Origin of the sequence: Mesorhizobium sp. M0659 (assembly GCF_040320605.1) — a bacterium.
In the GTDB taxonomy this organism is placed as follows: Bacteria; Pseudomonadota; Alphaproteobacteria; order Rhizobiales; family Rhizobiaceae; genus Mesorhizobium.
In genome coordinates, this window is the sequence record NZ_JAMYPY010000019.1 from 1 (window position 1) to 115,343 (window position 115,343).

The window sequence follows — 115,343 nt, forward strand, 5'->3', positions numbered from 1 at the left end:
GCGATATGGCCGGTCAGCACCGGCGTGGCATCGCCTGTCGCCGTGTCGTGATTGCCGGCGGCAAGGTCGTCCTCGTCGGCGATCAGGTTCGCCGACGTCGACAGCGCCGTCACGCCGGTATCGCTCAGCGTCACCGTGAACGTCGCCGTGGTGGTGTCGCCGTCGCCGTCCTTGATGGTGTAGGTGAAGGTCTCGTCGACCGTCGTCCCGTTGGCCACGTTCTGCGTGGTGTTGGTATAGACCAGGTTGCCGCCGACTATGGCGACGGTGCCGCCATGGTCGCCAGCCCCGATCACCAGCGAACCTGCTGCCGCCGGACCGTCCGCGCCATAATGGTCGTTGCCCAGGATCCCAGCGACCGTGCCGATCGTCAGGTTCGTCACGTTCTCTGCATGGCTGGCAAGCACGCCGTCGTTCGCAGCCGTAGGCAGGTCGTCGTCGATGACCACGGTGAAGGAGGTGGTTCCGGTTGAGCCGTCGGCGTCGGTCACCGTGGCGGTGACCGTGAACGGTGCGGTGTCGTCCTCGGTGCCGGCCACTGTGTGCTTGACCGGCTGCAGCAGGGTCATGGTGTAGTCGGCGCCGGTATCGTTGACGCTGCTCACCGCGATGGTGAACACCTGGTTGGCGGCCACGCTCGGGTCGGTGTTATGCACGTAGCCGATCAGCTGGCTGCCGACCCATGTCGTGTCGACCACAGCGCCGGCCAGCGTCTGCAGGCCCGTCGCATTGCCGGCCGTCGACAGCACAACGCCGCCGAGGGCGATATGGTCGGCGCCCAGCGTGTAGGCGATATGGCCGGTCAGCACCGGCGTGGCATCGCCTGTCGCCGTGTCGTGATTGCCGGCGGCAAGGTCGTCCTCGTCGGCGATCAGGTTCGCCGAAGCCGTCACATTGGTGATGCCGCTGTCGGAGACCCCGAACGTCACCTGCTTGGTGACCGTGTCGCCGTCCTTGTCGCTCACCGTGTAGCTGAACGTCTCGGTTACCGTCGTGGCGCTCGTCACGTGCGCCGGCGCGGTGTAGATCAGATGGCCGGCGCCGTCGATCGACAGCGTTCCGCCTGTCGCGCCCTGGTTGGCGAAGACCAGGCCTTGCAGCGTTCCCTGCAGGCCGTCGGCGCCCGCGCCGATGCCCAGAACCGTCACTGCATCACCGATGTCGTGCGCTCCGGTGCCCTCGACGAAGGTCGCTCCCGCATAGTTCTGCGCAACCGGACCATCATCCTGGAATTCGATGCTCAGGGCGACATGGGATATGGCAGTGCTGGTGTCGCCGTCGAAATCGGTGATGGTGGCCTTGACGTGCAGGTCGGCGGTGACGGTCGCGATGTCGTCAAATGCTGCGGTGCTTGAACCGTCGACATTGTGAGCGATCGGCTGATACTGCCCGATCCAGACCGCTCCGGTCGGGTCGACATAAACCTTGAACACGTCGACGTTGTTGGCAGAACCAACGAGAACGCCGTCCGAATTCGTCGAGAGCATGATCGCCGAGCCGTCGAGTGTCTTCAGGCCCGAATCGACGTTTGCTAGCGGCTTGCCATCCGCGTCGGTGACGGCAAACGAGAATGTCGCACCCTCATCCGCGCCAATCGAGGCATTGAACAGGCCGAGTGCGCTGGCTGCCGATTTTGCGTAACCGAGCGCGTCTGGCTCAGTGACCAGGGCTGGCGGGAGCAGTGCGGTGTCATCCGCCGGATTGGGATCGGCGGCGTTGTTGACGCCGGCGGATTCGTCGTGGCTGACTCGGAAGACCTCCGTCTGCGTGGTGACCGTCGTGACCTTGGCTTCGATGCCGAAGATCTTGAACGGGTTGCCGCCGGTCAGGGTCGCATCGGTCCCGCCAGCGTTGGAATCGAAGGTAAAATCGTTGTAGTTGCCCACCTTGAGCTGGTCGAACGGTGTGCTGCCCACAACTTCGACCGTCGCACCATCCGGCACGCCGGCGAAGGCATAGCCCACCTGCACGCCGCCTTCGAAAACAGCCGTACCGGCCGTCAGCACACCGTTGATGTTCACGGTGAACGGCTCGAACGTGCCACCGTCCTTGGCGCCGATGAAAAGAATGGCATTGTGAATCTGGTGAGCCTGGGAGACGTCGATCGTGAAGCTGACCGACGACACGTCATAGGAACCACCGTCGGTGTTGGTGGGGATATTGAGGTTGTTGACGAAGTCCATCGTCACGATTTCGGGGCCAGCAAGCGGTTGGGTTTCGTATCCGTCGATGATCTGGCCGTTGCCGACGCCGATCTTGGTGCCCGTGGTGTTGACCGAATCGTCGTTGTCGTTGATGTCGATGCCGCTGAGCTTGATGTCGTGATTGCCGGCGCCATCCATGCCGCGAACATCGGTGTTGCCGGCCTGCAGCGTATAGACGATCGTTTCGGTCGTGGTTGTGGTTGTCGTGCCCGCATCCCGCGCGACGATCTGCGGAACGTCGTCGAGCACCTGGACCTTGAACGTACCAGCCGCCAGTCCGATGGTGTCGCCGTCACCGTCCATGGCGATGACGAAGGCCGAAAGATCGATACCGCCATTGGCAAGCGTATTTTCGGTGTTATCGCCCGGGAGCGTATCCAGAGTCGGATGATCGATCTGGTCGATCAGGGTGAAGACATAGGAGCCGTCCGCACCGACGGTCAGGGTGAAAACGGGACGATCCGTGCCCGCCTGATAGCCGGCGCCGGCGCCTACATCGACATAGCCGGTCAGGGTCGTGCCGTCGGAGACGATGAGGACGTTGCCGCCTTTCGAATCAAATCCCGAATCCGATGGGGTGGTTTGGGTGACAAGGCCGAAGGCCGAGGTCGCATTCGGGCCGTCAGAGCCGAAGTCGACGATTGCATTCAATGCGCCGGCAGCACCGATGGCAACCGCGGAGTTTGTTCCGGTCACTTCGCCGTCGGGCTGGGCATTGTCGACATTCCCGGTGGACTGGCTGTTGTGCAGACCGTCTTCGTCGACATTCGCGGTGACCTGGGCGGTGCCAGTAACCTTCGGCCCGTCATCGTCGAAGGAGAATGCGGAGCCTTGGCCGTTGATCAGGTCGACGGTCGCCTTCTCTGTGATGGTGTCGCCGTCGCCATCCTGGCGCGTTACCTCATATTGCAGCTGAACCTGGCCGCCATTGGTCAGCGACAGATTGAGTTCGGAATCGAACTTGTTGCCGTCGGCGCCATGGTTAAGTGCCTCATAGAGCGTGGTCTGCAGCTGCTCGGCGCCAGGCGCCCCGGTGATCGCGATGGTCAGAACCTGATCGCCATGCGTGTCGCGGCCGACGATCACTCCTCCTTCGAGGAAGAGCGTGACGGCGCCGCCGTCGGTGGCGGTGAGATTCGTGGCAAGGCCACCGGCCGGAATGCCGGTAAAGCTCAGATTCCCGGTAACGGTACCAGGACCGTCCGAACCATAGCTGCCGCTGACAGTGAACAGATTGGTCAGTCCGCCTGCTACCGCGGTGTTGACCTGCGCCAGGCCCGGACCGGCATCATCCGTGTTGGCGTTGCCGCCGGCATCTTCGGTCTCGCCGATAGCGCCATTGTAGCGATCCGCGCCAACCGTCTCGTCAAGCTCGACGGAAAGCAGGCCAGCCGCTCCATCGTGGGCGCCGACCGTTAGGCTTGGCCCATCGTCGTCGAAGGAGAATGCGGAGCCTTGGCCGTTGATCAGGTCGACGGTCGCCTTCTCGGTAATGGTGTCGCCGTCGCCGTCCTGGCGCGTTACCTCATATTGCAGCTGAACCTGGCCGCCATTGGTCAGCGACAGATTGAGTTCGGAATCGAACTTGTTGCCGTCGGCGCCATGGTTGAGCGCTTCGTAGAGCGTGGTCTGCAACTGCTCTGCGCCGGGCGCGCCGGTGATCGCAATGGTCAGGACCTGATCACCCTGCGTGTCGCGGCCGACAATCTCTCCTCCTTCGAGGAAGAGCGTAATGGCCCCGCCGTCCGTGGCAATGAGATTCGTGGCAAGGCCACCGGCCGGAATGCCGGTGAATGCCAACTGCGCGGTCGTGCTGCCTGGCCCGTCGGCACCGTAGACGCCGCCAACGGCGAACAGCGAAGAAAGGCCACCCGCCAGGCCGGTCGTCACCTGGGCCAGGCCAACGCCGTCATCGGTGTTGGCGTTGCCGCCGGCATCTTCGGTCTCGCCGGCATTATAGCGGTCGCCGCCGACCGTCTCGTCGAGCTCGACCGAAAGCAACTGTGCCGCTTGCGCGGTTGCCTGGACCGAAAGCGTAGGGCCGTCATCCAGCACACCAATATTGAGGGTCGCGGTGGCCGGATCATTGTCTGTGTCTGTAACCACGACGGCAAAGCTGTCGGAAACCCCCTCGGTCGTTCCGGTCGATGACTTGTCGTGATGATCAAGAGTGTTGTCGGCAAGGGTATAAATCCAGCTATAGCCGTTCGTAGGATTGCCGGTGACCACGAGCGTGCCGTATTGCCCGGCAACGCTGCCGCCGTTGGTCACGTCCACACCGTCAATGACAAGCGTCCCGATGCCATCACCCGAGACGATGTTGAAGGTCCCTGAAACCTGCTCGGCGGTGCTGGCCGGGTCCGTCCCGTCGGAAAGCGCGGCCTCGTTGACGACAAATCCGGAGCCAATGTCGATTGTCGGCGTCGTATCTTCTTCCCTGACCCCGATCGTCAGCTCACGCGGCTCCAGCCGTCCAAATTGCAGGTCCGTCGGCGGCAACAATGCGGAAAGATCGAAGCCGTCGCCGATACCACCTGGGGGAATGGTGAAGTCGCCGCCGGCACTGCCTGGGGCGCCGCCCGGGCCGGCCGAGATCGAACCATCGGCACCGAAGGCGACATCGACGTGGCTCGCTTCAAGAGCGGCCAGCAAGGCCACGCGCGGAACTTCGACATCACCGATGATGAAGGTCGGCACGTTGAGCGCGCCATCCTTGATGAGGATGACTGAACCGTCGGCCTGTTCCAGCAACAGATTGTGGCCGTCGACCTTGATGTTGTCGATGGAGACGTCCGCCGGAAGTTTCACGATGTTGCTGGCGTCGGCCACGTATTCATGCGGCGCGGCTGCCGCCGGCGCTTTCGCCTCCGCGGGTGCTGCCGGCTGAACGGGTGCGCCACTGCCGACATCGACCGGCACCGGCTCGGCAGGCGCCGCCTGAGCGGCCTGCGCTACCTGGATGCCTGCCTGCGATGGCGAGCCGCCATGTTCATGTGAAGAGTGCTCGTCCCAAGAATTCGAGACGGTATCCAAATCGTTACTCGTCGTCATAGCCAAACCCCTCCGGCATTTCCCGGATAGAGACAGTGACGACTTCTGCTTTGCAACTGTCCCGCAATCAATTTCATATATCCTGGTATGCAAGTCTCGGCATTTTTTACGTGTGGTAAACCCGGAAGATATAATCTGATATACATTGACCGCGCCGCGCTTCGTTTATATCCGCCGGCTGAGCTGGATTGGTAAACAGAAGTATAAGTTTGAATAAAGTTTTACACAAAATAGGTATTCCCGATTGAAGGAAACTTATCCACCTTCCTTTCCAGTAATTTGAGACAAGATTGGTACCGTCCACAGTCAAGAGGTGGGCGTTATGAAAAAAGAAAAATCTGCCCTGGGAATAACCGGGCTCAGGCTCATCCTGCTGGCAATGGCGATCACAAGCCTGCCGCAGCCATCATCCGCGAAAGCAATTACCGTGAATGCCGGCGCTGCCGCTGGAGTTCTGGCGGCGGTCGAAACCCCTTCCAGTCTCGGCGGCGTTTCGCTGGCTCGGCCGCAGCCATGGCAGCCGGTTTCAGCCTACCGGATCGGCATGATTTTCAGCAGCTCTGTTGCCGTTGATGAAAAGCGTGGTTCTTCGATCGCGCCGCCCGCCGCCGGGATCGACCTGATCCAGACGGCGGCGATCATTCCCGGCGTGTTCGGTTCTGTTGCCCTGTCGATGCGCAATTTCCCGGTTTCGGCGCGCTGGGCGCCGGTCTACAAGGCAATTGTCGACTGTACCGCGAGCAGCGCGTGCGAACGCAAGAACAGCGCCTTTGCCGAGATAGTCAAGGCAGCCGGGAACAAGCGCTTCATCGACAAGTTGTCCTTCGTCAACTCAAGTATAAATCGCGCCATCGCCTACAAGAAGGACAGCGTGGTTTACGGCAAGCTCGACTACTGGGCCAAGCCCCGGGAAATCCTTGAGCGGCGGGCAGGGGACTGCGAGGATTTCGCCATCCTCAAGATGGCCGCGCTGCTGCATGCAGGCATCCCGGCGCAGAGCATGTCGCTGGTCGTCTTGCAGGATCGCAAGCGCGGTTTCTTTCATGCCGTGCTGTCGGTCAGCACCGGCAGCGGCGTCTTCATTCTCGACAGCCTGAGCAACGTCGTTTCGCGCGACACAGACCTGCCGACCTACGTACCGCTCTATTCGTTCAGCACGGATCGCGCGTGGATCCATGGCGCGAAGACCGGTTCTGCTCAAATAGCCGATATCAAGGGCGGCCTTTCGACGGTCGCGCCTGGTGAAGGTGTGCAGCCGTAAGCTTCCGTCAGAGAGTCTTGAGCGCTCTATCTCTTGTTTGACGCAATTTTCGACGGAAACCGCTCACATTTTTCCCGGAATTGCTCTAGCCGCCGAAGACGAACGCCATCAGCAGTTCCGGCTCGACCACCGGCGCCCGCACCGCGCTCAGTTGACCGCGGTAGCGGCGCTCGCCGGCGCCTATGACGAAACCGGTCGCGACCGGCGTCTCGCCATTGGCGTCGAGCCTGGCGAATATGTCGGCGACATTGAGGTCCAGTGCCAGCTTGAGATCCTGGCGCGCGTCCTCGTTCGGCGCCACCGGCAATTGCCGCCGCACCAACTGCTGGAACGGCGCATTGAAGGTCAGGATCTTCTTCGACGACGCCAGGGCAAAGGCCGGCGAGGGACAGGCGACGAGAATGGCGTTGATGGTCTTGATCGACGCGAGCCTCTGCAAGGTGACGTTCTGGTCGGCCAGTCCACGCATGCAGGCTACGCGGATTGCCGATGTCAGGTTTCCGGCGTTGGCGTGGCTCTCTGCAATTTCCTCGATCAGCGTGCCGATGGTGCATTTGCGGCTTTCCGCCATTTGCTTCAGCGAAGTCCAGAACGCCCGTTCCAGACGAATGCCGCGGCGCGTGCCGCCACGCGCCACAACCCGGAACTCAAGACCGAAATCCTCACTCGCCAGCGGTGGCAGCAGCCGGTCGCGATCGACCGGGCGGGAGATCGCACTATCGCTCACTCATTGCCTCCTCCCGCGCCTTGTTGATCGGCTTCAGAAGGTAAGTGAGGATCGTTTTGCGTCCGGTCTTGATGTCGACCGAACAGATCATGCCGGGGATGATCGAATAGGTCTTGCCGTCGCGCGTCAGGGTCGATTTGTCGGTGGCGACACGCACCTGATAGTACGGTTCGCCGGTCTTCTGGTCGACAAGGCTGTCGGCAGTGATGTTCGACACCTTGCCTTCGATGCCGCCGAAGATCGAGAAGTCATAGGCGGTCACCTTGATCAGGGCATCCTGGCCCGGCCGGATGAATGCGACGTCCCGCGGTGAAACCCGGGCTTCGACCAGCAGGGTCTCGGACGTCGGCACTATACCCGCGACGACCGCGCCGGGCTGGACGAAGGCGCCGACCGTGTTGATGTCAAGCGTGTTGACGATACCATCGACAGGCGAACGGATATCGGTACGCGCCACCTTGTCGGTGGCACCGCGTATCGTCTCGTCCACCACCGAGAGATCGGCCAGCGCCTGCGTCAGATCGCTGAGCGCTTCCTGTTGCAGCTGCAGGCCGAGTTCGTCGACCTGAAGCTTGGCTTCCGTGATGGCAGACCTGGCTTTCTTGATGGTCTCTCCGGCAAGCGTCAGCTGACCATTGAGCTCGGTCTGCTCGCGCTCGACGCGGAGCTGCTCGGTTCGCGCCATCAGGCCTTTCTTGACCATCGCTTCGACCAGCTTCGCCTCCTGGTCGCTGACAGCCAGGTTCTTGGTGAGGCGATCGGCATTGGCGTTGGCTTCGTCGAGTTCCTTCTCACGCTGATCGAGGCGCGACTTGAGAACCGACAGTTTGACTTCGAAGTTGTCGCGCCGCGCGATCAGCAGCTTCTGCTCGTTGTCGCAGATTTCCGGCGCCACCTTCTGAATCTCGGGCGGGCAGGGAAACGCGCCCTCTAGACTTCCGGTCTGTTCGAATTTGAGCCGTGCAATGCGCGTCTGCAATGCCCGCGCCTTAGCCTGCTGCTCTCCAAGGCTGGAAGTGTTGAAGGTGTTGTCGAGACGAATGATGAGGTCATTCTTCTTGACGACCTGACCGATCGTCACGGCGATTTCCTGAACCACGCCCGGCTCGCTGGCCTGGATGATCTGGGTCTTCGACGCCGGTATGATCTTGCCGTCGCCGCGTGCGATTTCATCGACCTCGGCGAAGGATGCCCAGGCTACCGAACTCGCAAAAAGCGCTCCGATAATGAATATCGAAGCCGACGCAAAAAGCGGCGGACGGTCTTCCCTGGCTAGCATTTACCACGTCCCAACGTGCTGTATTCACGCATAATTCTGTTCGTCAGGCGCTTGTTTTCTGCAGCGCCTGTATCACTTGGTCTTTCGGTCCATCGGCAACGATCTTGCCCTGCTCGATGACAATCAGGCGGTCGGCCAGCTCGAGCATGCTGAAGCGGTGCGTCGAAACGATCAGCGTCGTGTTGCGATCGAAAGCCACTTTGAGCTGCTTGATCAGCTGGCGTTCGGAAGCCAGGTCCATCGAGCCGGACGGCTCGTCCAGGAACACGATCTTCGGTTTGGTCAGCAACAGGCGGGCAATTGCCATTGTCTGCCTCTGACCGCCCGAGAGATTGGTGCCGCGCTCGCCGACATTCATGTCGTAACCTCGCGGATGGCGGGAGACGAAGTCGTCGACGCCGGCAGCCTTGGCCGCGTCGACGATCTGCTCATCGGTCGCCTCCGGGCACGCCATCAGGAGATTTTCCTTGATGGTGCCGGAAAACAGATCGTTGGCTTGCGCGACGATCCCGACCGCGGCGCGAACCTCCGATGGGTGGTATTGACGGATGTCGATCCCGTCCAGCAGCAGCTCGCCGGAGGTCGGCAGGAAAAGCCTGCCGATCAGCCGCCCCATGGTCGTCTTTCCCGAGCCTATGCGGCCGATGATGCCGATCCGCTCACCGGGCTTCACCGAGAAATTCAGGCCGGTCAGCACTTCGTTTTCGGAACCCGGGTAGACAAAGCCAACATTCCTGAATGCCATTGCACCGTTGCGAATGGGGCGGTTGACGAAACCGACCGTGTCCGGCCGATCCTCAGGCTGCGCCATGATCGAATTCACCATTCGCAGGGACAGCATCGCCTGGCGAAGTCTGGACAAGGTGATCGCAATCTGCCCAAGCGGGGCCACCGCCCGGCCTGCCAGCATGACGGTGCCGATGATGGCGCCGGTCGAGACATGCCCTTCCGAAAAGGCATAGGCGCCGGCCACGATCAAAGCGACGGTGACCATCTGCTGGATGGCTTGGGTTATGTTGCCGGCGGCAGCCGAAAGCTGTTTGATCTTCTCGGACGTGTTGGATGCGTTCTTGGAATGCTCCGCCCATTTTCGCAGAAGGTAAGCCTCTGCGCGCAGCGATTTGATCGTTTCCAGCGTGGAGATGGATTCCACCAGCAGGGCCTGGCGCTGCGAAGCCTCGTTCATAGAAGCGGCAACGCGTTTGCCGATGCGCCGTTGCGTGATCAGCCCGACGATCACCGAGGCCACAAAGGCAATGGCCGGTATGACGACCAGCCAACCGCCTATCGCATAGATGACAAGAAGAAAGACGAAGACGAAGGCTGTGTCGATGAAGACGCTGATGGTGTTCGACGTGAAAAACTCGCGCACGAACTCGTACTGGGTCACCCGATTTGCATATTCGCCGGTTGAGCCGGGCCTTGCCGACAAGGACGAGTTCAGCACCTTCTCGAAAAGCATATAGGAGATGCGAAGATCGGCCTTGCGCCCGGCATAGTCGATCAGTGACGCTCTGGCGGTCTTCAAGAGCAGGTCGAACAGAATGACCGCGCCGATCCCGATCGACAGCACCCAGAGCGTCGATATCGCCTTGTTCGGCAAGATCCTGTCGTAGACGTTCATGGTGAAGATCGGTGAGGCAAGAGCCAGCAGATTGATGAATACCGCCGACAGGATGACCTTCGAATAGGTGCGCCAGAACGGCCCCATCGTGCCGGTCAGCCAATGTCGCCGCTCGATCTTGGCCGCCGAACCGACGCTCATCGCCTCTACTGCGTTGGCATAGGTTATCGAGAACGAAACGCCGCCACTAATATAACTTCCGGAAAACTCGGATTTGCTGATTGTCGTGCGGCCGTCTTCCTGGGGAGCGGTCGTAAATCCACCGTCCTCGGTCTGGGCAAGCAGCGCTACAGGCAACTGGCTGACGCGAAACAGAATGGCGGGAAGGTCGATGCGTCCGCGAAGAAAGTCGCGATGGCTGAATTCCGTGATTTCAAGACCGATGCGTTCGGCAAGATGCCGGATGGCGTCGATATCGATGCGGGTGTCTGACAGCGGCACGCCGGCAAACAGCACGGTCTCGGAACTCGGCCTGCCGAGGTACCCGGCAACAGCGGAGAAGCAGGCCTTGAACGCCTCTTTTGGGGAGAGGATTTTGGGTTGTGGGTTCACGATTGGCCCGCAGGACTATCGTTCGTCCTTGACCTTCCTACTTCTTTCTTACCGGTGCGAGGATGTCGAAAGGCAGATCGTTCGTCTGCTCCGACGGCGTGCGCGCATAGGTTTCGGTGTCGGCCGTTTCAGGCGCATTGAACTCGGCCTTGGCATAGGCGGTGGCCTGTTTTGCCGGCTGAAGATTCATGGTCTTCAGCAACTGCCCGGTTGCCGCCAGCAGCCGGTACTGCGCGAAAAGCGACGCGTAGGATGCGGTGTCGGCAAGCGTAGCTGTGTTGAACCGCGTGTTCTGCGCGTCGAGCACGTCGAGCAGCGAGCGCTGTCCGACCTTGAACTGCTCGCGATAGGACGCCACCAGCCTTTCGTTGGCGGCAGCCTGAAGCTTCAATGTCTTTGCCAGATCGGCCTGCCGGAAGCGGCGATCCCATGACGTACGGACGGCTTCCTCGATCTCGCGCAGAACCTGGTGCAGCACAAGGCGCTGCTCGCTGGTGCGGCGGACCTGCTCTTGCTCGTTGGCTTTGTCGATGCCGCCGCGATAGAGGTTCCAGCGCAGCACCAGCCGCGCCTGCAGGTCGCTAGCGTCGCCATCGTCGCCGTCGATGTCATAGCCGCCGCGGGCGCGGCCTTCGGCGATGACGGAGGGCCCGAATTTCGCCCGCGCCGCATCCACCAGGGAGGCGGCGGCGTCGATATCGCTGTTGGCCATGTGGACGCGCGGATTGTTCTGTCGCGCCAGCCCTAGCGCGTCGTCGAGCGACCTTGGCAGCGCGCTCGAGACATCGCCTGGCCTTGACGCGTTGGTCAGCGGCTTACCGACCGTCTTGAAGAACCGTATCTTGGAAGCCTCCAGTTCTTCGGTCGCCTCCTGCATACGTGCCTTGGCAGCGAACAGCCGCTCCTCGGCCTGCTGGCGATCAGCCTCGTTCAACGCGCCGCCTGCAATACCTTGCCGGATGTCGCCGAGGATTGCCTGGTGAAAGCCCAGATTCTTCTTCGCTTCTGAAACGATCGAAGCCTGCAGCATGTATTCGAGATAGTCCTGGACGACAGTCAGTCCAATGAATTCAGACCGTTCCAGCACCCGGAACGATGCGCCGTCGACCCGCGACGCCTGACGATTCAGTTCCGCCCGCCTTGCGCCGCTGTCATAAAGCGTCTGCGTGACAACGACATCGGCTTCCGCCGGATAGAGCGCGTCATCCTCTATGGACAGCGCACGCCGGGAGGAATTGTCTAGACGGCGAGCCCCTGCCGACGCCTCGACATCGACGCTGGGAAGATAGAGTCCCTTCGCTTGGCGCAGCTCGAATTCGATTGCTTCGCGGTTTTCGATCGCTTGGCCAATTTCGGGGTTGGACTCCATCGCAACCGCCATCGCCTCCTGGAGAGTGAGCGCGTGAGCATTCCCACAGCTCAATATGGCGACCGTCGTCAGCAGGCCAAGGCGCTTGCCAATGGCCGGCATAACTATTGTTTTCATTTTGCCCATCCCAACGTTTCCCCGCGCCCTTATCCCCAGGCGCTACAACTCAAGCGTGATTGTTCACAAATTTACAAAATATGTGAGCGCTTATTGATTTAGTGACCGGTAAAACGCTGAGTTCAAGCCATAAATCTAAGGAATGTAGCAAAAATAGCACATAAAGATACTAAGGTGCGGTTTCTGGCAACAGCCATCCGGGTTCGCGCAGGCAAAGGAGAATGCTCCCCCGGGAAGGGACCGCAGTGGCAACTTACAACCAATCTGCTCAGATAGCCTGACTATTTCTGGGGCGCATATTCATCTGCGAGCCCACATGGCAATTGGTTGGCAACAGGATGAACTTCGAGGCAAGTGAGCCCGTCCTAATCCGGCGCGTCGACTCGTAAATCCGTTCCACGGATTACAACTGCCTGCAAGCTGCCGCATGTTCGTACTTCCCAAGTCTCATCGGCCATATCGAGGCGCTAGACCGTCAACTGGTCGCGCGGCTGTTGCCACAGCTGCCGATCTGCAACCGGACCAATTTCCGACGTTCTGGACCTGGTCTCCCAAGGTTTGGAAAACGAGGTCAGCTATGGTCGGCAGTTCGGGGTCGCGGGAGCATACGGGAAGCTTTCAGATTTTGGCCCACGAAGAACTCAACAAAATCAACGATTTTCATTCGCCCTCCGGGCCTACCATAGCCATTGATTTTGCAACGCGCAATGCACCTGGAGCAGTGACGGTACTCTCGAAAAGTGTTGGGCGCGGCTGTCGAACGCCACAAACTGCAAAAAATCGTCCGATTGATCCCGATAGTTGGTGAAACCTCAAAATGTTTTTTGCGCCGATTTTTCCTTTAAATCAAAAGGGTAATTTTTTGACGGTTCTGGTGGCGGACTTTTTTGCTTTGATGGAAAATACTGACAGTCGTTCAATGGTTATAGGCTGTATAAACAATCGAGTGGGAATGGTTCAGGCCCACTCAAACGCCGCCGAAAATACGCCAATCTGACGTAACGCGCTGAAATAAAAACAAATCCTTTCAGGATAATCAGCGACAATCGGTGCTTAGAGATTGCCTTTGACGGACCGCCTGACGGACCTTCCGCATATTCCGCGGCTATCGCAAGAGTGCCGGGCGTTGTTTGCGTACTTGGCCGAGGTGCCCTTGCTTGGCAAGTTCCTTCCGCGACAAGGGTCTGCTCGACAGCATTTTCGTCGCTATTGCCAATGCGGAGCCCCGGAGGATCAAAACCGGTTAGCAGCATGATGCCGACGGTTCAGAGCAAGCGACTCAGATTCCCGATTTGCTCAGAGTCTCCCAGCCTGTGGCTCTCCGTGCAGCGGGCCTTGAGCGTCTGGCTCGACCTTTTTGAAAGCTCGCCTCCAATCGCTGGACGAGTTTGGCGGCAAGGCTAGTCGTCTCCATCGGTGTTGTGATCGATGCCAGGGAGGCCGCCTGGACCATGGCGTGAACTCATTGCCGTATGCTGGCAGTGCAAGGCAATGAACTGACTGCACAACATGTAGGTGCATTCGTGGATCAAATTTCCAGATAGCCAAACAGCGCGCGTATCTCGATTAGGTGGCAAGGAGTTGCGAAAGCTATGTTCGCAGTTTGAGAATCGTCCGATATGCCGCACAACGATGCCGGCAAGACGAGCCGAGAATGATCTGACGCAATGTTCAGATCCAAGAAGGACGGTTACCTGTGGCCCAGAAAGGAATCACACTAAAGGACGTTGCCGCAGCGGCTAAGGTGTCGCGCGCCACGGCCGCCCGGGCGCTCAACAGCTATGGTTACGTTGGCGACGAGACGGCGCTCCGCGTGGTTGAGGCAGCCGAAAGGCTGGGCTATCGGGCCAACCTCGTCGCGCAGGCGCTGCGCAGCGGACAATTGCCGATCATAGGCTTCGTGCCCGGCGATATCCAGAATCCGTTCTTCGCCCGAATCGCGCACGACATAGAGGTGGAACTGCGCAAGCACCGCCACAATCTTCTGATTGCCAGCAGCGAGGAGAATGTAGAACAGGAGAAAGAACTGCTTGAGAGCCTTCGCTCGCTCAGCATTCGCGGCTTCATCCTTGCCCCAACGTCTGCAACCGACAGCCAGCATATTGTGCAACTGGCCCGCGAAGGCGCACCGATCGTGCTCATCGACCGCGTGGTAAAGGACCTGCAATGCGACAGCGTCGTCGTTGACAACGAGGGCGGGGCACGCGAGGCAGTGGACTATCTGGTTGGCAACGGTCACCACCGGATCGGTCTTTTGCGCGACGAGTCACGCATCTTTACGGCACAGGAACGCTTGGCTGGCTACCAAAACTCGCTCCACTCGCATGGGATCGCAATCGATGAAGCGCTCATCGGCGTATCGCGCTCGACCGTCGAGCACGCCATCGAAGCCACGATCCGCCTGTTCAGCCGGCGCAATCGCCCGACCGCACTGTTCACGGTGGACAGCCTCATGACGCAAGGCGCGCTTCTTGGCCTGCGTTCAATGGGGCTCTCGATTCCGCATGATGTGTCGGTGGTTGGCTTCGATGACTTCAACCTCGCCACGTTCACCGATCCGCAGATAACGGTCGTGGCGCAACCCATCTCCGAGATCGGACCGCTCGCCGCCAGATACCTGCTGGAGCGGCTTGCCGGCAAAAAGGTCGCACCGCGCCGTACCCGATTTCAGACCCGCTTGATCGTACGCGGATCGGTTGCCCGGCGCGCTGTGCGCTAAAGAGCAAACCCCTCGATTTCGGAGAATTTCGTCTAAAGGACTTGCCATTGGCGAAATTGCGTGCCCATTATTGCTTGTGAGATCGATCTCACATCGGGAAAACGAGCTAGACGGCCCACCGACGCCTAAGGCGGGCTAGAGGCCTGTAACATGCGAAATACAAGGAAAACGTCATGCTGAACTTCGATAGGGACCGCTTCGTGAAGATCCAAAGCGGGGCCGTCGCCGTCGCAGGTGAGGTTCGCTCACTGATGCGCACACTGCTGGCAGATGGCGTCGAGCGGCTGTTTTTCATGGGCACCGGCGGCGTGCAGCTTCTAACCTTGCCCGCGATCGAGTTGGCGCAGCGCTGTTCCACCTTCCCGGTGAGCGGTGCCTATCCGGCGCAGGTCGTGATCGATCCGCCCGCCGGTCTCGACAGCAAGGCCGTGGTGGTCATTCCGTCCTTGTCGGGCACGACCAAGGAAGGCGTCGAGCTCATGGCCTTTCTGAAAAAACGTGGTGTGCGCACGATTTCGCTCACCGGCCATTCGGATACGCCAATCGCACGGGAGGCTGACCACAATTTCACGAACTTCGCCGAAGACGACACCTCGTCGGAATCCTTCTACCTGCAGACGCTGCTGATCGTCCTGGCCCTGCTGGAAGAGCGCGGCGAATATGATGATTTTGATGGCACTGTCGCCGAACTCAAACTGCTGCCGGATCTGCTTGCCGACGCCAAGGCTGCCTTTGAGGACAGGGCGGCCGAACTGGCCCAGACAATCAAGGACGATACCTATCACATCTTCACCGGCGCCGGCTCGGTGTGGCCGGAGGCACACTATTACGGCATGTGCATCCTCGAAGAGATGCAGTGGATTCGCACCCGCCCGGTGCACGCCGCCGACTTCTTCCACGGTACGCTCGAGTTGGTCGAGCCGGGCGTCAGCGTTTTCGTGTTCAAGGGCGAAGATGCCCTTCGGCGCCTGGCCGACCGGGTCGAGAACTTCGCCAAGCGCTACACGGACCGCGTTCGCACGCTGGACGCGGCCTCGGTCAAGTTGCCGGGCATCTCCGCAAAGGTCCGCGGCATGATCTCGCCGGTTCTGCTCGCCACCTTGCTCGAGCGGCTGAGCGCCCATCTCGAGGTGCTGCGCAACCACCCGCTGACCACCCGTCGCTACTACAAACGCGTGGAATATTGATCCCCTCTCACCTCTGAAGGAGCTATCCATGAAACGTTCGCTGCAAATCGTGGCGGTCACGGTGGCCGCGGTATCATCATTGGGATTGTCGATAAGCGGCAGTTCCGCCGCTTCGCCGGCTGTCACGGCCGACCCAAACGCCAAGGTGGAATACACCGGCACGCTTTCGGTCCTGACGAAGTTCGGGCTGCAACAGCTGTCGCCCTATTTCGTCAACCTGGCACAGGCCTATGAGAAGCTCCATCCTGATGTGAAGGTCGAACTTATCCAGGAGAGCGACGACAGCGTGAAGGGCAAGACCAAGACGCTGGTCGCTTCCAACTCGCTGCCCGATATCTATTTCTCCTGGACAGGCAGCTGGGGTGGCAATTTCGTGCGCGGCAATCGCGCCGTTGATCTCACGCCCGTCATTGCTGCCGATACCGAGTGGGGCAAGTCGCTGTCTCCAGCCGCCGTCAAGGCGTTCCAATACAACGGCAAGTTCTATGGCATTCCGCTTTACCAGGATGCCAAGTTCATGGGCTACAACAAGCAGATCTTCGCCAAGCTCAGCCTCAAGGCACCCGCCACTTTCGAGGAATTGCTGACCAGCTGCGACGCCATCCGCAAATCCGGCGTGACACCGATCTCCTTCGGCAACAAGGAGGCCTGGCCGGCAATCCACTTTGCAGGCCAGCTGCTCGCCTACAACGTGCCGCAGGCAACGCTGGAACGCGACTTCGATCCGGCCACCGCCCAATACAGCGATCCAGGCTACGTCGCAGCACTCAAGCAGTTCAGCCAGCTTGTCGAGCGCTGCACCGATGGCGCCGGCGTCAACGGCACATCCTATGCTTCGGCTCTCCAGGCCTTCACCAACGCCCAGTCGGCCATGTACTACCAGGAAATCATCGAGTTCGATCAGGCCGCCACGCCGGAGTCGGCGTTAAAGCCCGCCGATTTCGGATTCTTCCGGCTGCCGGTGCCCGCTGGCGCAAAGGGTGACGCCAAGTCGATCGAGGGCGCGCCGGAGGGCTACATGATCAATGCGGCATCGAAGAACATCCCGCTGGCGATCGATTTCATGAAGTTCGTGACCTCGAAGGAAAATGCGCAGGTCTTGTCGGCGCCACCCTATGGCCAGCCGAGCGCCACCATCGGCGGCGCCTCGGAATCGAACATGAGCGCGGCTGTGGTCGACGGCCTCAAGGATATCAACGCCGCCTCATACCTCATGCCCTGGCTGGATACGGCCAACCCACCGCGCGTCGCCGCCGTCTGGCTGTCCAGCCTGCAGGCGCTGGCGGGCGGCTCGATGACGCCCGAGGAAGTGATGGACGAGGTGCGCAAAGCCGCATCCGCGGCCAAATAAGGCATACCAATGGCAAGGGTCTCGGAAACAGTGGACAGCGGCGCCGATATTCGCGGCGTCGCCAAGCCGCAACGGCCAAAGAGCCGGCGGGCCTGTTTCGCCAACCTGTTGTCATTGCGATGGGCGGCGATCGCGCTCATCCTCATCGGCTGGTTCGTCTATTATCCGATCGTCGACAATTTCATCGTCAGCACCACCGACCAGGACATCTACACCGGCGAGGTCACCAATGTCGGCCTCGCCAATTACGACCGGCTGCTGCACGACCCGGTCGTGCTGCTGGCGCTGTGGAACAACTGCCTCTACGCTCTCATCTCCGTCATCTTCCAGGTCTTTGGCGCGTTCCTGCTGGCGGCCATTATCGAGGACCTGAAAAGCGAAAGCTGGCGCCGGCTGTGGCGCGCCGTCTATTTCGTGCCGTCGGCAATCTCGATCACAGTGACGGGCCTGCTGTTTTATTTCATCTACCAGCCGCAGATCGGCTTGCTGGATGCCGCGCTCAGCCGTGTTGGACTGAGCCAGCTCGTCATGCCTTGGCTCGGCAATGAGCACACCGCCATCTATGCCATCATCGCCATGAGCCAATGGCAGGGTTTTGGCTATTCGACGCTGCTGTTCGCCATCGCCATCCAGAAGATCCCGCGCGACCTCTACGATGCCGCAACGATCGACGGCGCGGGTCCTCTTCGCCGCCTGTGGAGCATCACTTTTCCGCTCACCCGGGAAATGACGGGATTGATGATCATCGTCACCATCACGGGCGCGTTCCAGGTGTTCAACGAGGTTATGGTGATGACCGCGGGCGGGCCCAACAACAGCAGCCAGGTGCTTGGCACGTGGCTCTACCAGAAGGCCTTCATTGAGGACAATTTCGGCTATGGCGCGGCGATTGCCGCCGTCATCTTCATGTTGACCATGCTCACAGGCGCGGCACAGCTCTGGTACACCAAGCGCCGCCGGGTGCAGCTATGAGTGCGATGGTCGCAGCCGGTCGCAGCCGGCACGTCAATGTGTGGTCGGTCATTGCCAGGACATTGCTCTATTCGTTCCTGGTCTGCCTCGGTGTCGTCGTCATTTATCCGCTGATCTGGATGGCGCTGAGCGGCTTCAAGGACAATGCACAGATCTTCGGCGATCCCTTCGCCCTGCCCACCCGTTGGTCGTGGAACAATTACTTGCAAGCGTGGAACCAGGGCGTGCGTGGCTACGTGACAGTCTCGGTGCTGGTGACCGTCGCTTCGGCTATATGCACCGTGCTGATCAGCGCCTGGACGGCCTTCGGCCTGACCCGCACCAAGATGCCGGCAAAGCCGCTGGTTGTTGCCATCGTTCTGGGCGGCTTGATGCTGAGCCCCACCGTGGCGATCATTCCACTGGTGAAGATGTTGCAGGCGCTCGGTCTCTACAACACCTACTGGGCGCTGATCATTCTCTACACGGCGTTCCGTGTGCCGTTCACCACCTTCCTCATCCGCGCCTACATGCTGGATCTGCCTGAAGACATCGACGAGGCGGCGACGATGGATGGCGCCAGCGAGGGTCAGATCTTCTGGCGCATCACCTTGCCGCTGTGCCGGCCGATCATCATTTCCTGCGTCATCCTGCACGTCCTGTTCGCCTGGAACGAATATCTCTTCGCCATGATCTTCACGAGCGGCTCGGATGTGCAGACGCTGCCGGTCGGACTGACGTCGATCATGGCAACCCACGGGACCAACTATGCCGTGGTGTTCGCGGCCATGACGATCTCGGCGCTGCCTATCGTGATCGTGTTCTTTGGCGCGCAACGCTACTTCATCCGTGGCTTGGCCGAAGGCATCGGCAAATAACAATTCCCGAAAGGAGCCTTCATGCCGCAACTCGCTGCTCATCAGCTGATCGGAGCCAATTTCAGCTTCCAGCACTTCCCTTTGGATGAGGTCGCCAGGACGATCCGAGGCTTTGGCCTGCGCGAGATCGAGCTGTGGGGGATTGCCCAGCATCTGGACCTGTTCCACGCCACGGACGCGCGTGTCGAATCCGTTCGCCGGGTACTCGCCGACAACGAGCTGTCGGCTTGGTGCTTTACGCCTGAGCAGGTGTTGTATCCAATCAACATTGCCTCCGGCGACGCCGCACTGCGCCAGGACAGCATCGAGCGGTTTTGCCGTGCAGCCGAAATCTGCGCGGCGCTTGGCGCCCGCTATCTCTTCCTGACGCCCGGCCGGGGCTACGAGAGCCAATCCCGGCAACCGGCGTGGGACCGCGCGGTCGACGCGATCGGCGAGATCGCCCGGCATGCCGCCGCAAACGGGGTGCGCTGCCTGCTCGAGCCGTTGCAGCGGTTCGAGAGCAACATCGTCAATGATGCGGCAGGCCTGCGCCAAATGCTGGATGAGGTGGGCGCCGGCAACGTCGATGTCGTGCTCGACACTGTCGCCATGGCCACGGCCGGCGACACCGTGGCCGGCTATATCGACCTGTTCGGCTCGCGGCTGGCGCATGTCCATCTGGTCGACGGCACGCCAGGCGGGCATCTGGTGTGGGGGGAGGGCACGCTGCCGCTTGGCCACTACGTCAGCGAGCTCGCGCGCCTCGGCTATGCCGGAAAATTCACCTTCGAGCCGTTCGGCAACGGCTCCTACGCGCTCGATCCGGTAAAAGCCTGGACACGCTGCCTTGGCGCCATCGCGCCATACCTCAATCGCGCAACGGTGCCGGCATGATGTCGAAGGAGCTTACCGCGGTCGGGGACAATTGCCTTGATGCCTATTTGACCAACAACTTGATGACGGTGGGCGGCAACGCCTTGAATGTCGCGGTGCAATGGCGGCGCAACGGCTGGGCCGCGCGCTATTTCGGCGCCGTCGGGAACGATCCCGAAGGCGACGTGGTGCTTGCCGAGCTGGCAGGTGCCGGCCTATCCCCCGACGACGTCGAACGGCGTCCCGGCGATACGGCCGTCACCTTGCTGCGCGATGAATCCGGCGACCGGAAGTTCCTGCACGAATCCTTCGGTGTGGGCGAAAACTTCATGCCGGTGCCCGCGCATTATGCGGTCATCGCCGCGGCCGACTGGGTGCATCTCGGCACCAACGCCAACAAGCACCTTGTTCAACGATTGGTGGCGGACCATGTGCCGTTCAGCATCGATCTATCGACCGCCCATATGGCGCTGCCGCTCGACGGTGTCCCGCTTTTGTTTGCGTCCGGACCGGACGATGTCGATGTTCCCATCGAGCCATCGCTGGGCGCGCTCAGGGCGGCCGGCGCAAGGCAGGTGGTTTTGACCTGTGGTCGACGCGGCTCCTACTTCGACGATGGCACGAATGTCGTGCATGCGCCGGCGACGCTTGTCGATGTCGTGGATACGTGTGGCGCCGGCGACAGTTTTATTGCCACCTTCCTCGCCGGCTTCCATTTCGGCGGCCTTGGCGCCCTGGAGGCATTGCACAGGGCGTCGATCGCGGCGGCACAGACCTGCACCCATCTCGGCGGGTTTCCCCAGAGACCGCGTCCGATACCCGATTGGCTGCGAGCCAAATATGCCAGCTTCATTGTCGATGCGCAGGGAGCCCAAGCGTGAGTACACTTCGTTTGCGACAGCCTGCGGTCGCGCTTGCATCTGACCGGTCGTTTTGGCTGCAGGACATTACCGCCGCCCCTGCGACCGAGCCATTGCGAGGCGACGAGCGCGCCGACGTGGTGATCGTCGGTGGCGGCTATACCGGTCTGTGGACGGCGCTGCGGATCCTTGAACTGGCGCCGCAAACGCGGGTGGTCATCCTTGAAGCCGATCTGTGCGGATCGGGGGCCTCGGGGCGCAACGGCGGTCAGGTCCATTCATGGTTCGCCGAAATCGACCAGATCAGTGCGGTCGTCGGTCTCGAGGAAGCGCGCCTGCTGTGCGCCGACACGGTGGCATCGATCGCGGAGCTGAAGGCGCTGCAGCAAAACGGCACCATAGACATGGACCTGAGGCTGGACGGATGGTTGTGGACAGCAAGCTCCATTGCGCAGGAAGGCGCTTGGGAGACCGCCGTGGCCTTGACGGCGGCTGTTGGAGAAAACCGTTTCAGCCCGCTGACAGCCGAGGACATTCAACGCCGCACCGGTTCATCGGCCTCCTATGTCGGCGTGGTCGAGACCACTGCCGGCACGGTCCATCCCGCCAAACTTGCCATCGGATTGCGCAAGTTGGCACTGGCACGCGGCGTCATCATCCATGAGCGCAGCCCGGTCCTCGCCATCGAACCCGGCATGACATGCACGGTGCGCACGGCGCATGGCGCGGTACGGGCTGACAAAATCGTGCTTGCCGCCAACGCCTGGCTTTCCGCGCTGCCGGAACTGCGGCGGCATCTTTATGTGGTCGGCAGCGAGGTGATTGCCACTGCCGCCGTTCCCGAACTGCTCGACAGCATCGGCTGGCGCGACGGTGCCTCGATCTGCGATTCCCAGGCCCAGGTGCTCTACTATCAGCGCACCATCGGGGGCAGGGTGGTCTTCGGTCGTGGCAGCGGCAACGTCGCCTTCAGTGGAAATTTCGGCGCCAGCTTCAACCGCAGCCCGGAGCACGGCCGCGACAATATGCGAGAGCTGCATCGGGTCTACCCGTCGCTGCGCGGTGTGGCGATCGAATATGACTGGTCGGGGCCGATCGACTGCGTGCCTGAACACGTTCCTGTCTTCGACCACCTGCGCGATTATCCCAATATCTTCTACGGCATGGGATTCAACGGCACCGGCATCGCGCAGACGCCGATAGCCGGACGCATTCTGGCGAGCCTGGTGCTCGAGCGAAAGGATCGCTGGAGCGAAAGCGGTCTGGTCGGCATCGAGCGGCGCATGTCGCTGCCGCCCGAGCCTTTGCGTTATCTCGGCGCCAGGCTTGTCCGCGCCGCGGTGCGCCGCAAGAACGAGGCCGAGATCCGCAACCGCAAGGCCGGCAGGATCAGCAGTCTTCTGGCGGCCCTGAAGCCAGGCAGGCGCAAGAAGTAGCCGGGCATCTGGCTCATCGTCATGCTCTTCAAACCATGAGCCGGCACGTGCCGTCCCGATGACGGTGGACGCGGCATTGCGATCAGGGTGCTTGCTGGGTTGATCGACGTACATTCTTAAAGCGGAGTGCGTCGACCTTGTTCTAACGTATTCATGTGGGCCGTACCGCCGTCAGGCCTATGCTTGGCGCACTTGCGGCTTTCCATCCGAGGGCGGGCCAACGGATCCGCGTGTAATGATGGCGGTCGGCAAAACGAGCCTTTCCGCCGGGCGGGAATCTCCCTTCAATCGCCGGATGAGCAATTCCGCGACGCTCTTGCCAAGCGCGTAGACGGGCTGGTCGATAACGGTGATGGGCGGCGTGGTGACGCTCGTCCAGTCCGCATCATGGAAAGTGATGAGCGAAATGTCGTCGGGAACCCGCAGGCCGCGCTCGCGGGTCACCTTGAAGATCTCCAGCGCAATGACGCTGTCGGAGGCGAGGATCGCCGTCGGCCGATCCGGCGCCAACAGCATCTCGCCGGCAACCCTGCGCGTTTCGGTGGGGCTTGTCGCGCCAAGGCGAACAAAGCGTTCTGGCCGATCAAGTCCGGCCTCTCGGCACACGGTGAGGAAACCGTCGATGCGCTCACGGACCGACGAGGTGTAGATCTGCCCGAGATCGCGGTACTCGTGCCCTTCGGCGTCGACCGCGGTCACATAGGCGATGTTGCGGTGGCCGGCATCGGCTAGAAAGCGGGTCGCCAGCATGGCGATGCCGCGATCGTCGGTCGTGACCGTATCGACATCCAGATCTGCCAGCGCCCTATCCAGCAGGGCAAGCGGTCGGCCCGAGCGGTGGATATCGCGCAGGTGCGCGATGTCGCGCGATTCCGACGGCGTGACGATCAGCCCGTCGACGCGCTTGCCGATGAGCAGTTTCACGGCCGCCTTTTCCGCCTCGATCTTCTCGCCGGAATTGGCCAGGATGACGTTGAACCCGGCTGCCTTTGCCGCGTCGCTGATGCCGCGTACCGCGAGGCTGAAGAACGGGTTCTCGATGTCGCCGACAACCACGCCGATGATGCCGGAGCGGCCGGTCGTCATGCTGCGGGCGAGCTCGTTCGCACGATAGTCCAAGGCCTTGGCCGCGGCCATGACTTCCGCGCGGATCATGTCGCTGACGACGCCGTATCCGCCGAGCACGCGCGCGGCTGTCGCTTTCGAAACATTGGCCGCGCGGGCGACGTCGCTGACCGTTATCGACGGGGTCTTGGGGGCGGTTCTTTTCATCGGATGACGACTACAAGAGTTGTTGACGGGAGGTCAACGTGGCGATAACGATTAACAAAGAGACCGGTCTCACGCAATATGAGACCGGTCTCTTTAAGGGAGTGGAGCCGAGAGGCGTGACGGACCGTGATTTCGGCAAGGGCATGTCGGCGCGCCAGATGGCGGCTCGACGGAAATACCAAGAAGAACAGACCTTCAGAGTGGAGAAAGACATGAGCAGGAAAGAAATTCTCAAGTCGTTGATGTGCCCGGTCAGAACCGGCGCAATGGCTCTTATGGCGATGTGCGTCGGCGCCGGGCTGGTTTCAGGAGCGGCCGCCGCGGATGACAATCCCTATGGCCTCATTGATGCGAAGGTCATCAGCGTCGGAACCATGGGCGATGCCAAACCCTACGCTTTCACCCAGGCCGATGGGTCGTTCACCGGCTTCGACATCGAATTGTTCCGCAACGTCGCGAGCCGCCTTGGCTTCAAGCCCGACCAGGTGATCTTCACCGGCCAGGAATTCTCGGCGCTGATGCCTTCGGTTGCAAACGAGCGTTTCGATGTCGCGGTCGCGGCAATCGGCACGACGGAAGCACGCAAGAAGACCGTCGACTTTTCCGACGGGTATATCGCAGGCTATCTGTCCGTGCTTACTGCCGACAAGGCGATCACGTCGGCGGACGAGCTCAAGGGCAAACGTCTCGGCGTCGTACAAGGCACGCTCCAGGAAATCTACGCGGCGAAGAATTTTGTCGGAACCGATCTCGTCAAATTCCCCGACAACAACTCCGCCGTTTCGGCGCTTAACAACGGAACCGTGGATGCCCACTTCCTCGATTACGAGGCCGCCAAGGACTATGGCGTTCGCTATCCGAACCTGAAGATCGCGGTCAATATTCCTTCCTTTGACGCGCCGGCCGGCTTTGTCCTGCGCAAGGGCAACGACAAGCTCCGCAATGCGCTGAACACCGCCCTTCACGCGGCCATGCAGGACGGCACCTGGAAAACGCTTTATGAAAAGTGGTTCCCCGGCTCGCCGATGCCCGACCAGTATCTTCCCAAGAAGTAGACCGTACCCGGCCGCTGGCTCTCATGCCGGCGGCCGGATTACGCCGCCGTCCTTGATGCGGACGATGTGAATAGCGCAACCGAAAGGGGGGCGAATGAACTGGCTCGAAAACCTGCGGCGCAGTTTCCTCGACTGGCAGGCCATGGCGGACGTGCTGCCCAGCATGATCACCATCGGATTGAAGAACACCTTGATCCTCGCCGCCGCGTCGACGGTGCTGGGTGTCATTCTCGGCATGATCCTGGCGGTCATGGGCATCTCGCAATCGCGCTGGCTGCGCATTCCGGCGCGGGTCTACACGGATATATTCCGTGGGCTGCCGGCGATCGTCACCATCCTGCTGATAGGCCAGGGCTTTGCCCGCATCGGCCGTGAAATCTTCGGCCCTTCGCCCTTTCCGCTCGGCATTCTTGCGCTGAGCCTGATCGCCGGCGCCTATATCGGCGAAATATTCCGCTCGGGCATCCAGAGCGTCGAGCGCGGGCAGATGGAGGCCTGCAGGGCGCTCAGCATGAGCTACGGCCAAGGCATGCGCCTGATCGTGATCCCGCAAGGCATCCGCCGCGTCTTGCCGGCCCTCGTCAACCAGTTCATCGGCAACGTCAAGGATTCAAGCCTTGTCTACTTCCTCGGTCTGCTCGCCTCGGAGCGCGAGATCTTCCGTGTCGGTCAGGACCAGGCAGTGGTCACCGGAAACCTCTCGCCATTGCTTCTGGCCGGCGTGTTCTATCTCGTCATCACCGTGCCGTTGACCCATGTGGTCAACTACATCGACAACTCGCTGCGGGTCGGAAAGCAAAAGGCCGGCCTCGTCATCAGCGGCCTGGCCGAAGTGAGCGAACTGGAGGGCGCCACCGGCAGTGCACCTTCGGAGGCCGGCTCTGATGCCCGCTCAGCGCTGCCCCGCTTCAAGGGCGGCAGTCTCGCCATCACCGATCTCGACATGGCCTATGGCGACCTCGATGTTCTCAAAGGCGTCAGCCTGGCAGTCAAGCCTGGCACGGTCACATGCGTGATCGGCCCATCAGGTTCGGGCAAGTCGACCCTGCTGCGCTGCCTCAACCGCCTGGTCGAGCCCAAGGGCGGTGAGGTGTTGCTCGATGGTGCGAGCATCCTGGCGATGAAGCCTGAAAAACTGCGCCGGCGTGTCGGGATGGTTTTCCAGCAGTTCAATCTGTTTCCCGACCACACCGCGCTCGAAAACGTCATGCTGTCGCTGACCAAGGTAAAGGGGCTCCCTGTACAGGAAGCTGAGCGCATCGCCGAGGCGCGCCTTGCCGACGTCGGGCTTGCGACCCGCAAACACCATCGTCCAGGGAGCCTTTCCGGTGGCCAGCAGCAGCGTGTGGCAATCGCTCGTGCATTGGCGATGGACCCGGAGGTCATCTTGTTCGATGAGGTAACAAGCGCACTCGATCCCGAACTGGTGAAGGGCGTGCTCAACCTCATGGCGGATCTCGGCCGGCGCGGCATGACAATGGTCGTGGTGACACATGAAATGGGCTTCGCCCGCAAGGTCGCCGATCAGGTCGTCTTCATGGATGAAGGCCGCATCATCGAGGCCGGCACGCCTGCAGCGATTTTCGACACGCCGAAAAGCCCACGTCTGAAGCACTTCCTTGCCGAAGTGCTTTGATCACGCATGAGCCCTTCAAGACGGCCGCCCAAACCAACCTCCACCAGTGAAAGATATCTCATGGCTGCATCACATCAGGTTTCCAAGGTCGTTGTCGTCGGCGGCGGCATTTTTGGCGTCTCCTCGGCCGTTCATCTTGCAAGGCTCGGCATCGAGACCGTGCTGGTCAATGATGGACCGCTCGCCAAGGGAGCTTCCGGCCGCTCGCTCGCCTGGATCAATTCGGCGCGCAGGCGCTCGGCTGAATATCATCGCCTGCGCATGATCGGTATCGACCGCTACCGCAGTTTGTCGGCGCGATGCCCGGATGCCGCCTGGCTGCGTTTCGACGGTGGCCTGACGTGGGATGCGGACGATGCCTCAAACGAGATCGCCGATGTCTTCGCTCACGAAAAACGTCTCGGCTATGATGCGCAGCATCTGTCCGCGGACGCCATAAGGTTGGTCACGCCGGGTGTCTGCGCAAGCGCTGTCACGCCTCAAGGCGCGATCTTCAACGCGGGTGAGGGCTGGGTCGACCTGCCGTCGCTGATCGAAATATTGATCGCGGAATTCGTGGAGCGGGGCGGCCAGGTGGTCACCGAGGCCGGAAGCGCTACCGTCACCGTCGCCAACGGCCGCGCCACCGGCGTCACCACCACCAGCGGGGTCAGCTTCGCCGCCAACGCGGTGCTTCTGGCGACCGGTGCGGATGTGCCGCGAATGGTTGCCGTGGCCGGTCAGCGTATTGCCGATGGGACACCAATCGCGCTGCTGGTCAGGACCAAGCCAGTCGACTTGCCGCTACGCGCCGTGCTCAACACGCCGCGTGTCGCCATCCGGCCGACGCCTGATGGCGCCCTCGCGCTCGATTCTGCCTGGTCGGAAGAACAGGTGGTAGTCAATCCGGACGGGACTTATCGCGTAAAAGCATCGACCATCCAGGGGCTTCTCGACGAAGCGTCGAATGTTCTCGACGGTCATCCGAAATTGGAATTGGAGAGCTACGGTGTCGGGCCCAAGCCAATCCCCGGAGACGGCGAGCCGGTCTTCGGCCAGTTGCGGGAGATCGAGGGGTATTACGTCGCCTTCAGCCACAGCGGCGCAACACTTGGCTTGATTGCCGGCGAACTGCTTGCAACCGAGATCGCCACCGGAACAGAGCACCCACTCCTTGCAAGCTTTCGACCGTCTCGATTTTCACTTTAGCCCGCCAATTCGCCTCGGAATGGGATGTAATGTGGCATGCTTGGAGTTTCGCTAGCCGAGACGGCGGCCGCCTGGCCGCTTACGCGCACCGAACCTGACACAGCGAATATGTTCCGGAACATTTTCTCCACGTTGAAGTTGGACAGCGCCAGGACCGTCTTTCGTCCAAGCTCAACCAGCGCTGAGAAATTCCATGACCAACCAACACCCCAAGACTAAACAGCCCACGGACAAGGATCTGCGAGACAACCCGGGAATCGGCACCTCGAAGGGCGCGGTCAAGGGCGGCGATATGCTCGACGAGAACGATGCTCTCGATGGGGACAATACGTTCGAAGGCGATGTCGAGAACGACGTCACGCCTCAGGGCGGCATCAACCCTGACCAGACCGGACGCACGAACAAGTAGGAGGCACCTTGCCATGGCCGGCCGGAAGACCCACGAGCAGCAGCTGCGCATCATCGAAAAGCGCGAGAACACCAGCAATGCCGGCGACGATTTCAATGCCGAGGATGAGCTGAAGAGATCCAAGCAGGAGCGTGAGGCGCGGCAAGACGGCGCCAATCTACGCGACGAGGGCGTGGAATTGACCGACAAGGACGATCGCCAGATGATCCGCGGCGAAAACCAGGAGAGCGAGCACCACAAGCGCAGGCAGGACGACTAAGCCTGCCGTCTTTTTAAAGCTATCGAGGAGCCATGCCAGACTACCGGCACGCCAGGCACCGCATGGTCGAGGCGCACATCGCCCGCCGCGGTGTGCGCGACGAACGAGTCCTTTCGTCACTGAGGCGGAATCCCGCGCGGGAAATTCGTCGACGAGGGGTGCGAGGAGTTCGCCTATGGGGACGGTCCGGGCGGCGTTGCGCTCTGGCTATAGGGACCTGCGAAGACGCGACCTGAACATCGGCCAGCTCTGCCGCGAGAGCTTTTGGCGATCAGGCAGCCTCGGCCACTACGTGCAATCCTCGGCCTCGCAACAGTTCGATGCCTTCGTCTGGTTCGATCGCACCTCGCCTGTTCAGCCGCTGACTGCCGAACACGCCTCATCGAGTGGTAATACCTGACACGTTTCCCTTGGGCACCTGAGTAGGCGGCCTTGCCTTCGGGCACGGAACATCTCACCGACTTTCTGGTTAGGCAGGCCGGATGAAGGGAGCTTTGCGCATGGCCACTAATTTGGAAGACGGCAAGACCGCTCAATCTTCCGACGACTTGCATCGCGGCAATCGCGGCGGCGACAAGGACCAGCGTAAGACTGACAAGACCGCGAATAAGAGCAGCCAGGCGTCGGGATCCGCATCGCGGTAGGACTGAGACATGCCGACCGCCGCGGACATCCTCATCGAGACGCTGATCGACTGGAACGTCGATATCATCTTTGGCCTGCCGGGCGACGGCATCAATGGCATCATGGAGGCGCTGCGCAGGCGGCAGGACCGCATCCGCTTCATTCAGGTGCGGCACGAGGAATCCGCGGCGTTCATGGCGTGCGCCTACTCAAAATGGACAGGCAAGCTCGGTGTCTGCCTCGCAACTTCCGGCCCTGGCGGCACACACCTCCTGACGGGACTCTACGATGCCAAGCTCGACCAAGCGCCGGTGCTCGCCATTACCGGCATGCAGTTCCACGACCTCATCGAGACCTTCACCCAGCAGGATGTCGACTTGACGCGCGTCTTCAGCGATGTCGCCGTCTTCAACGCGCAGGTCTCCGACGCGGCGCATATGGAAAGCCTGGCCGGTCTCGCCTGCAGGTCGGCGCTGGCACGTCGCGGCGTTGCGCATCTGTCGATCGCTAGCGATGTGCAGGAGCACACGCTCGACCAGGCCAAGCGCTCGAAGCGCAACAAACCGTCGCATACGCCGGATCGTTGGTTCGAAGGAAGCAGGCTTCCCGACGAAGAACAACTTGCGAAAGCCGCCGAGATCCTGAACGGCGCGACGAAAGTCGCGATCCTCGCCGGTCGGGGCGCGCTTGGTGCCAGGCACGAGTTGGAAGAGACGGCGGAGCTGCTTGGTGCCCCCGTCGCAAAGGCCTTGCTCGGTAAGGCTGCCTTGCCCGACGATCACCCGCTGACGACTGGCGGCATCGGAATTCTCGGCACGCTGCCGTCGCAGGAAATCATGGAGGAATGTGACGCGCTGCTCGTCGTCGGCTCGACCTTTCCCTACATCGAATACTACCCGAAGCCGGGACAGGCGCGCGGGGTGCAGATCGAGCGCGACCCGCAGCGCATCGGCCTGCGCTATCCCGTTGAGGCCGGCCTTGCCGGCGATGCCGCCGTGACGCTGCGATTGCTGAACAAGCGCCTGAAGCGCAAGGATGATCGCAGCTTCCTCGAGAAGGCGCAGGCGGGCATGCGACGCTGGCGCGAGATGATGGCGCAGTCGGAGCAAAAGGCCGCCACTTCGCTCAAGCCCCAGGTGGTTACACGCGCATTTGGGAAACGATTGCCCGATGATGCGATCCTTGTTGCCGATTCCGGCCAGAACACCGAGATGGCGGCCCGCCATATCGAGCTGCGTGACGGGCAGGCCTTCGGCGTCTCGGGCGCGCTGGCCTCGATGGCATGCGGACTGCCCTATGCGATCGCCGCGGGCCTGGCCTTTCCCGGCCGGCCGGTCTTCGCGGTCGTCGGCGACGGCGGTCTCGCGATGCAACTCGGCGAGTTCTCGACGGCAGTTCGGTACCGGGTCCCACTCAAGGTGCTCGTGCTCAAGAACGGCATGCTCAATCAGATCGCCTGGGAGCAGATGATGTTCCTCGGTAACCCGCAATTCGCCTGCGAACTCCAGCCCATCGACTTCGCCATGGCCGCCGAAGCCATGGGCGGCATCGGCTACAGCGTCTCTCGCGCCGAGGAGGTGGAAGGTGTTCTCGACGCTGCCCTGGCTGCTGAGGGTCCGGTGGTCATCGAGGCCGTGGTCGACCCGTACGAACCGATGATGCCACCGAAGATGCCACCGGATTATGCGAGAAATTTCCGCAAGGCGCTACCGGATACCCCCGGACGCGCGGAAATCGAGGCGAATGTGGCGCAAGAGCCGCTGAGGTCGATGATTACCGCCGGCGAGAAAGACTGACCACACGCAAGAAGGAGCACGAGTTGAACAAGACCGACAGCGGCACCGCAAATCGCGGTTCGCCAGACCTCATGGGCGGCGACCAAGCGTGCAAGGCCGAGGAATGGGGCGGTGGCTCGAAAGCCGCCAAGGGACCGATCACGGAACCGGATCGACACAACCGCAACTCCAACCAAAAAAGGACCTGACATGCAGGATGCCCAGCAGAAATATCCTCAGCCGCCGCTTCCCGAACAGCAGCAGGACATGCCCGGCTACACCGACGAGATGGATCCACGGCCCGACCACGGGGAGGAGAGCTATCGCGGCAGCGGTAAGCTGACGGACCGCGTCGCGCTGATCACCGGCGCGGACTCGGGCATCGGCCGGGCGGTGGCTATCGCATTTGCACGCGAAGGCGCCGACGTCATCATCTCCTACCTTGAAGAGGACGAAGATGCGCAGGAGACGGCGCGCTTGGTCGAGGAAGCGGGGCGCAAGGCGGTGCTCGCACGCGGCGACATCTCGGACGAAATCTTCGCGCGGTCGCTTGTGCAGCGAGCTATCGATGAATGCGGGCGCCTGGACATCCTCGTCAACAATGCAGCCCACCAGGCGTCGTTCGAGAAGCTTGAGGACATCAGCGCGGAGGAATGGGATCTCACCTTTCGCACCAATGTCTATGCGATGTTCTATCTGTCCCAGGAAGCAGTGAAGCACATGGAAGCCGGCTCGACCATCATCAACACATCCTCAATCAACGCGACCAGTCCATCGCCGGCACTGCTTGCCTACGCCACTACCAAAGGAGCGATCGCCAACTTCACCGCCGGACTTGCAGGACTGGTAGCTGAACGCGGCATTCGGGTAAACGCGGTCGCTCCCGGGCCGATTTGGACGCCGCTGATCCCGTCGACGATGCCCTCTGAGAAGGTCAAGGAGTTCGGCAAGAACACGCCGCTCAAGCGTCCCGGGCAACCGGCAGAGCTTGCAGCGACCTATGTGCTGCTTGCCTCGGAAGGATCGAGCTACACCACCGGCGCACTCTACGAGGTCACCGGCGGACGGCCGATGCTTTGAGCGAGCGTACCTGCCAGCTCCACGGCGCCCACTCCCCGTAGCACACCGACATGTGGCGAGGCTCATGCCGATCAGGATCGCGGACAACCGCCACGTCCGCAAACTGGTCGAGGCGCATGCCGAAGCCTCCCACCAGGCCCTGAGCCGGAGGTTGGTAGACGGGAAGCTGACTTCATTCCGGGTTCACCGGAGCGTCAGCTTTCGGGGGGGGCAAACGCTGGGTGAATGTCCCCGATAGGCGCATTGCAGCCATGCCGCCGTCGCGTTGTGAGACTGATTTGGCGGCCAGCAAAACAGCAGCCTCTACGACTCGTCCCTCTCATCGCGCAAATTAGACACAACGCGGCGGTTCTGCGACCTGCAGGCGGAGTCGGGGCAGTCGCGGACGAGCCTGTCCTTGCCGTAGCCCTTGGCCCACATGCGGTTCCGGTCTATGCCGCCGGCGGCGAGGTAGTCCATCACCGCATCGGCGCGCTGCTGTGACAGCGCCGTTTCACTTGCGCCGGGATCGTCGGCGAAACCCTGCAGCTTGAGCAGCCAGCGCGGATGCTTTGTCAGCCAGGCGATCTGGGTGTCGAGGGTGGCCTTGGCGACAGAATCGAGCGCGGCCGAACCTTTCGTGAAGTAGGTGCGGCGGCCGACATTGAGGATAAAATCCTCCTCGCTGCCCGGCTGCACGTTCTGGAAGCCGGCAATCTCGGCGTTGGTGACGTCAGGCGTCGACGGGGCCAGCGTGTTGCTGGTCGAGCAGGATGCGGCCAGAACCAGCAGGCCGGCGGCGAGCAGCCGGCGCGTGTTTTCAATCATGCGGTTCATGATGCGCCAATCATTCGACAGTGGTGGAAGCGGGCGCCTGATCGGCGATGTGCGGCAGGACCTCCACCGCGGTGCCGATCGGGCACCGCTGGTAGAGGTCGATGATATCTTCGGGGAACATGCGGATGCAGCCGCTGGAAGCGTCGGTGCCGATGCTCCATGGCTCCAGCGTGCCATGCAGGCGGTAGCCGATGTCGGCGCCGTCGCGGTACAGATAGAGCGCGCGCGGCCCGAGCGGATTGTTGGACGCGCCGCCCGCGATCATGGGCGGCAGGTCCGGCTTGCGCTCGCGCATTTCGGGGGGCGGGACCCATTGCGGCCACAGCGCGCGGCGATCGATCGTCGCGCGGCCGTACCATTTGAAGCCTTCCTTGCCGACGCCGACGCCGTAGCGGATGGCAGTCTTGTTTTCCATGATGAGGTAGAGGAAGTGGTGGCGGGTATCGACCACGACGGTGCCGACCGGCTCGCTGCTGAAATACTTGACGATCTGGCGATGCCATCTCTTGTCGATCTTGGCGAAGTTGGTCTTGCGATAGACGAAATCGTTATCGCTGGCGGTACCGGCGAAAAAGGATTTTGCCCCCGCGGCTTGAACAATATTGCTGGTTCCACCGACCGCGACCAGCGCCAGACCGCCGAGCACGACACCCCTGCGTGATAAAACCATCGGCAATCCCCCATGCCTTAAGCCTGGCGAACCATAGTTGAGAATGATTTCGGCTCAAAGTGGAAAAATGGTGCAGTGGGTGGGCCGCAAGCGGTCTGTCCGCTTGACGGCAAAATAGCGACTGCCCGCCGGCTCACGCCGGCGAGCTTTTTTGTGCGGACGGGAACATCCTCGCTCCAAGGGTGTTCTGTCACACCCGGCTCGTTCTTCATCGGTCGTGCCGGTGACCAAGATGTCCCCTCATTCATCATGGTCGGCCCGCGCAGCCTTGACCGCACGCGCGGGCCATCCCATCACAAGGCCCGCCGGCTCACGCTGGCGGGTTTTTCCGCGTCCATGCGCCGACACTCATCTTCGCATGCCTGTCACAACGAGCCAGGCGGATTCCAGTATCCGCACGCGTCGAGGAGGACTTGCGACATGCCTCGCTGCGGGATTTTCGCGATGAGTCTACCTGGCTCCCGCTGAACGCCATGGCCTGACCACCGGGCGCGTTGGACGACCTTCAAGTCGAAAGCCCGCGGCAATCGCACCTTAGGCGAAGAGGCTTTGCTTTGTTGATGCAGTTGTCATCGCATCAATCGTGGGTAGCAACGCGGTTGTTGCGTGTTGTTGGAGAGATGGGGTTTCGCGAAAAGAATGAACATGCGCAGACAAAAGAAGCGAGCAGGATGGCCGTGAGTACATCTGCCAAATATCTATTACCTCATATGCGCTCGCTCCTCGGAAGGCGATCCCGCCACCCTCTCGACAGTGAAGATGGCGGGATCTCAACCGGCGACAAGGGACTTCGATCGACGGTGGGTTTCCAATTCGGCGTCCGGCTGCGTGTTCCGCCGTTCGGGCTTCTTCCAACCGCCATCAGACGCAAGTCCTATCCCATAAGACTGATGGCCAAATTCGGAACATCCGCTGAAGCATTGCGTTCGGCAGCGTGAAACCCCAAGGCAAAGGATGACTAATCATGTCGAATTGCGAGACTGCAAAATCACATTCGTTAGGAAATCGCGTGGCTGATCTCACAGCCAAGATGCGTGAAGCGCAGATTGACGCGGGTGAAATGATGGCCTTCCACAAGGTTGCAACTATGTTGGAGGACAGCCAAGGACGTATCAATGGCGACGACTTGATCGCCGCATCCTTCGTTCTGCTGGAAGACCGAGCGCCCGAGTGACCTTGCGTTGGTCGGCTTCGATCGTTCCTCGATCAGCAATGCGAAGCCTTTTTTGTCACGGCTGGCGTCTAGCGGGACTGCGGGAATAGCTCAAGCCTAAAGGGTGCTGGCCGGGCGCCTAACAGCCAAGAGACACCGCTTCGGGATCGGCCGCCACGCGCCCGCTTTGTCCGAGGGAGGGCATTCCCTTTGAAGACAGCTACGGCGTGTCCTCGCTATCAGTGCCATGCATGCTGGAGCCATGCATGAAGGACTGGATCTCGTTCACATCGATCTTGCCATCACCATTCTCGTCAATGCTACTGAACATCCTGCCCACCGCGCGTTGAACCTCGTCCTCGGACACCGATCCGTCGCCATCGGTGTCCAACAGCCCGAACATCAGTCGCATGCCGGCACCGCGCATCATCTGATGATGCCAGCGTCCAGCCATTCTGTGTCCACGATCGCGGTCGCCGTGGTTCTGCCAACGGTCGCCATCTTCATCGTGGCGGTCAGCATCCTCGTTGCGATCGCCTTGATAGTTGCGACTATCTTCCTCGCGGAAACCCTCTTCGGAACCGCGATCCTGCTGCAGTCGCTCACGGACAGCTTGCTCAACCATCTGGCGGATCATTTCGCGTGTTGGTCCATCCGCTTGTCCGGTCGCATCCGGCAACTGTCCGGCGGCCGGCGGTTCGGTTGCCGGAGCGGGTGCAGGTGTCGAGGGTGATGGTGTTCCGCTTGTCTGGGCGAGCGCGGGGGAGGTCAGGGCAATGAAAACGGCGGCCGCGGCCGTCGTGCTGTGTGGAAATCTCATGGCATGCTCCATCAGTGCTTTCGCTTGAAGGCCAAACTGGAGCTCGATGTGATTGTTCCCCGAAGGGATCAGGTCACGGCGAAGTTACTGAGGCATGCCCCCGTCTGAGGTAGATCAGGGTCTTCGCCAGGGAATAATTCGGCTCCTCTTCCCTAGGCACAAGAGGAACCGGCGCCCATTTTTGCGGGCAATGAACGTTGGACATTCGGCCTCGCCAATTTTCTGTCAGTCGATCATACCGACGCACTAATTCCCTCTGCGTCCTCTCCTTTCGTGGGACGGAAGCCGTTTCGACCGCACGCCGTCAATCGCGAATCCCGCGTCCATATGCTGCGCGGCCATGATGCATATTTTTATGTCACGGACCTCTGTCCGTCTGGACACCATGTTAGCCAGCGCTAAATCAGAGCGATGCGACGCCTACTGCTGGGACTTACAATTTTTCTCTTTTGGACCACGTTGCTTCAGGCCGAGGCGTGGCAGCCCTTCGGCGTCCGACAGCTTGGCTTTAGTTTCGATATTCCTCCGAATTTCGTCCTGACCCAGAATTCGGAGCAGGGCGCGGCTTTTCAGGGCCCAAGAGACGCGTTTCTGGTCGTTTGGGGCGCTCGACTGGGCAAAGCAAGTTTTCGCGCCGAGATTGAACATCGCATGATCGAGGACGAAAAGGCCGGTTGGCGACTGACCTATCGGCGCCTAGCCCCGAAATGGGCCAGCTACTCCGGGGTCAAGAACGGCGAGATTCGCTACGTCCGTGCAATTATGGTCTGCAACCAGCGTGCCGCGCTTTTCACAATGAATTATCGGAAATCCGAAAAGAAACCGTATGACCCTGTTGTTGTGCGCATGGTCCGGTCCCTGAGAGCGGAAGGATGTTAGCCAGCAAAAGGCGAGGTTGCCGTAGTGTGCTTCCCTCGGCTAAGGGCCCAGTGGTCAACCCGGCTCCCCAATAGCCCCGCCCAGTCACATGAAAGCAGGCACCGGCAGATATGCGGCCGAACGTTCTCACGCTGGCTCAGCCGCTCAAAGCCCATCACCGAAAAGCTGCTTAGTGCGTCGCCAGCTAGAGCTACCACTGAGCCATTCCCGCTGCGGCCGGGTAGCGCCTCAGTTCCGTACGCGTTCATACCAAGAACGGGCGGGGCGAACGTCCTGATAGAGCTACGGCTGTAGAAGCGCGCCGCCAAACTGCGCCCACAAGCGCTCGCACTCTCTCGCCCTTAGGCTCGGGGTACCGGGCGCGCCATAGAAGACCATGGCGCCGCGAATGTCGTATCCAAGCACCGAGGCGTTGGCCACGAACTGGATGGCTCTTCCCAAGCTGGTGATGCCGATGTCGACCTCACCTTTGTTGGTGAGGTCGACCACGCCTACTATTTCCGCATTGGCGCTCCTGCCCGCCAAAACGGCCGTCGACATCGAATCATGCACGGCAAGAAGCATTTCGGTGAGTTGCCCGGTGGAAGGGCTCTACAAACGCTTAAACGTCAGGTTTGTTCCCAACTGGCCTTGGCGGCTTTCCTACGACCAAGAATGCGACTGCGATTACGCGTATCAACAGAATCACTGCGAACAGGATTGCCATGATTTCCGCGCACTGTATCGGATCACTCCGCGGCGAAGAAAACCCCGCAACATATCTCAGATAGCGGCGGGTGTTCGGCTGTAAGAACCAAACTGAGACCCGCGGCCTCTCATGTGCGCGTAGTTGACATCGTCTGCTGGCCCGAACGGTCAAGCCGAAGAGCCCAGTTCCTCTCAGCATCGAGCAGTTCATTCTGCTCAATCAAGCCATTCATAAACAGCCTGAGTATATGCGCAGCTATGCGCTCTCCGTTCTGCGAAGCAAGAGGTAGGGCGCGCTCTTTGCAGACCGTGTGACAAACCTGGGCGAGCATCTCAATCTCGCTTGGCCCCAAAAACCGACCCGGATACAACATACCGTTTTCCTGTTGGAGAGTTGGAATGGCTATCCATTACGCAGGGTCACCGGCAGCCACAATCAACTATGATAGTGAGATGTCGAGTCCCGGTGGAAAAAACAGTGAGGTCCCAAAAGCGGTCGCGCTTGTCTCCGATTGACAGATGCCTCGACGCTACACCGACCAGCGCTACCGCACCCGCTTCATCGACGCGGCTTTGCAAAGGCCTATGACCAGTTCGCTACCAGCTGCCGGACCGCCCAGGCGAGCATGCCGCCGGCCATCACCGAAAGCGCGATGTCGTGGATGAGGCAGCCTTTTCCGTATACATCCAGTTGTTACGCTGCGCATCTGCTTCGGTTCGAAAACTCGCCGCGAGCCTGGCGTGCTCGCGTGTCCGGGCCGAAAACGCCTTCACAGCCCACATGTTGATAACGACATCGATTGAGGCTGCCGCCGACCTCGTTGGCATAGGATGCTTCCCGGCAAGGGCATCGACCAATGCCCCGGGGCCGACCAGCACGAACCTGCGGGGGCTTTCCCGGAACAAAGCGTCGACGATCCGGTTCGGCAGGGAAGCGGCCAAAATTCATGCCATCGGAGATGCCGAGGCAGATGACAGATGAAAGGGAAGCTGAAGATGACGAAGTCTCGCGACCGCACCGTTCCCGGCGACGGCAAGATCGAAACCGGCCCGAACACATCTCCGCAACAGGATCCGGCAGAGGGGTCGCGCGAGACAATCGATCGCGAACTCGAGCGGACAGACGACGATAATAATTCCGACGAAGCGGAACGCTTGCGCCGAGACCTGCGGAAAGGGGTGGCGGAAGAGACCGAGCTTCCCGAACGCGGCTCGGCTTGAGGATCGCCGGAACCTTGCCAAGGCAAGAGACATGGAAGGCTCGACGCCGGTCGGATCGCTGCTTGCTTCGTGCCTTTAACGCACCGGCCACACAACCCATGCGCGGCGGTGACCCAGGAGACGGCGAGAACGGCCGCGCGACGGTCCACTCTGTTCCAGCAAACTCGGCTCGCCGAAAGCAACCACCTCTGGCGTTAGGGCCTGACGAGATGCCACCTGTCCAGGTCGCATGCCGCCAGGGTTCCGCAATCTCTATCAGGCTGCGCCGGCCTTCTGGCTGCGCTGCGAGCGGGCACGGTCGCGGGCTGCGGCAGTGCCTCCGGGAAAGCCGCTTCGATCGCTGTAGTCGCGTGGCTTGGTCCCCCTCCGAGAGTGGCGCGCGGTCACGCTTTTCGCACCGATGATGTCGAGCAATGTGATGCCGGCGACCATCGCAAGCGCAAGGCCCACATTATCGCGCTTTGGGTTGCCAGGCCGATACGCTGTCAGCAATGTCGCGATATCCAGGCCGTCGCCGGCCACCCGGCTCCACAGCCCCGCTTGCTTGTCCACTGAAAGCGAGAGTATGCCGCTGCTTATTTCCCGCGCCCCATAAGCGCGGATCAGATCTTCCTTGCCGCGCATGCCGAGCGCGCCGGCAATCCGCTCGGCGCCAACCAGCTCGGCGACGCCAAGCGCGATGCTGAACCAGCCGAGCTTGCGGGCAAGGCCATCGGAGGCCGCGACCGCACTCTGCCCAGTCTTCAGCACTTTGGGATCGCCAGGCGATCGGGTGATGTTGGTAAGTTTGGCAATCACGTTCATGACGATTTCCCTACGGTTTCAGTACAACCTTGATGCAGCTGTCCTGCTTGTCGCGAAACACCTTGTACATCTCGGGTCCCTGCTCGAGCCCCACGGTATGGGTGATGACGAAGGATGGGTCGATCTGGCCATCTTCGATGCGGCGCAACAGATCCTCGGTCCAACGGTTGACATGGGTCTGCCCCATTCGGAAGGTGAGCCCCTTGTTCATTGCCTGTCCCATCGGTATCTTGTCGACCAGCCCGCTGTAGACGCCGGGGATCGAGATCACGCCGGCCGGCCGGCAGACATAGATCATCTCACGCAAAACGTGCGGTCGATCATTTTCCATCAGCATCAACTGCTTTGCGCGATCGTAGACGGTATCGGGCTGGGCCAGCGAGACGTGGCTTTCCATGCCGACGCAATCGATGCACTTCTCCGGGCCCTTTCCGCCGGTGAGTTCCCGCAGTCGTTCGACGACACTTTCCTCGGCGAAATTGATGGCGATGGCGCCGCCGGCCGCGGCCATGGAAAGCCGCTCCGGCAGGCAATCGATCGCCACCACCTGTTTCGCGCCGAGCAGCAGGGCGCTGCGTATGGCCATCTGCCCGACTGGGCCACAGCCCCACACCGCAACCGTATCGGTGGGCTCAATGTCGCACTGTGCCGCCGCCTGCCATCCGGTAGGAAAAATATCGCCGAGGAAGAGAACCTGCTCGTCGGTAAGGCTGTCAGGCACCTTTACGTGCGTGGCATCGGCGAACGGCACACGCATGTATTCCGCCTGTCCCCCAGGATAGCCGCCGGTCAAATGAGTGTAGCCGAACAGACCCGCGGTGGTGTGCCCGAACACCTTGTCACCGAGATTCTTCTTGCGGTTTGTGCGTTCGCAAACCGAAAAGTTCTGTCGCTTGCACTGGTCGCACTCACCGCAGATTATGGTGAACGGCACGACGATGCGGTCTCCCTTCTTCAGAGCGCCGTTGACGCCCTTGCCGACCTCAACGACCTCTCCCATCATCTCGTGGCCCATGATGTCGCCGGGCAGCATGGCTGGCACATAGTTGTGGTAGAGGTGAAGGTCGGAGCCGCATATGGCACAACTCGTCACCTTGATGATCGCGTCACGTTCATCCTCAATTTCCGGGTCCGAAACCTGATCGCAGCGTATGTCTTCCTTGCCGTGCCAGACCAACGCTCGCATAGCTTGCTCCTATTTTCGCAAGATCTGTGGGTAGGGACCTCGCGCCTGTCCTAAGCGGGCCGATGCCTGGTTGGATCGACTGTGCCGCTGCTTGTCGAACCACAGGGGCGGACCGATGTTCCGGGAGCTCGAGAGAATTTTTGGGCCATTCCAGACCCGCACCTTGGAAGGATCTGTCGCGGGCACCAGCGGCCTTCGCGGGCGCGTCGGGGCACGAACCGCTGGAGCCCGAGCCACGAATGGACGTACTCAAGTGTACCAAAGAAGGTCCGTCCGCAGGTGTCCCTTCGCGGAGATCGACACCTCATCTGCTCGATTCTCGCGGCCATAACCGGCATTCTCTTCCTCGCCCTCACAGGTCGGCCGAGGCGCTCAAGGGTCAGCGCTGTGTGACCGGAGCAGGTCGGAGATGCCGCTCACCGGCGGGCGCGCAGCCCGACCCGACGCGATCGACACGAGGTGGATGGGCGCCATCGCGACGGCGGCTCTAGCGGAGTATTTCGCAGAAATACAATGATTAGCGGCAGGGCAGACTGCTAGCCGTGCGCAGCCATGAACATGGCGACGGCCGACCGGCAATAGGATTCGACTTCGTTGTCGTCCGCTGCTCTCGCCTGATCGAAGCGTGCGATAATCAGGAGATCGGATCCCTTGAAAAGCGCGGCAAACAAGCGGGCGGACCGGAGAGGATCGGGCACGTTCAGAACCGCCTTCGCGTGCAACTGACGCAACAGGGCCTCGATTTGGGCGATGACATGGGCGGGGCCGGCTTCGTAATGGAGCTTGCTTAAGGACCTTGGATTCGTCTGGTCGGCCATTACCATGGCTTCGACACTGCGGACATCTGATCTCAACAGCGTGCGAAGCAGGGATGATCCCACCGCCATGAGATGATCCTCGACCGAACCGTCGATGCCTTCAAGAAGGGCCTGTGGTGCAAACAATTGATGGCAGCCGGACGCGATGGCCGCGCTGAACAGCGCCTCCTTGTTCTCGAAGTGCCGATAGATGCTGAGCTTGGATATCTTCGCCCGCTGGGCGACCTTGTCCAATGTCGTCGCTTGAAACCCCAATTCGACAAAGAGTTCGGACGCAGCGTCGAGTATCGTTTGGCCAAGCGCCTCGTTGGCGGGCCGGCCGCGCCGGCCCTGGCTATTTTCGGTCACGACAATTCCAGTCCTTGACAGTATCCTAATTCTCGGATTACGATACCATGTAGTTTCTGAAATGCGCAAGCCGATGGGTAGGTTTCAACCCGGTCCAACCGGCCCCTCATCCACAACACGGAGCCCATCATGGATGACGTCATTATCATCGGCGGCAGCTTTGCCGGTCTCGCCGGCGCCCTGCAACTCGGCCGTGCCCGCCGCAAGGTCACCGTTCTTGATACCGGCCTGCCGCGCAACCGCTTCGCCGGCCACTCGCATGGCCTGCTCGGCCACGATCACAAGCCGCCGCTGGACATCCTGGCCGAGGCGCGGCGGCAGCTGGCGCGCTATCCCACGATCAAGCTGGTCAATGCCCGGGCCGACAGCCTGTCCGGGGCCATCGACGATTTCTCCGTGCTCACTGGCGATGGCGGAAGCCTGGGCGCGCGCCGGCTGATCCTGAGCTATGGCGTCGTCGACCAGATGCCTGATGTTCCGGGCTTTGCCGAAAGCTGGGGCACGTCCATCGTGCCCTGCCCCTATTGCGACGGCTTTGAAGTCGCCGGCCAGCATTGGGGCCTCGTCTGGTCCGGCCCACAGTCGATGAATCAGGTCAGGCTGTTCCACGATTGGACCGACAGGTTGACGGTCTTTGCCGATGGTCACGACATTCCGCCCGATATCCGGGCCGGTCTGGCGCGCCGCAACATACCTGTCGTCGACGGCCGGATCATCGAGATCGCCCATCACGGGGGGCATAACGCCACCGTCAAGCTCGATACCGGCCCCAATGTCGCGGTCGACATCCTGTTCGCGCATCCGCGCAACAAGCCATCCGCAGGCCTGCATGAATCACTGGGCCTCGCCACGGTCGATACGCCCCTCGGCGTAATCCTCAAGGTCGACGAGCGCCGCGAAACCAGCATGCCCGGCATCTACGCCGCGGGCGACCTCGCCAACCCCCTCACGCCGCCATCGGTCACCCTGGCAATATCGCACGGCGCGACGGCGGGCATCTTCGCCCAGCAGTCGATGCTGGTTTGAGAGCGCAGATTCCCTTCTCCGGGTGCCGCGGGCTATCATATTCTGAAGGCGAGGTTACGGAACGCCGGCCCGCTCTCCCCTGAGGGGCATCTTTGGCCGGTTGGCTTTGGGAACTCAACTGCGCTGCCGGCATGACGGCGATCGCCGACATCGGTTATCAAGCTCAATCACGCTGGAAAGCATGAACCACGTCGACGTCGACATCGACGGCGGGCTTACGGTATGGGGACCGGTGGCGGGAGATTCGCCACCGCCGTCGGTACCCGATGCTGCGACGCTACTTTGCAGAACGGTCGCGTCCAGCAGCGCTTCTGGCGGAAGTCTCAGGCGGCCACGACGCGGGCCAGCAGTGACGCGGCCTCGGTACCAGCCAAGCCAAGGTCACGGACGCTGCTCATGTGATTGGCCCCACCAAGGGTGGTGCGCGAAACAGTCAGTCCCTGCTTGTCAAGGTGGTCCGTGAAGAGTGCGGCCTGGCTGTGGAACGGCGGCGTTTCATCGGCGCCGACCAAGATATCTACGTCCACGGATGGATCGAAACTGTGATTGATGGGCGAGAATCGGCGGGCCTCCTCGTCGGTGATCGCGATCTCCGCGGCAAGGAACGACATCTGCAGTGGCTTCAGGTCGTAAAGGCCGCCAAGCAGCAGCGCAGCTTTGATGCCGGAAGGCCGCTTGTCCCCGTCGAAAAGCATTGTTGCCAGATGCGCGCCGGCGGAATGACCGCTAACGGTCAGCAGGTCGGGATCGCCGCCATGGTGTACGACATTGTCAAATACCCATCGCTTGGCGCGGCGCACCTGGTCGACGATCCTGGCCATCCTGACGGTCGGCATCAGCGCGTAGTCGACAATGACCGCGATCGCACCTGCGTTCGTAACGGTCTGGGCGACGTAGGAATAGTCGCGCTTGGAGAACATGCGCCAATAGCCCCCGTGGATGAACATGTGCACCGGCAGGCGGTCCTGTTTGCCCTCGGGAAAGAACAGATCCACGGTTTCGGTGGCGTCAGCCCCGTAGGCGACATCGGCGACCATGGGAACGTTCGCCCTGGTCTCCTCGCTTCTGCGAACGATCTCGGCGACGATGTCATCGAACTCGACCACATGATCGCGAATGCGAAACGGATCTTTGGCGTGATGTCCGCTCACAGGGTCACGGCGATGTACTTGGCCTCCATGAACTCGGCAACGCCGTGCTTCTGACCGCCTTCGCGGCCTAGCCCGCTCTGCTTGACACCTCCGAAAGGCGCCGCCGGATCCGACATCAGGCCGCGGTTGAGCGCGATCATGCCGGACTCGATCTTCGATGCCACGCGCATCCCCCGGCCCAGGTCGCGCGTATAGATGTAGGCAGCGAGACCGTATTCGGTGTCATTGGCTTTGGAGATGACATCCGCCTCGCTTTCGAAGCGACTGATCGGCGCCACGGGACCGAAGATCTCCTCGTGAGCCATGGCAACGTCGGCCGGCACGTCCTTGAGCACCGTTGGCGGATAGAAAAAGCCTCTGCCTTCAGATACGCCGCCACCACACAGGATTTTGGCGCCGCGGGCAACGGCGTCCTGCACAAGCCGGTCGATCTTGTGCACAGCCTTCCTGGTGATCATCGGCCCGCATTCTGTGTCTGAGTCTGTGCCCGGGCCCACGTTGAGTGCCGCCATGCGTTTGCTCAAGCCTTCCGCGAAAGCATCATGGATGCCGGCCTGGACGTAAAGCCGGTTGGCGGCCGTGCAGGCTTCGCCGGCGTTGCGCATCTTGGCAACCATCGCACCGTCGAGGGCGGCTTCCAGGTCGGCGTCGTCGAAGACGATGAAGGGTGCGTTGCCGCCAAGCTCCATGGAACAGGAGATGACGTGTTTCGCGGCTTCGGCCAGCAGCACGCGCCCGACGCCGGTCGAGCCGGTGAAGGACAGCTTTCGCACGCGCGGATCGGCCAGCATGGCCGCCGTCACCGGTCCGGGGGTCGAGGTCGTCAGGACGTTGACGACGCCGGGCGGCACGCCGGCTTCCTCGTAGAGCGCCGCAAGCGCATAGGCCGTCAGCGGTGTCTCGCTGGCGGGCTTCAGGATCACCGTACAGCCGGCCGCCAGCGCCGGAGCGATTTTACGTGTCGCCATGGCGGCTGGGAAATTCCATGGCGTGATGAGCACGCAAATGCCGATGGGCTGGTAGTCGACAATGATCCGGTTCGCGCCCGAGGGTGCAAGGCCGAACTCGCCGTTGATGCGGACCGCTTCCTCGGCGTTCCAGCGAAAGAATTCCGCCGCATAAGCGACTTCGCCGCGCGCATCGCGCAGCGCCTTGCCGTTCTCCAGCGAGATCAGCGCGGCCAACGTCTCCATCCGTTCGGTCATCAGTTCGAAGCAGCGCCGCAGTATTTCCGATCGCCTGCGTGGCGGGGTCTCGCGCCAGCCGGCCGCCGCCTTCGCGGCAGCGTCGACGGCGGCGGCGGCGTCTGCGAGCGTGGCGTCGGGAACCGCAGCGATCACGGCTTCGGTCGAGGGATCGACCACTTCGATCACGCGGCCCTCCGATGAGGGCCGCCAGCGTCCGCCAATGTAGAGACCGTGCGAGACCGTGGCGTAGTCGAACATATCTTGATCCTCGTCGGATATGCCTGCGGCAATGTTCATTGGATGAACTCCTGGTCGATCACATCATGGTGGCGGACATGTCGCCGTCATAGGCAGCCCTGACCAGCTGTCGCATCGCGGCGCGGTCGAACGGACGCGGATTGTTCTTGATCAATCGGTCGATGCCGAGCGCCTGCTCGGCCGTCCAGTCGATCTTGTCTTCGGGAAGACCCAGTTCGGCCAATGTCGGTGTGATGCCGATGGCGCCAAACAGCCGGCTCACCTCACGGATGGTGGCGTGCGCCAAGGCATCGGCGTCGCCGCCGCCCTGATGGGAGAGGCCAAGAGCAGCGCCGACTTCGGCAATCTCCGCGGCTGCGGCGGCCAGGTTGTAGGTCATCACATAGGGCAGCATCGTGGCCACTCCCAGGCCATGCGGGGTGTGGGTAAGCGCGCCAACGGGATACTGCACCGCATGGGCGGCGGCCGTTCCCGCCGTACCGAAGGCGCAACCGGCGGCCAGCGCTCCCATCATGACGTCGGCGCGCGCATCCTCGTCCGATCCGTCGCGATATGCCTTTTCCAGACTGCGGCCGAGCAGCCTGATGGCCAGAAGCGCGAAATGATCGGTCAGAGCGCTCTTGCCGATGAACACGTGCTGTTGCGGCAAATGAGGGTCGGCGCCGCGTTTGGCCGCTGTGAAGGCCTCGATTGCGTGCGTCAGCGCGTCGGCGCCGGCGATCGCCGTCAAGGATGGTGGACAGGTCACCGTCATATCCGGATCGCAAAGCGCCACTGCTGCGATGAGATGCGGACTGGCGATACCCACTTTCAGCGTCCGATCCGGGTCGGAGATCACGGCGACGGGGGTCACCTCGGAGCCTGTTCCAGCCGTCGTCGGCACTGCGATCACCGGAAGGGTAGGGCCGGGTACCTTGAACTCGCCATAATAGTCCTCGAGCTTGCCGCCGTGGCTGAGCAGAAGTGCAGCGCATTTGGCCATATCGAGGCAACTGCCGCCCCCGATGCCGATCACCATGTCCGGCTTGAAATCTTTCGCTTGCGCAATGCAGGCGGCGACGCTGTCGCGCGGCACATCCGGCAGCGTTCGGTCGAAGACCAACGTCTCGATCGCCGCGTCGTGCAAGCCAGCGAGAATCTCGGCGAACTGCGACGTCGCCGCGAAGCGCTCATCGGTACAGACGAACGCGCGGCGCCCATATTTGGCGGCGATGGCAGGCAGGACATGGCGCTGGCCTTTGCCGAACAGAATCTCGCTCGGCAGGCGCGCCGCTGCAAACAAGCTCATGTACAAGATCCTGCGAAGACGGGTTGGAAGCCGACAGGCTTGGCTTCGTGCCAGAGGCCGACCTCGGCGCTGCAGGTCATGATCATGCGATGCCCTCTAATAAAATCGTATAGGATATAGGATTGAGTTTCGCGGAGCATCGTGTTAGTGGGTGGTTCTGTCAAGAGGCAAACGATGCAGAACACGGACCTGACGGTTGACAATGAAGCCCGTGCCAGGGGTCGTATCCAGCGCGCCAACAGTCTGGCCGGCGACGTTTACGAAGCAATCTTCGCGCAGCTCATGTCCTTGAGGATTGCTCCGGGATCGCGCATCACCGTCGACAATCTCGTCAAGGAATTCAACGTCTCGCATACCCCCATTCGTGAAGCGCTTGGCAGGCTGGAGGGGGAAGGGCTGGTTCTGAAAACCCATCTGATCGGCTATCGCGCCGCCCCGCAAATCACCCGCCGGCGCTTCGACGAGCTTTACGAGCTGCGTCTATTGCTTGAACCTGCCGCCGCGGCCAAAGCCACCGCAACAATGGACGGCGAGCGCCTTGCCGCGCTGCAGGAGGCGGCCGGCGTCATGGCTCGGCGGGTGGGGAAAGACGAACGCCTGCGCTATTCGAACTTCGCCCGTCAGGATGCGATCTTCCACGACAAGATCGTCGAGTTCGCCCAAAACGAACTCATTCGCGAGACACTGAATCACCAGCATACCCACTTCCATATCTTCCGGCTGATGTATCACTCCAGGGTGACCGAAGAGGCGCTCGACGAGCACGAGGCTATTCTCGCTGCCTTTGCCGCGGGCGATCCGGACGCCGCCGAAAAAGGCATGCGTGCGCACATCGAAAATTCGCGGGACAGGCTCCTGCCTGCGTTCGAGTAGCCTGGCGATGCTGCTTGCCCGAGGCACCCTCAAGCGCGGCGCGCCGCTGTTCGCCCAGCCTGCCGCCTACGAATTCTACTCCCCGTTCTGAGCCGATTTCGATACCGGGAAGGAGGCGCGCAGTGCACCTCCCCCTGAAACAAGCCGAGAGGAAAAGACATGCCAGCCAAAAAAATCCTGATGCTGACCGGTGATTTCACCGAGGAGTATGAAATCTTCGTCTATCAGCAGGCGATGGAAGCGGTGGGACACACCGTTCATGTCGTGTGCCCCGACAAAAGCGCCGGAGACATGATCAAGACGTCGCTGCACGATTTCGAGGGCGATCAGACCTATACCGAAAAGCCCGGCCACAATGCGCTGATCAACAAGACCTTCGCCGACGCCGAGAGGCAGCTGAGCCAGTACGACGCTGTCTATTGCGCCGGCGGTCGTGGCCCCGAATACATCCGCACCGACAAGCGGATACAAGCGATGGTGCGCCATTTCCACGAGGCAAAAAAGCCGATCTTCACGATCTGCCATGGCGTCCAGATTCTGATCGCGGTGGACGGCGTCGTGCGCGGCAAGAAGGTGGCGGCGCTCGCCGCTTGCGAGCCGGAGGTGACGCTTGCCGGCGGCACTTATATCGATTTGTCTCCCACCGACGCCTATGTCGATGGGACCATGGTTTCAGCCAAAGGCTGGACCGCGCTTGCGGCATTCATCCGTGAATGCCTGAAGGTGCTGGGAACGGAAATCCACCATTCTTGAACCGTTTGTCCCGGCGCATCCTGAGGGGATGCGCCGGCTCCCTAAACGGCGCGGCGACTTCCGTCATTTCATCAGGTTCAGATCAGGAACCTGCGGCAGGTGTGCTCCAGAACCTGTGGCCATCATCACCTCGGACGCCTTCAAGGCGCTGCCGCATCGCGTGCGTGCACAGCGCGCCATCCTCGTTGACCTTTCCCAGCTTGACGGGTCCGAACCCGAGTTGGTGGACTCAATGGGGCGGTCGACATGAAGTCGGCGCCCGGGAGCTGTCAGGGTTTCACGAACCGGAACGCGAAGCGATCGGTCTCGCCCTTGATCGCGGGATCGAACACCTTGGTCGAGTGCGGGTCATCCTTATTCACCAGCACGGTGCTTTCCGCGTCCAGTACGAAGCCGGCCGCCTCCACCTCCTCGTCGACGAATGCAGGGTCGATCCGATGCAGCGACCGGGTGTCGCTCGTGCCCGACCCAGCGGCGGCGGCGTGGTCGACGATGACGTAGGACCCACCGGGTTTCAGCCGCTTGTAGACAGCTCGATTGAAGTCGGCCGCCGTCGCACCCTTCTTCTGGACCAGGGCGGTGTGAAGATCGTGGTAAAACAGGTGCAGCCATAGGACATCCGCTGGCGGCGTGACCTCCGGCATCGCGACGAGATCCGCCGAGGCGGCTTCGACGTTCTCTCGGCCCGGCTCCTTCGCGAGCGTCCGCATGAGGCCGACCGGATCGTTCTTGAAGTGGGCGACTTCGGCCGGCACGAAGCTGTAGACCCGCCCCTCTGATCCGACGATGTCGGAGAAGAGGCGCGTCCAGTCTCCGTCGCCAGGGTAGACGTCGATCACGGTGGAGCCCGCCTCGATTCGTGCGAACCGGCTTAACTCGGATACCTTGGATTGGTCGTACATCGAAATCTCCTTAGGAGTGGATATTCTTCTCGGTGCTCATAGTGATTTCTCTATTTTGCTCGGATCGGATCGCGCTTGATCCGATCCGAGCTCCGATCGCGTGCGTCGTCTCTTTGCGGGTGGGGACGTCGTGCTCGTCAGTCGAACTTGACCAGGTCCTCAAAGATCAGATGACCCCAGCTGTTTCCGCGCGCCTGGACCAGCAGGCCACCTTCCGACACCCCGCCAAGCTTAATCGGCGCGAAACCGAGATTTTCCGCAAGCTCCCCAGTCTGTGTTGCGGCAGCATCATCGTCGCTTGCCAAGAACACGACCCTCCGGCCACCATGTACGGCCGGATCCTGATCAAGCACCGGGGCGACCAGATGGTTGAAGCCCTTGACCAGTTTTGCGCCAGAGAAGGCCTGCGCGATGAACTTGGAAGAAGGTTGTCCTCCCAGTTCCTCAGGGGGCACGCCATAGGCATTGGTCACATCGATGATCGTCTTCCCCTGCCAGGTGGGGAGCGCCTTCGCAACATTCGGGTGCGCCTCGAAGCGGACAGCCAAAAAGATGATGTCCGCCTTGATGGCTTCCGCCAGTTTTTTGGGGATGATGGTGGGTCCGATCGCGGCCGCATCGGCGGCAAAGCTTTCCGGGTCGCGTGTGGTTGCAACGGAAACTTCGATGCCGTTTCGGGCAAACGCCTTGGCAAGGGCCCGTCCGATATTGCCGAATCCTACGATTGCATAGTTCATAGTACTTCTCCGATCTGGTGCTAATGCCGGGGTCAGACTTGCGCCATGCCCCCATCGACGGCGAGATCCACGCCGGTGACGAAAGAACTTTCATCGGAGGCGAGGAACGCGACGGCAGCAGCGATTTCCTCTGGTTTGCCCCTGCGACCCATTGGGATCTGTGACGCAAACTGGGCGGCCGCTTGCTCGGCTTGCTCAGGAGTAAGGCCAGTCGTTGTCTCCAAGGCCGGCGTCTCGATTGGTCCCGGACTCATTGCATTGACGCGGATTTTGCGGTCTTTGAATTCCAGTGTCCAAGCGCGCGCGAAGTTGCGTACAGCCGCCTTGCTCGCGGCGTAGGTACTAAACCCTGGAAGCCCCAACACGTTCGACACTGAAGAATTCAGGATGATCGAACCGCCGTCTTTGAACAGGGGAAGGGCCTTCTGCACGGTAAAGAACAGACCCTTCACGTTCACATCGAAGGTCTGATCAAAATGTGCCTCGGTAGCGACGGCGAGCGGTGCGATCGTCCCCGCGCCGGCGTTGGCGAAGAGAATGTCGATATGACCATGTTTCTCCTTCACGACGGCATAGAGGCGATCCAGATCTTCCAGGAGCGACACGTCACCCACGACCGTGGTAACGTTTTTCATGATGAAGGCTGCGGCCTCCTTCAGCTCCTTCTCTCTTCGCCCGGTCACGACGTGCGCTCCTTCTTCTACGAAGCGCTTGGCTGTGGCCAACCCGATCCCGCTGCTTCCGCCCGTGATGACTGCGATCTTGCCTTCGAGTTTTTTCATAATTCTTTGTCTTTCGTTGCGCGCGGGCCAGGTACGGACCGCGCTGGGGTCAGAGTTGAGCCAGGCCCCCGTCGACGGCGACCTCGCTGGCGGTCATGAAGCTGCTGTCCGGCGACGCGAGGAAGGCGGCCGCGGCGCCGATCTCCGCCGGATCGGCCATGCGCTGGAGCGGGGTCATCGCGCCGTAGGCCTTCTGGCCTTCCTCGCCTAACGCCTCCTTCGCGAGTTCGGTCGCCGTCGCTCCGGGCGACAGCACGTTTACGCGGATGCCGGTGCCCTTCAGGTCTTCCGCCCAGGTCCGCGCCAGGTTGCGCACTGCCGCCTTGCTCGCGCTATAGGCAGTGAACCCCGGAGCGCCCGTGGTGCCGGCGCTCGACCCGGTCAGGATGATCGAACCGCCCTGGCTCATCAGCGGCAGCGCCTTCTGGACCGTGAAGATCGTACCCTTCACATTGGTGTCGAAGGTTTCGTCAATGTGCCTGGCGGTGATCTGGCCGAGCGGAAGCGGGCTTCCCGCCCCGGCATTGGCGAAGACGATATCGAGGCTTCCGCGCTCGGCCTTCACCGCAGCGTAGAGTCGGTCGAGGTCGGCCTCATCCGAGACCGAGCCCTTAACGGCGCGGGCACCAGGCCCAAGGTCGGCCACGGCTGCGTCGAGCGCTTCCTGCCGGCGGCCAAAGATGAAGACGAAGGCGCCCTCCTCGATAAAGCGCTTGGCTGCGGCGCGGCCGATGCCCGTAGCGCCGCCGGTTATCACAGCGGTCTTTCCATTCAGTCTGTTCATGCCATGCATCCTTCGTTTCGCCGTCTCGTGTCTTTGGCTGCACGGGAAAGCCCCGCGAGAGCCTCAAGATGGGTTCGCCGAAGTCGGGCGGTGAGTGCGCAATCGCGCACATCGCTGGTGCGAAAACGATCCAGCTAGATGATTGAAGGCCACACGAACTACGGCTGATCGTGTTAGTATGGGCTTTGCAAGCCGCACTGCGCTGCGCAGGAATGCACCATGATCGACTGGGATGACGTTCGCTACTTTCTTGCCGCCGCGCGCGGAGGCTCGGTGCGTGCCGCCGCCGCGCGCCTCGGTGTGAACCACTCGACCGTGCTGCGACGCATCGCTCAGCTCGAGGAACGCCTCGGGGCGCAGATGTTCGAAAAGCTGCCTTCCGGCTACCGCCTGACGGCTGCGGGCGAAGAGGTCCTCGATCTCGCGACCCAGATGGAAGCGTCGTCGCACCAGCTGGAGACGCGCGTCTTCGGTCGTGACCAGAGCGCGCGCGGACTTTTGCGGGTGACGCTTCCACCGTTCCTCGCCACACACCTGCTCATGCCGGATCTCGCCGACTTCGCGCGTTTGCATCGCGACATCGAGATGGAAATCTTGTCGTCCGGTGAGCTGGCCAATCTGACCAACCGAGAGGCCGACGTCGCGATCCGCATTGTCGCCGACCGCAAGACCCTGCCGCTCAATCTTCACGGCCTGAAGGGACCGGAGCTGTTCAGCGGCGTCTACATGTCTCGCGATCGACTAGCCGCGTGGCGTGCGGGCACGCCTGATCCTATCCGGTGGATAGGCATAGACAATCATGGAATTCCGGACTGGGCGCGCGAGGGAGAAGTTCCCGTCACGGGAGTACCGTTCAGGACACCTGACGCCGAGACGCAGATCATCGCGGCGCACCAAGGGATTGGGATAACGAAACTGCCGTGCTTCGTTGGAGATGCCGACCCCCTGCTGGTGAGGGTGCCGGGAATCGACGTGCCCATGCATGGGACACTGTGGCTTCTCACGCAAGGCGAGACACGCAAGACGAAGCGGGTGCGGCTCTTCACGGAGTTCGTATCCCGCAGGCTCGCCGCGTACGCTCCGCTTCTCTCGGGGCTGTCCATATCGCGCGACTGACGCCCGGCAGGTCCGCCGGCAACGCTTCCCGCAATCCCGTGTGGAAGCCGAGCTGCGATCGCTTGAAGCGGCGTGTTCAATCCGCGAATCCAGTGGGAGTAGGGAAACGGCGGCAGTAGCGTAGAGGTACCAGCCTAAGCTCGACCTCTTCCCACACCATGATCAGACAACGATGCCACCGTCTTCAGCGCGCCATCGAGCATGTCGCCTTTCTCGTCTTTCAGCGCAGCTTCGCGCAACCGCCTGATCCAGTCGGCAGCGTCATCGCGGCCCTTGACCAGATCGAGCGCCGACAGCACGCGATCGAATTTGGACTGGGCGCGGAGGTGGGTGTCGCTGTAGCCCTTGATCAGCCGGCGGCAGTTCAAGATTTCGACGGCGAGCGCGTAGTCCTGAGGCGCGTGGTTGAGCGCCAGCGCATACCAGCGCTCCAGATGCGCCGTCTCGACCTTGTGGCGCAACAGGCGCCGCCGCCAGCGGCGCAGGCCGCCGATGAACCAGAGGACCGCAAAGCCGGCAAAGCTGTCGGTGCGGATGCGCCGGCCATGATTGATGCGCCGGTCGAGAAAGTCTGCAAGTTTCGGTCGGTTCTCGATGTAGCTGCCCAACCCCGCCGGCAAAGTGCCGCAGAACTCCTCGATGCGCGGATGGAAATACTCGGTCACCTGCAGGATGGAGCCGTTCTTGACGCCCACCTCCTTGCGCACCCGCCGGTCACGCGTCGAACGTGTCTTGAGATCGGCGACGCGGATCATGTCGTCATAGCACAGCGCGTTGGCCAGATGCTTGGCGGCAACGATGGACAATGCATGGGCATGGCCGGGATCATCAAGCGCAACGGCCTTGTCCAACCGGTCGAGATAGCCGCGGCCATAGGCGATGTCCTGGTAGTCGACGACCTTTCTCAGGCCTCGAAGCGCCATGTCGCGCACCGCCGCGGGCATCAGGTCGATGCGGGCGGCCAGCGCCTGCCAACCCTGCAGCAGGTTCTGCGGACCGCTCACGCGCCCTGCACCCGGAGCGGGGTCGACCGTGGCCGGTTCTGCCGGCTCTGGCGCGGGGACCATCGTACCGCGCGCGCGGTCGTAGGCGACCGCGAAGGCAGCGAGGCTGGCTTTCGCGCCTCGGCCGCCGGCGCCGATCGCTTGCTCATAGCTTTCACGCGTGAACGGCAATGCGTCGGAGCCGGCCAGCGCGCCAAGCAGGCTGGCGGAAATCATCGAGCCATTGTCGGCGGCGATCTTTTCCATGTCGAAGGCGATGAAGCGTTTCGATGCAGCTTCCGCCGTCGCGTGTACCTTGGAAGACGAGGCCCGGCCGTCACCCGGCTCGATCTTTTCCGACACCGCGGCAATGCGATGCGAAGAAGCAATGAGCGTGGTGCGATCGGGCGTGACGAAGCCCCTGATGATGGCGCGGCCGGCTTCCATCAGCTCGGCGGCGATCAATATGTCGACATCGCCTTGCGAAGGCGACAGGGCAAAGACCGGCAGCCGGCCGGTGTCGCGGGCCATCTCGACGTAATAGATCGTAGCGCCGGTGCGCTGGGCGACGCCGGCGACGGAGGTCGATTGCGCGACGTAACCATTGCGCTCGGCGACATCGGTGATCCAGTCGGCGAGCACACCGCCGCCCTGGCCGCCGACCGCGAGCAAAGCGAGCTTGATCACCGGCTCGGTATCGGCGGCACCGGATTTCGGACGCAAGGGCGAAGCCTGGTCAAGCATCGGCGAACGTCAACCTGCGGCTCTCCCGGCGGCGCTGCATCAGGCCGATCACGGCGCGGCGAGCGCTTTCCAGGAAACGGTCCCAGCGGCCCGGATTGTGCACGACATCGGCGCGGTAGAAGGATGGGCACAGCACGGCGGCGTCCGCCACCTCGCCGCAATTGCCGCAGCCGACGCAGCTCTGGTCGATCGATGCCACCGGATCGTCACGCAACGGATCGTCGAGCGATTTCACCGACAGCGACGGGCAGCCGGACAGCCGCATGCAGGCGTGGTCGCCGGTGCAGATGTCCTCGTCGACCCCGAATTTCGGCTTGACGACACGGGTCCCGCCCTTGATCGCCTTGTCGACCAGCGGCTTTTCGCGACGCTGGCGGTTGAGCATGCATTCGGACGAGGCGACGATGACCTTTGGTCCCTTTTCCTCCGTCGTCAGCGCCTCGCGCAGCGTGTCCTGCATCTTGCCGACATCGTAGGTGCGGTCGATGTGGCGCAGCCATTTGACGCCCATGCCCTTCACCGCTTCGGTGATCGGATGCTTGGTCGACTTGGTCTTGTTGCCCGCACGCGACGACAGGATGTCCTGCCCACCGGTGGCGGCGGAGTAAAAATTGTCGACGATGACGATGACGCCGTCGTTCTTGTTGAAGACCGCGTTGCCGATCGAGGAGGTCAGGCCGTTGTGCCAGAAGCCGCCATCGCCGACGAACGAGATCGACCGGCGTTTGGCGTCGGGCGAATTGAAGGCTGAAGCCGAGGCCGGCCCGAGCCCGTAGCCCATGGTGGTGGCGCCAACATCGAAGGGCGGCATGATCGAGAACAAATGGCAGCCGATGTCGGAGGCGATGTGGTGCTTGCCGAGTTCCTGCTCGACCAGCTTGGTCGCGGCAAAGATCGGCCGCTCCGGGCAACCGATGCAGAAGCCCGGCGGACGGCCCGGCACGACATTGATCAGGTCGGCGGTGTCGACGCCGTCGCCGACCTTGTTGGGCGCGCGCACCTCGCCCGGCAAGAGATGCGAGGCCTCGGCGCGCAGGAAGGCGCCGATGCCGTCGAGCATGACCTGGCCGGTGTACTCGCCGGCCATCGGCAGATATTCCTTGCCGACCAGCCTGGTGCCGCGCCCAGCCTTGTGCAGCATGGCGGCAAAGGCTTGCTCGATGTAGTTGGGCTGGCCTTCCTCGACGACGAGCACCGCCTGCTTGCCTTCGCAGAAGGTGAGGAACTCGTCGTCGATCAGGGGATAGACGGCGTTGAGCACGTAGAGCGGCACATCCGTCTCGCCATAGGTGTCGGCAAGGCCGAGCCGCTGCAAGGCGCGGATGACCGAATTGTACATGCCGCCCTGCATGACGATGCCGACCGAGCCATGGTCCGAACCGAAGAACTCGTTGATCTTGTTCCTCGCGATGAAATCCACCGCCGCCGGCCAGCGTTTTTGCACCTTCTCCTTCTCGTGCAGGAAGGAGGCGGGTGGCAGCACGATGCGGCCGGTGTCGCGGCGCGGCGCGTCGAGCGCATCGGCCACCGTCATCGGCGGGCGCTTGTTGTCCTTGGCTATGAAGTGGCCGTGGACGTGGCAGCAGCGGATGCGCACCTGCAGCATCACCGGCGTATTGGACGCTTCGGACAGCTCGAAACCATCCTCCACCGCCTTGACGATCGAAGGCAGGTTCGGGCGCGGGTCGAGCAGCCAGACCTGGCTTTTCATGGCGAAGGCATGGCTGCGCTCCTGCATGATCGAGGAGCCCTCGCCATAATCCTCGCCGACGATGATCAGCGCGCCGCCGGTGACGCCGCCGGAGGCGAGATTGGCGAGCGCGTCGGAAGCGACATTGGTGCCGACAGTCGACTTGAAGGTCGCTGCACCGCGAATGGGATAATGCACCGAGGCAGCCAGCATGGCGGTGGCGGTGGCTTCCGAGGCGCTCGCCTCGAAATGCACGCCGAGCTCGCCCAGAATGTCCTGCGCGTCCGCCAGCACATCCATCAGATGACTGATCGGCGCGCCCTGGTAGCCGCCGACGTAGCCGACGCCGCATTGCAGCAGCGCCTTGGTGATGGCGAGGATGCCTTCGCCGGCAAATTCCTCGCCGGCGCCGAGCCGGAGTTTTTCGACTTCCTTGGCAAAAGACCGTTCGGCCATTTTTCCAACCTTCCGTTGCCGGGCCGAAGCGGCCGGCGCGTACGTCTAGATCTCGTGCTTGCGAATGTTCTTCAGCATCTTCTGCAATGTGGCGATCAGCGCCGCGTATTCGGCGTCGTCGACATCGTCGAACATCGCCTCGAACGCGTCATGCATTGCCGGCCAGGCGCGCGCGAACTCGGCGCGGCCTTCGTCGGTCAGGAACACATGGCGGATGCGGCTGTCTGTGACGCCTTGCTCGCGCCGCACGAAGCCTTGCCCCTCGAGCGTGTCGAGCGTGCGGCTCAAGGTCGACTGCTCGATGACGGTGTACACCGAGAGGTCGTTGACGGTGACGCCGTCGGTGACCGACAGCACGGCCAGCGTGCGGACCTGCGGAATGGTCAGGCCCTGCTTGCGGAAATCGTCGCGCAAGGTGGCGTTGTAGCGCCCCATGATGCGGTTCATCAGATAGGGCGCGAATTGCTGCAGACCGATCTGGCCGAGGGTCGAGATGCGCTGGCGCTTTTCCAGAACCTTCTGCTCCATCACAGCCTCCCCGCCAGGAGAAAGCCGGAACCGCCACCGAGGCCCGCGCCTGGATGGGTCGAGGCGCCGATATGGTAGAGGTTCTTGATGCGGGTCTGATGGTTGCGGCTGGTCTTGAACGGCCGCCAGAGGAACGACTGGTCGATAGTCGACGAGCCGCCATAGGGGTCGCCGCCGACCAGGTTGATGTTCATCGCTTCGAGATCGGCCGGCGAATAGGCGCGGCGCGCAATGACGCTATCCTTGAAGCCGTCGATGTGGCTGGCGAGGATCGCCTCCGCGCGGTCGGCATAGGCCTCGCGCAGCGCGTCGGTCCAGCGGCCGCCAGCCGGTGCATGCAGCGTGCCTGCGGCGTCGCCCTTGATGTGCCTGGGCGCCTCGGGCAGTTGCAGCCACAGGATCGCCTTGCCTTCCGGGCAGCGCGATGGATCGAGCGCATGCGGCTGGCCGACGCAGATGGTCGGCACTTCCGGCAGCATCCCGCGCGCCGCCTCGTTGCAGGCTTTCGAGACGCCATCGAGCCCCGGCGTCAGGTGCAGCAGCGCCACCTTGTCGAGGCCTTCGCCGCGCCATGCCGGCGGCTTGGCCAGCGCATAGTGGATCTGGAAATTGCCTTTGCCGTAGCGATATTTCTGTGTCGCCTCGACCTCGGCTTTGGGAGCATCCGCGCCGAGCAGCCGGCCGTAAAGCTGCGTCGGCGTGACCGAGCAGATGACGCTCTTGTTTGCTGTAATCGTTTCGCCGGATGCCAGCCGCACGCCGGTCGCGCGGCCACCGCTCTGGACGATCGAGGCGACATCGGCGCCGGTGCGGATTTCGCCGCCGCGTTCACGGATCAAGGCTTCGAAGGCGGCGAGCAGGTTCTTCACCCCGCCCTTGACGATCGGCGCGCCGGCCGCTTCCAGCGCGAAGGCAATGACCTTGGCGATCTGCCCTGAGAAAGCATCTTCCGGTCCAAGCCCGGCATGCAGCACCCAGGGCGCCCACAGCGCGCGGATTATCTCGGACTGATAGGTGCTTTCCAACCAGCTGCGCGCCGGCACCAGTGCCTCACCCAGAAAAGCGGCAAGGCCACGCGGGCTACGCCGCCAGGCATCGCCGGCCAACAGCTTGGCTGTCGGATAAGACCACAGGCTGCCGCCGAGCAGGCCGAACAGCAGGCCGGCATTGCGCTCGATGCTGCCGACATCGTCGGCGTGCCGGTCGCCATCGCCGGGGGCGATCGCATTGATTGCAGCGACGTTGGCGGCGCGGTCGGTGGTGAGCACGGCATGGCTGCCGTCCGGCCGCAGCACGCCGGTTGGCGTGCCGGTGTGACAGAACTCCAGCCCGTGCCGCGCGAGATCGCTGCCCAATGCCGCAAAGGCCGGCGAGGTGATGAACAGCACGAAGGTGGTTGCCATCACGTCATGGATGAAGCCGGTTGCGGTGATCTCCTCGGTACGCATGCAACCGCCGATGCGGTCGTTGCGTTCGAGGATGAGCACCTTCGCGCCCTTGCCGCCGAGCATCGCCGCGCAGACCAGCGCGTTGATGCCGCTGCCAACGATGATGTGATCCGGCTGGCTCACCGTGGCGTGCTCTCACCTAGCCGTTGGATACAAGCGCCAGCGCGCGGATAGGGCTGCCGGTGCCATGTTCGATCTTAAGCGGTGCGGCAATCAGGATGGCGCCCTTCGGAGGCAACTGGTCGAGATTGCAGAGGCTGGCGAGGCCATAGCGGTTGGCCTTGTGCATCAGCGTGTGGGCCGGAAATGGCGGCTCCATGCCGCCGGCCTTGCCGGCATCGGTACCGATGGTCTCGGAGCCCCAGCCCTTGATATCCTTGCTGATCAGGAACTGGATGGCTTCGGCTGTGGGACCTGGCGTATGCGGGCCGGTTTCGTTGGCGTTGAGGAATTCGGCTTCCGAACCGTTGCGTTTGTACCAGTCGGTGCGCATCACCACCCACTCGCCGGCGTTGATGGCGCCATGCTTGGCTTCCCACGCCTTGATGTGGTCGACGGTGAGCAGGAAATCGTGATCGGCGGCGGCTTCCTTCGAGCAGTCGATGACATTGACCGGGCCGACGAAGTTCTGCGCCGGAATGGTGTCGGTGGCGCCGTCCGGATAATCCTTGCCGCTGATCCAATGCTGCGGCGCATCGAAATGCGTGCCCGAATGCTCCCCAAGCTTCAGCCAGTTCCATGCCCACCACGGGCCGTTCTTGTCATAACGGGAGATGTTATGGATCTCGACCTTTGGCGTGTCGACGGCAAGCTCCGGCGGCAGCTTGATAAGAGGTGTGTCGGGTCCGAGTTGCGCAGAGAGGTCGACCACCCTGATGGCGCCTGAAAGCAGCTGGCCGGCGACTTCGCCGAGGAGTTTTTGCGTGTCCATGGTCTGAAGTTCCCTCTTTCTGGTGAAGATCAAGGCTCGTCTCGGCCCTTAATATCCTACTAGACGAAAACATATGCATCTGCAATTATCTTTAAGCATAAAGGAAATGGGAACGGGGCGTGAGCGAGTTCGACGCCATCTTTGTCGGGGCGGGCCACAACAGTCTGGCGTGCGCCGCGCATCTGGCGCTCAAAGGCTGGAAAACCGGGACCTTCGAGCGCAGTGCAGCAATCGGCGGCGCCGTCCAGACCCACGAATTCACCCTTCCAGGCTTCCGCCACGATTTCGGCGCGATGAATCTGAGCCTGTTTGCCGGCTCTGCCTTTCACCGGAAATATGCAGATGAATTGAAAACGCAGGGTCTGGAATTCGCGCCGGTCGCCGACTGTTTCGCCAGCGCCTTCCCGGACGGACGCTGGTTCGGCGTCAGCAACGACCTGGAAAAGACCGCCAGCCGCATGGCCGCATTCTCCGCTGCCGATGCCGCGACATGGCGCAGACTGGTCGCTGCCTTCCCGGCAGAGGCCGAGCATCTGTTCCGGCTGCTGGGCTCGCCGATGAGTGCCCGCGCGCTTGCCGGCACCGCCTGGAACCTGTGGCGCAAGAAGGGCATGTCAGGCGCATTCGACACCGCTCGGCTTTTGCTGTCATCGCCGCGCGCCTGGCTGGAGGAAACCTTCGAGTCCGCGCATGTGCGGGCAACGCTTGCCACCTGGGGCATGCATCTCGACTTTGCACCCGACATCGCCGGCGGCGCCGTGTTCCCCTATCTGGAATCCATGGCCAACCAGACCTTTGGCATGGTGCTAGGCAAGGGCGGCGCCGACACGATCGTCCGGGCGCTGGCAGGTATGGTCACCTCGGCGGGCGGAAAGATCGTCACAGGGACAGAGGTTGCCGAAATCACCGTTTCCGCCGGCAAGGCGACCGGCGTGCGGCTTGCGTCCGGTGAGACGCATACGGTAACCAAGGCGGTCATTGCCGGCGTCGCGCCCAGGGCGCTGACCGGCAAGTTGCTGCCCAACGGTTCCGGCGACACCGGCTTCGACACGGCTATGCAGAAGTTCCGGCACGCGCCGGGCACGATGATGATCCATCTGGCGCTCGACGACCTGCCCGATTGGCGCGCCGGCGCGGAGCTTCGGCAGTTCGCTTATGTGCATCTGTCGCCGTCGCTCGACGCGATGTCGCGCACCTATCAGCAGGCGATGGCGGGCATGCTGCCGGACGAACCGGTGCTGGTCGTCGGCCAGCCGACCGCGATCGATCCGTCGCGCGCGCCTCAGGGCAAACATGTGCTGTGGGTGCAAGTGCGCATGCTGCCTGCCGAAATCCTGGGCGATGCGGCAGGCAGGATCGCTCACGCGCATTGGGATCAGGTCAAGGATGCCTACGCCGAGCGCGTGCTCGACATCATCGAGATATACGCACCCGGACTGCGCCCGAAAATCCTCGGCCGTGCAGTGTTCTCGCCAATCGACCTCGAGCGTGAGAACCCCAATCTCGTCGGTGGCGACCAGGTCTGCGGCAGCCATCATCTGGCGCAGAACTTCTTGTTTCGCCCGGCGCGCGGCTATGCCGGCTGGAACACGCCGGTCGCCAATCTGCACCTCACGGGCGCCGCGACATGGCCGGGCGCCGGCACCGGCGCGGCCTCGGGCTACATGCTCGCGCAACAGCTTGGCGGGAGGTAGCTCGGAGGATTTCAGGAGGGCGACGAGAGGCAAGGCGCTGCTGCCCACGAAGCCTGAAGCTATGAACTGGTAGTGCCGCGCAAAGACAACAAACAACAAGGGGAACGACCATGACAATCAACAGACGCGAATTGCTGGGATACAGTGCCGCGGCACTTGGTGCGGCCGCAATCGGCCTGCCGCAGATCGCCAAGGCAGCGGGCGAACTGACCATCGCCTATAACGTCAACCTGCCGTCCTGGGATCCGACCACCGGACCCTCGGCCGTCAACCCGACGATCCAGGGCCTCTACCAGTCAGTGTTCGACCAGTTCATTCCGCAAAAGCCGGACCTGTCCTTTGCGCCTGGCCTGCTCACCGAATGGGGCTGGAACGAGGATCGCACCAAGGTGACGATGACGGTGCGCGAAGGCGTGACCTGGCATGACGGCTCGCCCTTCACGCCCGAGGACGTGGTCTGGTCGCTGCAGCGGGCGGGCGACGAAAAGACCGGCAATCCGATCCAGTTCGTCTGGAAGAACGTCAACAATTTCAAGATCGACGGCAACAAGATCACCGGCGACGTCGTGCAGTTCGATCCGGTCTACTTTAAATGGATGTCGTTCCTGACCGGCTACATCCTGCCGAAGGCCTATTATGAGAAGGTCGGCGCCGAAGGTTTCGAGAAGGCGCCGATCGGCACCGGCCCTTACATGGTGGAAAAATTCGAGCGAAATGCTTTCCTCCGACTGAAGGCCAACCCGCACTATTGGGGCGACAAGCCGGCCTTCGAGAATGTGACGATCAAGTTCGTCACTGATGCTGCGAGCCGCGTTGCCGAAATCGAATCCGGTTCCTCGCAGGTGACGCTGGAGGTCCCCTATGAAGAGTATGACCGGCTGATCGCCAAGGACGGGCTTGCCGGCTCGTGCAAGCCCGTTTCCGACATCGGCATGATCTTCTTCAACGACATCGAAGCGATGCTGGACAAGAACGTCCGCCAGGCCGCCGTCATGGCTGTGGACAAGGAGCTTCTGGTCAAGCGGCTGCTGCGCGGCTATGGCCAACCGATCGCTACGCTGGAGACCCCGGAGTACACGGCCTTCGACGCCTCGATCAAGGTCGAGCACAATCCTGAAAAGGCCAAGGAGCTGCTCGCGGCTTCCGGCTATTCGCCGGAAAAACCGGTCAAGTTCACCATCCAGACGACCAAGGGCTTCAAGCCCAAGGATTATGAGATGATCCAGGCAATCGTCGGCATGTGGCGCAAGGTCGGCATCGAGGCGACGATCGAGGTCTACGAGATCGCCAAGCACTATGAACTGCGCGCCGCCGACAAGCTGGCGCCGGCCGCCTTCTACAATTGGGGCAACGCCATCGGCGATCCGACAACGTCGACTGGTTTTGCCATGTATGGGCCGAGCCCGCATTCGGTGTGGGACAGCCAGGACCTGATCGACATGATCAATCCGCTCTGGGGCGAGAAGGACGAGGCCAAGCGCATCGCCGGCTGGAAGGCTGTCGACAAGTATATCGCCGAGCAGGCCTATGTGCTGCCGCTGATTCAGTATGCGCAACCTATCGTGCATGCCAAGGGCGTCAACGTGGTGCAGCATGTGTCCGGCGCGCTGCTGCCGGCGCTGATGACCCCTGCCTGATATCGGCTTGGACTTGCCGCGCGCCGTCCATCGCGACGGCGCGCCTTTATACAGGCATACGAGCCTGCGGGCTCCTGCAAAGATTTACATGCTCCTGCAACGATTCCTGATCCGTCTGCTGACGATGCTGATCACGCTGTTCGGCGTGGCCGTCGTCGTCTTCGTCGTGATCCGCGTCGCGCCTGGTGATCCGATCGCCATGATGCTGCCGCCCGGTGCGACCGATGCCGACATCGACCGGCTGCGTGCACTCTACGGGCTCGACAAGACCATCGTGCAGCAATTCTTCATCTGGCTGTCCGGTGTTGTCAGGGGCGATTTCGGTACCTCGATTTCGCTCCGGCAAGATGTGCTCAGCCTCGTCTTCAACCGCTTGCCGGCAACGCTGGAACTCGCCATCGTCGCGCTGATCATGGCGGTTGGGCTCGGCGGCACGACGGCGATCCTCGGCGCCCGCGAACGTGGCACGGCGGTCGAAGCCGGCATCGATATCGCCAGCGGCGCCGCCCTTTCCATTCCCGATTTCCTGTGGGGCCTCGTGCTGATCCTTTTGTTTGGCGTGCTGGTGCCGATCTTCGACATTTCCGGCCGCGTGTCGCCGCAGCTCGACCTGCCCTTCGTCACCCAGTTCTATTTCTTCGAGAGCTTGCTTCGGCTGCGCTTCGACCTGACCTGGGATCTGCTGAAACACATGCTGATGCCGGCAGTAGCCTTGGCATTGCCGCTGGCCGCAATCATCGCGCAGTTGCTGAAACAGTCGCTGAAGGAAGTGCTGGACCTCGACTATGTCGTGCTGGCGCGGGTGAAGGGGTTTTCGGAAACGCAGGTTATCCTGCGCGAGGCGCTGAAGAACGCTGCCTTGCCGACACTGACTCTCGTCGGCGTCCAGTTCACCTTCCTTGTCGGCGGCACGGTCATCGTCGAGCGGCTGTTTTCCTACGAAGGGCTCGGCAACATGGCGATCGATGCCGTCATCAACCGCGACCTGCCGCTGATCCAGGGCATTGTTTTGGTGTTCGCGCTGCTGTTCGTGCTGATCAATCTAGGCGTCGACATGATGTATGCGCTGCTCAATCCGAGGCTGCGCCATGGATGAGGCGCGCGTCGTCCGGCGCGGATTGGGCCCGAGGCTGTGGCTGGCCGGCGGCTGGCTGCTGCTGGCGCTTCTGGCCGCGATCTTCGCGCCGCTGGTCGCACCGCAGGACCCGCTGGCGCAAGACCTGATGCTGGAGCGGCTGCCGCCCTTCTGGCTCGATGGCGCCGAGCCCGGCTATTGGCTGGGCACCGACAGCCTCGGCCGCGATCTCCTCTCCCGGCTGATCTTCGGTAGCCGTATCGCCTTCATCGTCGCTTTCGCGGCGGCGATCGCCGCCTGCCTTGTCGGCTCGACGCTCGGACTGGTCGCCGGCTATTTCGGCGGCTGGGCCGACCGCATCATTTCACGCATCGTCGACGTCTGGATGGCATTCCCGCCGGTGCTGTTCGCCATCCTGCTGGTCGCGGTGCTCGGCACCGGCCTCAGTTCCGTCATCCTCGCCATCGTCATAATCGACTGGACGCGCTTTTGCCGGGTGATCCGCGCCGAAGCGATGGGCCAGTCGCGCATGGACTATGTCGAGAACGCCCGCATCGCCGGCTATGGCCGCATCGGCATCATGCTGCGCGAGGTGCTGCCCAATGTGGCGCCGTCGATCGTGGCACTGCTGTCGCTGGAGATGGGCATCGCCGTCATCGTCGAGGCCATCCTGTCCTTCGTCAATCTGTCGATCTCGACTGACGATCCGACCTGGGGCGGCATCATCGCCGAGGGCCGGCTGTCGATCCATCAGGCCTGGTGGGTGCTGGTGTTTCCGCTTGTCACGCTGATCCTCACCGTGCTGTCGTTCAGCCAGTTCGGTGAGGCGCTGAAGACACGCTTCGATCCGGTGCTGCGATGAGCGCTTGCCTGGATATTGCCAATCTGAGCGCCGTGCTGCCGAACGGCCAGCGCGTGCTGCGGTCGGTGTCGCTCTCCGTGCAGCCGGGTGAGGTGCGTGCTCTTGTTGGCGAGAGCGGCGCCGGCAAGACGATGATCGGCAAGGCGGTGCTCGGTGTGCTGCCGTCAAGCGTGCGCATCGTCGAAGGCGCCATGCAGCTCGAAGGCGAAGACCTCGGCAGGCTGCAGCCCAAGGCAAGGCGCACGCTGATCGGCGCTCGCACGGCGCTGATCCCGCAAGATCCGTTGACTGCGCTCAACCCGTCGCGCCGCATCGGTCCGCAGATGACTGACCGGCTGGTGCGCATTCTCGGCTGGAACGGTGACAAGGCGGACAAGCGTATCCGGCAATTGTTGGATGAGGTGCAGATCCGCGATCCCGACCGGGTGCTGAAATGCTATCCGCACGAGCTGTCCGGCGGCATGCGCCAGCGTGTGCTGATCGCCGCCGCCTTCGCCGCCGAGCCACGGCTGATCGTTGCCGACGAGCCAACAACCGCGCTCGACGTGACCGTGCAAAAGCAGATCCTGCGCCTGATCGCCGAGTTGCAACGCGAGCATGGCACCGCGATCCTGTTCGTCACCCACGATCTCGGCGTCGTTGCAAAGATCAGCCAGCAAGTGTCTGTGCTCTACGCCGGCAAGGTGGTGGAAGAGGCTGATACAGCCGCTCTCTTCGCCGCGCCTGAGCATCCCTATACGCGGGCATTGATAGCCGCCACGCCACGCTACACCCATCCATTGGCCTCGCTGAAGCCGGTGGACGAGACCGTGCTGGCCGGGCTTGCCGCCGAGATCGGCGCGGCAGACCAGGCGTGGAGGCGGCCGCATGGTTGAGCCGCTGTTTTCCGTGCGCGGGCTGAAGGTGGCGCTGCCCGACATGACCCGCAAGCCGCTGATCGGCCGCGCGCCGCTGGCCGAGATTTTGAAAGGCCTGGACTTCGATCTGCCGAGAGGTTCGGTGACCGGCATCGTCGGTGAATCCGGGTCCGGAAAATCGACGCTCGGCCGCACGCTTGTCAGACTTCTGGAGCCGAGCGTCGGCAGCATCCATTTCGAGGGCCGCGATATCGCCCATCTGCCGGATGCGGAGCTGCGACCTCTGCGCCGCGACCTGCAGATGATCTTCCAGGACCCGATGTCGTCGCTCAACCCGCGTCGCACCATCGCCGGCATCATTGCCGCGCCGCTCAAGCAGAATGGGCTTGGCGACAGGCTTAGGGAACGCGTCGCCGAGGCATTGCATCGCGTCGGCCTGCCGCAAAGCTTCGCTAGTCGCTATCGTCATGAACTGTCGGGCGGGCAGCGCCAGCGCGTCGGAATTGCGCGCGCGTTGGCGCTTTCGCCGAAATTCGTGCTGGCCGACGAGATCGTCTCCGGCCTCGACGTATCGACGCAGGCGCAGATCCTCACCCTTTTGGAGAGACTGGCCGCGGAGATGGGGCTGACGGTCGCCTTCATCAGCCACGACCTGTCGGTCATCCGGCGGCTCTGCCAACAGGTGATCGTCATGCGCGAGGGCAGGATCGTCGAGGCGAGCGCCACCGATGCGCTGTTCGACAATCCCAGGGAGACCTACGCGCGCGACCTGCTTGCCGCCATCCCACTGCCTGAGATCGACGCGGACTGGTTGCGGCCAGCAACGCAAGCGCCGGCATAGGACTGTTCACCCACCACGCCGAACAGCGGGCTTCGGACGTGCATGAGGGCAAAATCAGCCCGCGAACGGAGGGTAATATGAATTACGCAGCCCGCGGCACGATGCTTGCCGCGATCCTGTTCTGCTCGATGGGAACGGCTTCGGCCGATGCGATCCCCGGCATGCGCGGCCACGACCACACCGGCATCACGGTGCCCGACATGAAGCAGGCAGTCGACTTCTTCACCGAAGTCGTCGGCTGCAAGAAGGCGATGTCGTTCGGTCCGTTCGCCGATGACAAGGGCACCTTCATGCAGGATCTTCTGGGCGTCGATCCGAAGGCTGTCATCGAGCAGGTCACCATGGTGCGTTGCGGTTATGGATCGAACATCGAGCTGTTCAAGTACACCGCGCCTGACCAGAAGGATTTGACTCCGAAGAACAGCGACATCGGCGGCTTCCACATTGCCATGTATGTCGATGATGTCGCCGCGGCGAAAGCCTATCTCGACGGCAAGGGGGTGAAGACGCGGATGGGTCCGCTGCCGGTCAAGGAAGGTCCGGCGGCCGGCCAGACCATTCTCTATTTCCAGGCGCCATGGGGATTGCAACTGGAGGCGATCAGCTATCCCGATGGGATGGCCTATGAGAAGGGTGCCGAGACTGTGCTGTGGAGCCCGAAGAACCCGGACAAGTGATTTCCAGAGCGCGCTTGCGGGGCCAGCCCGCAGGCGCGCCACCCGTGTCCAGCAATCGTTCCAACATGAAACTTTAAGCTTGAAATATTTTATCTCCGGCGCGATACTTGATATGCAGCAAGCGAAGAGGAGATCGCACGGATGAAGGTTGCGGTTCTCGGTGGCGGACCAGCCGGCCTCTACTTTGCCATTTCAATGAAGCTGCGGGACGCCGCCCACGAGATCACGGTGTTCGAGCGCAATCGCGCCGACGATACGTTCGGCTGGGGCGTCGTGCTGTCGGCCGAAACACTCGACAACCTTGCCAAAAACGACCCGGTCAGCGCTGTCTGGATCAAGAAGCATTTCGCCTATTGGGACGACATCGCCGTCATCCATGACGGCGTGCGCACGGTCTCGTCGGGCCACGGTTTCTGTGGCATCGGCCGCAAGCGGCTTCTGGTCCTGCTGCAGCGACGCGCGCGCGAACTTGGCGTGAGGCTGATGTTCGAGAGCGATATCGCCGACCCTCAGCCCTATATGGAGACGCATGATCTGGTCGTCGCCGCCGATGGGCTGAACTCAAGGGCGCGCAACACCTTCGTCGAAGTCTTCAAGCCCGACATCGACACCCGCAAATGCAAATTCGTCTGGCTCGGCACCAACCAGAAATTCGACGACGCCTTCACCTTCATCTTCGAGAAGACCGAGCATGGCTGGGTGTGGGCGCACGCCTATCAATTCGACAGCGAGACAGCGACCTTCATTGTCGAGTGCAGCGAACAGACCTGGGCTGCCTTCGGCTTCGGCGCCATGTCGCAGCAGGAATCCATCGCCGTCTGCGAGCGCATCTTTGAGAAACATCTCGGCGGCCACGCGCTGATGACCAATGCCAATCACATCAGAGGTTCGGCCTGGATCAATTTCCCGCGCGTGCTGTGCGAACGCTGGTCCTACAAGAACCTGGCTCTGATGGGCGACGCGGCGGCCTCGGCACATTTCTCGATCGGCTCCGGGACCAAGCTCGCATTGGAAAGCGCGGTGGCGCTGGCCGAATATGTCAAAACCGAACCGGACCTCGACGCCGCCTTCCGCAAGTATGAGGATGCGCGCCGCACCGAGGTGCTGAAGCTGCAGTCGGCGGCGCGCAATTCGCTGGAGTGGTTCGAGGAGGTCGAGCGCTATCTCGGCCTCGATCCGGTGCAGTTCAATTATTCGCTGCTGACCCGCTCGCAACGCATCAGCCACGAGAATTTGCGGCTGCGCGATGCCAAATGGCTTGAAAGCGCCGAGGAATGGTTCCAGCGCCAGGCAGGGGCAGGCGGCAACAGGCAGCGCCGGGCACCGATGTTCGCGCCGTTCAAACTGCGCGACATGCAGCTCAACAACCGCATCGTCGTTTCGCCGATGGCGCAGTACAAGGCAGTCGATGGCTGCCCGACCGACTGGCATTTCGCCCACTATGCCGAGCGTGCCAAGGGCGGCGCCGGGCTTGTCTATATCGAGATGACCTGCGTCAGCCCGGAAGGACGCATCACGCCCGGTTGTCCGGGCTTCTATGCGTCCGAACATGAGGTGGCGTGGAAGCGGCTGGTCGATTTCGTCCACACCGAGACCGAGGCGAAAATCTGCGCCCAGATTGGCCATTCCGGGGCCAAGGGCTCGACCCGTGTCGGGTGGGAAGGCACCGACGTGCCGCTCGCCTCGGGCAATTGGCCGGTCATGGCGGCCTCGGCGATTGCATGGTCGCCTGAGAATCAGGTGCCGAAAGCCATGGACCGCGCCGACATGGACGAGGTGCGTGACCAGTTCGTCGCGTCCACCGAAATGGGAGATCGCTGCGGTTTCGACATGCTCGAGATCCATGCCGCGCATGGCTATTTGCTGTCGTCCTTCATCACGCCGGTCACCAACCAGCGCACGGATGAGTATGGCGGTTCGCTGGAAAATCGCATGCGCTATCCCCTGGAAATCTTCCATGCGGTGCGCGCCGCCTGGCCGGCGCGAAAGCCGATTTCGGTGCGCATTTCGGCCAATGATTGGGTCGGCATCGAGGGTGTGACGCCGGCCGATGCGGTGGAGATCGCGCGGATGCTGCACGAAGCCGGCGTCGACATATGCGACGTCTCGGCAGGCCAGACCTCCATTGCCGCCAAGCCTGTCTATGGCCGAATGTTCCAGACGCCGTTCTCGGACCGCATCCGCAACGAGGTCGGTATGGCGACGATGGCGGTCGGCAACATCTACGAGCCGGATCATGTCAATTCGATCCTGATGGCCGGCCGCGCCGACCTGGTGGCCTTGGCACGGCCGCATCTCGCCGATCCCTACTGGACGCTGCATGCGGCCGTGACGCTCGGTGATCGTGGTGTCAAATGGCCGGATCCCTATCTGCCCGGACGCGACCAGATCTACCGGCTGGCCGAGCGCGATGCGGCGGCGGGGCTGAAAGTATGACGACGGCCTTGGCGATTTCAGGCAAGCATGCGCTGGTCACTGGCGGCGGCTCCGGCGTCGGCCGGGCCATCGCGCTCGTGCTGGCCGAGGCCGGCATAGAGGTGACCATATGCGGGAGGCGCGACGCCGAGCTTGCCAAGTTGGCCGGCGAGAACGACCGCATCCACGCCATGTCAGCCGATGTCACCGACGAGGCGGCGATGACTTCGCTCTACGCGCAAGCGGAAGCCGTGCGCGGCCCGTTCGAAATCGTCGTCGCCAATGCCGGCATGGCCGGCAGCACGCCGGCGCACAGGACCTCGCTTGCCGACTGGCAGCGGACGCTCGACGTCAATCTGACCGGCGCCTTCCTGACGGTGAAGCCGGCGCTGGCCGGCATGGCCGCGCGCAAGGCGGGCCGGATCGTCTTCGTCGCCTCGACCGCAGGGCTGAAAGGCTACGCCTATGTCGCGCCCTACGTGGCGGCCAAGCATGGGGTGGTCGGGCTGATGCGGGCACTGGCGGCCGAGACGGCGAAATCCGGCGTGACCGTCAACGCCGTTTGCCCAGGCTTCGTAGAGACCGACATGCTGGAGGAGTCCATTCAGCGCGTCGTCGAAAAGACCGGCCGCTCAGTCGAGCAGGCGCGGGCGAGCCTTGCCTCGACCAACCCGCAAGGCCGTTTCATCCAGCCGCAGGAAGTTGCCGCGGCGGTGCTCTGGCTGTGCGGCGATGCGGCTGCGTCGATTACCGGACAAGCGATTTCGATCTCAGGAGGCGAAACATGGTAGCCGGCCCATTGCCCGCGCCGTCGGGACCCGGCAAGGACCGGCTGCGTCTCTGGATCAGGCTGCTGCGCGCCTCGCGCACGATCGAGGCCGAGCTGCGCGAGCGCCTGAAGAAGGAATTCGATACGACACTGCCGCGTTTCGACGTCATGGCCGCCCTCTACCGCGCGCCGGAAGGCATGCTGATGAGCGATCTGTCGCGCTTCCTGCTGGTATCCAACGGCAATGTCACCGGCATTGTCGACCGGCTGGTTTCGGAAGGGGTGGTCGCGCGCGCGCGCCGCAATGGCGATCGCCGCACATCCATGGTGCGACTGACCGACGAGGGTTCCAAATCTTTTGCCGCAATGGCCGCGGCGCATGAGGGTTGGATCGGAGAATTGCTGGCCAAGGTGAGCGAGGAGGATGCGCGCCGGCTGACCGGCATGCTGACCTCGTTCCGCAGCAACTGGGAGGGACGCGAATGAGTTCGATGGCCGGCCTCAAGCCGAAGCACTTCCTTTGGGAAGTCGAAGGCAGGATCGCCAGGGTGCGGCTCGACCGGCCGGAGCGCAAGAATCCGCTGACCTTCGCCAGCTATGCGGAACTGCGCGACACGTTCCGCGATCTCGTCTATGCCGACGACGTCGACGCCGTGGTGTTCCTGCCCAATGGCGGCAATTTCTCCTCGGGCGGCGATGTCCACGACATTATCGGCCCCTTGGTCAAGATGGACATGAAGGAATTGCTCGCCTTCACCCGCATGACCGGCGATTTCGTCAAGGCGATGCTCAATTGCGGCAAGCCGATCATCGCGGCGGTCGACGGGGTCGCGGTCGGCGCCGGCGCCATCATCGCCATGAGCGCCGACATCCGCATCGCCACGCCGGAGGCCAAGACCGCTTTCCTGTTCACCCGCGTCGGGCTTGCCGGCTGCGATATGGGCGCGTGCGCGATCCTGCCGCGCATCATCGGCCAGGGCCGTGCCGCCGAATTGCTCTACACCGGCCGCACGATGACGGCGGCGGAAGGCGAGCGCTGGGGCTTCTACAACAGGCTGGTCGATGCCGCAGTGCTCGAGTCCGACGCGCTCGAGATGGCGGCGCGCATCGTCTCCGGCCCGACCTTCGCGCACGGCATCACCAAGACGCAGCTCAACCAGGAATGGTCGATGGGCCTCGACCAGGCAATCGAAGCGGAAGCGCAGGCGCAGGCGATCTGCATGCAGACGCGTGACTTCGAGCGCGCCTACAAGGCCTTCGTGGCCAAGGAAAAACCGGTGTTCGAGGGGAATTGATGGCAGACAGGAGCTTCCTCAGCTGGCCGTTCTTTGAAGATCGCCACCGCGAGCTGGCCGAAAGGCTGGAAGCATGGTGCGCCAGGAACCTGCCCGTCGATCACCATGACGTCGATGCCGCCTGCCGCGAGCTGGTGGCGAAACTTGGCCGCGACGGCTGGCTGAAGCCGACGGCGCTCGATACGGACAATCCGGGACCGCTCGATGTCCGCACCTTGTGCATCACCCGCGAGACGCTGGCGCGCCATGACGGGTTGGCCGACTTTGCCTTCGCCATGCAGGGGCTCGGCACCGGCGCGCTCAGCCTGTTCGGCACGCCCGACCAGCAGCAATGGCTGTCAAAGACCAGGGCCGGCAAGACGATTTCCGCCTTCGCGCTTTCGGAGCCACGCTCCGGGTCGGATGTCGCCAACACCGAAATGATGGCGAGCCGCGATGGCGACTTCTATATCCTCAGCGGCGAGAAGACCTGGATTTCCAATGGCGGCATTGCCGATCTCTACGTCGTCTTTGCCCGCACCGCCGAGGCACCGGGTGCCAAGGGACTTTCCGCCTTTCTCGTACCCGCTGATACCAAGGGGCTTGGCATTGCCGAGCGCCTTGAAGTGATCGCGCCGCATCCGCTGGCGCGGCTTTCCTTCGATCAGGTCCGGGTGCCGGCCTCGGCGCTGATCGGCAAACCGGGAGACGGCTTCCGCATCGCCATGTCGGTGCTTGACGTGTTCCGCTCCACGGTCGGCGCGGCGGCACTCGGCTTTGCCCGCCGGGCGCTGGACGAAAGCATCAGCAGGGTGGCCGAGCGCAAACTTTTCGGCGCTCCGATGGCAGAGCTGCAGATGGTGCAAGGCCATATCGCCGACATGGCGCTGGACGTCGATGCGGCGGCGCTGCTGGTCTACCGCGCTGCCTGGACCAAGGACATGGGCGCCGCGCGGGTCACCCGCGAGGCGGCGATGGCCAAGCTGTTCGCCACCGACAAGGCGCAAGAGGTGATCGACAAGGCTGTGCAGCTGCATGGCGGCGATGGTGTCCGCAAAGGCCACATCGTCGAGAGCCTCTATCGCGAAATCCGCGCGCTACGCATCTACGAGGGCGCATCCGATGTGCAGAAGGTGGTGATCGCACGGCAGGTGATGGGCGCGGCCTGACGGCGATGTATTTGATTTGAGATTGATCTTTAAGAATACCGGGGAGGCTTGAAAATGCACGAGATCCTGCAGCCGGAGGGCTGGGCGAAACCGGTCGGCTACGCCAACGGCATTGCTGCGCGCGGCAGGCTCGTCTTCGTGGGCGGACAGGTCGGCTGGAACGGGCAGTGCCAGTTCGAGACCGACGATTTCGCCGGCCAGGTGCGGCAGACGCTGCAAAACATCGTCGCCGTGCTGGCGGAAGCCGGCGCGGAGCCACGCCACATCACCGCGATGACTTGGTATTTCACCGACAAAGCCGAATATCTCGGCAACCTCAAGGGCATCGGCGAAGCCTATCGCGAGGTGATCGGCCGGCATTTTCCGGCGATGGCCGCCATGCAGGTGGCGGCGCTGGTGGAAGATCGCGCGAAAATCGAGATTCAGGCCACCGCCGTTATTCCGGATTAACGAATTCGTTATTCCCTGACTGATCAGCAGCGCAGCCCCGCCCGCTTCAGCAGCGGCAACACATGGTCGCAGAAATAGGGCAATTCCTGGGTGTAGTTGACGAACGACAGCGCGATGCCCTGGTAGCCATGCCCGGCAATGGCAGCCATCTCGGCGGCAATCGTCTCCGGCGTTCCAACCAGCGGGTAGGTGCCGGCGCCGCCGGCAAAACGCTGCCGGTAGCGGTCATAGGCATGCGGGTCATGCGACTGCGAGAACTCCTTCTTGCCTGCCATATGAGCATCGACCGCATCGTGGTCGACCAGATCGACGGCATAGCGCGTGTAGTAGGCCTGCGCCTCTTCCATGGTTGGACGGCAGACGACATGCGCCACCGTGTAGACGCCGACGTTGCGGCCAACCTTGTCGGCCCGCTCGCCGATGTCGGCGACATGCTTGCCGGCATCGCTCATTTCCGAAAAGGTCGTGAACAGATAATCGCATCGGGCGGCGGCGAAATCCCGGCCCGGGCCACCGAAAGCAGCGTTCATGGTCACCGGGCGTGGAACCTGCAGGCTCGCCGGCCGGCTCACCGCCTCCTTGAGGCGATAGTATGTGCCTTCATAGTCCAGAGGCTGGTCCGAGGCGTAGAGCTTTTCCAGGATTTCGATCCATTCGGCGGCCTGGTCGTAGCCCTTCTCGACCAAAGGCGTGCCGAACATGCCGAATTCCTTCGGGTTCCAGCCGCAGACGATGTTCAAGCCGGCGCGGCCCTGGCTGATATGGTCGACAGTTGCCAGCGCCTTGGCGGCATAGAGCGGATGCACCAGCGGCACATGCACGGTCATGAACAGGCCGATCTGCTCGGTGGCCACCGCCAGAGCTGCTGCCCAGGTGAAGGTCTCGAACGACCATTCGCGCACCTTGTTGCGGCCGCCAAAGCCACGCCAGCGCGCGATCGGAAGCATAAATTCCAGCCCGGCGCGGTCGGCGATCTGCGCCGCCGTCAGATTGTCCTGCCAGCTTGCCGTCCAGCGTTCCGGCACATCGGTGATGGCCAGACCGCCATCGGCATTGGTCGAAAAGACGCCGAGCTTCAGTTTGTTCGAGCCGTGCAGGGGATGCGTTTTGATCATCATGGGAACTCGTGGCGGGAGACCGACACGCTAGGCCCGCGCAAAAATATTTCAAGCCTGAAATAGCTTCGCCTCGCCGCCGATTGCGGATATGAATTTGGAGGGGAAAAGGGGATGGATATGAGCGCGTTCCGTCAGAAGTGCATCGGCAAGACCAATCTCGTCGGCTCCTTCGCCGCTATTCCCCATCCCGTCGCCGTCGAAGTGATGGCGCTCACCGGCCTCGACTTCGTCTGCATCGACTGGGAACATGCCCAGATCGCGCGCGACACGATCGAAACCATGGTGCGCGCGGCCGACGTGCATCGCGTGCCGGCCATGGTGCGTGTTCCCGGTCATGCGCCGGAAGCTATCCAGGCGGCGCTCGACAGCGGCGCACAAGGCGTGCTCGTGCCGCGCGTCTCGACCGCTGCTCAGGCCGAGGCGGCGGTGAAAGCCTCGCGCTATCCGCCGCTGGGCGAGCGCGGCGTCGGGCCTGGCCGCGCGGCCGGCTATGGCTATCGCATTCCCGAATATCTGGCCGCGGCCAATGACAGGGTGGTCGTCGCGGTCCAGGTCGAGACATCGGAGGGGCTGGCCAACATCGAGGCGATCGCGGCCATAGACGGCATCGATGTGGTCTTCGTCGGCCCCGGCGATCTCTCCGTGTCGATCGATGCGATCGGGCCGAAAGGCGTGGACAAGCTCAATGAGGCGATCACAAGGATCATCCGCGCGACCGTCGCGCATGGCAGGACATCGGGTATATTTTGCGCCAGGCCACAGACGATCAGCCAGTGGGCCGCTATCGGCGCGAGCTTCTTCGTGCTGGCCAGCGATACGATGTTTCTTGGCGCCGGCGCTGCGGCCAACTGCACCGCTGCGCGCGCCGAGCTGCGGTAGACGGGCGGATCGGGCAAAAACTTTTTAAGCTTAAAACTTTTTCCTTGAAAAGCGCAGCACATTGGATAGCATCCAAACTCGATGGCGACTGTCGTGCCGGTGGGGCTTGCCGGGCAGTCCGTCGCGGTGCTCCGGGTGGGAGGGGTTTCAGTCCTTGTCGTTCATACTGCCCCAGTCATCGTCCAGCGCGCGTTATGCTTTCGACGGCGTACGTGCCCAGATCCGTGACCTGCACACCGAAAACATTGCCAACCTTGCCGTGCGCGCCCGAGAACTGGGCGACGTGATCGCGCTCTGGTACGGCGAAGGCGACATGGTGACGCCCGCTTTCATCCGCGACGCGGCGAAGGCCGCCTTCGATGAAGGCCAGACGTTCTACGTCCCTAACATGCGTGGGCACCCCCTACTGAACGAGGCGCTTTCGGAATACCAAACGCGCATTCACGGCCGGACGATCCCGATTGCGCGCACCACGGTCACGCCCGGCGGCATGCAGGCGCTGTACCTGGCCCTGGAACTGCTGGTCGATACCGGCAGCAACGTCGTCTATGTCGCGCCGCAATGGCCCAACATCCACAACGCCATCCATCTGATCGGCGGCGAGCCAAGGCCGTTTTCGCTCGACTTCAAGGGCGACTGGCATCTCGATCTCGACCGGCTGTTCGCCACTTGCGATGCGCGCACACGCGCGATCTTCCTGTCGACGCCGTCCAACCCGACCGGCTGGACCGCGTCGCGCGAGGAGATGCAGGCGCTGCTCGACTTCAGCCGGCGCACCGGCATCTGGATCATCTCCGACGAGGTCTATGGCCGGCTCTATTTCGACGGCAATGTTGCGCCTTCCATCCTGCAGATCGCCGAGGATGGCGACCGGGTGCTGTCGGTCAACAGTTTTTCGAAAGCGTGGGCGATGACCGGCTGGCGCATCGGCTGGCTGACGCATCCGTCGGGGGTAGCCGACCAGCTTGGCGCCATGACGCAGTATATCAACAGCGGCACCGCCGCACCGATCCAGGCCGGCGCTGTCGCCGCCATTCGCCAAGGCGAGCCGCTGGTCGAGGAGATCAGACAGCGGATCAAAACCGGCCTCGACCTTGCCTATGACAGGCTGGCCCAGATTCCCGGCATCATCCTGCCGACGAAACCGCGCGGAGGCATGTATGCCTTCTTTGCCATGGACGGCGAAAGCGACGCCCGGCAGGCCTGCGCCAGGATACTGGAGACGGCGCGCGTCGGGCTGGCTCCCGGCCACCTCTTTGGAAATTCGGCAGCGGCCTTCCTGCGGATGTGCGTGTGCCGTGAACGCGACCAGATAGCGACCGCGCTCGAGCGCATGGTCGCCGCCATGAATTGACGCCCCGCTGGGAGGTGGGACGGCAACAAACCGTGCGGGAGCTAACCCGCCCGATCACAACCAGAGGGAACACAAAATGAGCTTCACTCGTCGCAACCTGCTTCTTCTCGCCGCCACGATCGGCATCGCTGCCGGCCCGGCCACCGCCTTTGCCGCCGATGTGCTCAATGTCGGCGCCTACCCGACCAATCCGCCCTTCGAATACAAGAACGAGAGCGGCACGTTCGAGGGCTTTGAAGTCGACATCGTCAACGAAGCGGCCAAGCGTGCCGGCATGACCACCGACATTGCCGACCTCGGCTTCCAGGCGCTGTTCGCGGCTGTCAGTTCCAACCGCATCGATGTCGCGATCTCCTCGATCACCATCACGCCGGAGCGACTGAAAACGCTGTCCTTCACCCAGCCCTATTATGACTCCGACATGGGCATTGCGACGAAGACCGATAGCGCTGTTAACACCGAGGCCGACCTCAAGGGCAAGATCGTCGGCGTGCTTTCAGGCTCGACCGGCGAGACCTGGGTCAAGGCGCATCAGGAGGCTGACGGCTACAGCGACGTGAAGGGCTATGACACGCAGCAGAACCTGCTGCTCGACCTCAGCGCGGGCCGCGTGGACGCCGCCGTCAGCGATATTCCGGGCATGGAATACTCCTTCACCAAGATGAAGGACCTCAAGGTCAAGCAGCGCATCAAGACCGGCGAACAGTACGGCCTGATGATGAGCAAGGACCATCCGCTGCTCGGCAAGCTGAACGACGCGCTGACCGCGATGAAGAAGGACGGAACGCTGGCCGCGATCCACAAGAAGTGGTTCGGCAGCGACGCGCCAGCCGATTCCTCGACGGTCAAGGAAATGCCGCTGCCCAAGGCCTGACCGGCAATGGACTTAAATCGTGCCGGCTCCCGGGCCGGCACGATTCATTTCACGCTCCGGCGCCTGCTGCCGCACGGATAGCCTCATGGGAGGCAAGGTCGATTGGTTTTAACTTGAGCATCCTTTGCTCTGGGGTTCGGGAACGCTCCCATGTCGCTAATCGACACCTTCTTCAATCCTGACGTGATCATGTCCAGCCTGCCGGCGCTGTTGCGTGGCTTCCTGAACACGCTGCTGCTCGGCATTTTGAGTATCGGCATCGGCATTCCCATCGGCCTGGGGATCAGCCTGTTGCGGCTCTATGCGCCGAAGCCGCTGCGCTGGCTGGCGGTCGGCTACACCGACATCTTCCGCGCCCTGCCGGTGCTGGTGGTGCTGATCCTGATCTACTATGCGCTGCCCTTCCTCGGCATCCGTCTGTCGTCCTGGGCCTCCGCCGTGACGGCGTTCGCCATCATCATGTCGGCCTATTCAGCAGAAGTGTTCCGCTCCGGCATTGAGAGCATTCCGAAAGGCCAATTCGAGGCAGCACAGGCGCTCGGCCTGCCTTTCCTTTTGACCTTGCGCAAGGTGGTGCTGCCGCAGGCGATCCGCGTCGTCATCCCGCCGATGACCAGCAATTGCGTCTCGATGTTCAAGGACACGTCGCTCGCTTCCACCGTTGCGCTGCCGGAACTGTTGAAGGAAGCGACCAACGCGCAATCGCTCTATGCCAATCCCTCGCCGCTGATCGGCGCCGCTTTGGTCTATCTCATCTTCCTCTGGCCCATGGTCCGCCTCGTCAGCCTGCTCGAAGACCGCTTCAAGACCGAGAAGACGCGCTGACCTCATCAACCGTCCCGCTTCCCAAGCCATTCGCAGGAGATACAGTTGAGCAATTCCCAAGCCGCCGGCGGCTTTCCGGTCGACACCATCCGCGCCATGTTTCCGGCCTTGCAGCGCGCCGGTGATTTCATCTTCATGGACAACGCCGCCGGCGCGCAGATCCCGCAGAGCGTGCTCGACGCGGTGACCAATCACCTGGTCTCGCACAATGTGCAGCGTGGTGGTCGCTATGGGCGCTCGGTCACGGTCGACCAATCGGTTGCGGATGCTCGGACGAGCGTGGCCTTGCTGATCAACGCCTACAGTCCGTCGGAAATCTGCTTCGGCATGAACGCCACCTCGTTCATTCGCCTGGTCAGCCTCGGCATCGGCCAAATGCTGACCAAGGACACAGAGCGCGACGAGATCGTCATCACCGATATGGACCACGACGCCAACATCGCCACGTGGCTGGCGCTGGAGCCCGCCGGAGCCAAGTTCAAATGGTGGCGCATGCGCGAGGACGGCAACCTGCATGTCGACGACCTCAAGCCGCTGGTTTCCGATCGCACCCGTCTCGTCGCCTGCACGGTGACCGCGCATTCGATCGGCTCGATCGTCGACGTCGCTTCGGTGGCCGCGATCGCGCATGCGGCCGGCGCCGAAGTGTTCCTTGACTGCGTGCACTACGGACCGCACGGGCTGATCGACGTGCAGGCCTGGGACTGTGATTATCTCGTCTGCTCCGGCTACAAGAATTTCTCGCCCCATATGGGCTTTCTGTGGGGCCGCTTCGAAACGCTGAAGCGGCTGCCGACCTTCCGCGAGGATTTCATCCCCGACGAGCCGCCTTACAAGGTCGAGGCAGGCACCTTCATCTACGAGAACGTCTCAGGCATGGATGCCGCAGTGCAGTACCTGGAACTGATCGGCCGCAATCTGGCGCCCTCCAACAACCGCTCGCGGCGCGACAACATCGTTGCCGGCATGGGCGCCATCCGCGATTACGAAGTGCTCCTGGCGCGTGAGATGCTCGCCGTGCTCAAGGGATGCAATGTCACGATCTACGGCGTCGCCGAGGAAGCCCGCATCAACGAACGCGTGCCGACATTCTGCTTCAACATCGGCAAGCTGTCGCCGCAGCGGATCGTCGAGGAAATGGCTGACATGCAGATCGGCATCCGCGACGGCCATATGTATGCGCCCCGGCTGATGAAGCGTCTCAACCTGTCGATGGACAGCGGCGCCATCCGCGCCTCGCTGGTCCATTACAACACGGTCGACGAGGTCAGGCGTTTCGGCGAGGCACTGCGCGCCGTCATCGCCAAGCTGTCTTAGCTCGATCGTCAGATGTCTCCGGCGTGGAACATCGGCCCGCCCTTTTGGGCCGGGAAGCCATAGCCGTTGATCATCACCAGATCGACGTCGGAGGCACTCGCCGCGATGCCTTCGGCCAGCAGTGCCTTGCCCTCTTCGGCCATTGCCGCCAGTAAGCGCGTGACGATCTCATCGGGCGAAAAGCGGCGCGGCACGATGCCCTTGGCCGCTCGCACGGCCTCGATCAGCGCCGTTACTTGCGGGTCGCTCCGGCGTTCGCCGTCCGAATAATCGTACCAGCCGCGCCCGGTCTTGCGGCCGAAGCGGCCGGCCTCGCACAGCCGGTCGGCGATTTCGACATAACGTGCTTGCGGATCGCGCATCGCCGCCTGTCGCTTGCGCCGCGCCCAGGCTATCTCCAGCCCAGCCATATCGTTGACCGCGAAGATCCCCATCGGGAAGCCCCAGGCCTCCAGCGCGGCATCCACCTCATCGGGTGCTGCGCCATCCTCCACCATGAACTCCGCCTCGCGGCGGTAGGCCGAATAGATGCGGTTGCCGATGAAACCCTCGGCAACGCCGCACACGACAGGCAGCTTGCCAAGCTTCCTGACGAAGGCGATCGCCGAGGCGAGCACATCGGGCGCCGTCGCCGCGCAATCCACCACTTCGGTGAGCCGCATGACGTTGGCCGGGGAGAAAAAATGCAGGCCGACGATCCGTTCGGGCCGGGCGGTTGCCGAGGCGATCTCGTCGGGGTTGAGGTAGCTGGTGTTGGTCGCAAGGATGGCGTCCGGGCGGACGATACGTTCGAGCTTCCGGAAGAGTTCGGTTTTTACCGCGAGATCGTCGAACACTGCCTCGATGACCAGATCGGCCTGCACCAGCCTGCCGGCGTCGCTGGCCGCTTCAAACCGGCTCAGCGCCTCCCTGCGCGCATGATCGGTGAGACGGCCGGATTGGACCGATTTGTCGAGAAGCCCGGCGATACGCTCGTATCCTTTTGCCGCGGCGTCGTCGTTCTGCTCGATGCCGATTACGCGATAGCCGGCATTCAAGGCCGAGACCGCGATGCCTGCACCCATCAGGCCGGTTCCGACGATACCGACGGTCTCGACCTTGCGAGGCGTGACACCCTCCAGCCTGTCGACTTTGCTGGCTTGCCTCTCGGCAAAGAAGACGTGGCGCAACGCTGCCGCTTCGCGAGAATCCCGGAGGCGCAGGAAGGTCGCGCGTTCTTCCGCAAGACCGTCCTCAAGTTTGGCCGTGGAAGCGGCCTGGACCAGTCTCACGGCTTCTGCAGGCGCCATCTGCCCTCGGCTGCGGGAAAGTACCTTCTTTGCGGCTGCCGCGTCGGCCTCAGGTTGCGAGCGCGGGACGGAAAGCGCGCCCGTGGGCCGCAGCGGTTGGCCGACGAGATGGCGGGCGACGTCGAGCGCGCCTTCGGGAAGATCGTCGGCAATGGTATCGATCAGACCGAGAGCGAGCGCTTCGTCGGCATTTGCGGGCCGACCCGTGCCGATCAGGTCAATTGCGGCGACCGTGCCGATGAGGCGGGGCAGGCGTTGGGTTCCGCCGGCCCCAGGCACTAACCCGAGCTTGACCTCGGGCAGGCTGAAGCTGGCCGCCTTGCTGGCCACCCGGTAGTGGCAGGCCAGCGCAATCTCGCAGCCGCCGCCGAGCGCCGCGCCGCCTACTGCCGCCACGATCGGTTTGGCGAAGCTCTCGATCGCTTCGATCACGTCAGGCAGTGTGGGCGAGACAGCGGGCTTGCCGAATTCCTTGATATCGGCGCCCCCGATGAAGGTGCGCCCAATGGCGGTCAGCACCACGGCAGACACTTCATCCGACGCCGCACGCCCAAGCGCAGCCATCAATCCGGCCCTGACATGGAAGGACAGCGCGTTGACCGGCGGATTTTCGATCGTGACGACGAGAACGCCATCGACGATCTTGCCTGTGACACTCTCGGAAAATCGTGCTGTGTTCATGGAGTTTTATCCCGGAACGACGGCAAATCTTCCTCCTCCTTCTGCTCTCCGCCAAATGCCGGTGTCCCAGCTCGGACGGATGAAGCGCCATGGATCTTCAAAATAATTTCAAGCTTAAAATAATTAGAATTCGAAAAACTTCAAGCCTACCGGAGTCGACTGCAAAAGGCGTCGCTACCACGACGGTGATCGGTCAGACTTGACGGTTGCACTGCGGTGCCGGGTCACGGCGAGTTTGTGGAAACCTTCGGCAGCAGGGCCTTGAAATAGTCGATCGTCTGTTGCAGCCCGGCTTCCAAAGTCACCGTCGGCTCCCAGCCGACAAGCCTTTTGGCAAGGGTGATATCGGGCTGGCGGTGCCGCGGATCGTCTTGCGGAAGATCGCGGTAAATTATATCCGAACCTGATCCGGTCATCTGCGTCGTCAGTTCGGCCAAGCGCCTGATCGTTACTTCCCTTGGATTGCCGATGTTTACTGGACCGGTCACCTCCGGCCCCGTATCCATGAGGCGCAGCATGCCGCTCACCAGGTCGTCGACGTAGCAAAACGACCTTGTCTGTGAGCCGTCGCCGAAAATGGTTATCGGTTCACCACGAAGCGCCTGCACGATGAAATTTGAGACAACCCTGCCGTCTGCCGGGTGCATGCGCGGCCCGAACGTATTGAAAATCCGCGCGACCTTGACCCACAAGCCATGTTGTCGGTGATAGTCGAAGAACAGCGTTTCGGCGCAGCGTTTGCCTTCATCGTAGCATGAGCGCGGCCCGATCGGGTTTACATTGCCCCAGTAACTCTCGGGCTGCGGATGCACAGACGCGTCACCATAGACCTCACTGGTGGAGGCCTGAAAGACTTTGCATTTCAGCCGCTTTGCCAGTCCAAGAACATTGATGGCGCCGTGCACGGCGGTCTTGATCGTCTGAACCGGGTCGTACTGGTAGTGAACAGGCGAGGCCGGACACGCCAGGTTGTAAATCTCATCGACTTCGACGTAGAGCGGAAAGGTCACGTCATGGCGCATGAATTCGAAGCGGGGATGCTTGGCCAAATGGTCGATATTGCGCTTTGATCCGGTGAAAAGGTTGTCGACACACAAGATTTCGTCGCCTCGTTCCAACAGGCGGTCAATAAGATGCGAGCCGATAAACCCTGCGCCCCCGGTAACGAGAATGCGTCTGCGGCTGTCATAGAGTCTGGCCAATTTCTGCTCCCAGGCAAATGCTGATCGACCAGATATCGGTCGCCACACGCAGGATACGACGTGTCCGCAGCCAATGCACAAGGACCAAACTGAAATTTCGCAGATCCGCTCGGTGCCGATGCGAATTCCGATCCGGGCATTTGGTTTGATCAGAAGGCACGATTGAGGCCGATAGTGGCCTATGGATTGGCAGCAGAGAATATCAGCCCTGTCGTCAGGGCCGCCGCTGCATAGGTGGCCGGCAGAACCTGACGGTTCACCCCAATCCGCAGCAGAGAGTGGCTCGAAACCCGGTCCTGCTGGATTTTATCCACAACATCGATGGCATCGGCGATGGCAACATGAAAATGGCAACGACCATTTTTAATGAGACATTCCTCTTCGCGATAGAGCATCGTTGAATTGGCCAACAGGCTGCCATACAAGCACGTCGGCTCAACAGGTGGCTCGAGGAACCCCACGGATGTCCGAACGCATTGCAGTTATCGGCCTGGGTTATGTCGGCCTGCCGGTAGCCATTGCCTTTGGGAAGGTTTTCCCCGGCACCATAGCTTTTGACATCAGCGAGCGTCGGATCGGGGAATTGCGTGGCGGCGTCGATCGTACGGGGGAAGTTGACGCAACGGCGCTCAAGGAGACCTCGATAGGGCTGACCACCGATCGGGAGATGTTGAAAGGCGCTACTTTCTTCATCGTTGCCGTGCCAACCCCTATCGACGCAAATCGCGCTCCCGATCTAGCTTCTTTGAAACTGGCGTCCGAACTCGTCGGCGAGGCGGTGAGCAAAGGCGCCGTCGTCGTTTTTGAGTCGACAGTCTATCCAGGTGTGACCGAAGATTTCTGTGGGCCGATCATCGAGCAGGTTTCCGGCCTGCGACATCCCCGCGACTTTGCCCTCGGCTATTCGCCCGAACGCGCCAACCCCGGCGATCGAGAACACTCGCTGCAAAAGATCGTCAAAGTCGTCTCCGGCGAGAATAACGAGACGCTGGAGCGCGTCGCGAACGTTTATGGCCGTATCATCGATGCCGGCGTCTACCGCGCCCCGTCGATCAAGGTGGCCGAGGCAGCGAAGGTTATCGAGAACACCCAGCGCGATCTGAACATCGCGCTGATGAACGAACTGGCAATGATCTTCGAACGGCTCGATATCCGGACGCAGGATGTTCTTGATGCTGCGTCGACGAAATGGAACTTCCTTCCCTTCAAACCGGGGTTCGTCGGCGGCCACTGCATCAGCGTCGATCCATATTATTTGACCGCCAAGGCCGAGGCCGAAGGTTACCATCCGCAGATCATCCTCGCCGGACGTCGCATCAATGACGGCATGGGGGCCTTCGTCGCCCAGCAGGTTGTCAAGCGGCTGATTGGTTCTGACACGCCCGTCAAAGGGGCTTCTGTCGGCATTCTCGGGCTGACATTCAAGGAGGACGTGCCGGATTTGCGCAACAGCCGCGTTTTCGACATGGTCAAGGAACTAAGGCAGTTCGGAATTGTCCCCAAAGTCCATGATCCCCTTGCCGATGTCGAAACCGCTCGGCGTGATCACGGCGAAACAATCCTGCCGCTCGATGAGATAAACGATTTGCAGGCGCTTGTTCTGGCGGTGCCTCACAGGCAATATCTCACCAACGAAAGAGCGCGTCTTTTTCAAATGATCAGGCCGGGGGGGACACTGTTCGATGTCAAGTCGGCCATCAAGCCCAATGAAGTTCCCGACAACATAAAATACTGGAGCTTGTAAAGCTCGCCTGAAATTAACGCTAGGATATGCAGTGACATCAAGCAGGCCGATACTGATCACCGGCGCAGCCGGGTTCATAGGGTTTCATCTTTGCCTGAGGCTGCTTGCCGAAGGAGGCCAGGTTATCGGCCTCGACTCCATGAACGAGTATTATGACGTCAGCCTGAAGCAGGCTCGTCTCGAGCGGCTGAAAGCGTTTTCGAATTTTTGTTTCGAGCATGCCGATCTCACGGAGCGGGACCGTATTTCGGAGCTCTTCCTTTCGGCCGCGCCGGAGGTTGTCGTCAATCTCGCGGCGCAAGCCGGCGTACGCTATTCGATCAGCAATCCGCACGCCTATGTGGAAAGCAACCTCAGCGGCTTTGTCAACATCCTGGAAGGATGCCGGCAGGCGTCCGTCGGCCATCTGGTCTATGCATCGTCGAGTTCGATTTATGGCGGCAGCACCCGCATGCCGTTTTCCGTGCACGATCCGGCGGACCATCCGCTCAGCCTTTACGCCGCAAGCAAGAAGGCGAACGAGCTGATGGCGCACACATACAGCCATCTGTTTGGACTGCCGACCACCGGGCTGCGTTTTTTCACCGTCTATGGTCCGTGGGGGCGGCCGGACATGGCGCTGTTCATCTTCGCCAAGGCTATCCTCGCCGGCGAGCCGATCGAGGTCTTCAACTATGGCAACATGCAGCGGGATTTCACCTATATCGACGACATTGTCGAAGGTATTATCCGCGTCATGCAGCAACCCGCGACACCCAATCCTGAGTGGAAAAGTGTCGCGCCAGACCCAGCGACCAGCAACGCCCCGTTCAGGATTCACAACATCGGCGGCAATTCGCCCGTTCAACTGAACCGATTGATCGAGGTGCTCGAAGACGCGCTGGGACGCAAGGCAAACCGCAACCTCAGGCCACTTCAGCCAGGCGACGTTCCGGCAACTTTCGCCAATGTCAGCTCGCTCGAGGAGGCGACCGGCTTCAAGCCCAAAATCCCGATCGAAATAGGGGTTCCGCGCTTTGTCGAATGGTACCGGGAGTTCTACCGAGCATGATCGGACGCTTCGCCACCTGGAGGCGGCTGGCTCCTGACCAGCCATGGCTGGCGCATGCCGCTCGGAAAACTCAATAAGCCGCAGCCGAACTGGGTGTTGCCTGAAGGCGGTCAATATCTTTCCGGGGCGGCGCACCGAACAGGCGACGATATTCTCGGCTGAACTGCGAAGGGCTGTCATAGCCCACCGCGAACCCGGCCGTGCCTGCGTTTGCGCCGCCGGCAAGCATAATCCTTCGCGCCTCCTGCAGGCGCAGCTGCTTCTGGTATTCGAGCGGGGTCATGCGCGTAATCGCCTTGAAATGGGCATGAAGGGACGACGCGCTCATGCCTGATGCCGCCGCAATCTCTTCGATGCGCAGTTGTGCCTGGAAATGATTGCGGATCGTGGCGATGGCGCGGCTGACCTGGTTCAGGTGGCTGTCCACCGACGCCATCTGGCGAAGCGTGTCACCGTGCGGTCCGGTGAGGAGCCGGTAAAGGATTTCGCGTTCGATCAGCGGCGCCAGCACGGTGACGCTCTCGGGGCGATCGAGCAGCCTGACAAGCCGACAGGCGGCATCAATCAGGTCGGGGTCACTTGGATAGGCAGCTAACACCGGCAGATCCCTGCTGGGGGATGCACGTCCTTCTTTCACAAGCAGTTCGGCCAGCGCGGTGGAATCAAAATCTATCTTGCAACAGAGGTAGGGCGCCGCCGGGCTCGCCTCCAACACATGCCCGACCAGCGGCAGGTCGACCGAGACGAGCAGGTAGCTCGATGCGTCATAGACCACGCTCTGGTCGGCCAGCGAGACGCGCTTCGATCCTTGGGCGATTATGCAAAGCGACGCCTCGTAGACCGCAGGCACGGGTGCACTGGGCTGGTTGGCGCGAATGAGCGACAGCCGCGGCACCGCAGTGCCGGCCATGCCAGATTTCGGCGCAAAGCGGGTGATCAGCTCGGCGAGTTCATTGATTTTCTCCATGCCGCATAAATCTTCATGGCGCGAAATGTTGCAAGGCATTTCGAGTTCATTTGGAGGATCGTGCAAACTCTTTGGACGATCACGCTACCGGCCTTTGCCGGTTCGCGCCATCTATCTCCCCGTCACCGCAGCGAAAAAGGAACGATCATGACGGGACTTAAAGACAAGGTTGTACTCATCACCGGCGCCTCCAGCGGCATCGGCGAAGCGACGGTTCGGGAACTTGCCGGTGCCGGCGCCAGACTGTTCATCGGGGCCCGCCGCACCGAGCGGCTCAAGGCGCTGGCCGCAGAAATAGGCAAAGGCGTCGCGTGGCGCGAACTCGACGTGACTGACGCGGCGAATTTCGACGCCTTTGCCGATGCCGCTCATGCCGAATTCGGGCAGATCGATGTGCTGGTCAACAATGCCGGCGTCATGCCGCTGTCGCCGCTTGCCGCGCTGAAGCGCGATGAGTGGTCTCGCATGATCAATGTCAACATCGGCGGCGTGCTGAACGGGATCGCCGCGGTGCTGCCGCGCTTCGTCGCCCAGAAGAATGGGCATATCGTCAATGTCGCCTCGGTCGGCGCGCATATGGTGCTGCCCACCGCGGCGGTCTATTGCGGCACGAAATATGCCGTCTGGGCAATCACGGAGGGGCTGCGGCAGGAGCATGACGACATCCGCGCCACGATCATCTCCCCCGGAGTGACCGCAACCGAACTGGGCGACGATATCAGCGATCCTCAGGTCGCCACGGCTCTGAAAGAATGGCGGCAGAAGTCGCTCACACCGGACGCCATTGCACGGGCGATCCGTTTTGCGCTTGATCAACCCGATGGCGTCGACGTCAACGAAGTGATCGTGCGGCCAACCGCTGCCAATATGTAGAACTTGCTGCCGGATGCCGGCTTTCGGCGAGCTACGGCGCTCTCCAAGATCCGGCAAACGGCCCACCCCTTAATGCACCACCGCCCTCAGCCTCTGGCGCAACTCCCGCGGGCCACATCGTACCGGCTCTCGAACGCGCGCGAAAAATGCGCACTCGAATTGAACCCGCAGGCAAAGGCGATTTCCGAGATCGTGGGCGACGCGCGGGCGGGCGACAACAATTCTTCCTTGCTGCGCTCCAGCCGCCTGTCCCAGACGAAGCGTTCCGGTCTCGCGGCAAGGCCGGTGCGCCGCTGGGAACTTAACCCGCTAATCATCTCCCCTGCGACGGTAGAGATGTCAGGCTTCGCCGGCCAGGCGCGCTGAAATCAGCCGCGCCGCCTGGATCACCGCTTCGCCCTGGCTGGCTGCCATGCTGTCATCGGCGCGTGACACAGGCGAGGCCACCGCGAGCGCACCGAGAGGACGCCCATCGGAGCCGAGGATTGCCGCGGCTATGCTGTGCACGCCTTCTTCATAGCCTTGGGAGCTCGAGGAATAGCCGCGCTTGGCGGCAAGCCGGATCGCCTTCATCAGCCTTTCGGGCTGCGTCACCGTGTGTGGCGTGAAGGTCGGCAACGGCTTGTCGACATAGGCCTCGGCCGCTTCCCGAGGCGAAGCGGCGAGAAAGGCGATGCCGGAGGCGGTGCCGTGCAAGGGCAGCACCTGGCCGACATCGACATTGACCCGGTTGGCCTTTGCCGAGAGCTCGACATGGACCGTCAGCAGTGCGCCGGCGCTGAATTCCGACAGATGCACCGTCTCGCCGGTTTCCAGCGCCAGCTCGCGAACCACAGGTGCTGCCACGCGCACGAAGGGAAAATGCGCGTCGCGAAAGCGGGCCAGCCGCGACAGGCCGGCGCCGAGCCGGTAGCGGCGGCTTGCCGGCTCTTGTTCGATCAGGCGGTGGTCGGCCAGCGCCATCAGCAGGCGCCGCGCCGTTGCCTTGTCGAGGCCGGTTTTGCGGGCGAGCTCGGACAGGCCGATCTCCGGTTCGCCGAGCGTGAACTGCTCCAACAGCGATATCGCTTTGCCGACTGTGCTCATCGTGCATCCTCAAGATACTTCGCATGGGACGGAAGCCAATCCACCTTGCAGTCCGCTCATAGCACGTAAATTGGTGGTTCAAATAACGAACCGTTTGGAAGCGACAAAAAACACCAGCAAGTTTCGCGGCGACATCAATCTCGATGCGCCGCGCCGTGCGGGGTGATGCTGCGCGGCAACACCTATCAACAGGTGGATCAACTCGGCGGCGCCGTGCCTGGCCGGCGTGTCGGCCCAAACGCCTGATCCTGGCCGGCGCGGAAGCTTCAACTCTGCCCCAGCTGCGCGCGGCGCCAGGCGGCGGGCGCCTGGCCAACCCGCTCCCGGAAGAAGCGTGAGAAATAGGCCGGATCTTCGAAGCCGATTTCGTAGGCGATGTCCTCGACGGTGCGCACGGTGAACAGCAGCAACCGCTTGGCCTCCAGCAACCGTCGCTCGCCCATGAGCCGCTTGACGCCGCTGCCAAGCACCGTATGGGCGGCCTTGTCGAGAAGATGCGGTGTCGTGGCCAGCGCCCCGACGTAGCGGTCGACGGGCCAGTTGTCGCGGAAATGCGCATCGACCAGACGGCGCAAGCCGCGCGCCAATGCAGCATCGGAAGAACCGGTGGCATCCATTACCTCGGGACCAAGGCGCGCGATGTGCGAGAGCGCGACGGCGATCAGCGCCGGCAGGGTCTTGTCACTGCCGGCCTGCGCCTCGGCATATTCGGCGGCGATCATCTCCAGCACCGCCGCCAGCCTTTTCCACGCGACGTGCTGAGGAAGGCTATCGGCAAAGACCGGCCGGTCCAATGGCAGCAGGCTGTGAGCGGCTATTGCCGCAAGCGCATCATCGGCGACCGAAACGACGATGGCGTCGGTGCCGGGCCCGATCGAGAAGCCATGCACGATGGTGCTCGGCACGAAGCTGACGGCCGGTGCCGAAAAGTCCCAGGATTGGTCTTCGATGCGGTAGGTGCCGGAGCCGCTGGTCCAGTAGGTGATCTGGCCCATTTGCGGATGCTTGTGCGCGGCAACCTGGCCGAGATGAATGTTGCTGCGCGCAAGCACCGTCTCGACATGCAGGAAGCCGACATCAAGCGGCCGCACCGGCTCGCCATAGACAAAGAAATCAGGAATGGAATTGAGGCTCATGGCGCCGGAAAAAGTCCAATCGGTTTTGCCGTTACGTCCTAACCGATCCTTGCCAGGAGCGCTAGAGTTGATGCCATAAGTGGAGGAACATCATGCGATCGGAAGACTTTCGTGCCGACAATGGGCGCCCGTTCACCGGGGCCGAGTATCTGGAGAGCTTGCGCGACGGCCGCGAGGTCTACATCAACGGCGAGCGCATCGCCGATGTCACCACCCATCCGGCGATGCGCAATTCGGCGCGGTCGCTGGCGCGCCTCTATGATGCGCTGCACGATCCCAAGCGGCAGGGCACGCTGACCTCGCCTACCGATACCGGTTCGGGCGGCTACACCCACAAATATTTCCGCGTCGCCAAATCCTCCGGCGAACTCGCGGCCCAGCAGACCGCGATCGCCGAGTGGTCACGCATGTCCTATGGCTGGATGGGCCGCACGCCCGATTACAAGGCGGCACTGATGAACACGCTCGGCGCCAATGCCGACTGGTACGGCCCGTTCAAGGACAATGCGCTCGCCTGGCACAAGCGTGCGCAGGAAGCCGTGCTGTTCATGAACCACGCCATCGTCAACCCGCCGATCGACCGCCACAAGCCGGCCGAACAGGTGAAGGATGTCTTCGTCCACATCACCAAGGAGACCGACGCCGGCATCTATGTCTCCGGCGCCAAGGTGGTGGCGACGTCCTCGGCGCTGACCCACTACAATTTCCTGGCGCAGAGTTCGGCGACGGTCACCGAAGATCCGTCGCTGTCGGTCATGTTCATCGTGCCGATGAATGCGCCGGGGGTAAAGATGTTCTGCCGCGTCTCCTATGAGCAGACGGCCAACACGGCGGCGGCTCCGTTCGACTATCCGTTGTCGTCGCGCTTCGACGAGAACGATGCCATCCTGGTGCTCGACAATGTCTTCATCCCCTGGGAGGACGTGCTGGTGCTGCGCGAGGCGCAGAAAATCCTGTCCTTCCATCCGGCTTCGGGCTTCATGCATGGCTATTGCTTCCAGGGCTGCACACGCTTTGCCGTCAAGCTCGACTTCCTCGCCGGCCTGCTGGCAAAGGCGCTGCGCGCCACCGGCGGCGATGCCTTCCGCGGCAACCAGGCGGCGCTGGGCGAGGTCATCGCGCTCAGGCACATGTTCTGGAGCTTTTCCAACGCCATGGCCTACAATCCGATCCCCTGGGCGAATGGCGCTGTCCTGCCCAACCTGGAAGCAGCCCTTGCCTACCGGACTTTCATGTCGGAAGCCTATCCGCGCGTCATCGACACGGTGCGCCGGGTGATCGCCTCCGGCTTGATCTACCTGCCGTCATCGGTGCGCGACTTCAACAATCCCGAGATCGACAAATACCTCGCGCAGTATGTGCGCGGTTCCAACGACATGGGCCATGTCGAGCGCATCAAGATCATGAAACTGTTGTGGGACGCGACCGGCACCGAGTTCGGCGGCCGCCACGCGCTCTACGAACTCAACTATGCCGGTGCGCCGGAAGAGGTGCGGCTGCAGGTGCTGAAGGGCGCCGAACGCGGCGGCCGGCTGAAGGCCATGGAAGAACTGGTCGATACCTGCATGGCCGACTATGACGAGAATGGCTGGACGGGAGATACCTGGCTCAATCCGCTCGCTTCATCGGCGGGGTGATGTCAGATGGCCACGCAGATTTCGAAGGCCGATTTCCGCGACGCCATGGCAAGGGTCTGCGCGCCGGTCAACATCGTCACGACAGATGGCCCGGCCGGGCGCGGCGGCTTCACCGCCACCGCCATGTGCAGTGTGTCGGACGAACCTCCGACACTGCTGGTGTGCATGAACGGCCGCTCGACGCAGGCGGCCATGTTTCTCGCCAACCGGCGCTTCTGCGTCAACGTGCTGACGCATGACCATATGCACCTGGCCGGCAAGTTCGCCGGCGCGACCAGGGACATGGAGGCACGCTATTCGGCGGCGCGCTGGCAAACGCTGACCTCGGGGACGCCAGCGCTGTCCGATGCGATCGTCAATTTCGATTGCGAGATCGAGGATGTGCACATCGTCGGCACGCATAATGTCATGATCGGCCGCGTTATCGACGTCAGGCACGGCAGCGGCGGCTCGGCCTTGCTCTATGTCGACCGCAATTACACGCAGCCGACGCGGCTTGGCAGCTTTGGCGGCTGAGCCGCAGCAATCAGCTCTCGCCGGCGATCAGGCTCTCCAGCAGATCGAGCAATTGCTCGAGCCTCTCATGTCCGAAGCGCTGTTCGATGTCGCGGTAGATGACGAGGCGTTCCGGCGACAAGGCATCGATCAGGGCGGAACCCGCCGGGGCGATCGTCAGCACGACACGGCGGCCATCGCCTTCCGCCTTGTTGCGGGTGATGAATTTTCGGCCCTCGAGCGTCTTGATGATGCGTGTCAGGCTGGGCGGCAGCACCGAAGCGCGATCGGCAAGTTCCGTCGCCTCGACAGGGCCGGCCTCGCTCAGAACGCGCAGCACGCGCCATTGCTGTTCGGTCACATCATGCGCCGCCAGCATTGGACGAAACCGCGCCATCACCACTTCGCGGGCATGGAGCAGCGCCATCGGCAGAGAACGACGGGTGTTTTCAGGCAGCAAGAAGCAGCGTCCCCAATGATGCGGGCGGTCGGCGGGACCGCACGCCAAAACCTGACCTTTCCATCCCGTATCGTCGCCTCAACTTGGATGCAAGGCTTGACTTCAGTGATGCTGCATGTAATTAACGCGTTAACTACAGCAGTGGAACGATACGGGGAGCGAGACGCGGTGCCTCACTTTTCCATCGAGTATTCGGCCAACCTCGATGCCAAGGTCGACATGAGCGAATTGTGCGCGCTGGTGTTGCGCACCGTGCTCGGCACCGGGCTGTTTGAAACCGGCGCGGTGCGGGTGCGGGCCTTCCGCGCGGAGGCCTATGCGATCGCCGACAGCTTACCGGAAAACGCCTTTCTCGACATGTCGTTTCGCATTGGAACCGGCCGCAGTGCCGAGGACAAGAGACGAACCGGGGAGGCGGTCTTCTCCGCCGTGAGCGAATACCTCGCCCCCCTGTTCGAGACCCCGCATTTCGCTCTTTCCCTGGAGATCAGGGAAATCGATCCGGTCCTGAGCTGGAAGAAAAATGCAATCCACCCGCGACTGCGCGGCAAGTGACGGAAGCTGATATGTCCGACCTCGAAGGCAATCTGAAAAAGGCCGAGGCCTATCTGGCCCGTTTCAAGCGCGACGGCGTGCTGAACCAGATCGGCGGCGAAGCGGTGCCGGCGGTGGATGGCTCGACCTTCGAGGCCATGTCGCCGGTCGATCTCAAGCCGCTGGCCAAGGTCGCGCGTGGCAGCGCCGCCGATATCGACCGCGCCGCCAAGGCGGCAAAGGCGGCGTTCCCGGCCTGGGCCGCCATGCCGGGCGACGGGCGCAAGAAGCTGCTGCACAAGATAGCCGATGCGATCGAAGCGCGCGCCGAGGAGATCGCCTTCGTCGAGTGCATGGACACCGGCCAGGCGCTGAAATTCATGGCCAAGGCCGCGCTGCGCGGCGCCGAGAATTTCCGCTTCTTCGCCGACCGCGCGCCGGAAGCGCGCGACGGCGAGACGCTGCGCACGACAGGCCAGGTCAACATCACCACGCGCGTGCCGATCGGCCCGGTCGGCATCATCACGCCGTGGAACACGCCGTTCATGCTGTCGACATGGAAGATCGCGCCGGCGCTGGCGGCAGGCTGCACCGTCGTCCACAAGCCGGCCGAATTTTCGCCGCTGACCGCTCGCCTGCTGGTCGAGATCGCGGAGGAGGCCGGCCTGCCGAAAGGCGTGTGGAACCTGGTCAACGGCCTCGGCGAGCACGCCGGCAAGGCGCTGACCGAGCACCCTGACATCAAGGCGATCGGTTTTGTCGGTGAGAGCCGCACCGGCTCGATGATCATGAAACAAGGCGCCGATACGCTGAAGCGCGTGCATTTCGAACTGGGCGGGAAGAACCCGGTGATCGTCTTCGCCGACGCCGATCTCGAACGTGCGGCGGATGCGGCCGTGTTCATGATCTACTCGCTCAACGGCGAACGCTGCACCTCATCGTCGCGGCTTCTGGTCGAAGCCTCGGTCTACGACACATTCACGGATCTGGTTGCGGAGAAGGCAAAGCGCATCAAGGTTGGCCATCCGCTCGATCCCAAAACGGTGGTTGGTCCGCTGATCCATCCGGTGCACGAGGAAAAGGTGCTTTCCTATATCGAGATCGGCAAATCGGAAGGCGCGGTGGTAGCCGCCGGCGGCGGCAAGTTCGCCGGTCCGGGAGGTGGCTGCTATGTCAGCCCGACGCTGTTTACCGGCGCCACCAACAGGATGCGCATTGCCCAGGAAGAGATTTTCGGGCCGGTGCTGACCGCCATTTCCTTCAAGGACGAGGCCGAAGCGCTGGCGCTGGCCAACGACACCCAATACGGCCTGACCGGCTATCTCTGGACGTCGGATGTTACCCGCGCCTTCCGCTTCACCGATGCGCTGGACGCCGGCATGATCTGGGTCAATTCGGAGAATGTGCGGCATTTGCCGACGCCGTTCGGCGGCGTCAAGAATTCCGGCATCGGCCGCGACGGCGGCGACCATTCCTTCGATTTCTACATGGAGACGAAGAACATCGCCTTCGCCACTTCAGCGCACACGATCCAGAAACTCGGCGGCTGACCGGAGGACATCGCATGCCACTGCCCAAACCAAACCTCTATCCCGCCTTCAACATCGTGCGCCTCAGCCATGTCGAACTGGCGGCCACCGACCTTGCGAAATCCCGCGCCTTCTATGTCGACACGCTCGGCCTGCAGGTTACCGACGAGACATCGGACGCCATCTATCTAAGGGCCCTGGAAGAGCGCGGACACCACTGCATCGTGCTGAAGAGGGCCGGCAGCGCCGAAGCACGCGATCTCGGCTTCAAGGTTTTCTCGGATGAGGATCTCGACAAGGCCGAGCATTTCTTCAAGGCAAAAGGCCTGCCGGTCGAGTGGGTCGAGCGACCGTACCAGTCGCGCACCTTCCGCACCCGCGACCCGCACGGCATTCCGCTCGAGTTCTTTGCCCAAATGGAAAGGCTGCCGCCGATTCATCAGAAATATGCGCTCTACAAGGGCGTGAAGCCGCTGCGCATCGACCACTTCAACTGCTTCTCGCCCAATGTCGACGAGTCCGTCGCCTTCTACAACGAGCTTGGCTTCCGCGTCACCGAATACACCGAGGATGCCAGTAGCGGAAAGCTGTGGGCGGCCTGGACGCACCGCAAGGGCGGTGTCCACGACATCGCCTTCACCAACGGTGTGGGTCCGCGCCTGCATCACGTCGCCTTCTGGGTGCCGACACCGCTCAACATCATCGACCTGCTCGATCTGATGGCGACGACCGGTTACCTCGCAAACATCGAGCGCGGCCCAGGCCGGCATGGCATTTCCAACGCCTTCTTCCTTTATGTCCGCGACCCGGACAATCACCGCATCGAGATCTATTGCTCGGACTACCAGACGGTCGATCCGGATCTGGAGCCGATCAAATGGGACCTCAAGGACCCGCAGCGCCAGACGCTATGGGGCGCGCCGGCGCCGAAAAGCTGGTTCGAGGAGGGCAGCACCTTTGCCGGCGCGGCCGCACGCCAACCGGATTTGGCGGCGTCGCCGATCATCGCACCGTGACCACAGACGCGAACCTGACGGAGACCGGGATGACTGCACATGGGCGGCTCGCCACCTTCACCGTCGGCGGCAAGACGCGCTATGGCGTGGTCACAGATAAGGGCGTCGTCGACCTGTCGGCGCGGCACAGCCAGTGGCCGACGCTGCGCGAAGTGATCGAGGCCGGCGTGCTACGGCGGCTGGCGGAAGAGGCCGAAGCCTACGCCGTCGATTTTCCAGTCGGCGCCATCGCTTATGAAATCCCTGTGCCGTCGCCAGAAAAGATCATCTGCGTCGGCGTCAACTACCCGGACCGCAACGAAGAGTACAAGGACGGCCAGGCCGCGCCTTCCAACCCGTCGCTGTTCATCCGCTTCCCCCGCTCCTTCGTCGGCCACGATGCGCCGCTGGTGCGGCCGCCGGAATCGCCGCAGCTGGACTATGAGGGCGAGATCGTCATCGTCATCGGCAAGGGTGGACGACGCATCGCCGAGAGGGATGCGCTTGACCATATCGCGGCACTATCCCTGTGCAACGAAGGCACCATTCGCGATTGGGTACGGCACGCCAAGTTCAACGTCACGCAGGGCAAGAATTTCGACCGCACCGGCTCGCTCGGTCCGTGGCTGGTGCCGTTCACCGACGAGGCGCAGATTGCCGACATCGCGCTGACCACCCGCGTCAATGGCGAATTGCGCCAGCAGGACCGCACCAGCCGGATGATCTTCTCGTTCCGCAAGATCATCGCCTATGTCGCCACCTTCACCACGCTGGTGCCAGGCGATATCATCGTCACCGGTACGCCGACCGGCGCCGGCGCCCGCTTCGACCCGCCGATCTGGCTGAAGCCGGGCGACGTGATCGAAGTCGAAGCCGACGGCATCGGCGTGCTCCGCAACGGCGTCGTCGACGAGGCAGCATCGTGACCCCCGAGCAAGTTGAAGATGCCGCGGCAAGGCTGTTCGAAGCCGAGCGTTCGCGCCGCCAGATCCGTCTGCTCAGCCTCGATTTTCCCGACGCGACGATGGAGGATGCCTATCGCGTCCAGGCAGCGCTGGTGAAACGCAAGACCGATGCCGGGCTGACCCCGAAGGGCTGGAAGATCGGCCTGACATCGAAGGCGATGCAATATGCGCTCGCCATCGACACGCCGGATTCGGGCGTGCTGTTCGACGACATGTTCTTCAACGACGGCGCGACGATACCCGTCGGCCGCTTCATCCAGCCGCGCGTCGAGGCCGAGATAGCCTTCGTCATGAAGGCGCCGCTGAGGGGCCCAGGCGTGACCATCTTCGACGTGCTCAACGCCACCGATTATATCACGCCGGCGCTCGAAATCCTCGACACGCGCATCGAACGCGTCAATGCCGAGACAAAGAAGGCGCGCACTTTCTTCGATACGATTTCCGACAACGCCGCCAATGCCGGCATTGTCATCGGCGGCCAGCCGCAACGACCCGATGAAGCCGATATGCGCTGGATCGGCGCCATCGTCTCGCGCAATGCGGAGGTCGAGGAGACTGGGCTTGGCGCCGGCGTGCTCAACCATCCCGCGATGGGCATTGCCTGGCTGGCGGACAGGCTCGCCCGCTACGGCATGTCCATCGCGGCCGGCGAGGTGGTGCTGTCCGGATCGTTCGTGCGCCCGGTCGAGGCGCGGCCCGGCGATACCATCGTCGCCGACTTCGGCAGCTCGGGAACGGTCAGTATCCATTTCGCCAAGAGCTGACGGCTCTCATCGGCTCGTCAGTTGGGCTGTTCACCGCGCAGGTAGTCAATCACCACATCGGCTGCGATGGTCGACATGCGCAAGCCGACATCCCTGGTGATGTCGCCTTCGACGCGGCTTTGCACCCAGCCAAGGAACGCGAAGGCACGCAAGGCGGCGAATAGAGGCAATGCGGCGATGTCCTGCGGGGTCAGCGCACGCTCTTGCTGGTAGCCGTCAAGCAAAGCGGTTTCGATCAGCGGGTAGATCGCCTCCTCGCGGTTCTGGTAGAGCGCGACGGCAAGGTCGTACATGTGCCAGCCATGGCCGCAATCGTCGAAGTCGATGATGCGCACCGCACCATCATGGATGAGCACATTTTCGCGCACCAGATCGGCGTGGATGATGCCGAAATTGCGCGCGCTGCGCTCATGTTGCGACAGCGCCTTCACCGCCTTCTCGCGCGCCTGCAGGACCAGCGCGCGGCGAGGACCATCGAGAAAGGGCGAGGTCTCGAACCGGCCCCAGACCGGGTTCGCACCGAAGAAGCCGCCAAAATCCCAGGCATGGCGCGCGAAGCCCGCGGGCGGCGTCCAGGAGGCAGTGACATTGTGCATATGGGCAATGGTCCGCCCGATCGCCGTGAAGATCTGGACCGACTGGTCGGGCGTGTAGACCAGTGGCACGCCGCGTGCGCCCACGGCGCGGCCCTCCAGCCAGCTCAGGCAATCGGCCTGCCGGGGCTGCTCCGAGGTGGCCGTGCTGACAAGCACGAACGGATCGCCGGCCTGTGTTGCGACGCAAGACGGCGTGGCTACGCCGGCGGATTGCAGGAAGCCCATCCATTGCAGTTCCGAACGCAGCGCGGCGTCCGTGTGGTAGCCGAGCCGGTGGATGCGCATGGCTGCCGGCTGGCCATCCGGCAGCCGCACGCGGAAGACGGCGTTCTCGCGGTGCTTCAGAAGTTCCGGCTCAAAATTGCGGACGCCCCAATGTTCGAGCGCACGCCTGGCAAGCTCCGTGACATCGGCGGCCGTTTCGGGCTCGGATTGGGTGGAAACAGAATTCACGCCGGCACTCCGCCGACTTCGCCCAGCACCTCGTCCAGCAGGCCGATCAGGAACTCGGCATTGTCGCGCGAGAACGGCATGGGCGGGCGGATCTTGAGCACATTGCCGTGGATGCCGGTCTTGCCCATCAGCACGCCGCGATGGCGCATGCGATTGGCGACCTGCTCGGCAATGTCGGGCGCCGGTTCGCGCGTGTCGCGGTCGTGGACCAGCTCGGCGCCGAAGAACAGTCCGGCCCCCCTGACCTCGCCTATGCACTCATGCCGATCGGCCAGCGGGCGCAGCAGGCCAAGCGCATAGGCGCCGACGTCTTGCGCGTTGGCGACAAGGTTTTCCTGTTCGATGACGTCGAGGACGGCATTGGCGACTGCGCAGGAGACCGGGTTGCCGCCAAAGGTGTTGAAGTAGCGGAAAGCGTCGCGGAAGGTCGCCAGTATCTCCTTGGTGGTGACCACGGCCGCGATCGGATGGCCATTGCCCATCGGCTTGCCCATGGTGACGATGTCGGGGACGAAGCCGGCGCGCTGATGGCCCCAGAAATGGCTGCCGGTGCGGCCGAAGCCGGGCTGCACTTCGTCGGCGATGACCAGACCACCGGCTTCGCGCACGGCCCCCAAGGCGTCGTCGAAAAATCCGGTGGGCAGAGCCGGGAAACCTTCATTGGCGAGTTGCGGACACAAGATGATGCCAGACAGGCCAATGCCGTCCTGTGCCAGCGAAGCGATCGCTTGACGCACGGCGTCGCCGAAGGCCTTGCCATTGGCCATCGCATCGGGATGGCGATAGCTGTCGGGGGCCGGCGCCAGCCTGACATGGGGGGCGCGGCCGCGGATCGGAGGCATGCGCGTGCTGAGCTGCGAAACCGCCGCCGTGTTGCCATGATAGGTGGCGTCGGTGGCGATGATGCCCATATTGCCGGAGGCGGCCTGCGCCATGCGCAGCGCTATGTCGTTGGCCTCGCTGCCGGTACAGGTCAGGATTGCGGTGGCGAGGCTTGCATCGAAGGTCGCCGTCAGCCGCTCGACATAGTCGAGAATTGCGGTGTGCAGATAGCGTGTGTGGGTGTTGAGCAGGCTTGCCTGACGGCACAAGGCCTCGACCACATGCGGGTGGCAATGGCCGACATGGGCGACGTTGTTGTAGGCATCGAGATACTTGCGGCCGTCGGCATCGTAGAGCCAGACGCCTTCGCCGCGCACCAGGTGCACGGGCTCGTCGTAGAACAATTGCGATTTCGCGCCGAGCAGGCGGGCACGCCGCTTGACGAGCGCTTCCTCGCTCGGGTTCTTCTCAGATTGGGTCATTGCGTACCAAACTCCATTGCGTCAGCGGGTCTATCAGGCCCTCGACAGACCTGCATCGATGGCCTCGCCGATCTTTGCCACGTCGGCGGCGCCGATGATCAGCGGCGGCGACAGGATGATGTTGTTGCCGGACACGCGCAGCATGACGCCGGCGTCATAAGTGGCTTCCGAAACCACGGCCATGGTCTTCTTGTCCACCGGCTTTTTCGTCGTGCGATCGGAGACCAGCTCTAGCGCAGCCATCAGGCCCTTGTACCTGATGTCGCCGACGATCGCGTGCTTGGCTTTTAGCCCCTCCAGCATCGCCGCCAGCTCGATGCCGCGCGCGGCTGCGTTCTCGTCCAGGCGAAGCCGTTTGGTCTCGACAAGTGCAGCCAGCCCTGCCGCGCAGCCGACAGGATGGCCGGAATAGGTATAGCCATGACCGATCGCCCCGAAGCTGGTCTTGTCGGCCTCGAAGACGTCGGCGACCTTGGCGCCGATCAAGGTGGCGCCGAGCGGGAAATAGCCCGAGGTGATCGCCTTGGCGATGGTCATGAAATCCGGCTTCACGCCGGATAGCCGCGAACCCGACCAGGCGCCGGTGCGACCGAAGCCCGTGACCACCTCGTCGGCGATCAGCAGGATTTCGTGGCGGTCGCATATCTCGCGCACCAGCGGCATGAAGCTGTCATGCGGAACGATGACGCCGCCGGCGCCGAGAACCGGCTCCATGATGAAGGCGGCAATAGTGTCGCCGCCCTGGAAGGCGATCTCATCCTCCAGCGCTTTGGCGCACAGTTTGGCCAGCCGCGCCGGATCGGTCTCATCGAACGGATTGCGGAAGGTCCAGGGTGCGGGAATGTGGAAGACGCCGGGCATAAGCGGCTCATAGTTGCGGCGGAAATTGGCGTTGCCGTTGACTGACGCGCCACCGAAATGGGTGCCGTGATAGCCCTTCTTCAGCGCGAGGAATTTTGTCCGGTCGCCCTGGCCGCGGATCTTCCAGTATTGGCGGGCGAGCCGCAGTGCGGTTTCGACCGAATCCGAGCCGCCCGAGGTGAAGAAGGTCCGCACCATGCCTTCCGGTTCGAACCATTCGCTGAGTTCGTAAGCGAGCTCGATCGACGGGCCGGTCGACGTGCCGCGAAACCCGGAATAGTAGGGCAGGGCGCTGAGCTGGTCGGCGATGGCCTTCTTGATCGGGTCGCAGGAGTAGCCGAGATTGACGTTCCACAGTCCGCCAACCGCATCGAGCACGGTGTTGCCGTCGATGTCGGTGACCATCACGCCTTCGCCTTTCATGATCACCTTTGGCGGGTTGGCCCGCATCTCGGCCGGGTGTGCCATCGGATGCCAGATCGGCTTGGCGTTTTTCTCGGTGAGGAAATTGATGTCGCGCATCGCAAGGCTCCGCAAATGTCTCAGGAGATGAGGTCGAAATGGCCGAGGGCCTCGGCATAGGAAAGTGCCGGCCGCGCGACGTCGAAATGAACGGTGCGCATGCCGGCGGCACGGCCGCCATCGACATTGCGCTGCTGGTCGTCAACGAACACACAGGCGCGGGCAGGCAGGCCAAGCGCCTCGGTCACCAAGGCATAGGCGCGCGGATCGGGCTTGAGGATGCGGGTATCGGTGGCGTCGACGATGGTGTCGAACAGCTCGAGCAGCGGCAGCCGCTGACGGAAGCCGGCGCCATAGAACAGATCTAGCTCGTTGGACAGGATCGCCAGGCGAAATCCCGCCGCATGCACGGTCCGGATGGCGCGGACGGCTTCGGGCCGCACGATCTTTTCCGGCTCGGCTCCGCGTGCGCGCTGGACGAATGTCTCCATTGCCTCCCAGTCCTCGCCGACGAGCCGGCCGACTTCGCTGGTGCGGGTGCGCCAATAATCGCGCTCGCTGATGTCGTTGGCCTGCATGGAGCGCCACAGCGGATCTGAATCCGGGTCGAACGGCCCGTGCCATTGCAGCGTTCCCGGCGCGAGGCCGAGCGCCTGTTCGGTCAAGGCATGGGTCTCGAAAAGGGTCCGGGTGACGACGCCGCCGAAATCGAGGACGAGCGCCTGGGCAGGAACAGCGCTCACGCAGCCACTCCCTTGGCCGGCATGCCGCGCGGGATGATGCCTTCCTCGACCCAGCGGTCGAAGATTTCGAGCGCCTTGCCGACGAACTCGTCGCTGTTGATGTGGGCGTCGATCTCGTGGAACTCGACGCCGGCGGGAATGGCCTTGCGCATCTCATCGGTGAACGCCGCGAGGGCTTCGGGTTCGTACAGCGGCTCGCCCTGCGCATCCCATTCCTGGATGCCGCCGGAGGGCAGGATGAAAGCGGAGCGCCCCTTCGACGCACCGAGCTTGGCGGCGATGGTCCTGGCGACTTCACGGCGGTCGGCGGCATCGACGGTGATCGAGCCGATCAACCTGTTATGAGCATGGAATGGCCGCTGCGCGAACTTTGTCGGCAGCGCCTGCCAGGTCGGCAAATCGACCATGTCTACGGCGCCAGGGGCTGCGATCTGCGGAATGCCGCGGGCGCCGGCATTCTCGAGCCGGTCGGCGCCGGAGCTGACGACCGAACCGGCAAGATGATTGGTGATCTCCTGCAGGCTGAAGTCGAACACCGCGCAGAAATGGTCCTGGCTGGCGATAGATTCGAAGGCCCGGCCGCCCATCCCGGTGGTGTGAAAGACTGCGACGTCATAGCCGCGCCGCTCCAGCGCCGGCTTCAGCGTCTTCATATAGCGCAGGCAACTGCTGCCCAGCGAAGTCATGCCGATGGTCGGCCCGACCGCCGTGGCGGAAGCACGGGATGCAAGCACGATCTTCGCCGCACCGACGACCGCGCCGCAGGCCTGGGAAAGGACCAGCTTGCAGATGGTGTTGAGGCCGTAGAGCCCGCCTGCCCACAGGATCATCATCAGGTCGGGCGCGACACGCTCGGGCGGAATGAGGTGCGAGTAGGCGATGGTCGAGACGACGAATTTCGGCACGCCGAGCGGCAGGCACAGCGCGACATCGAGCGCCAAATCGGTTCCCATCGAACCACCGATGGCGATGAAGGCGTCGATCTCGCCGCGCTCATGAAGCTGGCGCACCAGCTGAACGGCGCCGACGGCCATCAATGTCATGGCGGTGTTTTCATCGCCGCTCGAGACGATTTCGGCCATCGTCACGCCAGCGGCCCGCGCAACGGCATGCTTGTCGTGATCGGGACTATAGGCGGGGTCGCCCAGCACGCTGACATCCATCATCACGGCGCGGCCACCCGATGCCTCGATGCACGCTTTCATGAACAGCAGTTCGTCGGTCTTGGTGTCGCCCGTGCCGATGACCAGGATGCGGGGCGTTGCCATACTTACAGACATCAGGCCTGCCTCCTCAGGGTTTGCAGGTTTTCGCCATTGAGGCGCATCGAAATCTCCCGTGCCGCGGTCACAACCGCAAGCCCTCGTTCCATGATCGTAGCCGGTGTCGTCCTGGCCTTCGGGGCTGCCACCGCAATTGTCCCCAGCGCAAGACCATCGGCGGCGCGGATTGCAGCCGCGACGCCGATCACGCCGTCCTCATGGCCCTGGTCGCAGATCGAATAGCCGCGGTCGCGCGCCTCGCCGATCGACTTTGAAATGGCGGCCGGCTCGACGAGGGTATGATCGGTGAAGGCCTCAAGCGAACCTGTCAGGCATGCTTTCACGGTCGCGTTGTCGGCGAAGGCCAGATAGGCGATGCCGGAGGCGGTGGAATGCAGCGGCAGAAGCTGGCCGATATCGATGTTCACCCTGTTTGCCCAGCTTGAATGCTCGACATGGACGGTGATCAGTCTGTCGACGCCGAATTCCGACAGATGCACCGTCTCGGTTGTCGAACCCGCCAGATTCTGCGCCACGGGAATTGCCGTTTGCAGGAACGGGAAGCAGGCTTCGCGGATACGCGCCAGCCGCGACAGGCCGGCGCCGAGGCGATAGTGCCGCGTGCCGGCATCCTGCTCGACGAAACCATGGCCGCCAAGCGCCACCAGCAGCCGCCGCGTCGTCGCCTTGTCGAACGCACACCGCCGCGCGAGATCGGAAAGGCCGAACTCGGGCTCGTCTACCGTGAACAGTTCCAGAAGTGAAATCGCCTTGCCGACCGTACCCATCCAGCCTCCCGCTCGGATAGAAACTTAATGTGTGAATTAACTTGACAGGCATCGGCATTCTTTGCAAGTCTATATTCAAAATACGGGTTCAAATAATGAACCGATGGCATTCAGGGAACAGGCCGAGCGGCCGCGAACCCAGGGTTCGTAAAACTGGAGGGACAAATGTCAGCAGTTTCGGAACAGGCGCCCGCCAACAGGCTGCGCAAGAACAGTCTTGGCGTCGGCGCTATCACCTTCATGGTGATTTCGGCGGCGGCGCCGCTCACCGCGGTTGCCGGCGGCACGCCGCTCGGCATGCTTATGGGCAATGGGGCGGGCTTTGCCGGAACCTATCTTATCGTGACCGTGTTGCTGCTGCTGTTTGCGGTCGGCTACGTCGCCATGTCGCGCCATGTCGGCAATGCCGGCGCCTTCTATGCCTATGCCGCGCGCGGGCTCGGCGGTTTTGCCGGCGGCGCAACCGCAATCATCGCGATCCTGTCCTACAACGCCATGCAGATCGGGGTCATGGGCCTGCTGGGGGCCGCGACCGCCGGCCTGTTCGCCGGCTGGGGCATCGACCTACCCTGGTGGGTGTGGAGCTTCATCGCCGTCGCCATCGTCGCGGTGTTGGGCTACCGCCAGGTCGACCTGTCGGCCAAGATCCTGACGGTGCTGGTGCTGTGCGAATACATCGTTGTGCTGGTGCTAGACCTCGCCATCCTCAAGACCGGTGGCGACAGTGGTCTCTCGGCGGCGCCGTTCAGCTGGAGCCAGATCGTCAGCGGCTCGCCCGCCATCGCCATCCTGTTCTGTTTCGCCGCCTTCATTGGTTTCGAGGCGACGACGATCTACGCCGAGGAAGCCCGCGACCCCAAGGTGACCATTCCGCGCGCCACCTATTTCTCAGTGTTGCTGATCGGCGTCTTCTACATGGTCACGGCCTGGCTGATGGCGGTCGGCGCCGGCGTCGACAAATTGTTGCCCGCACTGCAGGCGCTTCAGGATCCGACGACTTTCCTGTTCGGCCTGTCCGACCGCTACGCCGGAACCATGCTGTCGCACGCCATGGGCATCCTGTTCGTGTCGAGCCTGTTTGCCGGCGTGCTGGCGTTCCACAACGCGGTTGCCCGCTACATCTACGTCTCGGGCCGCGAGAAGCTGTTGCCTGAAGCGATCGGCGTGACGCATTCAGTGCACCAGAGCCCGCATGTTGCTTCCGTCATCCAGAGCGTGTTGGCAGCGATCGTCATCGGACTGTTCGCGGTGCTCGGCCTCGATCCGGTTCTGGCGCTGTTTTCCTGGCTGACCAATGTCGCGACGCTGGGAGTCATCGTCATGATGGCGGTGGCCTCGCTCGCCGTGGTGATGTACTTCCGCGCCAACCCGTCGACGCAGGAGAATGCGCTGAAGACCACCATCCTGCCTGGGCTGGCCTTCATCGCTTTCGTCGTCATCATCTACCTGATCGTCATTAATTTCGGTGGCCTGTCGGGCGCCAGCGGCTTCCTCGGCGCGTTGCTGCCGGGGTTGGTGCTGATTGCCGCGGTGGTCGGCCTGCTGCTTTCCGGTGCGTTGAAGAGCCGGGATCCGGTTGCCTTCGAAAATCTCGGCGTGCCGCTGAAGGACTAGGACAAAGGACAAGGGGGTAGCGCGTTCGGCGCCGCCCCTTTCCATCGCAAGGGAGTAACGGCGTTGAGCTTTGCCGAGAGCATCACCGTTGAGGCGCTGGAAGCCGATCCGTATCCGATCTATGCGAAACTGCGGCGCAGCGCGCCTGTCGCTTTCGTGCCGGCGGTCAATCTCTGGTTCGTCACCCGCTGGAAGGACGTCGAGACCGTCGCAAAGTCACCCGACATCTTCTCCGCCGTCGTCGGTACGTCTCCGGTCGAACGCTCGTTCGGCAAGCCGACCATCCTGACCACCGACGGCGAAACGCATAGACAGCTGCGCCAAGGCGTCGATCCGAAATACCGGCCGCGCACCGTCGCCGCCTATGCCGGCGATCTCGTACGGTCGATTGCCGAACCTTTTCTCGACCGGATCGCCGAACAAGGCTCCGCCGAGCTGATGGCGGATTATTTCGAGCCGGTGTCGACGCTCAGCCTGGCGCGCTCGCTTGGCCTTGCCGACATCGACATGCCGACGCTGCGCCGCTGGTTCTATGGCCTTGCGCAGGGCGCCATCAATTTCGAGAACGACCCGAAGCGGCAAGAGATCGCCGACGCGATCAGCGCCGAGGTCGGCGCAGCCATCCGGCCGACTCTGGATAGACTTGCGCGCGCCCCCGACGGCTCGGCGCTGTCGCATATGCTGCATGACGGCATGCCGGAAGGCACGACGCGGCCGATCGATTTCTTGATGCCGAGCATCAAGGTCATTCTGCTTGGCGGCATGCAGGAGCCCGGACATGGTACCGGTTCGATCCTCGCCGGCCTGCTTGCGCATCCCGAACAATTGCGGCAGGTGCTCGCCGATCCCGAGACCTTTGTGCCCAGGGCTGTCGATGAAGGCTTGCGCTGGGTGGCGCCGATCGGAACCCAGACGCGGCAGACGACGCAGGCGGTCGAGCTTGGCGGCGTAACCATCCCTGCCGGCGCCGCGGTCGCTGCACTTGTCTCCTCGGCAAGCCGCGACGAGAGCCGCTTTGCCGATCCAGACCGCTTCGACATCAACCGCAGGGAAGGCAATCATGCCGCCTTCGGCTTTGGTCATCATTTCTGTTCGGGCCGGTTTTTCGCGCGCGAGCAGATGTGCCTTGCGTTAAGGCTGCTGCTCCTGCGCTTCCCCGATCTCAGCTTGGTGCCAGGCAAGGTGCCGGTGTTTCGCGGCTGGGAATTCCGCGCGCCAACCACGTTGTATGTTTCCCTGGGAGTCCGCCACCAATGATCAGCCAGAATGCCATCGACGCGCTGCGCAAGACGGAGATCGGCGAGCGGGGCTTGTTTATCGACGGCGTACAGGCCGCAGCGACGAGCGGCGCGACGCTGGCGGTGATTTCGCCGATCGACGGCCGCCCTTTTGCCAGCATCGCTGACGGCAATGCCGCCGACATCGATCGCGCGGTCCGATCGGCGCGAAAAGCATTCGAGAAGGGTTCATGGTCGCGCGCCGCCCCTGCCTTTCGCAAGAAGGTGCTGACGAAATTTGCCGAGCTGATCGAAAAACATGTCGATGAGCTGGCCGTGCTTGGCGTGCGCGACAACGGCACCGAGATCGGCATGGCCTACAAGGCCGAGCCGCTGTCGGCGGCCGGCACCATCCGCTACTACGCCGAGGCGATCGACAAGGTCTATGGCGAGATCGCGCCGACGGCCGACAATGTGCTCGGGCTGATCCACAGGGAGCCACTCGGTGTCGTCGGCGTCATCGTGCCGTGGAACTTCCCGCTGATGATCGGTGCCTGGAAGATTGCGCCCGCACTGGCCACCGGCAACAGCGTCGTCGTCAAGCCGCCGGAGATCGCCTCGCTGACCTTGCTGCGGCTGGCCGAACTCGCAAGCGAGGCTGGACTTCCCGAAGGCGTGTTCAACGTCGTTACCGGTCATGGTGCTGTCGCCGGCGAAGCGCTTGGCCTCCATATGGATGTCGACGCCATCGCCTTTACCGGATCGGGGCCGGTCGGCCGGCGGCTGCTCGAATACTCCGCCCGTTCCAATTTGAAGCGGGTCTTCCTCGAGCTTGGCGGCAAGTCGCCCAACATCGTCTTTGCCGACGCTCCGGACCTGAAGCAGGCGGCGGTCGTCTCGGCTAACGGCATCTTTCGCAATTCAGGCCAGGTCTGCGTGGCGGGCTCGCGTCTGCTCGTCCAGTCGTCGGTCTATGATCTTTTCATGGACGAACTTGTCTCGGCAACCACGCGGCTCAAGGTCGGCGACCCGCTCGATCTCGCCAGCGATATCGGTGCGGTATCGAGCGCCGAACAGCTGGACAAGAATCTCGGCTTCGTCGCCATGGCGCAAGCCGAAGGCGCCCGTCTCGTCGCCGGTGGCGAACGGATACTGACCGAGACCGGCGGCAGCTACATGGCGCCGACGATCTTCGAGAACGTGACGCAAGAGATGCAGTTGGCGCGCGAGGAGGTGTTCGGACCGGTGCTCGGCGTGATGCGCTTCGAGACCGAGGAGGAGGCGGTGCATCTGGCCAACTCCACTGTCTACGGACTTGCCTCGGCGGTGTGGACCGCCAATCTTTCCACGGCCCATCGCATGGTGCGCGCCATCAACGCCGGTGTCGTCCACGTCAACACCTATGGCGGAGCCGATATCACCGTGCCGCTTGGCGGCGTCAAACAGTCCGGTTTCGGCCGTGACAAGTCGCTGCATGCGCTGGAGAAATTTGTCGACCTCAAGACCGCCTGGATTGCGCTCTGAGCCTCGCGGAAAGGCCAGCATATCTGCTCTTTTCGTCAAGCTTGGCCTCAGAACGCCACGCTGGTGCTGGTTGGCGGCGATCAGGTCGTCGCTATCGGCAGCTCGACTAGCGTGGTGTCGCGGGTCCAGGCTTTGCGCGGAAAGCCGTGTTGCGACCGGCGGGTATCACAGCGTCCTACTCCGTTGTGCCGGCTTTTTTTCTGCGCCGATTGGTGTGCGACTGGGCGACGGCCATTCGTAATTCAGGTGTGACCTCCAAACGCGCATTCTCTGTCCCATGCGGGTCTTGCAGCCCCTGGACGTGGACGGTCGGGAATGGGAGCTCGATGCCCTGCTCCTTGAAGGCCTGGCGGAGGCGCAAAAAGAACCTGCCTTTCATGCTGAAGGCGCCTCCAGGTCTGGTCGTGACCTTGACCCTCAAGACGATGCCGTACTCGCCGAACTCCTGCACCCCCTGCATCTTGATCGGTTCGATCACCCAGTGTTTGAACTCCGGATCTTCCGCCAGTTCCAGGCCAATTCGCTTGATCAGTTTGCGAGCAAAGTCGATATCGGTGTCATAGCCAACGGTGATGTTGAATTTGTCGGTGACCCAGTCACGGCTCTGGTTCTGCACGGCGCCGAGTTCGCCGAAAGGTATCGTGAACAGCGGACCACGATGGTGGCGCAGCTTCACCGAGCGCAGCGAAAAGCTCTCCACCGTACCCCTGTAGCTGCCCGATGAAATGTATTCGCCGACACGGAAAGCATCGTCGAGCAGATAAAACACGCCAGAGATCACGTCCTTGACGATGGTTTGCGCGCCAAAACCCACGGCGACGCCGACGACGCCGGCGCCGGCGATCAGCGGGCCGATCTGGATGCCGATCGAAGCGAGCATCATCAGCACCGCCATCACGATGATCACTGCTAGCAGAATGTTCTGGATGATCGGCAACAGCGTGTGCAGCCGCGCCTGATGCGGATCGAGGGTGAGGATGTCTTCTTCGCTCACCACCGCTTGCGGTATCGCGACGCCCAGCTTTCGTTCGATCAAGGCTTTGATGATCGACCAGCCGAAATCGGCAGCAAGGGCAATGACCACGACGTTGATCAAGCCGCGCAATATGAGCATGGTGGTCGTATCGCTGCCGCGCATGGATTGCATGTCCAGGCCCAGTACGCGTGCGAGAAGGTAAGCCGCCGCGAGGATGAAAATCATCCGGATACCGCGATCGATGACAGCGATCGTCACCGCCGGGATCGTCGGCCGGCCGGCATCTTCCGAACCGGGCCGCAGGACGAAATTAACCCCGCGCTCTGTCAGCACAATTGCCAAAGGCAGGAAGAATGCGGTGAAGGTAAACCAGAAGAATGTGTAGAGGCCGGCAATGCGTTCGAGGAACAGAACGACGAAGTAAGCCGTCAACAACCATGTCACTGCCGTGTCACCGCTGTGGCGCGCGCCGTCTCGCTGCGTTCTTGGCCGACGCCAAATGGCCAGCAGGAAGAGCAACAGCAGGATGAAATCGGCGCCCACCGACAGGACCATCATTCCGTCCTGGTCTATGCCGAGACCCGGCAAGAGGACAAACGCGGCGGCGAAGAAGGCGAAAACGCCGACGATCCGGGGCAGCCAATAAGCCCAATGGTCAGCAGCTCCGTTGGTGATCGGCAGGGCACGAACCTCGATGGCGTGCTCGACCTCCATGAAAGAAGGGACGAGCGTGGCCATCACGTATAGGCGCACAGCCCACGTAAAGACCGCAGCCATCAGAAATGTCAGCACAATCTCGCGGATGAGCGCTGGCCAGTCGAACAGCATGAACGCACCGGCGCTGCCCAGCGCGAACGAGCCGATCATCATGCTGGAATAAAGCGTGCGGCCGCCGATCTTCTTGGCCCGCCCGATGGGCGTATCTCTGGGTTGCGCGATGATCCAAAGACGAAATGGACGGGTGAGCTTGTATATTGCCCAGGTGAGCGCCAGGCCGGCAGCGATAAAGATCGCAATCAGCACCAATATGCTGACGGGGCCCTTGCTGGACATATCGTCCATTGTCTGGGCCCGGACGCGCGCGAACTGGCCTGGCAGTGTGGGCACGGTTCGCACGATTTTCTCGATGTGATGCTTGATCCGATCGAGCGTCGAGGATGCCATTGTATTCATCTGGCCCGGTGCGGCCACGGCGTCGGCCGGCGGAGCGCCAGCCGCAGCAGGCGCTTCCGTTGATCCAGCGGCCGGATTTCGTTGCTCGGCCACCCAGGCCTTCACCGACGGATCGTCGAGAAGCTCGAACAGCTGTTTGACCTTGTCGGGCGCGACGGCGGCCGGTGACTGCGCCTGTGCCGGGCCAGCCAGCAGGAGGGCGATCCCAAGGACGAACGACCCGGCAATCAGGGCAAACTTCGTCGTCAGGCCTCCGAGACGCCGTGCCGGGCGCGCCAGCTTGCTGGCTCCCAATCGTCGATTCATGAGCAGCATCGTGCGGTAACCTTCCGGTCAGATCGGCGAGCAAGGACAGCTATGTCCGTCGTTGCCCCCACCTTTAACAAGCCGATGTTGCGGTGCAAGTCTCATCGCACCTAGACCGTTGGGTAGGGCACCAGGCGACCGGCAAGGCTGTCATCACCAGTGCCAGCGTTGCGCTGCATTCCTTGTCCCGACCACCTAGACCGGGTCGTTGTCGGTCGGGGGTTGCTCCGCGGCGGGAGCCTGTGACCATGCCGCATTGCACAATTTTGCGACCTTGCCCACAATGCACGCATGGTCCGCAGCTCACTCGCCGTCCTGGTCATCGACGAAAACCGTATCCGCGCCGCGATCATCGAGGCAGGTTTGCGCGAGGCCGGCCATGAGCGGGTCACCGTCATCCACGACGTGACCGGCATTGCGCGGCGCATCGCCGAGATCGAGCCGGACGTCATCGTCATCGATCTGGAAAACCCGAACCGCGACATGCTGGAAAACATGTTCCAGCTGTCGCGTGCGGTGAAGCGGCCGATCGCCATGTTCGTCGACCGATCGGACCAGGCATCGATCGAAGCGGCGGTCGATGCCGGCGTTTCGGCCTATGTGGTCGACGGCCTCAGGCAAGAGCGCGTCAAGCCGATCCTGGACATGGCGGTCAGCCGCTTCAACGCTTTCTCGCGCATGGCGCGCGAGCTGGAAGAGGTTCGAGGGGAGCTTGAGAGCCGCAAGGTGATCGACCGTGCCAAGGGCATCCTGATGAAGTCGCGCGGCCTGACCGAAGAGGCCGCCTACACGCTGCTGCGCAAGACGGCGATGAACCAGAACCGCAAGATCGGCGACATTGCCCAGAGCCTGGTGACTGCCGCCGGGCTGCTCGGGCCGTCGGAGGACGAATGAGCATGAGCGCCGAGCACCAGATCACCGCCGGCTTCATGCCGCTCTTCGACAGTGCCGTGCTGGTTGCGGCGGGTGAGCTTGGATTTGCCGCACGCGAGGGCATCGATCTCACACTGCACCGCGAGACCTCCTGGGCCAACATCCGCGACCGCATCGCCATCGGCCATTTCCACCTGGCGCACATGCTGGGGCCGATGCCGCTCGCCTGCAATCTCGGGCTGACGCCGCTTGCTTCCGAGACCATCGTGCCGTTTTCGCTCGGGCTTGGCGGCAATTGCATCACCATCTCCAACGCCGTCTGGGAAGGCATGGCGGCACACGGCGCCATACCCGATCTCGAGCCCGCGCGCGCGGGCGCAGCCCTCGGTGCCTTCATTCGCGACCGCGCCGGGGCTGGCGGCGATCCGCTGCGCTTTGCCGTGGTGCACCCGCATTCGGGGCATAATTACGAACTGCGCTACTGGCTTGCCGGGTGCGGCATCGATCCGGAGCGCGAGATCGAGATCGTCATCGTGCCACCGCCCTTCATGGCCGATGCGCTGGTCGCCGGGCGGATCGACGGCTACTGCGTGGGCGAGCCCTGGAACAGCGCCTCGGTCGCCGCCGGCACCGGCCATATCGTCACCGTCAAGGCGCTGCTGTGGCGCAACAGTCCGGAGAAGGTGATCGGCGTGCGCAAGGCCTGGTCGCAGGAGAACCCGGTCGCGCTGGCAGCATTGCTGCGCGCGCTGCATCATTCGGCGCGCTGGTGCCAGGATCCGGGCAACCACGCCGAACTGGCTGGTGTGATGGCTCAAGCTGGCTTCCTGGGCCTGCCACCAGCTGTCCAGATGCCGATCCTGACCGGCCATCTTGAACTGGGCGGCGGCGCCGAACTGGATGTCGACGACTTCTTCCTGCCCTTCGACAAGGCGGCGAACTTTCCGTGGAAGAGCCATGCGCTGTGGTTCTATACGCAGATGGTGCGCTGGGGGCATGTCGAGCACACGCCGGAAAACCTTGCTATCGCCCGTGACTGCTACCGTCCGGACCTCTACCGCTCGGCGCTAAAGCCGCTTGGCGTTGCACTTCCCGGCGCCAATGCGAAGGTCGAGGGCGCGCTTAAGGTCGCCACGGCTGTCGGTGCGACTGGGGCAGGCTTGGTGCTTGGGCCGGACGGCTTCTTCGACGGTCAGACCTTCGACCCCGACGAGATCGACGGCTATATAGCGCGCCAGAAAGTCGCTCGCGCGGAAGCCTGATCATTCTCGCGCCATTCTTGTGCATTGCACAAAAAATGTGCGTGCGATTGCTGTAATGAACAATCTTTGACCTGCTTGCGATGTCGCCTCACGTGCCGGCGTCTGGCGCGTAATGTTGATTTCATTTAGGTTTTTCGTTTCACTCAGAACTGGCACGGTTCCTGCTTTGAATTAGCCAGACCCTTCGCGGGTCACGGAACAGGCGTCCAATGGCGGGCGCCACAGGCAAAGCTGCCGCTCAGGTCAACGACGCGATCCCGGATGTACGGACGCGCGAGGCCTGGACGGCGGCTTTTTTGTTTTGGGCCACTCGACGAAGCGTTCAACCGGAGATCACGATGAAAGAAAAAATAGGAAAATGGATCGGGACGGGAACATCGCTCAAGGATGTGACGCGCCGCGATTTTCTTGTCAGCAGCGCCATGACGGCCGGCCTGTTCGTGGCGGCCCGCAAGCTCTTCCCCTCGGGCGCCTATGCCGCCACGACCGCTCCGGAGGTCACCGGCGCCAAGCTCGGCTTCATCGCGCTGACCGACGCGGCGCCGCTGATGATCGCCAAGGAGAAGGGGCTGTTCGCCAAGTTCGGCATGCCCGACGTCGAGGTGATCAAGCAGGCCTCCTGGGGCGCGACGCGCGACAATCTGATGCTCGGCGGCGAAGCCAACGGCATCGACGGCGCTCACATCCTGACGCCGCTGCCCTATCTCATGCACACCGGCAAGGTGACGCAGAACAACCAGCCGATGCCGATGGCTATCGTGGCGCGGCTCAACTACGACTGCCAGGGCATTTCGGTTGCGCAGGAATACGCCGGCACCGGTGTCGGGCTCGACGCCTCCAAGCTGAAGGACGCCTTCGCCGCCAAGAAGGCGGCCGGCAAGGAAATCAAGGCCGCCATGACGTTCCCGGGCGGGACCCATGATTTGTGGCTCCGTTACTGGCTTGCCGCCGGCGGCATCGATCCCGACAAGGACGTCTCGACCATTGTCGTGCCGCCGCCGCAGATGGTCGCCAACATGAAAGTCGGCAACATGGACGTGTTCTGCGTTGGCGAACCGTGGAACGAACAGCTCGTCCACCAGGGCGTTGGTTTCACCGCCGCCACCACCGGCGAACTGTGGAAGGGTCATCCCGAAAAGGCGCTCGGCCTCCGCGCCGAATTCATCGACAAATACCCGAACGCCACCAAGGCGATCGTGATGGCCGTCATGGAGGCCCAGCAATGGTGCGAGGCCACGGAGAACAAGGACGAGATGGCCGCCATCATCGGCAAGCGGCAATGGATGAACGTGCCTGTCGCCGACATTATCGGCCGCCTCAAGGGCGACATCAACTACGGCAACGGCCGCGTGGCCACCGGCACTGACCTCTACATGAAATTCTGGAAGGGTGGCGTCTCCTATCCCTACAAGAGCCACGACAGCTGGTTCCTCGCCGAAAACATCCGTTGGGGAAAATTCGCGCCGACCACCGACATCAAGACGCTGGTCGATCAGGTCAATCGCGAGGATATCTGGCGCGAGGCGGCGAAGGATCTCGGCGTTGCCGCAGCCGATATTCCGGCCTCGTCGTCGCGTGGCGTCGAGACATTCTTCGACGGCAAGATTTTCGACCCGGCCAACCCGTCGGCCTATCTCGACAGCCTGAAGATCAAGGCATCGGCTTGACCAGCGCAAACGGCGCGTTGCGCCGTTTGTCGCCCCCAGCGCAACGGCGCTTCGCCGTTGTCGCCCGCATCGACCCCGGAGTTATACCCAGACATGTCCATCCAAGCCATTGAGGAAACCACGGTGAAGGCGTTCCCCGCGAAGCCTGCCGCGGTCATCGCTTTCACCGCCAAAGCGCGGCGCCGCTTCGACCCGATCGCGATCGCCGGCAGGCTGGCCACCGCCCTGGTGCCGCCGGTCATCGTTATCGCCTTCATGCTGGTCGTGTGGCAGATCGCCTGCTCGTCGCCGACCGCCAGCCTACCGCCGCCCAGCCAGGTGTGGAACGAGGCCTATGACCTGATCGCGCATCCGTTCTTCAACAACGGCCCGCAGGATATCGGCCTTGCGTGGCGGGTGCTGATCTCTCTGCAGCGCGTCGCCATCGGCTTCGGCCTGGCGGCGATCGTCGGCGTCGCGCTCGGCGCCCTGGTCGGCCAGTCGATCTGGGCCATGCGTGGCCTCGATCCGGTGTTCCAGATACTGCGCACCGTGCCGCCGCTGGCCTGGTTGCCGCTGTCGCTGGCTGCTTTCCGCGATTCCAGCCCGTCGGCGCTGTTCGTTATCTTCATCACCTCCATCTGGCCGATCATCATCAACACAGCCGTCGGCGTGCGCAACATTCCAGAAGACTACCGCAACGTCTCGCGCATCCTGCAGCTCAACCAGTTCGAATTTTTCGTCAAGATCATGGTTCCGGCGGCTGCACCTTACATCTTCACCGGCTTAAGGATCGGCATCGGCCTGTCCTGGCTCGCCATCGTCGCCGCCGAAATGCTGACCGGCGGCGTCGGCATCGGCTTCTTCATCTGGGACGCCTGGAACTCGTCGCGGCTGCCCGACATCATCGTCGCGCTCGCCTATATCGGCGTCACCGGCTTCTGCCTCGACCGCCTGGTCGCTGCGGTCGGTGCTTTCGTCACCCGCGGCACAACGGCAAAGTGAGGAGAGGGCGATGACGGCCTATCTGAAGCTCGACCATATCGACAAATCCTTTGCCCGCGGCGGTCAGGTCAGCGAGGTGCTCAAGGACATCAGGCTGACCATCGACAAGGGCGAATTCGTCTCCATCATCGGCCATTCCGGCTGTGGCAAGTCGACCTTGCTCAATCTGATCGCCGGGCTGACCAAGGTTTCCGCCGGCGCCGTGCTGCTTGAAAACAAGGAGGTCGACAGCCCCGGACCCGAGCGCGCCGTGGTGTTCCAGAACCACAGCCTGCTGCCATGGCTCACCGTCTACGAAAACATCAGCCTGGCGGTGTCGAAAGTCTTTGGCCGTTCCAAGAGCAGGACCGAGCGACATGACTGGATCATGCGCAATCTCGATCTCGTGCAGATGGCCCATGCCAAGGACAAGCGGCCGGCCGAAATATCGGGCGGCATGAAGCAGCGCGTCGGCATTGCCCGGGCGCTTGCCATGGAGCCGAAGATCCTGTTGCTCGACGAGCCGTTCGGGGCACTCGACGCGCTGACGCGCGCCCATCTGCAGGATGCGGTTATGGACATCCATTCCAGGCTCGGCTCGACGACGATCATGATCACCCACGATGTCGACGAGGCGGTGCTGTTGTCCGACCGCATCGTCATGATGACCAACGGTCCGGCGGCGACAATCGGCGAGGTGCTTGCGGTGCCGCTGCTGCGGCCGCGTCGACGCGTCGAACTCTCTTCGGACCGCACCTTCCTGCGCTGCCGCGAAGCGGTGCTGAAGTTCCTCTATGAACGCCACCGCTTCGTCGAAGCCGCGGAGTAACGCCATGACCGAAAAACTCGTCATCATCGGCAACGGCATGGCCCCCGGGCGCATGCTGGAGCATCTGCTCGAACAGGCGCCGGGCCGCTACACCGTGACCATTTTCAACGCCGAGCCGCGGGTGAACTACGACCGCATCATGCTGTCTCCGGTTCTCTCCGGCGAAAAGGCCTATGAGGAAATCATCATCCACGGCGACGGCTGGTACATCGCCAAC

General features: G+C 62.4%; 104 protein-coding genes (1 of these 104 running past the window's edge). 63 read left to right on the forward strand and 41 right to left on the reverse strand.

The annotated features are described in order from the left end of the window. Positions 1-5,255: beta strand repeat-containing protein (locus NKI31_RS24790; protein ID WP_352652797.1), on the reverse strand; the 5,255-nt coding region annotated here is incomplete at its 3' end. Positions 5,256-5,577: 322 nt separating this feature from the next. Between NKI31_RS24790 and NKI31_RS24795 the strand changes: the two genes are divergently transcribed. Further along, positions 5,578-6,516, forward strand: coding sequence for a transglutaminase-like cysteine peptidase (locus tag NKI31_RS24795; RefSeq protein ID WP_023687774.1), 939 nt, complete (start codon positions 5,578-5,580; stop codon positions 6,514-6,516). An 85-nt stretch (positions 6,517-6,601) separates the two neighbouring features. Here the strand turns inward: NKI31_RS24795 and NKI31_RS24800 are convergent, their stop codons facing one another. From NKI31_RS24800 to NKI31_RS24815, 4 genes are read right to left on the reverse strand one after another with little or no spacing between them, the layout of a single operon-like run. After that, entirely contained in the window at positions 6,602-7,243 is a 642-nt protein-coding gene (locus tag NKI31_RS24800) for a ribbon-helix-helix domain-containing protein (RefSeq protein ID WP_023696388.1), read from the reverse strand. Further along, positions 7,233-8,522, reverse strand: coding sequence for an HlyD family type I secretion periplasmic adaptor subunit (locus NKI31_RS24805; RefSeq protein WP_023738302.1), 1,290 nt, complete (start codon positions 8,520-8,522; stop codon positions 7,233-7,235). Before NKI31_RS24805 ends, NKI31_RS24800 begins: the two co-directional genes overlap by 11 nt. 43 nt (positions 8,523-8,565) lie before the next feature. After that, entirely contained in the window at positions 8,566-10,698 is a 2,133-nt protein-coding gene (locus NKI31_RS24810) for a type I secretion system permease/ATPase (protein ID WP_023687775.1), read from the reverse strand. Positions 10,699-10,735: 37 nt separating this feature from the next. Further along, positions 10,736-12,184, reverse strand: a complete 1,449-nt coding sequence (locus tag NKI31_RS24815) for a TolC family protein (RefSeq protein ID WP_352652798.1) — start codon at positions 12,182-12,184, stop codon at positions 10,736-10,738. Positions 12,185-13,001: 817 nt separating this feature from the next. Between NKI31_RS24815 and NKI31_RS24820 the strand changes: the two genes are divergently transcribed. The 9 genes from NKI31_RS24820 to NKI31_RS24860 all read left to right on the forward strand — a co-directional run bounded on the left by NKI31_RS24820 (position 13,002) and on the right by NKI31_RS24860 (position 22,421). Next, positions 13,002-13,181 (forward strand): hypothetical protein, encoded by a 180-nt coding sequence (locus tag NKI31_RS24820; RefSeq protein ID WP_352652799.1) that lies wholly within the window; start codon positions 13,002-13,004, stop codon positions 13,179-13,181. A 699-nt stretch (positions 13,182-13,880) separates the two neighbouring features. Continuing rightward, on the forward strand, positions 13,881-14,903 hold the full coding sequence (locus NKI31_RS24825; RefSeq protein ID WP_023686868.1) for a LacI family DNA-binding transcriptional regulator: 1,023 nt from the start codon (positions 13,881-13,883) through the stop codon (positions 14,901-14,903). 173 nt (positions 14,904-15,076) lie between these two features. Then, the gene (locus tag NKI31_RS24830) at positions 15,077-16,090 is read left to right on the forward strand and encodes an SIS domain-containing protein (protein ID WP_352652800.1); all 1,014 of its coding nucleotides are present in this window, start codon (positions 15,077-15,079) and stop codon (positions 16,088-16,090) included. Between the two features lie 28 nt (positions 16,091-16,118). After that, positions 16,119-17,441, forward strand: a complete 1,323-nt coding sequence (locus NKI31_RS24835) for an ABC transporter substrate-binding protein (protein ID WP_352652802.1) — start codon at positions 16,119-16,121, stop codon at positions 17,439-17,441. Between the two features lie 9 nt (positions 17,442-17,450). Further along, a complete protein-coding gene (locus NKI31_RS24840) occupies positions 17,451-18,413 on the forward strand; it encodes a carbohydrate ABC transporter permease (protein ID WP_352652803.1) in 963 nt (320 codons plus the stop codon). After that, positions 18,410-19,270: a carbohydrate ABC transporter permease gene (locus NKI31_RS24845; protein WP_352652804.1), complete on the forward strand. Its 861-nt coding sequence runs from the start codon at positions 18,410-18,412 to the stop codon at positions 19,268-19,270. Before NKI31_RS24840 ends, NKI31_RS24845 begins: the two co-directional genes overlap by 4 nt. Positions 19,271-19,291: 21 nt before the next feature. After that, positions 19,292-20,146 (forward strand): sugar phosphate isomerase/epimerase family protein, encoded by an 855-nt coding sequence (locus NKI31_RS24850; protein WP_023804467.1) that lies wholly within the window; start codon positions 19,292-19,294, stop codon positions 20,144-20,146. Further along, a complete protein-coding gene (locus NKI31_RS24855) occupies positions 20,146-21,006 on the forward strand; it encodes a PfkB family carbohydrate kinase (RefSeq protein WP_050588867.1) in 861 nt (286 codons plus the stop codon). Before NKI31_RS24850 ends, NKI31_RS24855 begins: the two co-directional genes overlap by 1 nt. Continuing rightward, positions 21,003-22,421, forward strand: a complete 1,419-nt coding sequence (locus tag NKI31_RS24860; protein WP_352519529.1) for an NAD(P)/FAD-dependent oxidoreductase — start codon at positions 21,003-21,005, stop codon at positions 22,419-22,421. Before NKI31_RS24855 ends, NKI31_RS24860 begins: the two co-directional genes overlap by 4 nt. A gap of 177 nt (positions 22,422-22,598) precedes the next feature. Here the strand turns inward: NKI31_RS24860 and NKI31_RS24865 are convergent, their stop codons facing one another. Further along, positions 22,599-23,693 carry a LacI family DNA-binding transcriptional regulator gene (locus NKI31_RS24865; RefSeq protein ID WP_352519530.1) on the reverse strand — a complete coding sequence of 365 codons (1,095 nt, stop codon included), beginning with the start codon at positions 23,691-23,693 and terminating at the stop codon, positions 22,599-22,601. A gap of 212 nt (positions 23,694-23,905) precedes the next feature. Here NKI31_RS24865 and NKI31_RS24870 point away from each other — a divergent pair, with 212 nt between their 5' ends. The 9 genes from NKI31_RS24870 (at position 23,906) to NKI31_RS24910 (ending at position 31,719) form a co-directional block, all read left to right on the forward strand. Continuing rightward, positions 23,906-24,748 (forward strand): ABC transporter substrate-binding protein, encoded by an 843-nt coding sequence (locus tag NKI31_RS24870; RefSeq protein WP_023804463.1) that lies wholly within the window; start codon positions 23,906-23,908, stop codon positions 24,746-24,748. A gap of 94 nt (positions 24,749-24,842) precedes the next feature. Further along, on the forward strand, positions 24,843-26,384 hold the full coding sequence (locus NKI31_RS24875) for an amino acid ABC transporter permease/ATP-binding protein (RefSeq protein ID WP_023667755.1): 1,542 nt from the start codon (positions 24,843-24,845) through the stop codon (positions 26,382-26,384). Between the two features lie 60 nt (positions 26,385-26,444). Continuing rightward, positions 26,445-27,572 (forward strand): NAD(P)/FAD-dependent oxidoreductase, encoded by a 1,128-nt coding sequence (locus tag NKI31_RS24880; RefSeq protein ID WP_023682771.1) that lies wholly within the window; start codon positions 26,445-26,447, stop codon positions 27,570-27,572. Between the two features lie 193 nt (positions 27,573-27,765). Further along, the gene (locus tag NKI31_RS24885; RefSeq protein WP_023667757.1) at positions 27,766-27,981 is read left to right on the forward strand and encodes a hypothetical protein; all 216 of its coding nucleotides are present in this window, start codon (positions 27,766-27,768) and stop codon (positions 27,979-27,981) included. A gap of 13 nt (positions 27,982-27,994) precedes the next feature. Beyond that, complete coding sequence (locus NKI31_RS24890; protein WP_023682770.1) at positions 27,995-28,240, forward strand: hypothetical protein; 246 nt, start codon at positions 27,995-27,997, stop codon at positions 28,238-28,240. 175 nt (positions 28,241-28,415) lie between these two features. Beyond that, positions 28,416-28,640 (forward strand): hypothetical protein, encoded by a 225-nt coding sequence (locus tag NKI31_RS24895; RefSeq protein ID WP_352652805.1) that lies wholly within the window; start codon positions 28,416-28,418, stop codon positions 28,638-28,640. A 253-nt stretch (positions 28,641-28,893) separates the two neighbouring features. Continuing rightward, entirely contained in the window at positions 28,894-30,660 is a 1,767-nt protein-coding gene (locus NKI31_RS24900) for a thiamine pyrophosphate-dependent enzyme (protein ID WP_352652806.1), read from the forward strand. A gap of 23 nt (positions 30,661-30,683) precedes the next feature. Beyond that, positions 30,684-30,848 carry a hypothetical protein gene (locus NKI31_RS24905; protein ID WP_023710084.1) on the forward strand — a complete coding sequence of 55 codons (165 nt, stop codon included), beginning with the start codon at positions 30,684-30,686 and terminating at the stop codon, positions 30,846-30,848. Position 30,849: 1 nt separating this feature from the next. After that, the gene (locus NKI31_RS24910) at positions 30,850-31,719 is read left to right on the forward strand and encodes an SDR family oxidoreductase (protein WP_352652807.1); all 870 of its coding nucleotides are present in this window, start codon (positions 30,850-30,852) and stop codon (positions 31,717-31,719) included. Between the two features lie 303 nt (positions 31,720-32,022). On the opposite strand, the gene NKI31_RS24915 is transcribed toward NKI31_RS24910, so the two are convergent. Together NKI31_RS24915 and NKI31_RS24920 are read right to left on the reverse strand one after the other, a co-directional pair. Beyond that, positions 32,023-32,535: an OmpA family protein gene (locus tag NKI31_RS24915; RefSeq protein ID WP_023732303.1), complete on the reverse strand. Its 513-nt coding sequence runs from the start codon at positions 32,533-32,535 to the stop codon at positions 32,023-32,025. A gap of 10 nt (positions 32,536-32,545) precedes the next feature. Beyond that, entirely contained in the window at positions 32,546-33,205 is a 660-nt protein-coding gene (locus NKI31_RS24920; RefSeq protein WP_023682764.1) for a L,D-transpeptidase, read from the reverse strand. 1,009 nt (positions 33,206-34,214) lie between these two features. Here NKI31_RS24920 and NKI31_RS24925 point away from each other — a divergent pair. Then, on the forward strand, positions 34,215-34,379 hold the full coding sequence (locus NKI31_RS24925; protein WP_023667766.1) for a hypothetical protein: 165 nt from the start codon (positions 34,215-34,217) through the stop codon (positions 34,377-34,379). Positions 34,380-34,578: 199 nt separating this feature from the next. On the opposite strand, the gene NKI31_RS24930 is transcribed toward NKI31_RS24925, so the two are convergent. Continuing rightward, complete coding sequence (locus NKI31_RS24930; protein WP_031205277.1) at positions 34,579-35,178, reverse strand: EF-hand domain-containing protein; 600 nt, start codon at positions 35,176-35,178, stop codon at positions 34,579-34,581. A 459-nt stretch (positions 35,179-35,637) separates the two neighbouring features. On the opposite strand from NKI31_RS24930, the gene NKI31_RS24935 reads away from it, so the two are divergent. After that, positions 35,638-36,057 carry a hypothetical protein gene (locus NKI31_RS24935; protein ID WP_245270154.1) on the forward strand — a complete coding sequence of 140 codons (420 nt, stop codon included), beginning with the start codon at positions 35,638-35,640 and terminating at the stop codon, positions 36,055-36,057. A 282-nt stretch (positions 36,058-36,339) separates the two neighbouring features. Here the strand turns inward: NKI31_RS24935 and NKI31_RS24940 are convergent, their stop codons facing one another. Next, on the reverse strand, positions 36,340-36,597 hold the full coding sequence (locus NKI31_RS24940; protein WP_352652808.1) for a hypothetical protein: 258 nt from the start codon (positions 36,595-36,597) through the stop codon (positions 36,340-36,342). A gap of 1,143 nt (positions 36,598-37,740) precedes the next feature. Between NKI31_RS24940 and NKI31_RS24945 the strand changes: the two genes are divergently transcribed. Next, positions 37,741-37,965, forward strand: a complete 225-nt coding sequence (locus tag NKI31_RS24945) for a hypothetical protein (RefSeq protein ID WP_155922421.1) — start codon at positions 37,741-37,743, stop codon at positions 37,963-37,965. Between the two features lie 255 nt (positions 37,966-38,220). Here the strand turns inward: NKI31_RS24945 and NKI31_RS24950 are convergent, their stop codons facing one another. The 3 genes from NKI31_RS24950 to NKI31_RS24960 all read right to left on the reverse strand — a co-directional run bounded on the left by NKI31_RS24950 (position 38,221) and on the right by NKI31_RS24960 (position 41,121). Continuing rightward, complete coding sequence (locus NKI31_RS24950) at positions 38,221-38,769, reverse strand: hypothetical protein (RefSeq protein ID WP_352652809.1); 549 nt, start codon at positions 38,767-38,769, stop codon at positions 38,221-38,223. 10 nt (positions 38,770-38,779) lie between these two features. Further along, the gene (locus tag NKI31_RS24955; protein WP_352538445.1) at positions 38,780-39,955 is read right to left on the reverse strand and encodes a zinc-dependent alcohol dehydrogenase; all 1,176 of its coding nucleotides are present in this window, start codon (positions 39,953-39,955) and stop codon (positions 38,780-38,782) included. A 536-nt stretch (positions 39,956-40,491) separates the two neighbouring features. Then, complete coding sequence (locus tag NKI31_RS24960; RefSeq protein WP_352652810.1) at positions 40,492-41,121, reverse strand: TetR/AcrR family transcriptional regulator; 630 nt, start codon at positions 41,119-41,121, stop codon at positions 40,492-40,494. A gap of 129 nt (positions 41,122-41,250) precedes the next feature. Between NKI31_RS24960 and NKI31_RS24965 the strand changes: the two genes are divergently transcribed. Beyond that, complete coding sequence (locus NKI31_RS24965; RefSeq protein ID WP_023738324.1) at positions 41,251-42,147, forward strand: NAD(P)/FAD-dependent oxidoreductase; 897 nt, start codon at positions 41,251-41,253, stop codon at positions 42,145-42,147. 323 nt (positions 42,148-42,470) lie between these two features. Here the strand turns inward: NKI31_RS24965 and NKI31_RS24970 are convergent, their stop codons facing one another. From NKI31_RS24970 to NKI31_RS24980, 3 genes are read right to left on the reverse strand one after another with little or no spacing between them, the layout of a single operon-like run. After that, positions 42,471-43,298, reverse strand: coding sequence for an alpha/beta hydrolase (locus tag NKI31_RS24970; RefSeq protein ID WP_352535607.1), 828 nt, complete (start codon positions 43,296-43,298; stop codon positions 42,471-42,473). Then, positions 43,295-44,743, reverse strand: coding sequence for an NAD-dependent succinate-semialdehyde dehydrogenase (locus NKI31_RS24975; RefSeq protein ID WP_352652848.1), 1,449 nt, complete (start codon positions 44,741-44,743; stop codon positions 43,295-43,297). Before NKI31_RS24975 ends, NKI31_RS24970 begins: the two co-directional genes overlap by 4 nt. A gap of 58 nt (positions 44,744-44,801) precedes the next feature. Then, entirely contained in the window at positions 44,802-46,031 is a 1,230-nt protein-coding gene (locus NKI31_RS24980; RefSeq protein ID WP_352652811.1) for an iron-containing alcohol dehydrogenase, read from the reverse strand. Positions 46,032-46,205: 174 nt separating this feature from the next. Between NKI31_RS24980 and NKI31_RS24985 the strand changes: the two genes are divergently transcribed. Next, positions 46,206-46,904, forward strand: coding sequence for a GntR family transcriptional regulator (locus tag NKI31_RS24985; protein ID WP_023753943.1), 699 nt, complete (start codon positions 46,206-46,208; stop codon positions 46,902-46,904). Between the two features lie 159 nt (positions 46,905-47,063). Beyond that, positions 47,064-47,657: a DJ-1/PfpI family protein gene (locus NKI31_RS24990; protein WP_023686902.1), complete on the forward strand. Its 594-nt coding sequence runs from the start codon at positions 47,064-47,066 to the stop codon at positions 47,655-47,657. Positions 47,658-47,926: 269 nt separating this feature from the next. Here the strand turns inward: NKI31_RS24990 and NKI31_RS24995 are convergent, their stop codons facing one another. The 4 genes from NKI31_RS24995 to NKI31_RS25010 all read right to left on the reverse strand — a co-directional run bounded on the left by NKI31_RS24995 (position 47,927) and on the right by NKI31_RS25010 (position 50,862). Beyond that, positions 47,927-48,559: a class I SAM-dependent methyltransferase gene (locus tag NKI31_RS24995; RefSeq protein ID WP_352652812.1), complete on the reverse strand. Its 633-nt coding sequence runs from the start codon at positions 48,557-48,559 to the stop codon at positions 47,927-47,929. A gap of 137 nt (positions 48,560-48,696) precedes the next feature. Then, positions 48,697-49,296, reverse strand: coding sequence for an NADPH-dependent F420 reductase (locus NKI31_RS25000; RefSeq protein ID WP_352652813.1), 600 nt, complete (start codon positions 49,294-49,296; stop codon positions 48,697-48,699). Between the two features lie 32 nt (positions 49,297-49,328). Beyond that, on the reverse strand, positions 49,329-50,078 hold the full coding sequence (locus NKI31_RS25005) for an SDR family NAD(P)-dependent oxidoreductase (RefSeq protein WP_352652814.1): 750 nt from the start codon (positions 50,076-50,078) through the stop codon (positions 49,329-49,331). A gap of 49 nt (positions 50,079-50,127) precedes the next feature. Further along, positions 50,128-50,862, reverse strand: a complete 735-nt coding sequence (locus NKI31_RS25010) for an SDR family NAD(P)-dependent oxidoreductase (RefSeq protein WP_023740542.1) — start codon at positions 50,860-50,862, stop codon at positions 50,128-50,130. Positions 50,863-51,081: 219 nt separating this feature from the next. Between NKI31_RS25010 and NKI31_RS25015 the strand changes: the two genes are divergently transcribed. Continuing rightward, complete coding sequence (locus NKI31_RS25015; protein ID WP_352652817.1) at positions 51,082-51,978, forward strand: LysR family transcriptional regulator; 897 nt, start codon at positions 51,082-51,084, stop codon at positions 51,976-51,978. A 134-nt stretch (positions 51,979-52,112) separates the two neighbouring features. On the opposite strand, the gene NKI31_RS25020 is transcribed toward NKI31_RS25015, so the two are convergent. From NKI31_RS25020 to NKI31_RS25040, 5 genes are read right to left on the reverse strand one after another with little or no spacing between them, the layout of a single operon-like run. After that, on the reverse strand, positions 52,113-53,705 hold the full coding sequence (locus tag NKI31_RS25020; protein ID WP_352652818.1) for an indolepyruvate oxidoreductase subunit beta family protein: 1,593 nt from the start codon (positions 53,703-53,705) through the stop codon (positions 52,113-52,115). Then, positions 53,698-55,851, reverse strand: a complete 2,154-nt coding sequence (locus NKI31_RS25025) for a thiamine pyrophosphate-dependent enzyme (protein WP_352652819.1) — start codon at positions 55,849-55,851, stop codon at positions 53,698-53,700. The genes NKI31_RS25020 and NKI31_RS25025 overlap by 8 nt, the downstream gene beginning before the upstream one ends. 45 nt (positions 55,852-55,896) lie before the next feature. Beyond that, positions 55,897-56,379, reverse strand: coding sequence for a MarR family winged helix-turn-helix transcriptional regulator (locus NKI31_RS25030; protein WP_352652820.1), 483 nt, complete (start codon positions 56,377-56,379; stop codon positions 55,897-55,899). Continuing rightward, the gene (locus tag NKI31_RS25035) at positions 56,379-57,950 is read right to left on the reverse strand and encodes a phytoene desaturase family protein (protein ID WP_352652821.1); all 1,572 of its coding nucleotides are present in this window, start codon (positions 57,948-57,950) and stop codon (positions 56,379-56,381) included. Before NKI31_RS25035 ends, NKI31_RS25030 begins: the two co-directional genes overlap by 1 nt. Positions 57,951-57,966: 16 nt before the next feature. Then, positions 57,967-58,758 carry a cyclase family protein gene (locus NKI31_RS25040; RefSeq protein ID WP_023695181.1) on the reverse strand — a complete coding sequence of 264 codons (792 nt, stop codon included), beginning with the start codon at positions 58,756-58,758 and terminating at the stop codon, positions 57,967-57,969. Positions 58,759-58,877: 119 nt separating this feature from the next. Here NKI31_RS25040 and NKI31_RS25045 point away from each other — a divergent pair, with 119 nt between their 5' ends. From NKI31_RS25045 to NKI31_RS25105, 13 genes are all read left to right on the forward strand, one after another. Next, the gene (locus NKI31_RS25045) at positions 58,878-60,452 is read left to right on the forward strand and encodes a phytoene desaturase family protein (RefSeq protein WP_352652822.1); all 1,575 of its coding nucleotides are present in this window, start codon (positions 58,878-58,880) and stop codon (positions 60,450-60,452) included. Positions 60,453-60,562: 110 nt separating this feature from the next. Continuing rightward, positions 60,563-62,089, forward strand: coding sequence for an ABC transporter substrate-binding protein (locus NKI31_RS25050; RefSeq protein WP_023667795.1), 1,527 nt, complete (start codon positions 60,563-60,565; stop codon positions 62,087-62,089). Positions 62,090-62,177: 88 nt separating this feature from the next. Further along, on the forward strand, positions 62,178-63,185 hold the full coding sequence (locus NKI31_RS25055) for an ABC transporter permease (RefSeq protein WP_352652823.1): 1,008 nt from the start codon (positions 62,178-62,180) through the stop codon (positions 63,183-63,185). Then, on the forward strand, positions 63,178-64,026 hold the full coding sequence (locus tag NKI31_RS25060; protein WP_352652824.1) for an ABC transporter permease: 849 nt from the start codon (positions 63,178-63,180) through the stop codon (positions 64,024-64,026). Before NKI31_RS25055 ends, NKI31_RS25060 begins: the two co-directional genes overlap by 8 nt. Further along, entirely contained in the window at positions 64,023-64,901 is an 879-nt protein-coding gene (locus NKI31_RS25065; RefSeq protein WP_023695186.1) for an ABC transporter ATP-binding protein, read from the forward strand. The genes NKI31_RS25060 and NKI31_RS25065 overlap by 4 nt, the downstream gene beginning before the upstream one ends. Beyond that, a complete protein-coding gene (locus tag NKI31_RS25070) occupies positions 64,894-65,724 on the forward strand; it encodes an ATP-binding cassette domain-containing protein (RefSeq protein ID WP_352652825.1) in 831 nt (276 codons plus the stop codon). Before NKI31_RS25065 ends, NKI31_RS25070 begins: the two co-directional genes overlap by 8 nt. Before the next feature lie 77 nt (positions 65,725-65,801). Beyond that, the gene (locus tag NKI31_RS25075; RefSeq protein ID WP_023699864.1) at positions 65,802-66,401 is read left to right on the forward strand and encodes a VOC family protein; all 600 of its coding nucleotides are present in this window, start codon (positions 65,802-65,804) and stop codon (positions 66,399-66,401) included. Positions 66,402-66,542: 141 nt separating this feature from the next. After that, the gene (locus tag NKI31_RS25080) at positions 66,543-68,837 is read left to right on the forward strand and encodes a bifunctional salicylyl-CoA 5-hydroxylase/oxidoreductase (protein WP_352652826.1); all 2,295 of its coding nucleotides are present in this window, start codon (positions 66,543-66,545) and stop codon (positions 68,835-68,837) included. Continuing rightward, positions 68,834-69,607, forward strand: coding sequence for an SDR family NAD(P)-dependent oxidoreductase (locus NKI31_RS25085; RefSeq protein WP_352652827.1), 774 nt, complete (start codon positions 68,834-68,836; stop codon positions 69,605-69,607). The genes NKI31_RS25080 and NKI31_RS25085 overlap by 4 nt, the downstream gene beginning before the upstream one ends. Next, positions 69,601-70,071, forward strand: coding sequence for a MarR family winged helix-turn-helix transcriptional regulator (locus tag NKI31_RS25090; RefSeq protein ID WP_023667803.1), 471 nt, complete (start codon positions 69,601-69,603; stop codon positions 70,069-70,071). Before NKI31_RS25085 ends, NKI31_RS25090 begins: the two co-directional genes overlap by 7 nt. Then, complete coding sequence (locus NKI31_RS25095) at positions 70,068-70,880, forward strand: enoyl-CoA hydratase family protein (protein WP_352652829.1); 813 nt, start codon at positions 70,068-70,070, stop codon at positions 70,878-70,880. Before NKI31_RS25090 ends, NKI31_RS25095 begins: the two co-directional genes overlap by 4 nt. Continuing rightward, positions 70,880-72,028 (forward strand): acyl-CoA dehydrogenase family protein, encoded by a 1,149-nt coding sequence (locus NKI31_RS25100; RefSeq protein ID WP_352652831.1) that lies wholly within the window; start codon positions 70,880-70,882, stop codon positions 72,026-72,028. Before NKI31_RS25095 ends, NKI31_RS25100 begins: the two co-directional genes overlap by 1 nt. Before the next feature lie 54 nt (positions 72,029-72,082). Continuing rightward, on the forward strand, positions 72,083-72,478 hold the full coding sequence (locus NKI31_RS25105; protein ID WP_352652832.1) for a RidA family protein: 396 nt from the start codon (positions 72,083-72,085) through the stop codon (positions 72,476-72,478). Between the two features lie 23 nt (positions 72,479-72,501). Here NKI31_RS25105 and NKI31_RS25110 read toward each other — a convergent pair whose 3' ends face one another. Next, the gene (locus tag NKI31_RS25110; protein WP_352652849.1) at positions 72,502-73,593 is read right to left on the reverse strand and encodes an LLM class flavin-dependent oxidoreductase; all 1,092 of its coding nucleotides are present in this window, start codon (positions 73,591-73,593) and stop codon (positions 72,502-72,504) included. A 120-nt stretch (positions 73,594-73,713) separates the two neighbouring features. Here NKI31_RS25110 and NKI31_RS25115 point away from each other — a divergent pair, with 120 nt between their 5' ends. The 5 genes from NKI31_RS25115 to NKI31_RS25135 all read left to right on the forward strand — a co-directional run bounded on the left by NKI31_RS25115 (position 73,714) and on the right by NKI31_RS25135 (position 78,845). Next, positions 73,714-74,475, forward strand: a complete 762-nt coding sequence (locus tag NKI31_RS25115) for an HpcH/HpaI aldolase family protein (RefSeq protein WP_023729163.1) — start codon at positions 73,714-73,716, stop codon at positions 74,473-74,475. A 154-nt stretch (positions 74,476-74,629) separates the two neighbouring features. Next, on the forward strand, positions 74,630-75,829 hold the full coding sequence (locus NKI31_RS25120) for a pyridoxal phosphate-dependent aminotransferase (RefSeq protein ID WP_023667810.1): 1,200 nt from the start codon (positions 74,630-74,632) through the stop codon (positions 75,827-75,829). A gap of 76 nt (positions 75,830-75,905) precedes the next feature. Further along, a complete protein-coding gene (locus NKI31_RS25125) occupies positions 75,906-76,703 on the forward strand; it encodes an ABC transporter substrate-binding protein (protein ID WP_023682726.1) in 798 nt (265 codons plus the stop codon). A gap of 150 nt (positions 76,704-76,853) precedes the next feature. After that, complete coding sequence (locus tag NKI31_RS25130; RefSeq protein WP_023667812.1) at positions 76,854-77,528, forward strand: amino acid ABC transporter permease; 675 nt, start codon at positions 76,854-76,856, stop codon at positions 77,526-77,528. Positions 77,529-77,573: 45 nt separating this feature from the next. Further along, positions 77,574-78,845, forward strand: a complete 1,272-nt coding sequence (locus NKI31_RS25135; protein ID WP_352652833.1) for a cysteine desulfurase-like protein — start codon at positions 77,574-77,576, stop codon at positions 78,843-78,845. Between the two features lie 8 nt (positions 78,846-78,853). On the opposite strand, the gene NKI31_RS25140 is transcribed toward NKI31_RS25135, so the two are convergent. From NKI31_RS25140 to NKI31_RS25150, 3 genes are all read right to left on the reverse strand, one after another. Then, positions 78,854-80,815 (reverse strand): 3-hydroxyacyl-CoA dehydrogenase NAD-binding domain-containing protein, encoded by a 1,962-nt coding sequence (locus NKI31_RS25140; RefSeq protein WP_352652834.1) that lies wholly within the window; start codon positions 80,813-80,815, stop codon positions 78,854-78,856. Between the two features lie 224 nt (positions 80,816-81,039). Beyond that, entirely contained in the window at positions 81,040-82,017 is a 978-nt protein-coding gene (locus tag NKI31_RS25145; protein WP_023667815.1) for a UDP-glucuronic acid decarboxylase family protein, read from the reverse strand. A 179-nt stretch (positions 82,018-82,196) separates the two neighbouring features. Continuing rightward, positions 82,197-82,442, reverse strand: coding sequence for a hypothetical protein (locus tag NKI31_RS25150; RefSeq protein WP_023748005.1), 246 nt, complete (start codon positions 82,440-82,442; stop codon positions 82,197-82,199). Between the two features lie 38 nt (positions 82,443-82,480). Between NKI31_RS25150 and NKI31_RS25155 the strand changes: the two genes are divergently transcribed. Further along, on the forward strand, positions 82,481-83,761 hold the full coding sequence (locus NKI31_RS25155; protein ID WP_023686926.1) for a nucleotide sugar dehydrogenase: 1,281 nt from the start codon (positions 82,481-82,483) through the stop codon (positions 83,759-83,761). Positions 83,762-83,792: 31 nt separating this feature from the next. Next, complete coding sequence (locus NKI31_RS25160; protein ID WP_023667818.1) at positions 83,793-84,812, forward strand: NAD-dependent epimerase; 1,020 nt, start codon at positions 83,793-83,795, stop codon at positions 84,810-84,812. A 70-nt stretch (positions 84,813-84,882) separates the two neighbouring features. Here NKI31_RS25160 and NKI31_RS25165 read toward each other — a convergent pair whose 3' ends face one another. Continuing rightward, complete coding sequence (locus NKI31_RS25165) at positions 84,883-85,779, reverse strand: AraC family transcriptional regulator (protein ID WP_023667819.1); 897 nt, start codon at positions 85,777-85,779, stop codon at positions 84,883-84,885. A 147-nt stretch (positions 85,780-85,926) separates the two neighbouring features. Here NKI31_RS25165 and NKI31_RS25170 point away from each other — a divergent pair, with 147 nt between their 5' ends. Further along, on the forward strand, positions 85,927-86,652 hold the full coding sequence (locus NKI31_RS25170; protein WP_352652835.1) for an SDR family oxidoreductase: 726 nt from the start codon (positions 85,927-85,929) through the stop codon (positions 86,650-86,652). A gap of 86 nt (positions 86,653-86,738) precedes the next feature. Here the strand turns inward: NKI31_RS25170 and NKI31_RS25175 are convergent, their stop codons facing one another. The 3 genes from NKI31_RS25175 to NKI31_RS25185 all read right to left on the reverse strand — a co-directional run bounded on the left by NKI31_RS25175 (position 86,739) and on the right by NKI31_RS25185 (position 88,874). Next, a complete protein-coding gene (locus tag NKI31_RS25175) occupies positions 86,739-86,969 on the reverse strand; it encodes a helix-turn-helix domain-containing protein (RefSeq protein WP_023708113.1) in 231 nt (76 codons plus the stop codon). A 22-nt stretch (positions 86,970-86,991) separates the two neighbouring features. Further along, on the reverse strand, positions 86,992-87,738 hold the full coding sequence (locus NKI31_RS25180; protein ID WP_023667822.1) for an IclR family transcriptional regulator: 747 nt from the start codon (positions 87,736-87,738) through the stop codon (positions 86,992-86,994). 266 nt (positions 87,739-88,004) lie between these two features. Then, entirely contained in the window at positions 88,005-88,874 is an 870-nt protein-coding gene (locus NKI31_RS25185) for a helix-turn-helix domain-containing protein (protein WP_023667823.1), read from the reverse strand. 92 nt (positions 88,875-88,966) lie between these two features. Here NKI31_RS25185 and NKI31_RS25190 point away from each other — a divergent pair, with 92 nt between their 5' ends. After that, positions 88,967-90,511, forward strand: coding sequence for a 4-hydroxyphenylacetate 3-hydroxylase N-terminal domain-containing protein (locus NKI31_RS25190; protein ID WP_023704721.1), 1,545 nt, complete (start codon positions 88,967-88,969; stop codon positions 90,509-90,511). 6 nt (positions 90,512-90,517) lie between these two features. Continuing rightward, entirely contained in the window at positions 90,518-91,027 is a 510-nt protein-coding gene (locus tag NKI31_RS25195; RefSeq protein ID WP_023667825.1) for a flavin reductase, read from the forward strand. A 10-nt stretch (positions 91,028-91,037) separates the two neighbouring features. Here NKI31_RS25195 and hpaR read toward each other — a convergent pair whose 3' ends face one another. Then, on the reverse strand, positions 91,038-91,433 hold the full coding sequence (gene hpaR / locus NKI31_RS25200; protein ID WP_023704722.1) for a homoprotocatechuate degradation operon regulator HpaR: 396 nt from the start codon (positions 91,431-91,433) through the stop codon (positions 91,038-91,040). 201 nt (positions 91,434-91,634) lie between these two features. Here hpaR and NKI31_RS25205 point away from each other — a divergent pair, with 201 nt between their 5' ends. Genes NKI31_RS25205 through hpaH form a run of 5 tightly spaced genes read left to right on the forward strand, consistent with a single transcriptional unit; the run spans position 91,635 to position 96,253 of the window. Then, a complete protein-coding gene (locus tag NKI31_RS25205; protein WP_023695203.1) occupies positions 91,635-92,021 on the forward strand; it encodes a 5-carboxymethyl-2-hydroxymuconate Delta-isomerase in 387 nt (128 codons plus the stop codon). A gap of 11 nt (positions 92,022-92,032) precedes the next feature. Then, a complete protein-coding gene (gene hpaE, locus NKI31_RS25210; protein ID WP_023695204.1) occupies positions 92,033-93,550 on the forward strand; it encodes a 5-carboxymethyl-2-hydroxymuconate semialdehyde dehydrogenase in 1,518 nt (505 codons plus the stop codon). A gap of 14 nt (positions 93,551-93,564) precedes the next feature. After that, positions 93,565-94,545: a 3,4-dihydroxyphenylacetate 2,3-dioxygenase gene (gene hpaD / locus NKI31_RS25215; protein ID WP_023692268.1), complete on the forward strand. Its 981-nt coding sequence runs from the start codon at positions 93,565-93,567 to the stop codon at positions 94,543-94,545. 29 nt (positions 94,546-94,574) lie between these two features. Further along, the gene (locus NKI31_RS25220; protein ID WP_352652836.1) at positions 94,575-95,450 is read left to right on the forward strand and encodes a fumarylacetoacetate hydrolase family protein; all 876 of its coding nucleotides are present in this window, start codon (positions 94,575-94,577) and stop codon (positions 95,448-95,450) included. Continuing rightward, entirely contained in the window at positions 95,444-96,253 is an 810-nt protein-coding gene (gene hpaH, locus NKI31_RS25225) for a 2-oxo-hept-4-ene-1,7-dioate hydratase (protein WP_023735686.1), read from the forward strand. Before NKI31_RS25220 ends, hpaH begins: the two co-directional genes overlap by 7 nt. Positions 96,254-96,270: 17 nt before the next feature. Here the strand turns inward: hpaH and NKI31_RS25230 are convergent, their stop codons facing one another. From NKI31_RS25230 to NKI31_RS25255, 6 genes are read right to left on the reverse strand one after another with little or no spacing between them, the layout of a single operon-like run. Then, positions 96,271-97,302, reverse strand: a complete 1,032-nt coding sequence (locus tag NKI31_RS25230) for a phosphotransferase enzyme family protein (RefSeq protein WP_352652838.1) — start codon at positions 97,300-97,302, stop codon at positions 96,271-96,273. Then, positions 97,299-98,606, reverse strand: a complete 1,308-nt coding sequence (locus NKI31_RS25235; RefSeq protein ID WP_352652839.1) for an aminotransferase class III-fold pyridoxal phosphate-dependent enzyme — start codon at positions 98,604-98,606, stop codon at positions 97,299-97,301. The genes NKI31_RS25230 and NKI31_RS25235 overlap by 4 nt, the downstream gene beginning before the upstream one ends. 33 nt (positions 98,607-98,639) lie before the next feature. Then, a complete protein-coding gene (locus NKI31_RS25240; RefSeq protein ID WP_023745655.1) occupies positions 98,640-99,989 on the reverse strand; it encodes an aspartate aminotransferase family protein in 1,350 nt (449 codons plus the stop codon). Between the two features lie 20 nt (positions 99,990-100,009). Continuing rightward, positions 100,010-100,672, reverse strand: coding sequence for an HAD family hydrolase (locus NKI31_RS25245; protein ID WP_023804438.1), 663 nt, complete (start codon positions 100,670-100,672; stop codon positions 100,010-100,012). Next, entirely contained in the window at positions 100,669-101,952 is a 1,284-nt protein-coding gene (locus NKI31_RS25250) for a Tm-1-like ATP-binding domain-containing protein (protein ID WP_023804437.1), read from the reverse strand. The genes NKI31_RS25245 and NKI31_RS25250 overlap by 4 nt, the downstream gene beginning before the upstream one ends. Continuing rightward, positions 101,952-102,722: an IclR family transcriptional regulator gene (locus tag NKI31_RS25255; protein WP_023804436.1), complete on the reverse strand. Its 771-nt coding sequence runs from the start codon at positions 102,720-102,722 to the stop codon at positions 101,952-101,954. The genes NKI31_RS25250 and NKI31_RS25255 overlap by 1 nt, the downstream gene beginning before the upstream one ends. A gap of 165 nt (positions 102,723-102,887) precedes the next feature. Here NKI31_RS25255 and NKI31_RS25260 point away from each other — a divergent pair, with 165 nt between their 5' ends. The 3 genes from NKI31_RS25260 (at position 102,888) to NKI31_RS25270 (ending at position 107,077) form a co-directional block, all read left to right on the forward strand. After that, the gene (locus tag NKI31_RS25260) at positions 102,888-104,336 is read left to right on the forward strand and encodes an APC family permease (protein ID WP_023804435.1); all 1,449 of its coding nucleotides are present in this window, start codon (positions 102,888-102,890) and stop codon (positions 104,334-104,336) included. A 63-nt stretch (positions 104,337-104,399) separates the two neighbouring features. Beyond that, complete coding sequence (locus tag NKI31_RS25265) at positions 104,400-105,593, forward strand: cytochrome P450 (protein WP_352652840.1); 1,194 nt, start codon at positions 104,400-104,402, stop codon at positions 105,591-105,593. Next, positions 105,590-107,077, forward strand: coding sequence for an aldehyde dehydrogenase (locus tag NKI31_RS25270; RefSeq protein ID WP_023692260.1), 1,488 nt, complete (start codon positions 105,590-105,592; stop codon positions 107,075-107,077). Before NKI31_RS25265 ends, NKI31_RS25270 begins: the two co-directional genes overlap by 4 nt. Before the next feature lie 175 nt (positions 107,078-107,252). Here NKI31_RS25270 and NKI31_RS25275 read toward each other — a convergent pair whose 3' ends face one another. Further along, entirely contained in the window at positions 107,253-109,541 is a 2,289-nt protein-coding gene (locus tag NKI31_RS25275) for a mechanosensitive ion channel family protein (RefSeq protein ID WP_352652842.1), read from the reverse strand. Positions 109,542-109,823: 282 nt separating this feature from the next. Between NKI31_RS25275 and NKI31_RS25280 the strand changes: the two genes are divergently transcribed. The 6 genes from NKI31_RS25280 to nirB form a co-directional block, all read left to right on the forward strand. Next, on the forward strand, positions 109,824-110,426 hold the full coding sequence (locus NKI31_RS25280) for an ANTAR domain-containing response regulator (RefSeq protein WP_023667842.1): 603 nt from the start codon (positions 109,824-109,826) through the stop codon (positions 110,424-110,426). 2 nt (positions 110,427-110,428) lie between these two features. Continuing rightward, positions 110,429-111,667 carry a CmpA/NrtA family ABC transporter substrate-binding protein gene (locus NKI31_RS25285; RefSeq protein WP_031199262.1) on the forward strand — a complete coding sequence of 413 codons (1,239 nt, stop codon included), beginning with the start codon at positions 110,429-110,431 and terminating at the stop codon, positions 111,665-111,667. 338 nt (positions 111,668-112,005) lie between these two features. Continuing rightward, positions 112,006-113,334, forward strand: a complete 1,329-nt coding sequence (locus tag NKI31_RS25290; protein WP_023667844.1) for a CmpA/NrtA family ABC transporter substrate-binding protein — start codon at positions 112,006-112,008, stop codon at positions 113,332-113,334. A 93-nt stretch (positions 113,335-113,427) separates the two neighbouring features. Then, positions 113,428-114,318 (forward strand): nitrate ABC transporter permease, encoded by an 891-nt coding sequence (gene ntrB, locus NKI31_RS25295; RefSeq protein WP_352652844.1) that lies wholly within the window; start codon positions 113,428-113,430, stop codon positions 114,316-114,318. A 10-nt stretch (positions 114,319-114,328) separates the two neighbouring features. Further along, positions 114,329-115,126 (forward strand): ABC transporter ATP-binding protein, encoded by a 798-nt coding sequence (locus NKI31_RS25300; protein WP_023667847.1) that lies wholly within the window; start codon positions 114,329-114,331, stop codon positions 115,124-115,126. A 4-nt stretch (positions 115,127-115,130) separates the two neighbouring features. Further along, positions 115,131-115,343, forward strand: partial view of a nitrite reductase large subunit NirB gene (gene nirB / locus NKI31_RS25305; protein ID WP_352652845.1) — the 5' portion only. It continues 2,238 nt past the right edge of the window; 213 of the gene's 2,451 nt are visible here — the first part of the coding sequence; it begins with the start codon at positions 115,131-115,133; its stop codon lies off the right edge, out of view.

Excerpts from the sequence above, each read along its gene's own strand:
- NKI31_RS25190 (WP_023704721.1), top strand. The coding sequence starts at position 88,967 with ATGCGATCGGAAGACTTTCGTGCCGACAATGGGCGCCCGTTCACCGGG.
- NKI31_RS24845 (WP_352652804.1), top strand. The coding sequence starts at position 18,410 with ATGAGTGCGATGGTCGCAGCCGGTCGCAGCCGGCACGTCAATGTGTGG.
- NKI31_RS25070 (WP_352652825.1), top strand. The coding sequence starts at position 64,894 with ATGGTTGAGCCGCTGTTTTCCGTGCGCGGGCTGAAGGTGGCGCTGCCC.
- NKI31_RS24850 (WP_023804467.1), top strand. The coding sequence starts at position 19,292 with ATGCCGCAACTCGCTGCTCATCAGCTGATCGGAGCCAATTTCAGCTTC.
- NKI31_RS24910 (WP_352652807.1), top strand. The coding sequence starts at position 30,850 with ATGCAGGATGCCCAGCAGAAATATCCTCAGCCGCCGCTTCCCGAACAG.
- NKI31_RS25270 (WP_023692260.1), top strand. The coding sequence starts at position 105,590 with ATGATCAGCCAGAATGCCATCGACGCGCTGCGCAAGACGGAGATCGGC.
- NKI31_RS25165 (WP_023667819.1), bottom strand. The coding sequence starts at position 85,779 with ATGGAGAAAATCAATGAACTCGCCGAGCTGATCACCCGCTTTGCGCCG.
- hpaE (WP_023695204.1), top strand. The coding sequence starts at position 92,033 with ATGTCCGACCTCGAAGGCAATCTGAAAAAGGCCGAGGCCTATCTGGCC.
- NKI31_RS24820 (WP_352652799.1), top strand. The coding sequence starts at position 13,002 with ATGTTTTTTGCGCCGATTTTTCCTTTAAATCAAAAGGGTAATTTTTTG.
- NKI31_RS25175 (WP_023708113.1), bottom strand. The coding sequence starts at position 86,969 with ATGATTAGCGGGTTAAGTTCCCAGCGGCGCACCGGCCTTGCCGCGAGA.
- NKI31_RS25075 (WP_023699864.1), top strand. The coding sequence starts at position 65,802 with ATGAATTACGCAGCCCGCGGCACGATGCTTGCCGCGATCCTGTTCTGC.
- NKI31_RS25275 (WP_352652842.1), bottom strand. The coding sequence starts at position 109,541 with ATGCTGCTCATGAATCGACGATTGGGAGCCAGCAAGCTGGCGCGCCCG.
- NKI31_RS25250 (WP_023804437.1), bottom strand. The coding sequence starts at position 101,952 with ATGTCTGTAAGTATGGCAACGCCCCGCATCCTGGTCATCGGCACGGGC.
- NKI31_RS25255 (WP_023804436.1), bottom strand. The coding sequence starts at position 102,722 with ATGGGTACGGTCGGCAAGGCGATTTCACTTCTGGAACTGTTCACGGTA.
- ntrB (WP_352652844.1), top strand. The coding sequence starts at position 113,428 with ATGTCCATCCAAGCCATTGAGGAAACCACGGTGAAGGCGTTCCCCGCG.
- NKI31_RS24990 (WP_023686902.1), top strand. The coding sequence starts at position 47,064 with ATGCCAGCCAAAAAAATCCTGATGCTGACCGGTGATTTCACCGAGGAG.
- NKI31_RS25005 (WP_352652814.1), bottom strand. The coding sequence starts at position 50,078 with ATGAAAAAACTCGAAGGCAAGATCGCAGTCATCACGGGCGGAAGCAGC.
- NKI31_RS25020 (WP_352652818.1), bottom strand. The coding sequence starts at position 53,705 with ATGCTTGACCAGGCTTCGCCCTTGCGTCCGAAATCCGGTGCCGCCGAT.
- hpaR (WP_023704722.1), bottom strand. The coding sequence starts at position 91,433 with ATGGCGCTGCTCCATGCCCGCGAAGTGGTGATGGCGCGGTTTCGTCCA.
- NKI31_RS25180 (WP_023667822.1), bottom strand. The coding sequence starts at position 87,738 with ATGAGCACAGTCGGCAAAGCGATATCGCTGTTGGAGCAGTTCACGCTC.
- NKI31_RS25000 (WP_352652813.1), bottom strand. The coding sequence starts at position 49,296 with ATGAACTATGCAATCGTAGGATTCGGCAATATCGGACGGGCCCTTGCC.
- NKI31_RS25280 (WP_023667842.1), top strand. The coding sequence starts at position 109,824 with ATGGTCCGCAGCTCACTCGCCGTCCTGGTCATCGACGAAAACCGTATC.
- NKI31_RS24795 (WP_023687774.1), top strand. The coding sequence starts at position 5,578 with ATGAAAAAAGAAAAATCTGCCCTGGGAATAACCGGGCTCAGGCTCATC.
- NKI31_RS24975 (WP_352652848.1), bottom strand. The coding sequence starts at position 44,743 with ATGTTCGACTACGCCACGGTCTCGCACGGTCTCTACATTGGCGGACGC.
- NKI31_RS24985 (WP_023753943.1), top strand. The coding sequence starts at position 46,206 with ATGCAGAACACGGACCTGACGGTTGACAATGAAGCCCGTGCCAGGGGT.
- NKI31_RS25130 (WP_023667812.1), top strand. The coding sequence starts at position 76,854 with ATGTCGCTAATCGACACCTTCTTCAATCCTGACGTGATCATGTCCAGC.
- NKI31_RS24880 (WP_023682771.1), top strand. The coding sequence starts at position 26,445 with ATGGCTGCATCACATCAGGTTTCCAAGGTCGTTGTCGTCGGCGGCGGC.
- NKI31_RS24830 (WP_352652800.1), top strand. The coding sequence starts at position 15,077 with ATGCTGAACTTCGATAGGGACCGCTTCGTGAAGATCCAAAGCGGGGCC.
- NKI31_RS24920 (WP_023682764.1), bottom strand. The coding sequence starts at position 33,205 with ATGGTTTTATCACGCAGGGGTGTCGTGCTCGGCGGTCTGGCGCTGGTC.
- NKI31_RS25240 (WP_023745655.1), bottom strand. The coding sequence starts at position 99,989 with ATGCGCGACATCAATTTCCTCACCGAGAAAAACGCCAAGCCGATCTGG.
- NKI31_RS25060 (WP_352652824.1), top strand. The coding sequence starts at position 63,178 with ATGGATGAGGCGCGCGTCGTCCGGCGCGGATTGGGCCCGAGGCTGTGG.
- NKI31_RS24965 (WP_023738324.1), top strand. The coding sequence starts at position 41,251 with ATGGATGACGTCATTATCATCGGCGGCAGCTTTGCCGGTCTCGCCGGC.
- NKI31_RS25065 (WP_023695186.1), top strand. The coding sequence starts at position 64,023 with ATGAGCGCTTGCCTGGATATTGCCAATCTGAGCGCCGTGCTGCCGAAC.
- NKI31_RS25090 (WP_023667803.1), top strand. The coding sequence starts at position 69,601 with ATGGTAGCCGGCCCATTGCCCGCGCCGTCGGGACCCGGCAAGGACCGG.
- NKI31_RS24855 (WP_050588867.1), top strand. The coding sequence starts at position 20,146 with ATGTCGAAGGAGCTTACCGCGGTCGGGGACAATTGCCTTGATGCCTAT.
- NKI31_RS24900 (WP_352652806.1), top strand. The coding sequence starts at position 28,894 with ATGCCGACCGCCGCGGACATCCTCATCGAGACGCTGATCGACTGGAAC.
- NKI31_RS24865 (WP_352519530.1), bottom strand. The coding sequence starts at position 23,693 with ATGAAAAGAACCGCCCCCAAGACCCCGTCGATAACGGTCAGCGACGTC.
- NKI31_RS24840 (WP_352652803.1), top strand. The coding sequence starts at position 17,451 with ATGGCAAGGGTCTCGGAAACAGTGGACAGCGGCGCCGATATTCGCGGC.
- NKI31_RS25080 (WP_352652826.1), top strand. The coding sequence starts at position 66,543 with ATGAAGGTTGCGGTTCTCGGTGGCGGACCAGCCGGCCTCTACTTTGCC.
- NKI31_RS25105 (WP_352652832.1), top strand. The coding sequence starts at position 72,083 with ATGCACGAGATCCTGCAGCCGGAGGGCTGGGCGAAACCGGTCGGCTAC.
- NKI31_RS25050 (WP_023667795.1), top strand. The coding sequence starts at position 60,563 with ATGACAATCAACAGACGCGAATTGCTGGGATACAGTGCCGCGGCACTT.
- NKI31_RS25140 (WP_352652834.1), bottom strand. The coding sequence starts at position 80,815 with ATGAACACAGCACGATTTTCCGAGAGTGTCACAGGCAAGATCGTCGAT.
- NKI31_RS24945 (WP_155922421.1), top strand. The coding sequence starts at position 37,741 with ATGACGAAGTCTCGCGACCGCACCGTTCCCGGCGACGGCAAGATCGAA.
- NKI31_RS24930 (WP_031205277.1), bottom strand. The coding sequence starts at position 35,178 with ATGAGATTTCCACACAGCACGACGGCCGCGGCCGCCGTTTTCATTGCC.
- NKI31_RS25170 (WP_352652835.1), top strand. The coding sequence starts at position 85,927 with ATGACGGGACTTAAAGACAAGGTTGTACTCATCACCGGCGCCTCCAGC.
- NKI31_RS24815 (WP_352652798.1), bottom strand. The coding sequence starts at position 12,184 with ATGAAAACAATAGTTATGCCGGCCATTGGCAAGCGCCTTGGCCTGCTG.
- NKI31_RS24955 (WP_352538445.1), bottom strand. The coding sequence starts at position 39,955 with ATGCGAGCGTTGGTCTGGCACGGCAAGGAAGACATACGCTGCGATCAG.
- NKI31_RS24890 (WP_023682770.1), top strand. The coding sequence starts at position 27,995 with ATGGCCGGCCGGAAGACCCACGAGCAGCAGCTGCGCATCATCGAAAAG.
- NKI31_RS24915 (WP_023732303.1), bottom strand. The coding sequence starts at position 32,535 with ATGAACCGCATGATTGAAAACACGCGCCGGCTGCTCGCCGCCGGCCTG.
- NKI31_RS24875 (WP_023667755.1), top strand. The coding sequence starts at position 24,843 with ATGAACTGGCTCGAAAACCTGCGGCGCAGTTTCCTCGACTGGCAGGCC.
- NKI31_RS25235 (WP_352652839.1), bottom strand. The coding sequence starts at position 98,606 with ATGACCCAATCTGAGAAGAACCCGAGCGAGGAAGCGCTCGTCAAGCGG.
- NKI31_RS24835 (WP_352652802.1), top strand. The coding sequence starts at position 16,119 with ATGAAACGTTCGCTGCAAATCGTGGCGGTCACGGTGGCCGCGGTATCA.
- NKI31_RS25030 (WP_352652820.1), bottom strand. The coding sequence starts at position 56,379 with ATGGAGCAGAAGGTTCTGGAAAAGCGCCAGCGCATCTCGACCCTCGGC.
- NKI31_RS25015 (WP_352652817.1), top strand. The coding sequence starts at position 51,082 with ATGATCGACTGGGATGACGTTCGCTACTTTCTTGCCGCCGCGCGCGGA.
- NKI31_RS25125 (WP_023682726.1), top strand. The coding sequence starts at position 75,906 with ATGAGCTTCACTCGTCGCAACCTGCTTCTTCTCGCCGCCACGATCGGC.
- NKI31_RS25290 (WP_023667844.1), top strand. The coding sequence starts at position 112,006 with ATGAAAGAAAAAATAGGAAAATGGATCGGGACGGGAACATCGCTCAAG.
- NKI31_RS25115 (WP_023729163.1), top strand. The coding sequence starts at position 73,714 with ATGAGCGCGTTCCGTCAGAAGTGCATCGGCAAGACCAATCTCGTCGGC.
- NKI31_RS25055 (WP_352652823.1), top strand. The coding sequence starts at position 62,178 with ATGCTCCTGCAACGATTCCTGATCCGTCTGCTGACGATGCTGATCACG.
- NKI31_RS25025 (WP_352652819.1), bottom strand. The coding sequence starts at position 55,851 with ATGGCCGAACGGTCTTTTGCCAAGGAAGTCGAAAAACTCCGGCTCGGC.
- NKI31_RS25300 (WP_023667847.1), top strand. The coding sequence starts at position 114,329 with ATGACGGCCTATCTGAAGCTCGACCATATCGACAAATCCTTTGCCCGC.
- NKI31_RS25185 (WP_023667823.1), bottom strand. The coding sequence starts at position 88,874 with ATGAGCCTCAATTCCATTCCTGATTTCTTTGTCTATGGCGAGCCGGTG.
- NKI31_RS25155 (WP_023686926.1), top strand. The coding sequence starts at position 82,481 with ATGTCCGAACGCATTGCAGTTATCGGCCTGGGTTATGTCGGCCTGCCG.
- NKI31_RS25100 (WP_352652831.1), top strand. The coding sequence starts at position 70,880 with ATGGCAGACAGGAGCTTCCTCAGCTGGCCGTTCTTTGAAGATCGCCAC.
- NKI31_RS25220 (WP_352652836.1), top strand. The coding sequence starts at position 94,575 with ATGACTGCACATGGGCGGCTCGCCACCTTCACCGTCGGCGGCAAGACG.
- NKI31_RS25010 (WP_023740542.1), bottom strand. The coding sequence starts at position 50,862 with ATGAACAGACTGAATGGAAAGACCGCTGTGATAACCGGCGGCGCTACG.
- NKI31_RS25085 (WP_352652827.1), top strand. The coding sequence starts at position 68,834 with ATGACGACGGCCTTGGCGATTTCAGGCAAGCATGCGCTGGTCACTGGC.
- NKI31_RS24885 (WP_023667757.1), top strand. The coding sequence starts at position 27,766 with ATGACCAACCAACACCCCAAGACTAAACAGCCCACGGACAAGGATCTG.
- NKI31_RS24805 (WP_023738302.1), bottom strand. The coding sequence starts at position 8,522 with ATGCTAGCCAGGGAAGACCGTCCGCCGCTTTTTGCGTCGGCTTCGATA.
- NKI31_RS24995 (WP_352652812.1), bottom strand. The coding sequence starts at position 48,559 with ATGTACGACCAATCCAAGGTATCCGAGTTAAGCCGGTTCGCACGAATC.
- NKI31_RS24950 (WP_352652809.1), bottom strand. The coding sequence starts at position 38,769 with ATGAACGTGATTGCCAAACTTACCAACATCACCCGATCGCCTGGCGAT.
- NKI31_RS25110 (WP_352652849.1), bottom strand. The coding sequence starts at position 73,593 with ATGATCAAAACGCATCCCCTGCACGGCTCGAACAAACTGAAGCTCGGC.
- NKI31_RS24980 (WP_352652811.1), bottom strand. The coding sequence starts at position 46,031 with ATGAGCTTGTTTGCAGCGGCGCGCCTGCCGAGCGAGATTCTGTTCGGC.
- NKI31_RS24895 (WP_352652805.1), top strand. The coding sequence starts at position 28,416 with ATGGGGACGGTCCGGGCGGCGTTGCGCTCTGGCTATAGGGACCTGCGA.
- NKI31_RS25195 (WP_023667825.1), top strand. The coding sequence starts at position 90,518 with ATGGCCACGCAGATTTCGAAGGCCGATTTCCGCGACGCCATGGCAAGG.
- hpaD (WP_023692268.1), top strand. The coding sequence starts at position 93,565 with ATGCCACTGCCCAAACCAAACCTCTATCCCGCCTTCAACATCGTGCGC.
- NKI31_RS25095 (WP_352652829.1), top strand. The coding sequence starts at position 70,068 with ATGAGTTCGATGGCCGGCCTCAAGCCGAAGCACTTCCTTTGGGAAGTC.
- NKI31_RS25040 (WP_023695181.1), bottom strand. The coding sequence starts at position 58,758 with ATGGACACGCAAAAACTCCTCGGCGAAGTCGCCGGCCAGCTGCTTTCA.
- NKI31_RS25285 (WP_031199262.1), top strand. The coding sequence starts at position 110,429 with ATGAGCGCCGAGCACCAGATCACCGCCGGCTTCATGCCGCTCTTCGAC.
- NKI31_RS24870 (WP_023804463.1), top strand. The coding sequence starts at position 23,906 with ATGAGCAGGAAAGAAATTCTCAAGTCGTTGATGTGCCCGGTCAGAACC.
- NKI31_RS24940 (WP_352652808.1), bottom strand. The coding sequence starts at position 36,597 with ATGTCGACGGCCGTTTTGGCGGGCAGGAGCGCCAATGCGGAAATAGTA.
- NKI31_RS25260 (WP_023804435.1), top strand. The coding sequence starts at position 102,888 with ATGTCAGCAGTTTCGGAACAGGCGCCCGCCAACAGGCTGCGCAAGAAC.